Origin of the sequence: Archangium lipolyticum, from assembly GCF_024623785.1 — a bacterium.
Taxonomy (GTDB): domain Bacteria; phylum Myxococcota; class Myxococcia; order Myxococcales; family Myxococcaceae; genus Archangium; species Archangium lipolyticum.
Map to the genome: position 1 here is coordinate 56,993 of NZ_JANKBZ010000012.1, position 115,343 is coordinate 172,335.

91 protein-coding genes (2 of these 91 running past the window's edge) are annotated in these 115,343 nt (G+C 68.0%); 54 read left to right on the forward strand and 37 right to left on the reverse strand.

All coding sequences use genetic code 11. The annotated features are described in order from the left end of the window. The 4 genes from NR810_RS25050 to NR810_RS25065 form a co-directional block, all read right to left on the reverse strand. Nucleotides 1-6, reverse strand: partial view of a bifunctional folylpolyglutamate synthase/dihydrofolate synthase gene (locus tag NR810_RS25050; RefSeq protein ID WP_257455941.1) — the 5' portion only. Its footprint begins 1,299 nt before the window's first position; the window shows 6 of its 1,305 coding nt (coding positions 1-6); the start codon lies at nucleotides 4-6; its stop codon lies beyond the left edge, outside the window. 11 nt (nucleotides 7-17) lie between these two features. After that, entirely contained in the window at nucleotides 18-863 is an 846-nt protein-coding gene (gene accD, locus NR810_RS25055) for an acetyl-CoA carboxylase, carboxyltransferase subunit beta (RefSeq protein ID WP_257455942.1), read from the reverse strand. Nucleotides 864-934: 71 nt separating this feature from the next. Then, nucleotides 935-1,690, reverse strand: a complete 756-nt coding sequence (locus NR810_RS25060) for an MBL fold metallo-hydrolase (protein WP_257455943.1) — start codon at nucleotides 1,688-1,690, stop codon at nucleotides 935-937. Between the two features lies 1 nt (nucleotide 1,691). Beyond that, a complete protein-coding gene (locus NR810_RS25065; protein ID WP_257455944.1) occupies nucleotides 1,692-2,342 on the reverse strand; it encodes a Crp/Fnr family transcriptional regulator in 651 nt (216 codons plus the stop codon). 188 nt (nucleotides 2,343-2,530) lie between these two features. On the opposite strand from NR810_RS25065, the gene purM reads away from it, so the two are divergent. The 4 genes from purM (at nucleotide 2,531) to NR810_RS25085 (ending at nucleotide 5,667) form a co-directional block, all read left to right on the forward strand. After that, a complete protein-coding gene (gene purM, locus NR810_RS25070) occupies nucleotides 2,531-3,568 on the forward strand; it encodes a phosphoribosylformylglycinamidine cyclo-ligase (protein WP_257455945.1) in 1,038 nt (345 codons plus the stop codon). Next, nucleotides 3,565-4,227 (forward strand): phosphoribosylglycinamide formyltransferase, encoded by a 663-nt coding sequence (gene purN, locus NR810_RS25075; RefSeq protein ID WP_257455946.1) that lies wholly within the window; start codon nucleotides 3,565-3,567, stop codon nucleotides 4,225-4,227. Before purM ends, purN begins: the two co-directional genes overlap by 4 nt. After that, nucleotides 4,224-4,712 carry a DUF523 domain-containing protein gene (locus tag NR810_RS25080; protein WP_257455947.1) on the forward strand — a complete coding sequence of 163 codons (489 nt, stop codon included), beginning with the start codon at nucleotides 4,224-4,226 and terminating at the stop codon, nucleotides 4,710-4,712. The genes purN and NR810_RS25080 overlap by 4 nt, the downstream gene beginning before the upstream one ends. A 193-nt stretch (nucleotides 4,713-4,905) precedes the next feature. Continuing rightward, nucleotides 4,906-5,667: an arginyltransferase gene (locus NR810_RS25085; RefSeq protein WP_257455949.1), complete on the forward strand. Its 762-nt coding sequence runs from the start codon at nucleotides 4,906-4,908 to the stop codon at nucleotides 5,665-5,667. 6 nt (nucleotides 5,668-5,673) lie between these two features. Here NR810_RS25085 and NR810_RS25090 read toward each other — a convergent pair whose 3' ends face one another. Both NR810_RS25090 and NR810_RS25095 read right to left on the reverse strand, forming a co-directional pair. Further along, nucleotides 5,674-6,840: an FAD-dependent monooxygenase gene (locus NR810_RS25090; protein WP_257455950.1), complete on the reverse strand. Its 1,167-nt coding sequence runs from the start codon at nucleotides 6,838-6,840 to the stop codon at nucleotides 5,674-5,676. An 85-nt stretch (nucleotides 6,841-6,925) separates the two neighbouring features. Beyond that, entirely contained in the window at nucleotides 6,926-7,558 is a 633-nt protein-coding gene (locus NR810_RS25095; protein WP_257455951.1) for a TetR/AcrR family transcriptional regulator, read from the reverse strand. 86 nt (nucleotides 7,559-7,644) lie between these two features. Between NR810_RS25095 and NR810_RS25100 the strand changes: the two genes are divergently transcribed. The 3 genes from NR810_RS25100 (at nucleotide 7,645) to murQ (ending at nucleotide 10,419) form a co-directional block, all read left to right on the forward strand. Next, nucleotides 7,645-9,165 (forward strand): NAD(P)-binding protein, encoded by a 1,521-nt coding sequence (locus tag NR810_RS25100; protein ID WP_257455952.1) that lies wholly within the window; start codon nucleotides 7,645-7,647, stop codon nucleotides 9,163-9,165. Between the two features lie 100 nt (nucleotides 9,166-9,265). Further along, a complete protein-coding gene (rpmB, locus tag NR810_RS25105; RefSeq protein ID WP_043403428.1) occupies nucleotides 9,266-9,457 on the forward strand; it encodes a 50S ribosomal protein L28 in 192 nt (63 codons plus the stop codon). Nucleotides 9,458-9,477: 20 nt separating this feature from the next. After that, entirely contained in the window at nucleotides 9,478-10,419 is a 942-nt protein-coding gene (gene murQ / locus NR810_RS25110) for an N-acetylmuramic acid 6-phosphate etherase (RefSeq protein ID WP_257455958.1), read from the forward strand. Nucleotides 10,420-10,452: 33 nt separating this feature from the next. Here murQ and NR810_RS25115 read toward each other — a convergent pair whose 3' ends face one another. Both NR810_RS25115 and NR810_RS25120 read right to left on the reverse strand, forming a co-directional pair. After that, complete coding sequence (locus NR810_RS25115) at nucleotides 10,453-11,667, reverse strand: DUF6051 family protein (protein ID WP_306818502.1); 1,215 nt, start codon at nucleotides 11,665-11,667, stop codon at nucleotides 10,453-10,455. A gap of 104 nt (nucleotides 11,668-11,771) precedes the next feature. Then, complete coding sequence (locus NR810_RS25120) at nucleotides 11,772-13,493, reverse strand: hypothetical protein (protein ID WP_257455960.1); 1,722 nt, start codon at nucleotides 13,491-13,493, stop codon at nucleotides 11,772-11,774. Nucleotides 13,494-13,834: 341 nt separating this feature from the next. On the opposite strand from NR810_RS25120, the gene gstA reads away from it, so the two are divergent. After that, nucleotides 13,835-14,443: a glutathione transferase GstA gene (gene gstA / locus NR810_RS25125; protein WP_257455962.1), complete on the forward strand. Its 609-nt coding sequence runs from the start codon at nucleotides 13,835-13,837 to the stop codon at nucleotides 14,441-14,443. Between the two features lie 71 nt (nucleotides 14,444-14,514). After that, nucleotides 14,515-15,834, forward strand: coding sequence for an amidohydrolase (locus NR810_RS25130; RefSeq protein ID WP_257455963.1), 1,320 nt, complete (start codon nucleotides 14,515-14,517; stop codon nucleotides 15,832-15,834). Nucleotides 15,835-15,882: 48 nt separating this feature from the next. On the opposite strand, the gene NR810_RS25135 is transcribed toward NR810_RS25130, so the two are convergent. After that, entirely contained in the window at nucleotides 15,883-16,290 is a 408-nt protein-coding gene (locus NR810_RS25135) for a DoxX family protein (protein ID WP_257455965.1), read from the reverse strand. A 100-nt stretch (nucleotides 16,291-16,390) separates the two neighbouring features. Further along, nucleotides 16,391-16,846 carry a MarR family winged helix-turn-helix transcriptional regulator gene (locus NR810_RS25140; RefSeq protein WP_257455967.1) on the reverse strand — a complete coding sequence of 152 codons (456 nt, stop codon included), beginning with the start codon at nucleotides 16,844-16,846 and terminating at the stop codon, nucleotides 16,391-16,393. Nucleotides 16,847-17,083: 237 nt separating this feature from the next. Here NR810_RS25140 and NR810_RS25145 point away from each other — a divergent pair, with 237 nt between their 5' ends. The 3 genes from NR810_RS25145 (at nucleotide 17,084) to NR810_RS25155 (ending at nucleotide 20,536) form a co-directional block, all read left to right on the forward strand. Then, nucleotides 17,084-18,094, forward strand: coding sequence for a hypothetical protein (locus NR810_RS25145; protein WP_257455968.1), 1,011 nt, complete (start codon nucleotides 17,084-17,086; stop codon nucleotides 18,092-18,094). Between the two features lie 142 nt (nucleotides 18,095-18,236). Further along, nucleotides 18,237-19,382: an anhydro-N-acetylmuramic acid kinase gene (locus tag NR810_RS25150; RefSeq protein ID WP_257455969.1), complete on the forward strand. Its 1,146-nt coding sequence runs from the start codon at nucleotides 18,237-18,239 to the stop codon at nucleotides 19,380-19,382. Further along, nucleotides 19,379-20,536 carry a GTP-binding protein gene (locus NR810_RS25155; protein WP_257455976.1) on the forward strand — a complete coding sequence of 386 codons (1,158 nt, stop codon included), beginning with the start codon at nucleotides 19,379-19,381 and terminating at the stop codon, nucleotides 20,534-20,536. The genes NR810_RS25150 and NR810_RS25155 overlap by 4 nt, the downstream gene beginning before the upstream one ends. Before the next feature lie 168 nt (nucleotides 20,537-20,704). On the opposite strand, the gene NR810_RS25160 is transcribed toward NR810_RS25155, so the two are convergent. The 4 genes from NR810_RS25160 to NR810_RS25175 form a co-directional block, all read right to left on the reverse strand. Beyond that, the gene (locus NR810_RS25160; protein WP_257455977.1) at nucleotides 20,705-23,653 is read right to left on the reverse strand and encodes a tetratricopeptide repeat protein; all 2,949 of its coding nucleotides are present in this window, start codon (nucleotides 23,651-23,653) and stop codon (nucleotides 20,705-20,707) included. Then, nucleotides 23,650-24,717: an NACHT N-terminal Helical domain 1-containing protein gene (locus NR810_RS25165; RefSeq protein ID WP_407653830.1), complete on the reverse strand. Its 1,068-nt coding sequence runs from the start codon at nucleotides 24,715-24,717 to the stop codon at nucleotides 23,650-23,652. Before NR810_RS25165 ends, NR810_RS25160 begins: the two co-directional genes overlap by 4 nt. Nucleotides 24,718-25,160: 443 nt before the next feature. Then, nucleotides 25,161-25,358 carry a hypothetical protein gene (locus NR810_RS25170; protein WP_257455979.1) on the reverse strand — a complete coding sequence of 66 codons (198 nt, stop codon included), beginning with the start codon at nucleotides 25,356-25,358 and terminating at the stop codon, nucleotides 25,161-25,163. A gap of 412 nt (nucleotides 25,359-25,770) precedes the next feature. Then, nucleotides 25,771-27,849 (reverse strand): sodium-translocating pyrophosphatase, encoded by a 2,079-nt coding sequence (locus NR810_RS25175; protein ID WP_257455981.1) that lies wholly within the window; start codon nucleotides 27,847-27,849, stop codon nucleotides 25,771-25,773. A gap of 517 nt (nucleotides 27,850-28,366) precedes the next feature. Between NR810_RS25175 and NR810_RS25180 the strand changes: the two genes are divergently transcribed. The 7 genes from NR810_RS25180 (at nucleotide 28,367) to NR810_RS25210 (ending at nucleotide 40,297) form a co-directional block, all read left to right on the forward strand. Beyond that, on the forward strand, nucleotides 28,367-33,643 hold the full coding sequence (locus NR810_RS25180; protein ID WP_257455983.1) for a trifunctional serine/threonine-protein kinase/ATP-binding protein/sensor histidine kinase: 5,277 nt from the start codon (nucleotides 28,367-28,369) through the stop codon (nucleotides 33,641-33,643). A 71-nt stretch (nucleotides 33,644-33,714) separates the two neighbouring features. Next, the gene (locus NR810_RS25185) at nucleotides 33,715-34,476 is read left to right on the forward strand and encodes an ABC transporter substrate-binding protein (RefSeq protein ID WP_257455985.1); all 762 of its coding nucleotides are present in this window, start codon (nucleotides 33,715-33,717) and stop codon (nucleotides 34,474-34,476) included. 43 nt (nucleotides 34,477-34,519) lie between these two features. Beyond that, nucleotides 34,520-35,305 (forward strand): amino acid ABC transporter permease, encoded by a 786-nt coding sequence (locus NR810_RS25190; RefSeq protein WP_257455986.1) that lies wholly within the window; start codon nucleotides 34,520-34,522, stop codon nucleotides 35,303-35,305. A gap of 15 nt (nucleotides 35,306-35,320) precedes the next feature. After that, nucleotides 35,321-36,082 (forward strand): amino acid ABC transporter ATP-binding protein, encoded by a 762-nt coding sequence (locus tag NR810_RS25195; protein WP_257455988.1) that lies wholly within the window; start codon nucleotides 35,321-35,323, stop codon nucleotides 36,080-36,082. Nucleotides 36,083-36,142: 60 nt separating this feature from the next. Continuing rightward, nucleotides 36,143-37,600 carry a porin gene (locus tag NR810_RS25200; RefSeq protein ID WP_257455989.1) on the forward strand — a complete coding sequence of 486 codons (1,458 nt, stop codon included), beginning with the start codon at nucleotides 36,143-36,145 and terminating at the stop codon, nucleotides 37,598-37,600. 206 nt (nucleotides 37,601-37,806) lie between these two features. Continuing rightward, nucleotides 37,807-38,295, forward strand: a complete 489-nt coding sequence (locus NR810_RS25205) for a hypothetical protein (protein ID WP_257455991.1) — start codon at nucleotides 37,807-37,809, stop codon at nucleotides 38,293-38,295. 235 nt (nucleotides 38,296-38,530) lie between these two features. Next, the gene (locus NR810_RS25210) at nucleotides 38,531-40,297 is read left to right on the forward strand and encodes an MYXO-CTERM sorting domain-containing protein (RefSeq protein WP_257455998.1); all 1,767 of its coding nucleotides are present in this window, start codon (nucleotides 38,531-38,533) and stop codon (nucleotides 40,295-40,297) included. 52 nt (nucleotides 40,298-40,349) lie between these two features. Here NR810_RS25210 and NR810_RS25215 read toward each other — a convergent pair whose 3' ends face one another. Next, nucleotides 40,350-41,990: a flavin-containing monooxygenase gene (locus NR810_RS25215; RefSeq protein WP_257455999.1), complete on the reverse strand. Its 1,641-nt coding sequence runs from the start codon at nucleotides 41,988-41,990 to the stop codon at nucleotides 40,350-40,352. Between the two features lie 249 nt (nucleotides 41,991-42,239). Here NR810_RS25215 and NR810_RS25220 point away from each other — a divergent pair, with 249 nt between their 5' ends. The 6 genes from NR810_RS25220 to NR810_RS25245 all read left to right on the forward strand — a co-directional run bounded on the left by NR810_RS25220 (nucleotide 42,240) and on the right by NR810_RS25245 (nucleotide 46,367). Next, complete coding sequence (locus NR810_RS25220) at nucleotides 42,240-42,434, forward strand: hypothetical protein (RefSeq protein WP_257456000.1); 195 nt, start codon at nucleotides 42,240-42,242, stop codon at nucleotides 42,432-42,434. 170 nt (nucleotides 42,435-42,604) lie between these two features. After that, complete coding sequence (locus NR810_RS25225; RefSeq protein WP_257456002.1) at nucleotides 42,605-43,846, forward strand: phenylacetate--CoA ligase family protein; 1,242 nt, start codon at nucleotides 42,605-42,607, stop codon at nucleotides 43,844-43,846. After that, entirely contained in the window at nucleotides 43,843-44,388 is a 546-nt protein-coding gene (locus NR810_RS25230; RefSeq protein WP_257456004.1) for a glycine-rich domain-containing protein, read from the forward strand. The genes NR810_RS25225 and NR810_RS25230 overlap by 4 nt, the downstream gene beginning before the upstream one ends. Before the next feature lie 20 nt (nucleotides 44,389-44,408). Continuing rightward, complete coding sequence (locus NR810_RS25235; protein WP_257456006.1) at nucleotides 44,409-45,599, forward strand: MFS transporter; 1,191 nt, start codon at nucleotides 44,409-44,411, stop codon at nucleotides 45,597-45,599. A 132-nt stretch (nucleotides 45,600-45,731) separates the two neighbouring features. Next, nucleotides 45,732-46,004 (forward strand): hypothetical protein, encoded by a 273-nt coding sequence (locus tag NR810_RS25240; RefSeq protein WP_257456007.1) that lies wholly within the window; start codon nucleotides 45,732-45,734, stop codon nucleotides 46,002-46,004. 105 nt (nucleotides 46,005-46,109) lie between these two features. After that, the gene (locus NR810_RS25245; protein ID WP_257456009.1) at nucleotides 46,110-46,367 is read left to right on the forward strand and encodes a hypothetical protein; all 258 of its coding nucleotides are present in this window, start codon (nucleotides 46,110-46,112) and stop codon (nucleotides 46,365-46,367) included. Between the two features lie 103 nt (nucleotides 46,368-46,470). On the opposite strand, the gene NR810_RS25250 is transcribed toward NR810_RS25245, so the two are convergent. Beyond that, complete coding sequence (locus NR810_RS25250) at nucleotides 46,471-48,015, reverse strand: alpha/beta hydrolase (protein WP_257456010.1); 1,545 nt, start codon at nucleotides 48,013-48,015, stop codon at nucleotides 46,471-46,473. Nucleotides 48,016-48,200: 185 nt separating this feature from the next. Here NR810_RS25250 and NR810_RS25255 point away from each other — a divergent pair, with 185 nt between their 5' ends. The 4 genes from NR810_RS25255 (at nucleotide 48,201) to cml (ending at nucleotide 52,013) form a co-directional block, all read left to right on the forward strand. Then, the gene (locus tag NR810_RS25255) at nucleotides 48,201-48,884 is read left to right on the forward strand and encodes a glutathione S-transferase family protein (RefSeq protein ID WP_257456012.1); all 684 of its coding nucleotides are present in this window, start codon (nucleotides 48,201-48,203) and stop codon (nucleotides 48,882-48,884) included. Between the two features lie 278 nt (nucleotides 48,885-49,162). Next, the gene (locus NR810_RS25260) at nucleotides 49,163-50,197 is read left to right on the forward strand and encodes a hypothetical protein (protein ID WP_257456013.1); all 1,035 of its coding nucleotides are present in this window, start codon (nucleotides 49,163-49,165) and stop codon (nucleotides 50,195-50,197) included. Nucleotides 50,198-50,236: 39 nt separating this feature from the next. Then, on the forward strand, nucleotides 50,237-50,575 hold the full coding sequence (locus NR810_RS25265) for a hypothetical protein (RefSeq protein ID WP_257456014.1): 339 nt from the start codon (nucleotides 50,237-50,239) through the stop codon (nucleotides 50,573-50,575). A 208-nt stretch (nucleotides 50,576-50,783) separates the two neighbouring features. Next, on the forward strand, nucleotides 50,784-52,013 hold the full coding sequence (gene cml, locus NR810_RS25270) for a CmlA/FloR family chloramphenicol efflux MFS transporter (RefSeq protein ID WP_257456015.1): 1,230 nt from the start codon (nucleotides 50,784-50,786) through the stop codon (nucleotides 52,011-52,013). Between the two features lie 58 nt (nucleotides 52,014-52,071). Here cml and NR810_RS25275 read toward each other — a convergent pair whose 3' ends face one another. The 3 genes from NR810_RS25275 to NR810_RS25285 all read right to left on the reverse strand — a co-directional run bounded on the left by NR810_RS25275 (nucleotide 52,072) and on the right by NR810_RS25285 (nucleotide 54,914). Continuing rightward, the gene (locus NR810_RS25275; protein WP_257456016.1) at nucleotides 52,072-53,697 is read right to left on the reverse strand and encodes an alkaline phosphatase family protein; all 1,626 of its coding nucleotides are present in this window, start codon (nucleotides 53,695-53,697) and stop codon (nucleotides 52,072-52,074) included. Between the two features lie 217 nt (nucleotides 53,698-53,914). Beyond that, nucleotides 53,915-54,241, reverse strand: a complete 327-nt coding sequence (locus tag NR810_RS25280) for an immunity 26/phosphotriesterase HocA family protein (RefSeq protein ID WP_257456017.1) — start codon at nucleotides 54,239-54,241, stop codon at nucleotides 53,915-53,917. Between the two features lie 487 nt (nucleotides 54,242-54,728). After that, nucleotides 54,729-54,914: a hypothetical protein gene (locus NR810_RS25285; RefSeq protein ID WP_257456019.1), complete on the reverse strand. Its 186-nt coding sequence runs from the start codon at nucleotides 54,912-54,914 to the stop codon at nucleotides 54,729-54,731. Nucleotides 54,915-55,077: 163 nt separating this feature from the next. Between NR810_RS25285 and NR810_RS25290 the strand changes: the two genes are divergently transcribed. Beyond that, on the forward strand, nucleotides 55,078-57,345 hold the full coding sequence (locus tag NR810_RS25290; protein WP_257456021.1) for a pyridoxal phosphate-dependent decarboxylase family protein: 2,268 nt from the start codon (nucleotides 55,078-55,080) through the stop codon (nucleotides 57,343-57,345). Nucleotides 57,346-57,555: 210 nt separating this feature from the next. Here NR810_RS25290 and NR810_RS25295 read toward each other — a convergent pair whose 3' ends face one another. Continuing rightward, nucleotides 57,556-58,209: a glutathione S-transferase family protein gene (locus tag NR810_RS25295; RefSeq protein WP_204220128.1), complete on the reverse strand. Its 654-nt coding sequence runs from the start codon at nucleotides 58,207-58,209 to the stop codon at nucleotides 57,556-57,558. 284 nt (nucleotides 58,210-58,493) lie between these two features. Between NR810_RS25295 and NR810_RS25300 the strand changes: the two genes are divergently transcribed. Together NR810_RS25300 and NR810_RS25305 are read left to right on the forward strand one after the other, a co-directional pair. Next, on the forward strand, nucleotides 58,494-58,946 hold the full coding sequence (locus NR810_RS25300; RefSeq protein WP_257456023.1) for a GNAT family N-acetyltransferase: 453 nt from the start codon (nucleotides 58,494-58,496) through the stop codon (nucleotides 58,944-58,946). Nucleotides 58,947-59,666: 720 nt separating this feature from the next. Beyond that, entirely contained in the window at nucleotides 59,667-60,785 is a 1,119-nt protein-coding gene (locus tag NR810_RS25305) for an alpha/beta hydrolase family protein (protein WP_257456025.1), read from the forward strand. A gap of 77 nt (nucleotides 60,786-60,862) precedes the next feature. Here the strand turns inward: NR810_RS25305 and NR810_RS25310 are convergent, their stop codons facing one another. Beyond that, nucleotides 60,863-61,945 (reverse strand): DUF4388 domain-containing protein, encoded by a 1,083-nt coding sequence (locus NR810_RS25310; protein ID WP_257456027.1) that lies wholly within the window; start codon nucleotides 61,943-61,945, stop codon nucleotides 60,863-60,865. Between the two features lie 33 nt (nucleotides 61,946-61,978). Between NR810_RS25310 and NR810_RS25315 the strand changes: the two genes are divergently transcribed. The 3 genes from NR810_RS25315 (at nucleotide 61,979) to NR810_RS25325 (ending at nucleotide 64,777) form a co-directional block, all read left to right on the forward strand. Further along, nucleotides 61,979-62,917, forward strand: a complete 939-nt coding sequence (locus NR810_RS25315; RefSeq protein WP_257456028.1) for an alkaline phosphatase family protein — start codon at nucleotides 61,979-61,981, stop codon at nucleotides 62,915-62,917. After that, the gene (locus tag NR810_RS25320; protein WP_257456029.1) at nucleotides 62,914-63,798 is read left to right on the forward strand and encodes a peptidase MA family metallohydrolase; all 885 of its coding nucleotides are present in this window, start codon (nucleotides 62,914-62,916) and stop codon (nucleotides 63,796-63,798) included. The genes NR810_RS25315 and NR810_RS25320 overlap by 4 nt, the downstream gene beginning before the upstream one ends. 160 nt (nucleotides 63,799-63,958) lie before the next feature. Further along, nucleotides 63,959-64,777 (forward strand): carboxypeptidase regulatory-like domain-containing protein, encoded by an 819-nt coding sequence (locus tag NR810_RS25325; RefSeq protein WP_257456030.1) that lies wholly within the window; start codon nucleotides 63,959-63,961, stop codon nucleotides 64,775-64,777. A gap of 62 nt (nucleotides 64,778-64,839) precedes the next feature. On the opposite strand, the gene NR810_RS25330 is transcribed toward NR810_RS25325, so the two are convergent. After that, on the reverse strand, nucleotides 64,840-65,667 hold the full coding sequence (locus NR810_RS25330; RefSeq protein WP_257456031.1) for an Ig-like domain-containing protein: 828 nt from the start codon (nucleotides 65,665-65,667) through the stop codon (nucleotides 64,840-64,842). A gap of 273 nt (nucleotides 65,668-65,940) precedes the next feature. Between NR810_RS25330 and NR810_RS25335 the strand changes: the two genes are divergently transcribed. The 3 genes from NR810_RS25335 to NR810_RS25345 all read left to right on the forward strand — a co-directional run bounded on the left by NR810_RS25335 (nucleotide 65,941) and on the right by NR810_RS25345 (nucleotide 69,813). Next, nucleotides 65,941-67,539, forward strand: a complete 1,599-nt coding sequence (locus tag NR810_RS25335) for a serine hydrolase domain-containing protein (protein WP_257456033.1) — start codon at nucleotides 65,941-65,943, stop codon at nucleotides 67,537-67,539. 14 nt (nucleotides 67,540-67,553) lie between these two features. Continuing rightward, nucleotides 67,554-68,219, forward strand: a complete 666-nt coding sequence (locus NR810_RS25340) for a pentapeptide repeat-containing protein (protein ID WP_257456034.1) — start codon at nucleotides 67,554-67,556, stop codon at nucleotides 68,217-68,219. A gap of 400 nt (nucleotides 68,220-68,619) precedes the next feature. Then, the gene (locus NR810_RS25345; protein ID WP_257456035.1) at nucleotides 68,620-69,813 is read left to right on the forward strand and encodes a threonine/serine exporter family protein; all 1,194 of its coding nucleotides are present in this window, start codon (nucleotides 68,620-68,622) and stop codon (nucleotides 69,811-69,813) included. On the opposite strand, the gene NR810_RS25350 is transcribed toward NR810_RS25345, so the two are convergent. Together NR810_RS25350 and NR810_RS25355 are read right to left on the reverse strand one after the other, a co-directional pair. After that, entirely contained in the window at nucleotides 69,696-72,419 is a 2,724-nt protein-coding gene (locus NR810_RS25350; protein ID WP_257456036.1) for an AAA family ATPase, read from the reverse strand. The two genes, NR810_RS25345 and NR810_RS25350, sit on opposite strands and share 118 nt — an antisense overlap. After that, on the reverse strand, nucleotides 72,320-73,918 hold the full coding sequence (locus tag NR810_RS25355; RefSeq protein ID WP_257456040.1) for a protein kinase domain-containing protein: 1,599 nt from the start codon (nucleotides 73,916-73,918) through the stop codon (nucleotides 72,320-72,322). The genes NR810_RS25350 and NR810_RS25355 overlap by 100 nt, the downstream gene beginning before the upstream one ends. Nucleotides 73,919-74,289: 371 nt before the next feature. On the opposite strand from NR810_RS25355, the gene NR810_RS25360 reads away from it, so the two are divergent. Beyond that, entirely contained in the window at nucleotides 74,290-74,601 is a 312-nt protein-coding gene (locus NR810_RS25360) for a hypothetical protein (protein WP_257456042.1), read from the forward strand. Nucleotides 74,602-74,837: 236 nt separating this feature from the next. Beyond that, a complete protein-coding gene (locus tag NR810_RS25365) occupies nucleotides 74,838-76,232 on the forward strand; it encodes a dihydrolipoyl dehydrogenase family protein (protein WP_257456044.1) in 1,395 nt (464 codons plus the stop codon). On the opposite strand, the gene NR810_RS25370 is transcribed toward NR810_RS25365, so the two are convergent. Then, the gene (locus NR810_RS25370) at nucleotides 76,220-76,717 is read right to left on the reverse strand and encodes a VOC family protein (RefSeq protein ID WP_257456046.1); all 498 of its coding nucleotides are present in this window, start codon (nucleotides 76,715-76,717) and stop codon (nucleotides 76,220-76,222) included. The two genes, NR810_RS25365 and NR810_RS25370, sit on opposite strands and share 13 nt — an antisense overlap. Nucleotides 76,718-76,828: 111 nt before the next feature. Between NR810_RS25370 and NR810_RS25375 the strand changes: the two genes are divergently transcribed. Then, nucleotides 76,829-77,176 (forward strand): DUF2845 domain-containing protein, encoded by a 348-nt coding sequence (locus NR810_RS25375; protein WP_257456048.1) that lies wholly within the window; start codon nucleotides 76,829-76,831, stop codon nucleotides 77,174-77,176. Between the two features lie 3 nt (nucleotides 77,177-77,179). Here the strand turns inward: NR810_RS25375 and NR810_RS25380 are convergent, their stop codons facing one another. Together NR810_RS25380 and NR810_RS25385 are read right to left on the reverse strand one after the other, a co-directional pair. Beyond that, nucleotides 77,180-77,833, reverse strand: coding sequence for an NAD(P)-dependent oxidoreductase (locus tag NR810_RS25380; protein WP_257456050.1), 654 nt, complete (start codon nucleotides 77,831-77,833; stop codon nucleotides 77,180-77,182). A gap of 147 nt (nucleotides 77,834-77,980) precedes the next feature. After that, entirely contained in the window at nucleotides 77,981-79,291 is a 1,311-nt protein-coding gene (locus NR810_RS25385; RefSeq protein WP_257456051.1) for a pectinacetylesterase family protein, read from the reverse strand. A gap of 131 nt (nucleotides 79,292-79,422) precedes the next feature. On the opposite strand from NR810_RS25385, the gene NR810_RS25390 reads away from it, so the two are divergent. The 4 genes from NR810_RS25390 to NR810_RS25405 all read left to right on the forward strand — a co-directional run bounded on the left by NR810_RS25390 (nucleotide 79,423) and on the right by NR810_RS25405 (nucleotide 82,774). After that, nucleotides 79,423-80,130 carry a hypothetical protein gene (locus NR810_RS25390; RefSeq protein WP_257456052.1) on the forward strand — a complete coding sequence of 236 codons (708 nt, stop codon included), beginning with the start codon at nucleotides 79,423-79,425 and terminating at the stop codon, nucleotides 80,128-80,130. Nucleotides 80,131-80,246: 116 nt separating this feature from the next. Then, nucleotides 80,247-80,555 (forward strand): hypothetical protein, encoded by a 309-nt coding sequence (locus tag NR810_RS25395; RefSeq protein WP_257456054.1) that lies wholly within the window; start codon nucleotides 80,247-80,249, stop codon nucleotides 80,553-80,555. 195 nt (nucleotides 80,556-80,750) lie between these two features. After that, the gene (locus NR810_RS25400) at nucleotides 80,751-82,106 is read left to right on the forward strand and encodes an L-serine ammonia-lyase (protein WP_257456283.1); all 1,356 of its coding nucleotides are present in this window, start codon (nucleotides 80,751-80,753) and stop codon (nucleotides 82,104-82,106) included. Between the two features lie 38 nt (nucleotides 82,107-82,144). After that, nucleotides 82,145-82,774, forward strand: a complete 630-nt coding sequence (locus tag NR810_RS25405) for an SRPBCC family protein (protein ID WP_257456056.1) — start codon at nucleotides 82,145-82,147, stop codon at nucleotides 82,772-82,774. A gap of 131 nt (nucleotides 82,775-82,905) precedes the next feature. On the opposite strand, the gene NR810_RS25410 is transcribed toward NR810_RS25405, so the two are convergent. After that, entirely contained in the window at nucleotides 82,906-83,373 is a 468-nt protein-coding gene (locus tag NR810_RS25410; RefSeq protein ID WP_257456057.1) for a tetratricopeptide repeat protein, read from the reverse strand. A 114-nt stretch (nucleotides 83,374-83,487) separates the two neighbouring features. Here NR810_RS25410 and NR810_RS25415 point away from each other — a divergent pair, with 114 nt between their 5' ends. Further along, nucleotides 83,488-87,282, forward strand: coding sequence for a carbohydrate binding domain-containing protein (locus NR810_RS25415; RefSeq protein ID WP_257456061.1), 3,795 nt, complete (start codon nucleotides 83,488-83,490; stop codon nucleotides 87,280-87,282). 73 nt (nucleotides 87,283-87,355) lie between these two features. On the opposite strand, the gene NR810_RS25420 is transcribed toward NR810_RS25415, so the two are convergent. After that, the gene (locus NR810_RS25420) at nucleotides 87,356-89,566 is read right to left on the reverse strand and encodes a hypothetical protein (RefSeq protein ID WP_257456062.1); all 2,211 of its coding nucleotides are present in this window, start codon (nucleotides 89,564-89,566) and stop codon (nucleotides 87,356-87,358) included. Nucleotides 89,567-89,847: 281 nt separating this feature from the next. On the opposite strand from NR810_RS25420, the gene NR810_RS25425 reads away from it, so the two are divergent. After that, complete coding sequence (locus NR810_RS25425) at nucleotides 89,848-91,980, forward strand: glycosyltransferase family 39 protein (protein WP_257456063.1); 2,133 nt, start codon at nucleotides 89,848-89,850, stop codon at nucleotides 91,978-91,980. Between the two features lie 3 nt (nucleotides 91,981-91,983). Here NR810_RS25425 and NR810_RS52210 read toward each other — a convergent pair whose 3' ends face one another. The 3 genes from NR810_RS52210 to NR810_RS25440 form a co-directional block, all read right to left on the reverse strand. Then, entirely contained in the window at nucleotides 91,984-94,137 is a 2,154-nt protein-coding gene (locus tag NR810_RS52210) for a fibronectin type III domain-containing protein (protein ID WP_306818504.1), read from the reverse strand. Between the two features lie 89 nt (nucleotides 94,138-94,226). Continuing rightward, the gene (locus NR810_RS25435; RefSeq protein ID WP_257456064.1) at nucleotides 94,227-95,582 is read right to left on the reverse strand and encodes an alkaline phosphatase family protein; all 1,356 of its coding nucleotides are present in this window, start codon (nucleotides 95,580-95,582) and stop codon (nucleotides 94,227-94,229) included. 4 nt (nucleotides 95,583-95,586) lie between these two features. Further along, nucleotides 95,587-96,246, reverse strand: a complete 660-nt coding sequence (locus NR810_RS25440) for a hypothetical protein (protein ID WP_257456065.1) — start codon at nucleotides 96,244-96,246, stop codon at nucleotides 95,587-95,589. A 402-nt stretch (nucleotides 96,247-96,648) separates the two neighbouring features. On the opposite strand from NR810_RS25440, the gene rpoH reads away from it, so the two are divergent. Next, the gene (gene rpoH / locus NR810_RS25445; protein ID WP_257456066.1) at nucleotides 96,649-97,533 is read left to right on the forward strand and encodes an RNA polymerase sigma factor RpoH; all 885 of its coding nucleotides are present in this window, start codon (nucleotides 96,649-96,651) and stop codon (nucleotides 97,531-97,533) included. Between the two features lie 30 nt (nucleotides 97,534-97,563). Here rpoH and NR810_RS25450 read toward each other — a convergent pair whose 3' ends face one another. The 3 genes from NR810_RS25450 to ptsP are packed head-to-tail and all read right to left on the reverse strand — an operon-like array spanning nucleotide 97,564 to nucleotide 103,138. Continuing rightward, on the reverse strand, nucleotides 97,564-99,351 hold the full coding sequence (locus NR810_RS25450) for a PTS fructose-like transporter subunit IIB (protein WP_257456068.1): 1,788 nt from the start codon (nucleotides 99,349-99,351) through the stop codon (nucleotides 97,564-97,566). Beyond that, nucleotides 99,351-100,283, reverse strand: coding sequence for a 1-phosphofructokinase (gene pfkB, locus NR810_RS25455; protein WP_257456069.1), 933 nt, complete (start codon nucleotides 100,281-100,283; stop codon nucleotides 99,351-99,353). The genes NR810_RS25450 and pfkB overlap by 1 nt, the downstream gene beginning before the upstream one ends. Beyond that, nucleotides 100,283-103,138, reverse strand: coding sequence for a phosphoenolpyruvate--protein phosphotransferase (gene ptsP / locus NR810_RS25460; protein ID WP_257456071.1), 2,856 nt, complete (start codon nucleotides 103,136-103,138; stop codon nucleotides 100,283-100,285). Before ptsP ends, pfkB begins: the two co-directional genes overlap by 1 nt. Nucleotides 103,139-103,279: 141 nt before the next feature. Here ptsP and cra point away from each other — a divergent pair, with 141 nt between their 5' ends. Both cra and NR810_RS25470 read left to right on the forward strand, forming a co-directional pair. After that, nucleotides 103,280-104,263, forward strand: a complete 984-nt coding sequence (cra, locus tag NR810_RS25465; RefSeq protein ID WP_257456072.1) for a catabolite repressor/activator — start codon at nucleotides 103,280-103,282, stop codon at nucleotides 104,261-104,263. Nucleotides 104,264-104,476: 213 nt separating this feature from the next. Continuing rightward, a complete protein-coding gene (locus NR810_RS25470; RefSeq protein WP_257456074.1) occupies nucleotides 104,477-105,370 on the forward strand; it encodes a hypothetical protein in 894 nt (297 codons plus the stop codon). A gap of 52 nt (nucleotides 105,371-105,422) precedes the next feature. Here the strand turns inward: NR810_RS25470 and NR810_RS25475 are convergent, their stop codons facing one another. Then, nucleotides 105,423-107,579: a M13 family metallopeptidase gene (locus tag NR810_RS25475; protein WP_257456075.1), complete on the reverse strand. Its 2,157-nt coding sequence runs from the start codon at nucleotides 107,577-107,579 to the stop codon at nucleotides 105,423-105,425. Between the two features lie 182 nt (nucleotides 107,580-107,761). Beyond that, entirely contained in the window at nucleotides 107,762-109,798 is a 2,037-nt protein-coding gene (locus tag NR810_RS25480; protein WP_257456076.1) for a di-heme oxidoreductase family protein, read from the reverse strand. 727 nt (nucleotides 109,799-110,525) lie between these two features. Here NR810_RS25480 and NR810_RS25485 point away from each other — a divergent pair. The 4 genes from NR810_RS25485 to NR810_RS25500 form a co-directional block, all read left to right on the forward strand. Further along, a complete protein-coding gene (locus NR810_RS25485; RefSeq protein WP_257456077.1) occupies nucleotides 110,526-111,416 on the forward strand; it encodes a PspC family transcriptional regulator in 891 nt (296 codons plus the stop codon). 49 nt (nucleotides 111,417-111,465) lie between these two features. Continuing rightward, nucleotides 111,466-112,479 carry a hypothetical protein gene (locus NR810_RS25490; RefSeq protein WP_257456078.1) on the forward strand — a complete coding sequence of 338 codons (1,014 nt, stop codon included), beginning with the start codon at nucleotides 111,466-111,468 and terminating at the stop codon, nucleotides 112,477-112,479. Nucleotides 112,480-112,594: 115 nt separating this feature from the next. Next, on the forward strand, nucleotides 112,595-113,992 hold the full coding sequence (locus NR810_RS25495; RefSeq protein WP_257456079.1) for a DUF2314 domain-containing protein: 1,398 nt from the start codon (nucleotides 112,595-112,597) through the stop codon (nucleotides 113,990-113,992). Between the two features lie 166 nt (nucleotides 113,993-114,158). Continuing rightward, nucleotides 114,159-115,343, forward strand: partial view of a hypothetical protein gene (locus tag NR810_RS25500; RefSeq protein WP_257456081.1) — the 5' portion only. 120 nt of this gene lie beyond the right edge of the window; the window shows 1,185 of its 1,305 coding nt (coding positions 1-1,185); the start codon lies at nucleotides 114,159-114,161; its stop codon lies beyond the right edge, outside the window.

Consider the following 115,343-nt stretch of genomic DNA (forward strand, 5'->3'; position numbering starts at 1 on the left):
CGTCATGGCGCGAGGTGCTACCCGAGCAGGCCGAGCACCTGTCCCAGCGCCGCGCGCAGCTCCTTGCGCGGGACGATGGCGTCGATCATTCCGTGCTCGACGAGGAACTCGGAGCGCTGGAAGCCCTCGGGGAGCTTCTGGCGGATGGTCTGCTCGATGACGCGCGGGCCAGCGAAACCGATGAGGGCCTTGGGCTCGGCGAGGATGAAGTCGCCCAGCCAGGCGAAGGAGGCCGCCACGCCGCCAGTGGTGGGGTGCAGCAGCACCGAGACGTAGGGCTTGCCCACGTTGCGGAAGCGGGCGATGGCCGCGCTCGTCTTGGCCATCTGCATGAGGGAGAAGATGCCCTCCTGCATGCGAGCGCCGCCCGAGGCCGAGAAGACGATGGCCGGGCACTTGAGATCGTAGGCGCGCTCGAAGACGCGGGTGACCTTCTCACCCACCACCGAGCCCATGGAGCCGCCCATGAACTCGAAGACGAAGCAGCCGATGGACACCGGCTTGCCCTCGATGCGGCCCACGCCGGAGACGAAGGCGTCGTTCTCGCCGAGCGACTTGCGCGTGGAGCGGAGCCGGTCCTTGTACTTCTTCGTGTCCGTGAAGGTGAGCGGGTCCTGCGGCTCCAGCTCCTTGTCGAACTCCTCGAAGCTGTCGGGATCCAACAGGGAGGCCAGGCGGGCACGCGCCGGCCAGGGCAGGTGGTGATCGCAGTGCGGGCAGACGTTGAGGTTCTTCTCCAACTCCTGCCGGTAGATGATCTCGTCGCAGTTCTCGCACTTGGCCCAGAGCCCCTGCATGCGGCTGGGGGCTTCGACGGGCTCGGGGGCGGTGGCGATACGGGGCTTCTTGGAGAACCAGGCCATGGGAGGGGCCGGGTTAATCCCACTTGCCGGGGGCCGTCAACTCCCATCCGAGCCCCCTTTCCCGGGGGCGACTAGAACTCGAAGGTGTCGCCCAGCTCCAGCACCTCCACCGGCATCTCCGCCAGCTCCTTCTTCAGGGGCTGAATGAAGGCCGGCTTGAGGTGGTAGATGAGCACGGCGCAGCCGTTGCGGTTGAACTTGGCCAGCTCGCTCCCGAGCGTGCGCGGGGTGAGGTGGCCGGACACGTCCGCCAGATGCTGCAGCGCGTTGGGGAAGCTCGTCTCCACCAGGAACGCCTTGAGGGTGGGCGTCTGGTTGAGCACCTTCCACAGCTTGTCGGTGGGGCCGGTGTCGCCGCTCATGCCCAGCGAGGTCCGGCCGCGGGTAATCACGAAGCCGCAGGACTCCACCGGGTGGTGCACGGGGATGGACTGCACCGTGTAGGGCCCCACCTGGAAGGTGCTACCGGCCCGGAAGGGCTTGATGCGCAGCACCGGCTCCTTGCGCGTGGGGATGCGCGTGAAGTCCGGCCAGAGCGCGTTGTTGAACATGTTCTCGCGCAGGGCCCGGGCACACTCGCGCGAGGCGTGGATGGTGAGCGGCTTGTCGCGCCGGCCGATGATCAGATCCGCCATCAGCGGCAGATCCTTCACGTGATCGAAGTGGCTGTGCCCGACGAGGATGTCGTCCACCTTGCACAGCTGCTCGAGCGTGAGGGAGCTCGTGAGCGCGCCCGCGTCGAGCGCGAGCACGTCGTCCACGAGGAAGCACGTGGTACGGCACGAGGGCAACTCACCGCCATGGCAGCCGAGGACCTGGAGCTTCACGCTAGAGATCTCCGAACTTCCACTTCATCTCCAGGTATCGGAGGAAGTCGTGGAGGCGGGCCGTATCATGGACGGTGAGCCTGTCACCGGAGCGCTCCACCAGCCCGGCCCGCTCCAACCGGTCCAGGATGTTGCGGATGGCCGGCTCGCCCACGCCGATCTGCCGGGGCAGATCCTTCAAGGGTAGTTCGATCTCCACCCCCTCCTCCATGGCCCGCCCGCGCGTCTGGCACGCCTGGAGGACGAGGTGCACCACCCGGCCCGCGGGATCCGAGTGCAGCAGGTTCTCGATCTGCGCGTCCGCCTCGGACAGGCGCTCGGCCAGCTTCTTGATCATCCGCACGGCGATCTCCGCGTTGCCGCGGATCATCCCCTCGAACGTCTTGGGGTCGATGACCAGCAGCTTGGCGTCCTCGCTGACGGTGGCCGTGGCGTTGCGCGGCCTGTTGGAGATGATGGACATCTCCCCGAAGAACTCCCCGGGCCCGAGCACCGCCAGGACCTTCTCCACGTCGCGCACACGCTTGGAGATGGCGATCCTCCCGGACTGGATGACGAACATCTCCTTGCCCGGCTCCCCCTCGCGGAAGAGGACCGTGCCCTTCGAGAACTCCTTGCCGAAACGTTGAAAGAGGGTTTCCTCGGCGCCCATCGTAGGGCGAGTTAAGCCGCCCCCATCGACAGGGTCAAATTCCGTCCGCGCGCCAGTGTCTTCCGCGCCCCGAGTGTCATCCACGCGCCTACCCTCGGACCGTGAGACGTCCAGGGCGACGCGAATGTGACACCCGGGGTGCTTGCGACCGAGACAAGCAGCGGGGGAAGCCGCTAGAAGGCGCGGCCGTGGGAACGACCTACAAGCAGTCGGGAGTGGACATCGAGGCGGGCGATGCGTTCGTGGAGCGCATCAAGCCCTATGCGGCGCGGACGGTGAGGCCAGAGGTGGTGGCCGGGGTGGGAGGATTCGGAGGGCTGTTCGCCCTTCCGCCGGGCAAGTACCGGGAGCCGGTGCTGGTGGCGGGCACGGATGGAGTGGGCACCAAGCTGAAGGTGGCCTTCCAGGCGGGCCGGCACGGGACGGTGGGCATCGATCTGGTGGCCATGTCGGTGAACGACATCCTCACGTGCGGGGCGGAGCCGCTCTTCTTCCTGGACTACTTCGCCACGGGGCGGCTGGAGGTGGAGGACGCGGCCGAGGTGGTGAAGGGCATCGCGCAGGGCTGTGAGCAGGCGGGGTGCACGCTGCTGGGCGGGGAGACGGCGGAGATGCCGGGCTTCTACGCGCGGGGCGAGTACGACCTGGCCGGCTTCTGCGTGGGCGTGGTGGAGCGCTCGGAGATCATCGACGGCAAGAGCGTGGCGCCCGGGGACGCGCTCATCGGACTGAGCTCGTCCGGCCTGCACTCCAACGGCTACTCGCTGGCGCGCAAGGTGCTGCTGGAGGACGCGAAGCTGAAGCTGGACGCGGTGCCCGAGGGGTTGGACCGCCCGCTGGCCGACGCGCTGCTGGAGCCCACGCGCATCTACGTGAAGGACGCGCTGGCGCTGATGAAGGCGGTGAAGGTGAAGGGCTTCGCGCACATCACCGGCAGTGGGATTCCGGGCAACCTGCCCAGGTGCCTGCCGGACGGGACGCGGGCGGTGCTGGACGAGAAGACGTGGAAGCGTCCGGCCATCTTCGAGCTCATCCAGAAGCTGGGGAACGTCGAGCGCAAGGAGATGTACGACACCTTCAACATGGGCCTGGGGCTCATCGCGGTGGTGGCGAAGGAGGACGTGCCGGCGGCGCTGGCGACGTTGAAGGCGCGCGGGGTGGAGGCGGCGGAGGTGGGCCGGGTGGAGGCGGGCCAGGGAGAGGCGACGGCGGTCATCGAGCCATGAGCGGCCGGACGAAGCTGGGCGTGCTGGTGTCGGGCAGTGGCAGCAACCTGCAGGCCCTGTTGGACGCATGCGCCCGGCCGGACTTCCCGGCCGAGGTGGCGGTGGTGGTGTCCAACGTGCCCACGGCCTTCGCGCTGGAGCGGGCGCGCAAGGCCGGGGTGCCGGCGGTGGTGGTGGATCACAAGGCCTTCGGCTCGCGGCCGGAGTTCGAGAAGGCGCTGGTGGAGACGCTGGTGTCGGCGGGCGTGGAGTGGGTGTGCCTGGCGGGCTTCATGCGGCTGCTGGGGGCGGACTTCCTGGGACGCTTCCCGGGGCGGGTGCTGAACATCCACCCGTCGCTGCTGCCGGCCTTCCCGGGGCTGCATGCACAGCGGCAGGCGCTGGAGCGCGGGGTGAAGGTGGCCGGGTGCACGGTGCACTTCGTGGATCCGGGCATGGACACGGGCCCCATCATCGCGCAGGCGGCGGTGCCGGTGCTGCCGGGGGATGACGAGGCGGCGCTGACGGCGCGCATCCTGAAGGAGGAGCACCGGCTGTACGCGCTGGTGGTGAAGCTGGTGGCCACGGGGGCGGTGCGGCTGGAGACCGGGCGCGTGGTGACGACGGCGGGACCGGCGGTGGGCGAGCAGAGCCTGCGCAACCCGGGGGAACCGGGATGAAGGAGCTGTCGCGAGAGGAGCGCCTGGCGGCGCTGCGCGAGGCGCGGGTGGTGCTGGTGAGCGCGTGCCTGCTGGGCGAGGCGTGCCGGTACGACGGGAAGTCGAAGGGCTCGGACAAGGTGATGCGGGCGCTGGAGGGCAAGGAGGTGGTGCCCGTGTGCCCGGAGACGGGAGCGGGGCTGGGCATTCCCCGGCCCGCGGTGGAGCTGAAGGGCGGAGCGGGCGCCGAGGTGCTGGCGGGACGGGCGCGGGCGGCGGAGGTGGAGTCGGGAGTGGACCGGACGGAGGCCTTCCGCCGAGGCGCGGAGCTGGCACTGGCGGCGGCACGGCGCTTCGGAGCGGAGGTGGCGCTGCTGAAGGAGCGTAGCCCCTCGTGCGGGACCCAGGGCACGCACGTGGACGGGGTGGTGGTACGAGGCCAGGGAGTAACAGCCGCCCTGCTCTCCCGGTCCGGACTCACAGTGCTGAGCGACGAGGACTTGTGAAAGTCCCCCCCTCTCCCTTCGGGAGAGGGTCCAACCAGGTTCCTCACCGTGGATGCCCCCTCTCCCTCTGGGAGAGGGCTGGGGTGAGGGTCTTCCCCACGTAGAACCTGCCCGCCACCTGCCCAGGCAACGAGCCCACCGGGCTCAGCCGCTTGACGGCGGGCCCGGCATCGCCCAGGAACGAAGCGACGCCATGGCGATCATCCTGGGACACACCATCGAGGCCCCCGGCCCGTGCAGCTACCTGCCAGATCAGCTCTCCTCGCTGGAGCAGCTGGTGATGCAGAACGTGAGCGCCGAGGAGTACGAGCGGATGCTCCTCCGCGGGTGGCGCCGGTTCGGGCCGATGTACTTCCGTCCCGCGTGCCAGGCGTGCAACCAGTGCGTCTCGCTGCGGCTGCCGACGGACACCTTCAAGCCCAACCGGAGCCAGCGCCGGGCGAGGGCCGCGTGTGCCCACTTCCGCGTGGAGGTGGGGCCCCCCCGGGTGGACGAGGAGCGGCTGGCGCTCTACCGCGCCTGGCACGCGGAGCGCGAGCAGACGCGCGAGTGGGATGCCTCGCCGCTGGGCCCGCGCGACTACTTCCTCCAGTTCGCCTTCCCCCACCCGGCCGCGCGCGAGGTGGCCTACTACGACGACACCGCCGAGGGTGGGCCGAGGCTGGTGGGCCTGGGCATCTGCGACGAGATGCCCCGCGCCTGGAGCGCGGTGTACTTCTTCTACGACCCGGCCTATGCGAGGTACTCACCGGGCTCGGCCAACGTGGTGTTCCAGGTGGAGCTGGCGCGGGCGCGGGGCATCCCGCATGTGTACCTGGGCTATCGCGTCCAGGACTGTGCATCCCTGCGCTACAAGGGGACGTTCCGCCCCCACGAGCTGCTCCAGGGCCGGCCCGGACCGAGGGAGACTCCGGACTGGCGCCCGGTGGACACCTCCGAGGACTCCCAGCCGTAGAGCGCGCTACCGGCCAGCTTCCAGCCGCCAGTTCCAGAGCTGCTCGTACTGCTTCATCATGACGCGCATGGGCGTCAGCCGGATGGACTGCTCGCGAAGCCAGACCGCCAGCGGGTTCTGCCACTGCCCGACGACGCCGAACATCCACGAGCCCCGCTGCAACCAGGAGGTCCGCGACTGACGCCGGGCCTCGTAGCGCCGCAGCCCGCTCGCGATGTCCTCCGTCTCCTCCAACGCAGCGGCGAGTACGACGGCGTCCTCGATGGCAGAGCACGCCCCCTGCCCCAGGTTGGGCATCATCGGATGGGCGGCGTCCCCCAGCAGCGACACCCTCCCCTCGCCCCACCGTTCGAGCGACAGGCGGTCATGGAGATCATTGCGGAGCACATCCGCCTCATCCGTGGCCGCGATGAGCTCGGAAATGGGGGCGTGCGCCGTCCGGAAGGTCTCCAACAGGAAGGCCTTGTCGCCCCCGGGGACGGGCTTCTCCTGGGGCCAGTTGACCGTGGCCCACCAGTAGACGAGGTCCTCTCGCACGTAGCCCGCGGCGAAGCGGACCCCCGCTCCCTGGGTCTCGCGAAGGATGCCTCGAGGGAGCGCCGGGTGCTCGAAGGAGCGCACCAGGCCGCGCCAGCACGGATAGCCGGCGTAGCGCAGGGGCTCGCCCGGGTGGAGCCGCGCACGTACCACCGAGCGCAGGCCGTCCGCCCCCACCAGCACATCCCCACGCGCCTCGCGTCCATCCTCGAACCAGGCCCTCACGGTGCGCCCATCGTCCTCGAAGCGCGCCAGCCGTGCCCCCAGGTGCACCCCTTCGTTTCCGAGTGCCTCGTGCAGCGCCCCGTGCAGGGCCGCGCGGTGGAACAACGTGGGCGGCGCATCCGCGCAGAACCCAAGCTCCGCCGAGCTGCCCCGCACGAGCGGAGTCCCTCGCCACGAGCACATCTCGAAGTGCGTCATCTCCGCCCCCCGCTCCGCCACGTGCCGCAGCCCCAGCCCGAACAGCACGCGCATGGCGTTGGGGGAGAGCATCAGCCCCGAGCCCACCTCGCGCAGTCGCGGCGCCTGCTCGAACACCTCCACCTCCCAGCCGCTCCGCCGCAAGGCGAGTGCCGCCGTCAGCCCGCCAATGCCACCGCCAATGACCAGGACCTTCCGCTCCGCTCCGCGCATGTGACACCCCCGACATTTCCGAACATGTTCTAATTTGAACGCGTTCGGAAATCCAGCGCCCCCTGGAGCGGAGCTGATGGCGGGCTCAAGTCCGGCTCTTGCGTCCGGGGGAGGTGTCGGGCCGGAGACCGCGCAGTTGAAGCTCCAGGCTGGTGCGCAGGGCGGCCCGGGTGTCCTCCTGCCCTCGAATGCCGCTCAACCAGGCGGAGAGGTGGAAGAGGTACAGCCCGAACAGGTTGGTGGCGGCGGAGAGGGGCTCGATCCGCGAGTCCACCTCACCCCGCTGCTGGGCGCGCCCGACGAGCCCGCCCACTCGCTGGATGACGCGCAGGCCACGCTCCAACCGGGGCCCCATGTCGCCCGCTCCGGGGAAGAGGGTCTCGCGGACATAGAGGCGGGACATCTCCGGGTCGCGCGCGTAGTGGTCCATCATCCTGCCGAAGACGTGCAGGAGTGCATCCACCAGACCCGCGTCCTCCGGGAGGGAGGCATAGGACTCGTCCTCCACGCGCCCCCAGTCGTCGAGGAAGACGAGATCCAACAATTCATGCTTCGTCTGGACGTAGGAGTAGAGCGTGCCCAGGCCGATGCCGGCGTGCTCGGCGATCTGCCGGATGGTGGTGGCCTCGAAGCCCTGGCGGGCGAACAACTCCCGCGCCGCCTTCTTGGCCCGCTCCAGCTTCTCGCGCTTGTTGCGCTCCCGAAGACCCTCGGCCATCGGCTCCCTCTCCCGGTCCTTTTTGAACCCCTTTAGCGGGAAAGCGCTGCCGGGCCCACGGCAACGTGTGTAGTGTGCGCGGCGCAATGGCCACTCCCGTCGTCAGGTCCAAGCCGCTCCCCTCCGCCACTGCCCCCTCCCGGCACGTCTATGACGTGATCGTTCTGGGCAGCCAGCTCGGCGGGGCGCTCGCCGCGGCGCTGCTCGCCAAGCGGGGCTACAGCGTGCTCCTGGTGGAGCATGACGGTACCGGCCCGGGCTACGAGCACGACGGCTACGTGCTGCCCTACGCCCCCTTCATTGCCCCGGCCCTCAAGACGATGCCCGCGGTGGAGGAGGCCTTCACCGAGCTGGGCATCACCACCACGCTCCATCGCCACCAGCAGCCCCATGTGCCGGAGCTGCAGCTGGTGATGCCGCGCCACCGGGTGGATCTGCACGCCGACGCGGCCCGCCGTCGTGCCGAGCTCGTCCGCGAGTTCGACGCCCAGGGCGAGCGCATCCTCGCGGACCTCGCCGCCACGGCGACCCAGCACGAGACCTCGGACGCCTTCCTCAAGGAAGCCCCGCCGCTGCCCCCGGACGGCTTCATGGAGTCCTGGAACCTCAACAAGCGCGTGCGGCAGCACCCGGGGCTGGAGACGGAGCCGCGGCTGGCTGGAGAGGACGAGCCCTCGAAGCTGCTGCGCGGCCTGCTGCCCTTCGTCACCCACCTGGATCAGCCCTCCTCGCCCCTGGCGCGCACGCGCCCCCTGTCCCAGGCACTACAGACGCCCTGGCGCTACCCGGGCGGGCGCGATGGCCTGCGCAAGATGCTCTTCGAGCGCTTCACCGAGCTCGGGGGAGATCTGCTCAGCCCCGAGAACACGGACACCTACGTGGTGGAGGAGCTGCACTTCGACGGAGGCCGCTTCTCCGGGGTGAAGCTGCTGCGCTCGGACACGCTCTACCGGGCCGCGTGCCTGGTGTCCGCCACGGACGCGGGGGCGCTGCGGCGGCTCATCACCGATCGCAAGAAGCACCGCAACCTGAGCGAGCACCTGGACCTGTCCACCACGAAGTCCTTCCTCTTCGCGGTGAACTGGGTGCTGCCCGAGGCGGTGCTCCCGCGCGGCATGGGCGAGTTGGTGCTGGTGGACACCGAGGACGCCGAGCTGGGCCCGCTGCTCGTCCAGCAGCACCCCGCCCGGACGCACGAGGGCAAGGAGGATCCATCCCTGCGCGTGGTGTGCGCCGGGGCCTTCGTCCCCACGAGCGTGCGCGACCTGGGCGAGGGCTATCTCCAGTCCCTGGCCATGCGCATCGACGCCCACCTGGACGGCCTGATGCCCTTCTCCAAGGACAAGCGGATCGTGCGCTCGGCCCCCTACCTGGACGCGGGCGCGGTGCGCGGCAGCCGGCTCATGCCCCACCCCCACTACACCTTCGACACGGAAGTGAAGCTGGGGGTCACCGGTTTGAAGCAACACACTCCCACGAAGAACCTGCTGCTGGCCGGGCGGGAGGTCCTCCCCGGCCTGGGGCTCGAGGGAGAGTTCCTGGCTGGTGCGCGGGCAACCCGCCTGGTCCAGGAGATGCTGAAGAAGAAGGACGTCCTCAAGCGCTGAGGCCGGATCAGACTGGATTTTCAGGTGGTTTGTGGGTAGGTTCCGCCGCTCTCATTTGGGCGGGCCGTCAATTCGCCCCTGATTTCAAGGAGTTGTAGTCATGGCTTGGAAATGTGACATCTGCGGGAAGCGGCCGCTGGTGGGCAACAACGTCAGCCACGCGAACAACAAGACCAAGAAGCGGACCCTCCCGAATCTTCAGAAGATCCGGGCGTCCGTCGAGGGTCGGACGGAGCGCGTGTTGGCCTGCACCCGCTGCATCAAGGCGGGCAAGGTGACGAAGGCGGCCTGAGGAAGCCGGTGAGGTCGAAGGTGGGAAGATCGCGCTCGAAACGAACCGCGCTTCCTCCCACCGAGCGACTGCATCCTCGGGCGGATGACCTGGACCTCGTCTCCACGGAGGAGGTCGTCCGCCGTCTGCATCAAGAAGACGAAGCCGCCGTCCGTGCGGTCCGTCCCGCGTTGCGTGAAGTGGCGCGAGTGGCGCGGGCCGTATCGGACGCATTGCGGGCGGGTGGCCGCCTGCTCTACGTGGGAGCTGGCACCAGCGGGCGCCTCGGGGTGCTCGACGCGAGCGAGTGCCCGCCCACGTTCGGCGCATCTCCCCAACAAGTCCAAGCGGTGATCGCCGGCGGACGCCGGGCGATGACGCACGCGGTGGAAGGCGCCGAGGACGACGCCGAAGCGGGAGCCGCGTCGATGATCCGGCTGCGGGTGGAATCTCGGGACGTGGTGTGCGGCATCTCCGCGAGCGCCCGGACGCCCTTCGTGCTGGGCGCGCTGGAGGAGGCGCGGCGGAGGGGAGCGCGCACGGTGCTGGTGTGCTGCAACCGGCCGGGCCCGCGGGTGCGGGTGGAACACGTGCTGCTGGCCGAGACGGGACCGGAGCTGGTGGCGGGGAGCACGCGGCTGAAGGCGGGAACGGCGACGAAGCTGATCCTGAACGCCCTCACCACGGCGGCCTTCGTGACCCAGGGGAAGGTGTACCGGGGGCGGATGGTGGACGTGAGGCCCACGAACGAGAAACTGCGGGCGAGGGCGACCCGAATGGTGGCGGAGCTGACGGACCTGTCCCCCGCCGCGGCGGCGCGATTGCTGGAGCGAGCCAGGGGCGAGGTGAAGGTAGCGCTGGCGATGCACTTCACGGGGCTGCCGGAGAAGGAAGCGAAGCGCCGCCTGAAGCAAACGACCCTGAGAGACCTGGTCAGCAACAAGAACAAAAACCCCTCTCCCTCTGGGAGAGGGACAGGGTGAGGGTATCGGGAGAACCCGGCATCAACGAGCCGTTCACCCGTTCAACCACTCCACCGCGCGCCCGAACACGGAAGAGAAGGCGCGTTCGACCTCGACCTCGGAGACGCCGTTCACGGGGAACGGATTCGAGTGCTCGTAGTCATACGGCGGAGCGAGGATCTCCACGTGGGCGCCGGAGCCGGAGAGGGTCTCGGCCACGGCTGCGGAGGGCATGACCCGATCGCCTTGAAACGAGATGGCGACCATGCGGGAACCGAGCCGTTGGAGTGCGGTCTCGCGCTCGGGGCGGTAGCGGTCGGGATGAACCATGGACTGGAAGGCGCGGCCAACGGAGTCCTCGGAGAGCAACCTGCCCAGGGCGGGCCGGAGCTGCTTCTGCGCCTCGAGCTCATCGAGGAACCGGTGCAACGAGAGGGCGGCGGCGCTGTCGAGGATCTCCCGGGACAGGGGCGAGGTCCGAGCGAGCACGCAGCCCCCGCAGAACGTGACCAGCCGTGACGCGGCGAAGCGCCCTTCGGCATCACCCATGAGGAGGACCTCGGCCAGGAAGGCGCCGATGGAGTAGGCGAAGAAATCGAGCCGGGCGTCGGGGGCGAGCAGCGGCTCCTGGCCCTGGCGGACGCAGTCCGAGAAGCGCGCGAGATCCTTCGAGGTCCGCAGTCCAGACAAGACGAAGCGCTCCGGGCGGGCATGGAGCCGGGTGCTCAGGGCGGCGTTGGCGAAGCTGGAGGCCTCGAGCTCCGGCATGCGGCGCAGACGCTCGCGGCTCAACTGCCGCATGGGCCTGGGCTCGGACCAGAGTGCGGGGGAGCGGTCCATGTGGAAGGCCACGGGGAAGAGGACGATGGGAGCCCCGAGTCCCTCGGCGAGCGCCTTGGCCCAGGGCAGGTACTTCTCCCAGCGGCGCTCGTTGAGCCCGTGGAGGAGGAGCACGCCCCGATCACTCCGCTCGCATCCGGACGGAGCGACGATGCGGTAGGGGAACTCGAGGTTCTCCTCGACACCGTCATCCCGGTGGAGCAGGCCGCGCAGGAAGTCCGGCTCGAGCGCCGCCTCGGACACGGGGAGTTCCCCGGGGCTCACCGTATCCACAGCCTCCCGAGCCTCCGAGGAGCGGAACCGGCGCTGATGCAGGACGAGGCCGTCCTCCAGAACGCCGTTCCCCCTACCCTCCTGAAACGCTTCGGCGAGGCTGCGAAAGGTATCGACGTAGCCCATGAGACCCCTCTCCCGGTGGGAGACCAGCATGCCACCATTCAGGCTGACACGGCGTGTCACAACCCGGTCAGGGGCGGAGGGAGGCCAGGACAGGGCAACTCCGCCCTCTCCTGGCCCGTCTCAAGCCACGAGCGTCACGGCGCGGCGCAGAAGGGAGCCTGTACCTCGCCCAGGGCGAAGAGGATGGCGTCCTTCAGGCTCGTCGGCTGGTTCGCCCGATAGAACCGGCCCTGGCCCGCCAGGGCGATGCTCTGGAGCATGGGGCTGCTGTCGCCATAACCAATGACGAACGTGCGCACCGTCTGGTTGCCGGGCATGTCGCCCCGCAGGTCCGCGTGCGACAGGAAGAACGCCGCATCATCCATGAAGTTCTTGTTCGTCTTCGCCAGACCGGTGGGCCAGTTGTAATCCGTATAGTCGCAGTCCTCCTGGGTTGCACCGAACAGGTGGCAATAATTGACGCCACCCGGATTGGGGTTCGTCTCGGAGTTGACCGGATCGAACGTGAGCAGCGCACCATTCGGGTGCCGGGCACCATTGGCCTTGAGGATGTCCATCATCTTCGTGATGGGCACCGTGTTGTCGTAGGTGGGAGTGCCCCCCGTCACCACGATGACAGCACTGCGCTGGGAGTCACCGCAGACGGACTTGTCGAAACCCGTGCCCTCCCAGGGCTGGGCCGTCTTGAGCCACTCATCGGATTGCACGCCCCAGTACCGCCCATCCCCGCCCGTGTTGGGGTTGTCATACGTGCCGCCGTTGCAGCAACCCGGCCAACCCCAGCCAGGATTGAGAGGCTGCTGGAACCAGCTCGTCCACCGGTTGTCCACCTTCTGCGAGGAGAAGTAGGCACCGAGACCGAAGAGCGCCTCGCCAATGGAGCGCTCGTTGTTGCGGAACACGGTCTTGTTGACGGCCCGCATCAGAAGGGGCCGGTTGAGCGATGCCTCATCGATGACGGGCGAGGACTTGTCGCAGGTCGGCCGCAGCTTCTCGAACATCTGGGGCGGATCGTACCAGCCGGCATCCGGACCGAAGGTGGCCACGCCCATGCGCACGTTGCTCGCGGTGGCGATGACCTCCTTGAGCATCTTGCGAGCAATCACGAACCTGGGCGGACGCACGTTGAGCACCCGGCCACTGACGACCCACTTGCGGAACGCCTCTCGAGGAAGCGGCGGCTCGTCGAGCGCACGCAGGGGGCCATTCATTCCGTAGGTCGAGGAATCCGCGGGGTGCGTGACGAGAGGGCCACGCCACCAGCCCTTCGTCGTCACGCAGGAGATGCACTCGTTCAAGACGGGCGAATTCCAGTACACGTCCTTCCAGTTCAGCGTGGCCCAGCAGGCGGACATCGCGTCCGAGGTACCGCTCGTCGTACGGAAGTCGACGGAGACCGAGGCCGGCGTCTCCTCCACCACCCACGAGAGGCGACGACCCCGCGACGAATAGAACAGGTTCGGATCGAAGAACTGGGGCGTGGCGCCGAAGTCGGCGTCGTTGTCGTAGGGAATGGAGCCGTTGAGCTTCGGATCGGAGCTGTTCTTGTCGAACCAGCTCATCGCCGAAACCAGCGCCGGATCCGAGCAGCCCGTACCGACGTTGAGACCCGCGTAACCATCGGCCCCGAACTGACCGGACATCGCCACACCGGGAGGATTCGGCACGGCTCCGGCGTCTCCGTTGACCTCGGGCAGGAACTGCGGGAAGTCCTGCATGGACTCATGGTTGTCCAGCAGGAAGATGACGCTGGGAGGCGCCGTCTCCGCGTGGCTCGGAAGGGACAACAACGCCGCGCCTCCGGCGGACACCCATCCCAGGGTCAATCCCAATCGCTGGCTGAGCGATCGTCTCATCAAACGGCTCCTCGTGCCGAAATCACTGTGCATGTCGCGGGCTCCAGACGGTACAGACCATGACCTCCACCGGCCTCGAGGTCATCTCCTTGATACCTCATGGGGAGCACGCGAATACATACGAAACAGTGAATGGCTTCGTCATCCACTCCCAAGCCAAAGATTCCGTGTCACGACACAGGCCGACACGTGGTCGTCACGGTCGAAGCTGATAGGGAAAGGCACGCGAGCCGCTCACGCCGGGCACGAACAACCTGTGGCGAGCGCCCCCGGAAAAGTGCAAAGTGGGCGGCCGCCTGGGTGGACAAACAGGCGCACACACAATACGGAGTTCGCGAAACATGAAGCTCTACTACTCCCCCGGTGCCTGCTCGCTGTCGCCGCACATCGTCCTGCGCGAGGCGGGCGTGTCCTTCGAGATCGAGAAGGTCGACCTGCGCACCAAGAAGACCGAGTCCGGCAAGGACTTCACCGCCATCAGCCCCAAGGGCTACGTCCCGACGCTCCAGCTGGATGACGGCAGCATCCTGACCGAGGGCCCCGCCATCGTTCAGTACATCGCCGACAAGGCCCCCCAGGCGAAGCTGGCGCCGGCCAACGGCACCATGGAGCGCTACCGCCTCCAGGAGTGGCTCAACTTCATCAGCACCGAGCTGCACAAGGGCTTCAGCCCCCTCTTCAACCCCGCCTACCCCGAGGATGCGAAGAAGATCGTTCGCGACAACCTCGCCAAGCGCTTCGACTACCTGCGCGCCACGCTCGAGAAGGGTCCCTTCCTCATGGGCGAGCAGTTCACCGTCGCCGACGCCTACCTCTTCACCGTCGCGAACTGGGCTGGCTTCGTCAAGCTGGACCTCGCCCCGTTCCCGTGGGTGCAGGCCCACCAGGGCCGCGTGGCGGCGCGTCCCAACGTGCAGGCGGCCCTCAAGGCCGAAGGCCTCCTGAAGTAACCCACCCGTAGGCAGTCCAGGTGGCACCGTGCTGTATTCGGCTCCCTTCTTCCCGGACCGGAGACAGCACGGTGAAATCCATCCCCCTCCTCGCCCTCCTCCTCACCGCGACCGCCTGGCCCCCGGCCGACGCGCGGGCGGCCGAGGCCCCCTCCCCCGTCCTCAAGCCCCTGGATGGGCTCTACCCCGAGCTGGATGCCCTCTACCGGGAGCTGCACCAGAACCCGGAGCTGTCCTCGCGCGAGGAGAAGACCTCGGCGAAGCTGGCCGAGCGCCTGCGCAAGCTCGGCTTCGAGGTGACCCAGAATGTCGGCGGCCACGGTGTGGTGGCCCTCCTCCGCAATGGCAAGGGCCCCACGGTGCTGCTGCGCACCGACATGGATGGCCTGCCGGTGGAGGAGAAGACCGGGCTCCCCTACGCCAGCAAGGCGACGATGAAGGACGAGACCGGCCAGCCCGTGCCGGTGATGCACGCCTGCGGGCACGACGTCCACATGACCGCCTGGATGGGCACCGCGACCCTGCTCGCGAAGTCGAAGGACCGCTGGCGCGGCACCGTCCTGCTGGTCGGCCAGCCGGCCGAGGAGACGGGCAGCGGCGCGCGGAAGATGCTCTCGGATGGCCTCTACAAGCGCTTCCCCAAGCCGGACTTCGCCATCGCCATCCACAACAGCGCCAGCGCCGCGGCGGGCACCATCGAATACGTGCCCGGCTACGCCCTGGCGAGCGTGGACTCCGTCGATCTCACCCTCTACGGCAAGGGCGGGCACGGCGCCTATCCGCACACGACGGTGGACCCCATCGTGCTCGCGGCGCGCACCATCCTCTCGCTACAGACGCTCGTGAGCCGCGAGAAGTCGCCGCTGGAGCCCGCGGTGGTGACGGTGGGCTCCATCCACGGGGGCACCAAGCACAACATCATCCCGGACGAGGTGAGGCTCCAGCTCACCGTGCGCTCCTACAAGCCCGAGGTCCGCAAGCAGCTGCTCGCCGGCATCGAGCGCATCGCCCAGGCCGAGGCCCTGGCGGCCGGCGCGCCCCGGAAGCCGGAGATGTCCGTCACCGAGGGCACTCCCGCCACCTACAATGATCCGGCGCTGACGAAGCGGCTGGCCGACGCCGTCTCGCGGGTGCTCGGCGCGGAGAACGTCCGCGAGGGCCAGCCCGTCATGGGCGGCGAGGACTTCTCCGAGTACGGCCTCGCCGGAGTCCCCGCCGCGCTGCTCTGGGTGGGCACCGTCGAGCCCAAGCGCCACGCGGAGGCCCGGACATCGGGCGAGGCGCTCCCCTCCCTCCACTCCCCCCTCTTCGCTCCGGACCGCGAGCGGACGCTCCGCACCGCCGTCACCACGCTGACCACCTCGGCCCTCGAGCTGCTGGGCAAGCCGTAGCGCCCGGTGCTCAGCGGCGGATCTGCCCCATCCGCCCATTCCGCGTGTTCATGCCCGGACCTCTCGATCGAGCCCTCCACGGGCGAAAAGACGATTGAACGGCGGCAGCACCTCGTGCCGGCGAGCGAGACCGACGATCACCGCAAGCGACAGGAGGACCAGGGGAGAGACCACATGCGAGGCCTCTCCCGCCTTCAAGTGCGTGAGCACGGCGCCCACCATGGTGCCAGCCGCCAGGCCAGCGCCCAGGGTCGCCGTGCGCGGAACGAGCAGCAGCAGCGCCGCCAACACCTCGATGGCCCCGGTGACGTACAGGAACCACAGGGGATAGCCCCAGCGCGCGAAGTTCTCCGGACCCGGCGCCACCCCCGTCAGCTTCGCGCTCCCCGCTCCCAGGAACGCGACCGCGAGCAGCACCGTCGCGACCCAGACACCCACCTTCTTCGATTTGGACATGACCGTCTCCCTTCATCCTTTCGAGCACGAACCATTCGTACTGGAACTAAACACGCGAGAGAAATCCTTCGTTCTGGAAGTAAAATGCGCGAGAACGAAATCAGTTGCGGGACAGCGACAGCCCCAGTTTCTTGCAGAGCGCGCCGAGCTGCTCCTGCTCCTCGGCGGTCAGGACTCCCAGGAGCGCCGCGACGTGGGCGGCATGGACGGGGAAGACCTTCTCGATGACGCGCCGCCCCTCCGGGGAGAGGCTCACCACCATCACCCGGCGGTCCTCGGGGCTGCGCGCACGTTGGATCCACCCATTGCGCTCCAGGTTGTCCAGCAGCGCGGTCATGTTGGGGTTGCTGCGCAGCAGCTTGCGGCCGAGCTCCCCCTGGCTCATCGGCCCGAGGTGCAACAGGGTCTCCAGCACCGCGAACTGGGGCGTGGTGATCTCATGGCTGGCCAGGTGCCGGTGAAGCTCGCCCCCCAGCGTCTCCACGGCCCGGATCAGCTTGATGAACGTGTCGAGCGCCCGGGTCTCCCGTGCGCTGCCTTTGTAGTGGGTCGGCATTCTTTCCAGCCCTGAAGGTTCGATCTGGAACTAATCCCGGACCCGGACTTTTGCAAGGGCGAAGCATCTCGGTCTCAAACCAAACACAGACAGGATTGGCCATCCGCGCCCGCAGGCCCACCCTGTGGGCAGGTCACGGACGCTCGTCTCCTCGGAGGCCCCCACACCTCGTCCGGTCAAGACTCGCACCCCGCGAGGTGGTCTCGAGAAGTGCCTGGCGATAGCCTGCATGCGGTCATGCGGTTCGTACTCCTCACGCTGCTCCTGCTGCTCCCCACCATGGCGTCCGCGACGGACGTGAAGGGCACCCTCTCCTCGTCCACCGTCTGGACGAGGCGCGGCAGCCCCTACGTCTTGAAGGGGGATGTCACCGTGGCCTGGGGCACGAAGCTGACGATCGAGCCCGGCGTCCGGATCATCGCCTCCTCCACGGACGCGCTGCGCTCCGGGGTGGACCCGGAGCAGGTGGAGCTGATCGTCGATGGCACCCTGGTGGTGCGTGGCACCCGGTCCCGTCCGGTCGAGCTCACCGCGCAGGGCTCCCTCGGCTCCTGGTACGGCATCCGGGTGCGCGGCGGCCGGGGCACGGTGATCGACGGAGCCGTCGTCACCCAGGCACGGCAGGGCATCTCGCTGGACATGGGTGCGGTGGTGCGGAACACCTCGGTGAGCGCCACCGAGAAGGACTGCCTCCGTGTGAGCTGGGGCCAGTCCACCCTGGAGGGCAACCAGTTGAGCGGGTGCGGGGGGAACGGGTCCAGCGAGGACTCGTGGACCCTGGCCCGTGCGCGGGCCACCGCCAGCGTCACGCGTTCCGGTGAGAGCGCCCTCCAGCGCACCGGCCTGTTCGAGGCTCGCGTCCGGGGCAGGGCCGTCTTCGCCCACCACCTGCGCGGCACCCGGGGTGGAGCCATCGCCCGCGTGTTCGGGCGCGCCGCTCACCGCCCCGGAAAGCCGTCCGCCGTTGCCAGTGTCTCCCCTGCCCCCTCTCGGGAGTCGCAAGCGCTCGCGCGCGTGATTCCGTCTCCCGGAATGGGAGAAAGGGCCGACGAATCCCTCCGGTGGAGACTCCCGCGTGGAAGTGGCCCCACCGACGAAGCGGGCATCCGCTCCGATTCAGCGCACCTCTCCAGCGGAGGAGTCTGGCGTCACGAGCCCATCGCCGGGCCCGAGCAGTGGACCTCCCCGGGCCGGGTGAGGAAGAAACCCGGATGGCCTGAGGAACCACGGCCCGCCCTCGTCACCTGACCCCACCAAGAGCACCCAGCCAGCCCGGGCACCGCGCCACGCTGTCATGTTCCCCCATGCCCCCTGACCAAGAAGCCTCTGGCTGACACTCGGGAGGGGACCGGGGCGGCATCCGTCGGACCGGGTCCTTACACTTGCGGGTATGGATTCGCGACCGCCTCGCCCCAACTCGCGGCTGTGCGTCGGACTGCTGTCGGGCACCAGCGTGGACGCGGTGGAGGCGGTGCTCTGCCGGATCAACGGCTCGGGCCCGGAGGTCCGCGTCACCCTCCTGGCACACATCTCCCGCCCGTTCACTCCCGAGTTCACGAAGCAGGTGCTGGCCGCCAACGACGCCCGCTCCCTCTGCGAGCTCAACTTCGCCCTGGGAGAACACTTTGCCGAGGCGGCCCTGGAGGTCATCGCCCATGCGGGCCACCGCCCCCAGGACGTGGACGCCATCGGCTCGCACGGCCAGACGGTGGCCCATCTGCCCTCGAGCCTGTCCAGCACGCCCTCCACCCTGCAGCTCGGGGAGGCGTCCGTCATCGCCGAGCGCACCGGCATCCCCGTGGTGAGTGATTTCCGCACCCGGGACGTGGCCGCGGGAGGCCAGGGCGCGCCCCTGGTGCCCTACCTGGACTGGGCCCTGTTCCGGAAGCCCGGGGTGGCGCGAGCCCTCCAGAACATCGGAGGCATCGGCAACGTGAGCGTGGTGAGCGACCGGCTGGAGGACACGGTCGCCTTCGACACCGGGCCGGGCAACATGGTGCTGGACGGCCTGGCCCGGCGCGTCACCGGGGGCAGTCTCCAGTGCGACCTGGATGGCTGCCTCTCCCGCCAGGGCCGGGTGATGCCGGAGCTGCTCGAGGAGCTGCTCGCGCACCCCTTCCTGGCCCTCCCCCCACCCCGCAGCGCCGGCCGCGAGGGCTTCGGTGACGCGCTGGTGGGCCGGCTGTGGGAGCGCCACGGCGCCTCGCGCCCCTATGACTTGATGGCCACGGCCCTGGCGTTCACGGTGGAGGCCACGGCCCGCGCCTATGAGCGGTGGCTCCTGCCGCGCTTCGCCCTGGAGGCGGTGTACGTCTCCGGCGGCGGCATCCGGAACCCGGTGCTCATGGAGCGGCTGACGGCCCGGCTGGCCCCCCTGCCCGTCCGCCCCCTGGACGACCTGGGCCTGCCCGAGGGGGCCAAGGAAGCCGTGTGCTTCGCCCTGTTGGCGAACGAGCACCTGTCGGGTACCCCCTCGAATGTTCCGTCGGCAACTGGCGCCAGGAGGCGAGTCGTTCTAGGTAAGCTGACACCGTGAGCAGCGTAAATCTGGTAGCCCGGGAAGTAGCGGTGAAGATCGTCTTCTACGGACCTGGTCTGTCCGGGAAGACGACGAGTCTGCGGAAGATCTACGAGACCGTGCGCCCCGCGCACCGTGGCGAGATGATGTCCATCGCCACCGAGGGGGACCGCACGCTCTTCTTCGATTTCCTGCCCGTGAAGGTCGAGCGGGTGAACGACTGCACCGTGCGGCTCGCGCTGTACACCGTGCCCGGCCAGGTCTTCTACAACGCCACGCGCAAGCTGGTGCTCCAGGGCGCCGACGGCGTGGTGTTCGTGGCGGACTCGCAGCCGGAGATGGTGGACGCCAACCGCGAGTCGCTGGCCAACCTGGAGGAGAACCTGCTCGAGCAGGGCGTCCGGCTGGAGCGCTTCCCCCTGGTGTTCCAGTGGAACAAGCGCGACATCCCCAAGGCCCTGCCCGTCTCCGAGCTGCGCGCCGCGCTCAACCCCCGGGGCGTCCCCGACTTCGAGACCGAGGCCCTCAGCGGCCGCGGCGTGATGGACGCCCTCAAGGCCATCACCCGGCTCGTCATCCAGGATCTGCGCGCCAAGCGCATCGTCCCCCCGCCCCGCGTTGCCACTCCGGCGATGCCCTCGCTGGGTGCCCCCAAGGGAGCGAGCGGACTCGAGGCGCAGTTGAGCCAGCTCGCCGGAAACCGGCCCGCGGTCTCCGCCGCCCCGGCGCCCACCTCGGTGCCGCGCCCGGCGGGCCCCATCTCCCGCAGCATGCCGGCCGTCGTGCCCCAGACCCAGGTCCAGGTGGCGCCTCCCGTCGCGCCCCCCGCCCTGACGGGACAGCGCCCCCTGGGGGCCGCCAGCGCGCTGGCGCCCTCGGACCTGTTCGACCACGCGCGGGCCGCGGAGGGGGCCTTCGCCTCCGGGGATTACGGGACGTGCATCCAGGCGTGCCTCGATGCCGTGCGGCGAGGCCTGGCTTTCGCCGGGGAGGGCCCCCTGGGTTCCCAGGCCCACCTGCTCCAGGTCGACGGGGGAGATCTGCTCAAGCTGCAGACGCTCGCGGCGCGCATGAGCAACCGCGTGGATGACGCGGCGTTCGCGCTCTACGTGCTGATGCAGATCTTCACCCGGCTCCACGCGGCCGGGCTGCCCGCTCCCGCGACGGAGTAGCGCCGGTGGAACTCATTCCGAACGCGGTGACCCTTCGTCTCGCGGTACGGATCTGGCCGCTCTCGCACGCGCGGCTGCGCAGGACCCACAAACAAGGGCCCGAAGGGAGGTCGAGGGAAGACAGGTTCAAGGCCTGTCTTCCCGGCCATCAGCACCCCGTGCGGGGTGCTAGAGGTCCAGGCCACCCCGGCTCTGGAGCCGTGCCGCGTATTCAGCGGCGAGTTGAGGCTTGCCCAGCGCGTTATAGATGTTCATGAGGCCGAACATCGCAATCCCGTTCAGAGGATCGTGCTGGAGGGCCAACTCGAAGTGCGTGGCGGCCTTCTCCAGCTCTCCAAGCGCGGCACGGATCATCCCGAGGGCCCCCTCTACATTCGCGTTGCTGCCCCCTACCCTCTTCGCGCGCTCCGCGAACGCAAGCGCCTCCTGTGCCTTGTTCTGCTGTATCAGCAGGTGGGTCTTCAGGAGCAAGGCATTCACGTCGTTGGGATTCAGGAGCAGGCGCTGCTCACAATCCCGCAGCGCCCCTTGCAGATCCCCGGACATGAGCCTTGCTTCCGGCGAGTCACCGATGTCGGGCCGCTCCGTTGAGAGGGAGCGCAATCCCGGGTCCATCTCCCCAAGCCGATTCAGCAGGAGCCGGACCTCTCGAGGCGTGCCATTCCGATACTCCCCCGAAACGTTCACGGTCTTCTCGACGGCCACCCTGAAAGCATCCGGAGTCACCATGCGTCGAGCACGGGCTTCCCGGTCGACGAACATCACATCCGGGCGGTCCATCGGAGCCTGCGTGAACCCGGCGGCCTCGCATACCGCGAGCAACTGCCCGGCAAAGGCGGCATCGCTGGGCTGGAGAAGCACGAGCAGCGGGATGTCCTCGGCGTCATACGTCTCCAATCCGAGGCGCTGCTGGATCTCCTCGAGCAGGCGGGACAGGGCCGGCTCGCGCACGGGCGACGTGATGCTTCGTTGTTCGCAGTTGCGGCAATCCAGCTCGTATCCGATGTCCCGGTTCGTGAGGACCAGGTAGCCGCACCCCGGGCAGCGGGTGAAGTAGAGGACCGTTGTCCGAAGGTCGCGCCCCATGCGCGTCGAATTCGTGTTCTGGATGGAGCGGTAGGCGTACTCCAGTTGCTGGAGGTACTGGGGCTCTTCCGGCCGGCCATAGAAGTCGAATCCCAGGGTGTTGTCCGCGTACATCCGCGTATTCATGAACGGACCGGACAAGCCAGGATCCGGCTCCGCCCACGAGTCCTCCGGCTCCGGCGTAACCTCGTTGGGAGAGGGCTCTCCCAGGGAGTCCTCCCGCTTCGAGGCAAACCGATCGCTGAGCTCGTTCAGGGCTTCCATCGCGCGTCTCGCCCCCTCGGGCGTCCGCGACTCGGTCGCCCGCCGGACGAGGGCGAGTGCCTCCTTGCCGAAGCGTTCCTCCAGTGTACGGACGGATTCCAGAGCCTCCTCGTACCTGTCGAGCATCAGCTCGCACCACAACATGCGCGGAGCTAGCGCTGGGTGGTCGAAGCCCTGCTGATAGCTGTCCCGCAGGGCGATCAGTGCATCCGTCGGACGTTTCAGCTCGTCCATCAGCAGGCTCGCGAGCCTGAAGCGGATGGATGCCAGGTGTGGAGTGAGCCGCAGCGTTCGCTGGAACGCCTCCGCTGCTTCGGGGAACCGCTCCTGCTGCTGGTAGGCCAGCCCGAGGTTGGCCCACATCTGGCCCACGTCAGGCCACCTGCGCAGGCTTGTCTCGAGCAACGAGATGGCTTCTTCCGGTTCCTCCTTGACCAGGTGGACACTGGCGATGTTGGTGATCAGCTCGGGCAGTGACTCCTCATCCGTGTAGGGCATGAGGTTCTTCAGGATACGGAGGGATTCACCGAAGAGACCCAGGCGCTTGAGTGACAGTGCCAGTTCCATCAAACACGAGTGCCTGAGCTCCTTGTCCGGCCCCATCTCGAGTGCCGTCTTCAGGCAGGGGAGAGCCTCCTCGTCCCGCCCCAGCAAGGACAACGCCGTGGCCTTGTTGCACCACATCCTCGCATCCAGCTCCTCGAGCGGGAGTTGCTCAATGAGCTCCAGGGCCAACGCCGGCTGTTCGATCTCCAGTAGCGAGCGCACCGAGGCGCCGCGGAGTTGCCGCTGCACGTCCTTGAAATGATGGCTGCGCTCGGCAGCTGAAGCCATGACCCGCAGGCAAAGGAGGAAATCGTGCTCCTCACCGATGGCGTTGAGCATGTCGTGAACGGCATCGAAGGTGGCCGGACGCTTGACCGGATCCTTCTCCAGGCAGGCCCGCGCAAGCTCGTGGAGCGCCGCAGCCAGCGCATGCCCCTGCGTCGTCGGCTCGGGAACGGGAGCCGACAGGTGGGCGTCGCACCAGCCCCTCGCATCCTTCTCCTCGAAGGGGCGGGTCCCGTGGAGCATCTCGAAGAGCATGACGCCAAAAGCGTAGACGTCCACGGCGGGAGTCACCGGATGTCCGAGCCATGCCTCTGGAGCCCGGTAGGCATGGGTGCTTTCCAGGGCGGAGGGCTCATCGTCCGCGAGTACCCGGGCGAGCCCGAAGTCCGAGACGTGCAGGCCGTCCCCGAAGAAGAGTGCGTTTTCGGGCTTGAGGTCGCCGTGGACGAAATCCCCGAGCACATGCGCCGCATTGCGCATGGCGAGCGAGAGCTGGAAGGCGAGACCAAAGGCCTGCTCGGGAGCCAATCGCGTCCGTGAGAGCAGGCCACGCAAGGTCCCGTCCGGACTGATTCCCGTCGTCGCCACCGGCATGACGACAAAAGGGTGGCCGTCGAGCAATTCGATACTCAGCGCCGGTACGACGTAAGGCAGCCCGTTGAGCCGCATCCAGACGGAGATCTCGCGAATGAACGCTTCCCGGTGCTCGCGGCTGAAGAAGAAGCGGGGCTGGAAGCTCTTGAGCGCGACCGGGAGGACCTCGTCGCCCTCACCGAGCACCCTGCAGATGTAGACCTCCCCCATTCCCCCACGCCGTGGCGTGTCCTCCAGTGTCAGGAACTTCCCACCGAGCAGGGAGCCGCGAGTCGAGCCGCTCCGCGCCCCCGGGTCTGGCGTGCCGACGGGAGTCCCTTGTAGCGTTGCCTGGCGTGTCATGCCCTCTCCTGGAACGGAGTCGGGGTGGAAGCCATCTTGCGTGGCGTGGCGTGGGCGGCGCGCAGGAGCCGCTCGAACTTTTGCGGCCCCATCCACCGGGTGATTCGCGCCAGGGTGGAGCTGTTGCCCCGCAGCACCGCGATGAGGAGCTCCCTCTCGGAGACGAACGGATGGCCCTGGGCATGGGCAAGCTCCTGTGCCGCCATGACATCAGGGCGCTCCATCCATTCGAATGGGGTATAGCGCTCCTTCTCGCCGGCGATCTGCCCAGCAAGCAGTGTGGCAATGAACTCGCGGAGCTCCGCATGGAACCCCGGAGCGACCGCATCACAGCAACGCTGTGCGAAACCCCTGGCCGGGTCCCCGGCGCCTGCGGTGGCGCCCTCCGGCCGGAAGACGAGCAGGTCCTGGAGGAAGCTGGTCGTCCGATACGGAAGCCCGCGCGCGGCCCACTGTTCGCGCGTCGCCTCCAGGTGCTCGAGAAGAGCGGACTCGATCCGGATGGCCCGAGCCGCCATCCTCTGCGTCTCCCTGAGCTGGGTCAGGGACAGCTCCAGGAGCCGGGCCTCCCGTTCGAGCACCTCGGCGAAGGTGCTCTCCTGGAACCGCGGCAGGCTCGAAGCAGTGGACAGGATGACGCGGCAGGACTTCTCCAGGCTCCGGGTGAAGATGCTGGCGCCGACCTCGGAGAGCGTGCGTATCCGTGGTGCGGCCTCGTCGAGCAGATGCCGCGCGAGCCGGTCTGGAGAGAGCGCCAGTCTCGCGACCAGCGCGCTGTCGATGGATTCCAGGCTGCTCGCCAGTTCCTCGGCGACGGATTCCGCCTCATGCTCCTCCAGCGCGACACCGTCCAGCGCTAGCGCCTCGCCCATGCTGCGCGTCAGCTGCGCCGCGAGCCGCGACATGGAGTCGGCCTTTCGCCGCAGCGACTGTTCAGCCTGGCTCTTCGCGAGGTCGAGGGCTGTCCCGGCCAGCTCGGGAGGAATCTCCTGAGCCCAGGCCTTCACGATGGCTTTGGCCATGGCCATACCAAGTTGAAGCAATACCCGCTCTGCAACAGCCATGAGCCTTCCTTTGGCGGGGGGCCGCGCTCACGTCGTCAGACGAAGAGAGACCTGTCCGGAAAGACTTCGAGTCTAAGCCATCCCGGGGAAGTTCCGTCAGGGGCGGGTGCTGCTCCGCCGAGGGCGAGCATTGATTAAAGGCCTCAGCCCATCAGGAGTGGAACGCACAGAAACTGGGAGTGTTTCATGCGCATGAGGGCAGACTCCCACCTCCGTCAGGGCCACAGCCGGCCCCGAGCGGCGAGCCCGTGACGGTTGCACTCCAGCCTGTCGAAGAGGCGCGTCACGCAGGAGCTCGTGCGTTCGCGCGTGTGGTTCCAGCTCCGATGTCGTGGTCGTAGACGTGAGGACTGGCAATCATGGACTGGCGCTCCGGCCGTTGGAGGGGAGCCGCGCTCCCCGCTCGGTGCTCGGCGCGAACGTCCGGCGCAGCGGCCCGGCCCTCAGAGGGACGGCTGCCCCTGATGCATCAGGGCCTCCACCTGGCGCTGGAGGGCCTGCAACTGGTGGAGCTTCTCCCTCAGCTCCCCGCGCATCTCGCGCTGGTCGGTGTGGAGGACCTCGTCGTGCAGCTCCTCGATGCTTTCGGCCAGGCAGGCGTGGAGGAGATTGACTTGCTGCTGGGAGAGCTCCAGGACCATGGGACACCTCTCTGTCAGCGGAACAGCGATAACTCCTCCCTCACACCCGAGGGAGCGGGTGCGAGCGCGCGCGCGTCAGGCCCGTGGGAGCCGATGCTGCTGCTCCTGATGCCTGGCGCGCAGGCGGTCGCGGAACACGATGAAACGTAGCACGCGCTCGCCCACCGCGCCGGGGCCCTGGCCGACATCTCATGCCGGGATGTTCGGTGTCCTACGTCAGCGGCTCGAGCCACTGCCGGGGTCGCGCGTCCGTCCGGCGCGCACCTCCTCCGGCCAGGTCCGTCCCGACCCACCCCCTCATCCAACCGGGACTCCGAGGAACCGCACGGCCCCTCGGGGGGGGACGCGTCGTACGAGCCACCGCTCGTGGTGCGGGCGCCTCGGCCTCGAGGCGCCGCACCGCAAGCGCTGGCTACCTGAGCGCGATGAGGGAGGCCACGAGCAGCGACACGACGCTCATGACCTTGATGAGAATGGCAACGCCAGGGCCCGAGGTGTCCTTGAACGGGTCACCCACCATGTCGCCGACGACAGCGGCCTTGTGGACGTGCGAGCCCTTCGCGTGGCCCGGCAGCTTGCCCTTCTCGATGTACTTCTTGGCGTTGTCCCACGCACCGCCCGCGTTGGCCATGTAGAGCGCCATCGTGGCGCCGACGACGAGCGCGCCGGCCAGGAGGCCCGCCAGCGCCCCGGGCCCCAGCAGGTAGCCCACCAACGGCGGGGCGACGACGGCGACGAGGCCCGGGAAGATCATCTCGCGCAGGGCGCTCTTGGTCGAGATGTCGACGATCTTCTTGGGGTCCGGATCGGCCTTGAGCTCCATCAGCCCCGGAATCTCGCGGAACTGGCGGCCGATCTCCTCGACGATGGCGCCCGCCGCGCGGCCCACGGCGAGCATCGTCGAGGCGCCCACCAGGAACGGGAGGATGGAGCCCAGCAGCAGGCCCACGATGACGTTCGGGTCGGTCAGCAGCAGGCTCATCTCTGGCAGGCCGGCGGCGACGCGCGTGTGGTTGACCTCGAGGTTGAACGCCGAGAAGAGCGCGATGACGGTGAGCGTCGCCGAGCCGATGGCGAAGCCCTTGCCGATGGCCGCCGTGGTGTTGCCCACCGCGTCCAGCTCGTCGGTGATGGCGCGCACTTCGGGGCCGAGCCCCGACATCTCGGAGATGCCACCCGCGTTGTCCGAGATGGGGCCGTAGGCGTCCACCGTCATCACGACGGCCGTGCCGCCCAGCATGCCCACGGCCGACAGCGCGATGCCGTACAGGCCGAGCGCCTGGTCCGCGATGTAGGCCACCACGGCGATGGTGGCCATCGAGATTCCCACGCTCTCCATGCCAACGGCGAGGCCGCGGATGAGGTTGGTGCCCGCGCCCGTGATGGACGCCTCCGCGATGCGCTGCACCGGCGTGGACGAGGTGTAGTAGTCCGTGACGAGGCCGATGATGGCACCGCCGAAGGCGCCCGCGGCCAGCGCCACCGTGATGGACTGGGAGAGGCCGAACACCCGCATCATCACGAACGACAACACCACCAGGATGACGGGGGGCAGGATGAGGGCGCTGCGCAGGACCTGCGCGGGGTTCAGGTGCTTGAGGGCGCGCGCGATGAAGATGCTCAGCACGCTGACCACCAGGCCCACCGCGGACAGCACGAGCGGGAGCACCACGCCCGCCACCTTCGCGCTCCCCGCCGCCGAGGGGTCCACCACGAGGCGGGAGAGCTCCGTCGCATTGGCGGTCAGCGCCATCGCCATCGCGGCGACGAGGGCGGCCACCATGGACTCGTAGATGTCGGCGCCCATGCCGGCCACGTCGCCCACGTTGTCACCCACGTTGTCGGCGATGACTCCGGGATTGCGCGGGTCGTCCTCGGGGATGTTCTCGATGACCTTGCCGGCGATGTCGGAGCCTACGTCGGCGGCCTTGGTGTAGATGCCGCCACCCACACGCGCGAAGAGCGCGATGGAGCTTGCCCCCACGGCAAAGGAGTGGAGGATGGGGGAGAGCTGCTCACTCCTCTGGAACGTGTAGTAGACGCCGCCCATCCCGAGCAGGCCCAGGCCGGCGACGGCGAGCCCCATCACGGCGCCGCCGTCGAGGGCGACCAGGAGCGCGTTCGGCTTCGAGCCGGTGCGCGCGGCCTGCGCGGTGCGCACGTTCGCGTAGGTCGCGGCCTTCATGCCGATATAGCCCGCGAGCAGCGAGAGGAACGCGCCCAGCACGAAGCTCGCGCTCGCCGTCCAACCCAGCGCCAGGCCGATGATCACCGCGAGGACCGCGCAGTAGATCGCGAGCACCTTGTACTCGCGGACGAGGAACGCCATCGCGCCTTCGCGGATGTAGCCCGCGATGCGGTTCATCGTCGCGTCACCGTCCGGGAGCGCCTTGACGCGAAAGTAGAAGAACGCAGCGAAGAGCAGCCCCACGGCGCCGATGACACCCGGTGCGACTGCCCAGAAATTCGACTCGAGACTCGACAACTCCATCCATTCTCCAGAGCAGTCCCGGGGCCAGCCCTTCGGGCCGCTCGTATGTGCAAAATTGTACGGAGGGCCTATACGGGATTTCAGAGCAAGAGCGTAGGAGGAACAGGCGGCCTTTTCGTGCGCATGCCCAACAACCCGTTGTGAATCGCCCACACTCTCGGTATGAGCCGGGCGCCACAGGCCCCCCTCCCCGTCTTCTCGCCTCCGGGACGGGCTCCTCCCGTGCACCACCCGGGACTTCCATCCCGGCCCGCCGATCAGCCGCGAATTGCATTCCCTGGAGTCATACCGGCCTGGTGTCGGGCTCGGTTTGTCATGTCGCTTGTTATTGATGCTGCGATTGAGCGAAGAGTGAAATGGGTGAAGCCCTTCCTCCCCTGTGGGCCGGGAAGAAGGCTGGCCGCGGAGCGCCGAATAACCGGGGTGAGCACTTTGTTCCGGCCCGAACGCCTATGATCCGGCGTGCGGGCGCGACGACGTCACGGGGACCGGTTCTCGCCAGCGGGTGTGCTCATCGATGCTCGATATTCCAGGGTACAGGGTTCTTGGCCTCATCCGGGGCACGGGCTCGAACGCGCTTTTCCAGGCGGTGCGTGAAGCCGATGGCCTGCCGGTCATCATCAAGACGCCCGTGGCTGTTTCCGCTGGCCGCGCGGAGAGCGAGCGATACCGGCGGGAGTTTGGAATCCTGCAGCGGCTGCGTGACGTGCGAGGGGTGGCCAGGCCGTATGCCTGCCAATGGATCGGTGAGCGGCCCGTGCTGCTGCTGGAGAGGGTGCGGGGCCAGCCCCTGTCCGAGTCCACGTCGACGGGCCAGCCCCTGGAGCTGTCCCGGTTCCTGCAGCTGGCCCTCTCGCTGGTAACCACCCTGGGGGAGGTCCACTGTCGCGACGTCATCCACAAGGACATCAAGCCCTCCAACATCATCCTGGAGCCCTCGGGAGAAGCGAGGCTCATCGACTTCGGTGTGGCCACGCTGCAGAAGGTGGAGTACCTGGACGCGGCTCCGACGCACCTGGTCGAAGGGACGCTGGCGTACATGTCGCCGGAGCAGACGGGGCGGATGAACCGGGCGGTGGATTACCGCACGGACTTCTACTCGCTGGGCGTCATGTTCTACGAGTTGTTGACGGGACGGCGGCCCTTCCAAGGGAAGGATGCGCTCGAGTGGTTTCACGCCCATATGGCGCAGGCGCCCAGGCCTCCGCACGAGCTGAACCCGCGGGTGCCCCCTGCCCTGTCCGCCGTCGTCCTCAAGCTGCTGGCGAAGACGGCCGAGGAGCGCTACCAGAGCGCCGAGGGACTGCGGGCGGACCTGGAGCGGTGCCGCGACGCGTCGAGTCAGAACGGGCGAGAGGTGTTCGCGCTGGGCACGCAGGACACGCCCATCCGGTTCCAATTGCCGCAACGGCTCTACGGGCGTGAGGCCCAGGTGTCCACCCTGTTGGAGGGCTTCGAGCGGGTGAGGCGCACGGGCAGGCCGGAGCTGTTCCTGGTCAGCGGGTACTCGGGCATCGGCAAGTCCTCGGTGGTGCATGAGCTGCACAAGCCCGTGGTGGAGCGCCGCGGCTTCTTCCTGAGCGGCAAGTTCGACCAGTTCCAGCGGGACATCCCCTACGACATCCTGGCGCAGCTCATCCGTGCGCTGGTGCCGCAGGCGCTCGCGAGGAGTGAGGAGGAGATCGCCCGGTGGCGCCAGCAGGTGAACGAGGCCTGGGGAAGCCACGGCCAGATGCTCGTGGACCTGGTACCCCAGCTGGAAGTGCTGGTGGGCTCACAGCCCGCGCCCCAGGCGCTGCCCCCGGCAGAGGAGGCCCAGCGCCGCTTCTATTGGGTGGTCCGCCAGTTCTTCGGGGTGTTCGCCACCCCAGCGCATCCCCTGGTGCTGTTCCTGGATGACCTGCATTGGGCGGACCCCGCCAGCCTCCAGATGCTCTCCCATCTGCTCTCCGAGTCGGACATCCCACCGATGTTGTGGCTGGGCGCCTACCGGGACAACGAGGTGAACGCCTCGCACCCGCTCATGCAGATGTTGGAGGGGGTGCGCAAGGCAGGGGGGAAGCTGAAGGATCTCCGCGTGGAGCCGCTGAGCGTGGCGCAGGTGGAGCAGCTGGTGGCCGACACGCTGCCGGGGGCGGAAAGGGAGGTGGTCGCTCCCCTCTCGGCGTTGGTGCATGGGAAGACGGGGGGCAACCCCTTCTTCCTGCTGCAGTTGCTGGTGGCGATCCACCAGGATGGCTTGCTGGTGCGGGTGCCCGGAGGCGGCTGGCGGTGGGATGCCGAGGCGGTGCGGACGCGCGACTACTCGGAGAACATCGTCGACTTCATGGTGGGCAAGCTGCGCCAGTTCCCCGCTGGCACGCAGCACCTGCTGCGTCTGGCGGCGTGCGTGGGCAAGGTCTTCTCCCTCCAGATGCTGGGCGTCCTCGCCGGCCTCGGACAGGGGGGAGACGTGGAACAGGGGCTCGAGCCCGCGCTCCTGGAGGGCATGTTGGTGCGCTCCGGCCCGTCGCACTACCGGTTCCTGCACGACCGCATCCAGCAGGCGGCCCATAGCCTCTGCTCCGAGTCGGAGCTCCAGGCCGTTCACCTGCGCATCGGCCGGTTGCTGCTCGAGAGCCTGTCCCAGGAGCAACTGCGCGAGTCGATCTTCGACGTGGTGAGCCAGCTCAACGCCGGGGCCGGGCTCATGGAGGATGCCGCCGAGCGCCACCACCTCGCGCGGCTGAACGCCGAGGCGGGTGACAAGGCCAGGGCCGCGGTCGCGCTCCGCCCCGCCCTCACCTACTTCTCGACGGCCTTCTCGCTCATTCCCGGAGACCCCTGGGAGACGGACCACGCGCTGGCCTTCAAGCTGAATTTCTCCCAGGCGCGCTGTGAGTTCATGAGTGGCAACATCGCCGAGGCGCGCCGCCTGGTCGAGACACTCCGCCCCCGGGCGAGCACCCGTTCGGACATCGAGGCCGCCTATGGCCTGAAGCATGACGTCCACTTCGCCGCCGGTGAGCGCCAGGAGGGCGTCTCCTGCATGTTGGAATGCCTGGCGCTGCTGGGCATGCCGCTCCAGCAGCACCCCTCCTGGGAGGAAGCAGTGGCCGCCCATGAGGAGATATGGGCCTTGCTGGGGGAGCGTCCCGTCGAGAGCCTCATCGACCTGCCCCCCATGACCGATCCGGATGTGAAGCTGGTCATCCGGGCCCTCTTCACGCTCTTCAATTCCGCGTACTCCACCAACCCCCCCCTGCTCATCGTCCTCTTGAGCCGGATGGTCTCCCTCTCCCTGCGCCACGGCTTCGTGGCTGCCGCGGTACCCGGATTCAGCTGGTTTGGCGTCATCACCGGCTCGTTCTTCAAGCGGTACCGGGATGGCCTTGCCTTCGCGAGGCTCGCCCGCGAGCTCGTCGAGCGGAACGACCTGTCCGCCGAGCGGGGCGAGGTCTTCCTCAGCATGCAGTTCAGCAGCTATTGGAGCCAGCCCCTTTCCAGAGCGCAGGAGCTCGTCGTCAGCGGCTTCCAACACGCGCTTCAAGTGGGGAACACGGCTGCCGCCGCCTACTGCGGCCTCGAGATCGTCCTGAACCGCCTGGCCATGGGACACAACCTGGAGGAGGTCCACCAGGAGTCGCTCGTCCGCGGCGAGTTCTTGAGCAAGACGGGCTTCCTGGATCCCCAGGAGTCGCTCCTCCTGGCGCAGCGCTACGTGCAGCAGATGCGCGGATGCTCCCTCTCGTTCGGCACGCTCGATGGGGAAGGATTCGATGAGCGGACCTTCGAGGCCAGGCTGCCGCCAGTCCCCAGGAGGAGCACGCGCGCCTTCTGGGTCACCCGGCTCCAGTCGCGATTCATGTGCGGCGACTACGCGGAAGCCCGCCGGGCGGCGGACAGGGCGGCCGAGCTCCTGAAGGCCAACAATGGCATCCTCTTCTTCCGCGAGTTCAACCTCTACCGCGCCCTGGTCCTGGCCGCGTGCTTCGAAGGCGTCACCGCGGAGGAACAGCGCCAGTTCCTCGAGGCCATCCAGCGTCACCAGCAGCAGCTCGCGGAGTGGGCGGAGAATTGCCCCGAGAACTTCCACGCGCTCGAGCGGATGGTGGCCGCGGAGCTGGCCCGCCTCCAGGGGCGGCTGGATGAGGCGATACGCGCCTACGAGGAAGCCATCCGCTCGGCTCGGGAGAATGGGGCCACCCACCATGTCGGACTGGCCGCCGAGCTCGCGGCGAACTTCTGGCGCACGCGCCAGGCCCCCCTCGTCGCTCAGGGCTTCGCGCGCGAAGCCCGGGCGGCGTACCTGCGGTGGGGCGCCCTGGGCAAGGTCCAGCACCTGGAGTCCCAGTGGCCCCACCTCGCTTCCGCGGCGTCCACCCGGGACGAGCTGACCACCAGCGGTACGGCCTCGACCCGCATCGACGCGCTCACGGTCGTCAAGGCCCAGCAGGCCGTCTCCAGTGAAATCGTCCTGGAGCGTTTGGTGACCACGCTGCTGCACGCGGCGATCGAGAACGCCGGAGCCCAGAGAGGCGCCCTGTTGCTCCCCGACGGGGACACGCTGTCGGTGGCGGCCCTCTCCGAGGCCCCGCCGGAGGGGGAGGCCCCCGAGTTGCCCTGGTCGCTCTTCTCCTATGTCCGGCGCACGCGGGAGCACGTGCTCATCGGCGATGCCTCCAAGCCGCACCCCTTCTCGTCCGATGAGTACCTGGCACACAGCGGAGCGCGTTCGGTGTTGTGCCTGCCCCTGGTAAGGCAGGAGCGGTTCTCCGGCGTGCTGTACCTGGAGAACGACCTGGCGGCGGATGCCTTCAGCCCGGCGCGACTGGCGCTGTTGGAACACCTGGCCTCCCAGGCGGCCATCTCCATCGACAATGCCCGCCTCTATGAGGACGTCCAGCGCGCCAGGGCGGAGCTCCGCCAGGCGAATGAAGAGCTGGAGCAGCGGGTGGAGGAGCGCACGCGCGAGCTCAAGCAGGCACAAGCCCGGCTGGTGGATACGGCGCGAGAGGTGGGCATGACGGAGGTGGCCTCCAACGTGCTGCACAACGTGGGCAATGTGCTCACCAGCGCCGTCGTCAACCTCGAGGTGATGCGCAAGGCGGTGGGCTCGCTGCGCGTGGGCCGCCTGAGGCAGGCAGCGGCGCTCCTCGTGGAGCAGCGGGAGAACCTGGCGGACTTCCTGACGAAGAGCACCCGGGGCAGGCAGCTGCCGGACTACCTGACGGCGCTGGGGGAGGAGTGGATGAAGGATCAGATGCGCCTGATGGAGGACATGGATGTGATGACCCGGCACGTCGAACACATCCGCGCCATCGTCCAGGTGCAACAGACGTATGCACGGAGCTCGCTGATGACGGAGGAGTGCGAGCTGGCCCAGCTCGTCGATGACGCACTGCGCGTCCAGATGGTGGCCTTGCAGCGCCACGGTGTCACCGTGCACCGGCAGCTGGAGGCGGTGCCGCGGGTGAAGGTGGACAAGCACAAGGTGCTGCAGATCCTCATCAACCTCATCAGCAACGCCAGGCACGCGCTGGACTCGAAGCCGGAGGGCCAGCGCAACCTGTGGGTGAAGCTGAGGGCGGAGGGGCCGGTGGCACGCATCCAGGTCGTGGATGATGGAGTGGGAATCGCCCCCGAGGTGAAGGGGAAGCTGTTCTCCCACGGCTTCACCACGCGCAAGGACGGCCATGGCTTCGGACTGCATTCCAGCGCGTTGGCGGCACAACTCCTGAATGGCCGCCTCTGGATCGACAGCGAGGGACCCGGGCGGGGAGCCGTGACCACGCTGGAACTTCCGCTTCACTGATCGTCAAACTTGTTTCGAGAGGGTGCGTGCAATAGTGTCCGCGCGCCCGCATCCCAGAGGAGGGGTTGACGATGAAATTGCTGAGTCGGCTTGTTGTCCTGACGCTGTGCCTTGCCGCTACTCTTGCCGAGGCGCGGACGTTCGAGGAGATCAAGAAGGACGGCAAATTCATCGTGGCAACGGAGGGCGGGTTCCCTCCCTTCAACTTCTACCGGGGCCCGACGCTCACCGGCTTCGAGGTCGAGATCGCGGAGGCGCTGGCCAAGAAGATGGGCGTGCAGATCGAATGGCGCGTCCTCGCGTTCGACGCGCTCCTGGCCGGCCTGCGCCAGGACCGCTGGGACATGGTGATCGCCTCCTTCGCCATCACCCCCCAGCGTGCCAAGGCCGTCTCCTTCTCGGACCCGCACTACTGCTCGGGCGGAGTGGTTGTCGCGAAGGACCCGGCCATCCGCACGGCCCAGGATCTCTCCGGCAAGGTGGTGGCGGTACAGACGGGGACCACCTACCTGGAGAACGTGCAGAAGCTCCCGGGCGTGAAAGAGGTGAAGAACTTCCCGAAGGATACCGACGCCCGGGCCGCGCTCATGAGCGGCCGCGTGGACGCGTGGGTGACGGACAAGTTCGTCGCCAAGGCCGCCCTCGAGTCGAGTGCCTCCGCTGGCTTGAAGCTCGGCGACTTCGTGTTCGTCGAGAAGATCGCCCCCGCGGTGAAGAAGGGCAACACCTCGCTCGTGGAGGCGATCAACAAGGCCCTCAAGGAGATCATGGCCGACGGCACGTACGAGGCGATCTCCAAGAAGTACCTGAACGAGGACATCCGCTGCAGGTGAGCACGCGTCCCGGCGACAACGACCCCGCGCTCCTGATGCCCGTATGAACGGCCTCCTCTCCGCCTGGCCCCAGGGTTGGACGCGCCAACAGCGCAGCACCGCCACCATCGCCCTGTCGGGCGCCGTGCTGGTGGCATTCTTGTGGCTCGTGGCGACGCCGCTCGCGTTGTTGCCAGAGCCCATCGGCCCCGCCGCGCAGGAGTTCGCGGAAGGCGCGCGCGTCACGGTGGGGCTGACGCTCGTCTCGGGCCTGGTCGGCATCGTCCTCGGCGTGCTCGCCGCCCTGGCGAAGCTGGCGCCCTTCCCGCCCCTGCGCTGGGTGGCGGGGCTCTACATCTGGGTGATCCGCGGCACGCCGCTGCTCGTGCAGGTGCTGTTCGTGTTCCTCGCCCTGCCCATGCTCCTGCCGGGGGTCCAACTCTCGGACTTCAACTCGGCGGCCGCGGCGCTCGCGGTGAACGTGGGGGCCTACAACGCCGAGGCGCTCCGGGCGGGCATCCTCGCCGTTCCCAAGGGGCAGACCGAGGCGGCGCGGTCGCTGGGCCTCTCGCCGACGCAGACCTTCATCCACATCGTGTTCCCGCAGAGCTTCAAGATCGCGCTGCCACCCCTGGTGAACAACGTGGTGGCGCTGCTCAAGGACTCCTCGCTGGCCTATGTCATCGGCGTCGTCGAGCTGACGAACGTCGGCAACCGGGTGCAGGCCGCCACGTTCGAGCCCGTGCCGGTGTTCATCGCCACGGCGTGCATCTACCTCATCCTCACGACCGTGCTGACCCAGATCTCGGGTGCCATCGAGCATCGGCTCGATGTCGAGCAGCGCACCTGAAGCATGCGCCTTCCCATGCCGCCCCCCCCTGACGCCTCGCCCCAGACGCCCCTCATCATCGCGGAGGGCGTGAACAAGCACTTCGGTCCCGCCCACGTCCTGCGGGATGTCTCCACCCGCTTCTACGAGGGGGAGGTCGCGGTCATCATCGGCGCGTCCGGGTCCGGCAAGTCGACGTTCCTGCGCACGCTCAACCGGCTGGAGAAGCACGACTCCGGGCGGATCGTGGTGGATGGCATCGAGCTCAATGACAGCGTGAAGAACCTCGATGCGATCCGCCGCGAGGTCGGGATGGTGTTCCAGCAGTTCAACCTGTTCCCGCACCTCACCGTGCTCGAGAACATCACGCTCGCCCCCCGCCGCGTGCGCAAGACTCCACGCAAGCAGGCCCAGGAAGCGGCGCTCGAGCTGCTCACCCGCGTGGGGCTGAAGGACCACGCGCACAAACACCCGCACCAGCTCTCGGGCGGTCAGCAGCAGCGCGTGGCCATCGCGCGCTCGCTGGCCATGCAGCCGAAGATCCTGCTCTTCGACGAGCCGACCAGCGCCCTCGACCCCGAGATGATCAACGAGGTGCTGGATGTGATGAAGGACATCGCCAGCTCGGGCATGACGATGATCATCGTCACGCACGAGATGCGCTTCGCCCGTGAGGTGGGTGACCGGATCCTCTTCTTCGATCAGGGCACCCTGCTACAGGAAGCGCCTCCCGACGAGTTCTTCGACAGACAGCAGAACGAGCGGATCCGGGTCTTCCTGGGACAGCTCGCGCACTAGCAGCCAAGACAATCAGGTCGCACGGCCTCGGAGGACACCAGAGTGACGAGGATGGATCGGATGTTGAGGGGTATCTCTACTGCGCTCCTCTTGCTGGGCGCCAGCGCCGCCCTCGCGGATCAGGCCCAACCGGCCGCGACGCCGCAGGCGGCCCAGCACCCCTCGGATCTCGAGGATCTGCGCGCGGAGCTCAAGCGGTTGCGCGAGGAACTGGATGCACTCAAGGCCGCGAAGCCCGAGGCCGCCGCCGGGTCGGCGTTCGCGCAGGGCGAGTCCAGCGAGGTCGAGGAGCGGCTGGATCTCCTCGAGGTGAAGCAGGAGGACGCGGTGGTCGCGGGTGACATCCCCGGCTCCTTCCGCGTGCCCGGCACGGACATCTCGCTGCGGATCTACGGCATCGCGGAGCTGAACTGGATCCACGACTTCGAAGGCGACAATACCGACATCGACTACGCGACGTTCTCCCCGTATCTGCCGCTCGAAGGCACGCCCGCGGGGAACCGCAAGAATCGCGACTTCCTCACCGCCCGCACGTCCCGCTTCGGGTTCGAAGCGGGCATTCCCACCCGCCTGGGCCTCATCGGAGTGAAGCTCGAGGGAGACTTCAACAACGAGCCGCGTACCGGTGATACCGCGCAGTACGGCTCGCCCCGGAACGTCATCACGCAGCAGCAGACGAGCAGCTACGGCTTGCGCTTGCGCCACGCGTACGGCCAGTTCGGCGGGCTGCTCATCGGCCAGACCTGGTCCACCTTCATGGACGTGGACAACTACCCCGAGACCGTGGACTTCAACGGCCCGGTAGGTGGGACCATCAGCCGCCAGCCGCAGATCCGCTTCTCCTACGTCACACAGCCGGCGGGCACGTTCACCGTCGCGCTCGAGAACTCGTCGAGCTACGTGCTCGACGACGAAGGGGCTGTGATGGCCTCGAGCCTGTCCCGCATGCCCGACCTCGTCTTGCGCTGGGACAAGGGCTTCGAGTGGGGCGCGACGAGCGTGCGCGCCGTGACGCAGGAGCTCCGCGTGGATGACGGAGAGGGGGCGGAGGGGATCCGGCGTGGATGGGGCGCCGCGGCCAGTGCTCTCGTGAAGGTCCGCGGGAAGGACCTGCTCACCCTCGGCGTGACGGGTGGCGAAGGCATCGGGCGGTACCTCAACTACATCGAGGGAGCGATCTACGACGCGGACGCCGACAGGATCGAGGTCGAGCGGGCCATCGGCTTCGTCGTCGGCTACCAGTTCAAGCCCACCCCCTGGGTGCGCTTCAATCTCGTCTACGGCATGACGCGCAACTTCGACAACGCGTTCACCGAGGTCGCCGTGGCGAACGGGATCGACTCGGGCCGCTTCGGCATCAACCGCTGGGTCCAGCAGGCCCAATTCGGCCCGATCTTCACGCCGGTGCAGGGCGTCGACCTGGGGCTCGAGGCGATCTGGGCCGCGCGCGAGACGCTCGCCGGTGAGCGGGGCTATTTGACGCGTCTGAACTTCCTGGGCCGGTACTACATCAACTGAGCGGAAGTCATCGCCCAGCGACGAGTGCCGCCTCTGGCGGTTGAAAAAGACTGAGCAAACGGCGCGGGCCGGCTCCGGATCTCACCGGTGCCGGCCCGCGTCTGTGTATCAATTGAGCGAGCAGCCGACCCAGGGGCGGAGGTGGGATGAGAGGCCTCACATCCATGTCGAGGACTTTCCAATACTCGAAAGGACCCACACAGCACATGGACTCATCTTCCCCCCCATCCACCCAGAAGACCCCGCAGCATTGCGAGTGCCCCACAAACCACCTGACAGCCTTCCGGAGTACCAACGGGAAGTGGCGGGGCACATTCACCCAGTACGCTCTCGATGGCCAGGTACAGAGAGCGTATTCGATCGAATCGGAGAATCGGCTCGACTGCGATTCCTTCTACTCCCTGATCATCCTCACGGATGCCCAGGGACAACAGCAGCGGCTGGAGTTCACCGTTCCGTACTCCCGGGAGATCGACGGCTTTCTGCTGGAGACCCCGACCATCAAGGGGACCGCTCGCCAGGTCGGAGACTCGGCGGTGTTCATGTTCCAGGAGCAGACCCCCGAGGGCCCCAAGGACACTTTCGAGGTCATCTCGGCGAAGGGCAGAAACCGTTTCCAGATGTTCCAGTACTCCATGGGGGACACCTTCACGGGCTACACCATCATCCATCAAACGAGGGTGGATGAGCCGTAACGCATGAGAGGGATGGGAGGGTCTGCTCCCGCCAACTCCCCTCCCCTCCCTCCCTCATGCCGCAAGCCCACTGGACCGGCTTCCGAATGAGCCCTCCGAAGCCCGGCTCTTCCCGTGGGCCAACACCCGTGCGCCTCTGGACTCGCGAATCCAGGCGCCGGAGCCTATCATGTCGTCCCAGCGGTGTTCGGCCGGGTCCGCCGCCTCGTATCTACGATTGCTCGTGTCTACGACCATGAGACCCTTCCGAATCCTCGCCGCGGCCACCAGTGCACTGCTGTTCACCCCCCCCGCTGTCGCAGCCACGGAGGAGGGAATCCTGGACGGCCACCCCGTCGTCCTCGACTCCCAAGGCAAGCTGCTCTCCTGGCTGACTCCCCAGGAGACGGCCTATGACCAGACCGTCCGTCTCTCGTGGGAGTTCCTGAAGACGGGACTGCCGCTCGGCGCCAACGGGCTGCCGCTGTACTACTCGCACTCCACGTTCGATTTCCCGCAGCTGACTGGCGGCACGTGGATCCACAACCCCGCGGGCCTCAACGCGATGATGGTGGACTCCGCCATCAGCTACCACGCGTACTCGGGGGATCGCACCGTCCTCGACCTGGTGCGAGGCGCGCTCGAGCATCAACTGGCGCACGGGACGACGCCGGAGGAGTGGAGCTGGGGGGGTGTACCCTACGCCAGCGCCGAGGCGGGCGCGGTCGACTACCGGGGCGTGGATGATGTCGCCATCTGCGGCTACCCCTGCGGGCGCGGGGATGGCGTTGGCGCCATCGAGCCCGACAAGGTGGGCGAGCTGGGGCTGGGGTACCTGAAGTTCTATGAGCTCACGGGCGAGAAGCACTTCCTCGAGGCCTCCCTGCGCTGCGCGAATGCGCTGGTGGACAACGTGCGCACGGACGGGGACAGCCACCGCTCCCCCTGGCCGTTCCGGGTCTACGCGGAGAACAACGTCCCGCGCGAGGAGTACACGGCCAACGTCATCGGTCCCATCAAGCTCTTCGAGGAGCTGATCCGGCTGCGCCTGGGCCGGGTCCAGGATTACGAGCGGACGCGGCAGCTCGCCTGGGAGTGGCTGCTGGCCTACCCGATGAAGAACGGGGCGTGGTCCGGCTACTTCGAGGACGTGCTGAAGATGGAGGACCCCTGGCAGAACATCAACCAGTACATCCCCATGGAGACGGCCCGGTACATGCTGGAGCACCCCGAGAGGGATCCGGACTGGGCCCGGCACGTGCCCGCGCTCATCGCCTGGGTGGAGGAGAAGTTCGCCCAGGACACGCCCGACACGTTCAACGAGAAGGGCCTGCAATGGGGCGCCCATGCCATCTCCGAGCAGATCGAGGACATGGGAAAGATGGGCAGCCACACCGCGCGCTATGCCTCCATCAATGCGCGCTGGCACGAGCTGACCGGCGACCCGGAGGCCCGTGAGAAGGCGTACCGCTCATTCAACTGGGCCACCTACCTCTCCGACGAGCAGGGGGCTGTCAGCGCGGGCGTGAACGACAGCCAGGGCTGGTGGTTCACGGACGGCTACGGAGACTACATCCGGCACTTCATGGCCGGCATGGGCTCCATCCCCGAGTGGTCGCCTCCTGGCGAGAACCACCTGCTGCGCTCCAGCTCCGTCGTCCGGCAGGTTTCCTACTCCTCCGGGCAGCTGAGCTACGTCACCTTCGATGCGAACGCCACCGAGGTCCTACGGGTGATGACGCGGCCCACCTCCGTGCGCGCGGGGGACAAGCGGCTCGAGGAGCGCAACTCCCTCTCCTCCGAGGGGTACACCCTGCAACCACTACCGGGAGGCGACTTCGCGCTCCGCGTCCGTCACCAGCGCTCGGGGGACGTGCGGATCTCCTTTGGAGCGGAGGACGCCAACGGCTGCGGGTGCACGTCGGGGGCGGACGCGGGTGCCACCCTCGTGCCACTGCTCCTGGTGGGCCTGGGGCTGCGCCGCCGCCGCGAGCAACCCCCATGTCAGAGGGGCCGCGTATAGAACGTGGAGCGCCCAGGAGGGCCTATCGTCCATGGCCTTCTCCGGCTCCGAGTCACCTCGTCAAAGAGAAGCCCTCGTAGCCCTGGGCCGCAACGGCCTCGCATTTCTTCCTATATGCCCCGACACCACCAATATAGGGCATGAAGACACGTGGCTTGCCTGGGATGTTCGCCCCGATATACCAGGAGTCCGCCAGGGGAAAGAGCGTGCGATCAACCAGCGCACTGGCGTGTGCAACCCATCCGTCCTCCGCTTCGACGGTTGCCTCGATGCGTTCGAGACGGTGCTCTCTCAGATAGGTGATGCAGTCCGTGATCCAGTCCACGTGCTGCTCGATGGAGACGATCGTGTTGCTGAACACGGAGGGACTACCGGGGCCGGTGATGGTGAACAGGTTGGGGAAGCCCGCGATGGCGAGGCCGAGGTACGTGCGCGGGCCATGGGCCCACTTCTGCTTCAGTGTCACGTTGCCCCGCCCGCGGATGTCGATGTTGAGCAGGGCGCCTGTCATGGCATCGAAGCCCGTCGCGAACACGATGCTGTCCAGCTCGTACTCCGCGCTCCGGGTCCGAAGCCCCCTGGGCGTGAGCTCCTCGATCGGGGACTTCTTCACGTCGACCAGGGTGACGTTGTCCCGATTGAAGGTCTCATAGTAGCCGGTGTCGACGCAGAGGCGCCTGGTGCCCAGGGGATGATCCCTGGGCATCAGGGCCTCGGCGACGCTCGGGTCGCGGACCGTTGCGCGGATCTGGGAACGGACGAACTCGGCGGCGGTTTCATTGGACTCCCGGCAGATCCTCAGGTCCGAGAACGCGGCGAGGAATCCGGTGCCGCCCTTCGTCCATCGAGCCTTGTACTCGCGCTCCCGCTCCTCGGGCGACACGTCCAGAGCCGACCTCTCGTTGACGTCCATGATGACCCCGGCACGTGTCTCACGGGCCTTGCGCCGGTACTCGGCATAGTTCGCCTTCATCCACGACTCGTAGGCCGGATCCATGGGCGCATTGCGCGCGGGGACGCTGAAGCACGGGGTCCGCTGGAAGACGAAGAGGTGGGCTGCCTGCTCGGCGACGAGGGGGATGAGCTGGACGCCGGACGAGCTCGTGCCAATGACGCCGACGCGTTGACCGGTGAAGTCGACGGCTTCGTGCGGCCATCTGCCCGTGTGGTACCACTTGCCCTTGAAGGTCCCGAGCCCCTTGAAATCCGGCACCTTCGCGGCGGACAGGCAACCCGTCGCCATGATGCAGAACCTGGCGGACACGTTGACTCCGCCGTCCGTCTGGATCGCCCACCGGTTCGTCGCTTCGTCGAAGCCAGCGGCGGTCACTCGCGTGTTGAACTGGATGTTCCGGCGGAGCTCGAACCTGTCCGCGACGTGGTTGATGTAACGCAGGATCTCCGGCTGGGTGGCGTACCGCTCGGTCCACTTCCACTCCTGCTCGAGCTCATGCGAGAACGAATAGGAGTAGTCCAGGCTCTCGATATCGCAGCGCGCGCCCGGGTAGCGGTTCCAGAACCACGTGCCGCCGACCTCACTGCCCGCCTCGTACACCCGTACCGATAGCCCGAGCTGGCGCAGGCGGTAGAGCATGTACAAGCCCGCGAACCCAGCCCCGACAATGACGGCGTCGAAGTGGCTGGTGGGCTCCTCCGCGCCGCCCCCCGAACGATCCGACTTCAAATCAGACATGCATTCGCCTCCATGTGAGCGACGTGGCCTGGTCCGCAACACCTAACATGCCCCCCTGACATTCGAACCAGGCTCCCAAAACCTGAGCAAACATGAAAAACAGACAAGACCTTGACCCCTGATAAGTTGGACCTTAAAACAAACATACGGTCGCGCAGCCGGGCCGTGGAGCACCCGAGCACATCCGGGTGCGGCTGTGGGAGTATGTATTTGTATGCATCATCCACCCGTTCAGTCTCGGAGGTTCGAATGAATAGCCTGATTCGTCAGCTCGCCCAGGATCATCTCTGGAATCAGTGGGTCGCGGCCAACTCTGCCGGTGCGCCGATCGTCGAGGCCGGTTGCATCTCCGGGCCGGCTGTCGCCGTGAAGGCCGGCTGCATCTCCAGGGGCGCTGCCCCCGTGAAGGCCGGCTGCATCTCCAAGACCGGCTGTATCAGCTGATAGGGTAGTCCGGGTCGCGAGCGAGGGGGGAATGCGCCTTGTTCCCGTGCCTTCCCTCCTCGCTCGCGCCCGCTCCGATGGGTTGGTGCAACGCTTTTCATGGGTCCGTTCAACCGTCTCCCCTCCCCCCGACTCCACCGATGGACACCCGAAGACAGACGCTTGTTGAGATGATCGAGCAGGTCAGGGACATTCCCATCTACCAGCAATCGCTCGAGCAGGGGTTCTTCCCGATCCTGGAGAAGCCAGAGATCGCCAGGGGGTTCCCGGACAATTGGATGACCCCGAGGCTCGCTGAAGCGTTGAAGGTGGGTGAGGCGGAGTTCGTGCTCTCGACCGGAACCAATCACGCGCGGATGCAGATCATCCGTCCCCCCTTCTTCCTGTTGAAGTCCTACTACCAGTTGTGGAGCGAGCATCCCGACATCGCCGTCACCTGGCAGCAGAACTGTCAGCGCGTCTCGATCACCACCGTGCTGGCGACCGAGCACGTGGCGCGGCTCAACGCGAGGAAGCGCGGCGCCGAGGCGCAGGCCCTTCCGAGCCTCGAGGAGCGCCGGCTCGACTCGCGCACGCTCTATCTCAACCTGAGGCTCGACCCGGCGCTTTGGGAGCGCGGTGACGTGGAGCGCATGCTCGATGAAATGACCGCTGTCCAGCAGGCGCATCCGCTGGGCGCGTATCACCTCGACTGCGACAGCTACCACCTCGCGCATCTGGTGCGGAAGGCCCTGGACTGGGACGAATGGCGGCGCTTTCCGAAGCCGGCCAGCATCATCCACGCCTACGAGTACACGCCGAGGAACGTGCGCCGGTTCCTGCAACGGCATTTCGAGTGCCCGATCATCGACCTGTTTGGCAGCACCGAGCTGGGGTATCTGTATTACAACGATCGTCACGGACGATACTGGCCCTACCTCGACAAGATGCACCTGGAGCTGATCCCCGTCGAAAAGGGCAGCACGATCTACAGCATCATCGTCTCGAGCTTGCGCAACCCCTACATGCCGCTGATTCGCTATCGCTCCGGTGATTGTGCCGAGACACTCGATGGCTCCCCCGACCCGCTTCGGATTCGCCGGTTCTGCGGGCGGGAGAGGGAGCTGCTGCGGCTCGAGCGTGGAGGCGTGATCTCCCAGGCGGATCTCGACGACTGGATCGCTGACGCCACACCGTCCATCTTCCTCTATCAACTCCACCTGAAGGCGCCGCGGCAGGCCCGACTGCTGTACACCACCTTCGACAACAGGCCCGTCGATCCAACCGTGGCGCGCGAGCTGCGGCACAGGAGCCTGGAGGTGGCCGGGCTCGAATGCGAGCTCGAGCATCGCGAGCACATCGCGATCGGCAAGTCCGGGAAGTACGCCTGGCTGGTGCAGGACTCCGAAATGACAGGACAAGGTGTGTCATGAACTCCCATCAACCCAAGGTGACAACCGCCGCGCTGAGGGCTTTGCTCGATGAAGCGTTCTTCTCCGGCGTGGTGCGGCACTTCGTGCGGACCACCGGCGAGGAGCCCACGTACGTCGAGCGTCAGGTCATCGAATGCCTGAAGTATCTGTACCTGATCTCCCGCTACCCGGAGCGGCTGGCCGGGCTGTTCCTGCCCGTGGAGCAGGCGATCGATGAGGTCTGGCACTATTTGATTCTGCAGACCCGAGAGTATCGGCAGCTGTGCGAGGAGCGCCTGCCGGGCCGCTTCTTCATCCATCACCGCAGCCTGCCGTACGAGGACTACCAGCAGAGCCAGCCCGGCCGGGAGCAGATGCTCGAGGAAGCACTGCGCTGGCTGCCGCTGTATCGCGAGGAGTTCGGTCCCTTCGACGAGGGCGCACTCCCCCACTGGACGATGGTCCGCTTCCTCCACCAGCAGTTGGGCCTTTCCCTGGGCACCATCGCGGCGCTCGAAGCGGAAGGCCCGGCCGCACAATCCGATACGGAGCACGTCCGTTGAGCCTTCGAGCTGCGCGGGCCGTGCCCGCCACGTCCATCAACACGCTGGTCCTTTTGCTGTGTCAGGTCGTAGGGCTCGCCAGCGCGGTCTCGATCCAATTCGTTGGCAGCCTGGTGGGTAAGTGGCTCGCGGTGGATATGCGGCTCGCGACCCTCCCGGTTGCCGTGATGGTGCTGTCCTCGGCGCTGGGCACCTGGCCCGCCAGCCAGCTGATGCGTCATTTCGGACGCAAACGCTGCTTCATCGCCTCGGCGCTGCTGTCCGCCTGCTGCCTGGCACTCGCGGCACGAGCGGTGCACCGGTTCGACTTCTGGCTGTTCTGCGCAGCCGTTTTCGGCGTGGGCCTGCACGGCTCCTTCGTGCAACAGTATCGCTTTGCAATCCTCGAAGGACAGGAGAGCAGCAGGGCCCCGCGCCTGTTGACCCTGATCCAACTCGCGAGCGCCGTTGGCATCTTTCCCGGCATCTCACTCTTCGGCCTGCTGGCGGGAAGGACGTCCGATTACGTGCCTCGGGTCCTGCTGGTCCTGGCGATGCTCCAGGTGATGGCCGCGCTCTCACTTCTGCTGTACCGGCAGCAAAGCGCGGTCGTCGCCGAGGTTTCCGCCACACCCGACACAAGCGTTCGCGCGTTGTATTGGCCGATGGTGGTCATGGGCGCCGGAGCCTTCCTGGTGATGAGCCTGCTGATGGTGCCAACGCCCTTGCAGATGTGTGGCTTCGAGCAATACATGCTTCAAGAGGCGAGCTGGGTGATACAGGTGCACCTGCTGAGCATGTACCTGCCCTCGCTGTCGATCAGTGTCATTCTGAGAAGAGTGTCGATCGCACGGTTGCAGGGGTTGGGGCTGCTCTTCCTGCTCGTGGGGTTTCTGAGCAGTTGGATTCCAGGACTTGGAGGGCACATGGTCGGGCTGGCGCTGGTCGGCGTGGGGTGGTGCTTTGTGTTCGTGACCGCGACGACCCTGGTGGCGCGCAGCCGCTCGGGCTCGGAGCGTTTTCGTGCACAGGGTATCAATGACCTGTGCGTGTTTGCCGCCAGCGGCGTGGCCTCGCTGACGTCCGGAGCGCTCCTCTCGGTGCTGGGGTGGAACGGTTTGCTGAGCCTCGGCTCGTTGCTGGTTCTGTTCTTGATGGCACTGGCCTGGTATGTCCACCGCGGACCAACCGAACCCGAGGCGTCCCGCAGCGACCTGACCGCCGCACGGTAGAGAGTCTCAGGCCCTGGCCATGGCGAGACCTCTACGGCGTGCTGTCACGTCACCCGGTTGACAGTGATTCCTCCTCTTCACTACGGTCGACACCTCGACCCGTAAGCAAGGATTGACGAGGATTCCATGCGCATGAGGAGCACGTTGGGCGGGCTGTTGGCGGCAGGGCTGTTGTCCGTGGGCTGTGGCGGCATGATGCCGGAGGAGCAGCCGGAGCAGAGCCTCCCTCGAGCCGAGCAGGAGCTCACCCCGAGCTGCCCCGCTGGTTACACGTTGGGCGCCTACTGGGACTGCGCCCAGATTTGCGGCGCCGGGTGGGGCAACTTCGTTCGCTACTACTGCACCAACGGCGCGGACTACTACGAAGCAGGAACCGGCAGTCATAGCTGTGGAGACTGTTACTGAGGTCCAACGCGCCCTTGGGGGTGGTTGGCTCCCCCGAGCGCTGATGGCTGGGAGTCAGGGCTGAACCTGTCTCCCGTCATTCTGGCCCCGCCCTCCCAACCAGCCATGCCCGACCCCTACAGACCCTCGAAGCCCGTCGCCGCCCTCTACTTCCTGTGCAGCCCCTTCACGGCAGCAACGGTGGCATCATCCGCCGGTCGTGATCTGCAGCAGCTTGTGTTCTCGTTCCTCATCTCCCTCGTGATCCTCGGCTTGGGCTACCGCTGGGTCCGCCAGAGTGAGATGCGCACCACCCTCGCCACGCTCATCGTCACGGTGATGGCGGTGCCCTCTTGCTTCTCCATCATCGAGCTCTTGTCCTGAGTTCCGTTCCAGGTTGCCGCCCTGGATGAGGCGGAGCTCAGTGAACAGCGGTTCAACAAGGTCTTCGCAGTGAACGTCGGGCTGTTCAGTCAGCAGCCGACCGCTAGGGAACGGCGGTGGCCGGGGGCTCGACGAGGAACTCGATGTGGCTCGCGGCCGCGCAGGAGGTGTCGGGCCGCACCGTGGGCTTGCGCAGGAACTCCCGGGCGATGTCCGCCGCGCAGGTGTTGGTGTCGAGCACCGCGTGAGCACCTCCGGCGATGACCACGTGGTGGCCGCGCTCGAGGGTCTGCTCCGCGGCGCTCCCCAGTGCTGGCGGGGTAACGGGATCGAATTCCCCCGAGAGCAGCAGCGTGGGGACCCTGGACACCACCGGCTCGTACCAGGACGGGTCCGCGGCACCCGATGGCCACTGGGCGCAGGTGCTGAACATGCCGAGCTGCGTGGGCAGGAAGAAGCCCTGGAGCTCCGGCAGCGTACCGGCCGCTCCCGCGCTCACCGCCGCGGGGCTGGTGGCGGATACCTCCTCGCGGCACAGGGTGGAGAGGTGCATTCCGTAGCTGAGGCGCATGAACGACGTCAGCATCGGCGAGGCGCCGATGGCGTTGCCGAGCAGTGCGGTCCGCCCCTCCATCACACCGTGGAGCATGGCGGGAATCGTCTCGAGGATCGCCGGGTCCTGGAGGAAGCCGGACAGGAACTGGATGAAGACGGCCCCGTCTACCCGCAGGCGGCCGGGCCGGCCTTCCGGAGTCTCGAAACGTACATCGAGAGGACTCGCATTCAGTGAGCGCACCACCTCGGAGAAGACCTGCTCCAGCTCGGGATAGCGGGCATCACAGGCCGCATCCGCGGCGCAGGCCTCGAACACCCTGCGCAGGGAGCGGTCGAAGCCCGGCACCGCCTGGAGGTAGAGGTTGTCCCGCGGTGGCAGCACCGAGTCGATGATGACGCTGCGCACGCGCTCGGGCGCCCGGCGGAGCACCTCCAGCGCGAGCCGCGAGCCGTAGGCGGAGCCTCGGAGGTTGATGTGCTGGAGTCCCAGCGCCAGCCGGATTGCCTCCACGTCCTCGGCGCTCTCCTGGGTGTTATAGGCGGTCACATCGATGCCCTGGCCCCGCAGGCGATCGCCGCACCGGCGCAGCGGGTCCGGATAGGGCATGCCGACCTCCCAGCACTCCAGCGCGGGCTGGGAGCCCCCGACGCCGCGCTGGTCGAACACGATGAGCTGCCGCTCCGAAGCGAGGGCTTCCACCCGCTCCCGCGTCAGGGGCTTCTCGAGCTGGGCGAGGCGAAGTCCCGGGCCTCCCGTCAGGAGCACCACCGGATCCTTCGCCTTCGCCTCCCCGGGCGCTCCGAAGATGGCCACCGCGAGGCGGATCCACCGGCCATCCGGTTGGGCATGGCGCTCCGGGACGGCGACGTAGCCGCACCGGACCGTCTCTCCTTCCACCTGATCTGGCGCCAACATGAACCAGCACGGTGCTGGCTCGAAGCCCGCCGGCGCCCGCTTCTCCGCCAGGGGCCGCCCGGTGTCGTCTGTCGGGGTGGACAGCTCGGCAGCCATCGCCTGGCCGCAGCCCGCGAGCAGCAGCCCACTCCCCACCCGTACCAGCCAGCGTGTCAGTCCGCTCCCCGAGAAACGCATGCTTCCTCCTCCTTGGCGTGTCCGGACACGATTACAAGAATGATTGAAAATTTGGAAGCGCCTGTTATTTCGGAATAGCCGGTCAGATTCCGCACAACTCCTGAGCCAGGATCCGCGGGCATCTTGGTCGCGCTCGAACCGCTGTTCGCCGCGTATGTTCGCGACCGGCAGCCCGGTGGACGGGCGTGAGCCGTCGACCTTCTCGCCGTTCGCTGACGATGCGCATCCTCTTCCACATCCAGACCTCCCCCTTCGCCCGCCGTACCCGCCTCGCACTCGCGCACAAGGGGCTCACCGTCGAGCTGCGCAACGTGCGTGCCCACCCGGAGCTCCTCGAGGAGTCGCGCCGCCTCTCCCCGCTCAAGACGACCCCCGTCCTCGTCGAGGAGGATGGACGTGTCCTCGGGGACTCGACCGCCATCTCCCACTACCTCGATCGGGCCTACCCCTCGGCTCCGCGTCTCTGGCCGTCGGAGCCCGATGATGCACTCGCCGTCTTCGAGATTGCCTCGCTCGTCGACCTCGCCCTGAACACCATCGCCGATCTCGGCGCCCGGTACTACGCGCTTCACTCCTCCGAGGCCTGGAGTGACGTGAAGACCGAGGCGATGGAGCGCGCCCAGCGCGCGCTGGATGCACTGGGCCAGCGCGTCTCGGTGCTCTCGCGCCCCACCATCGCCCGTAGTGGCTGGTCGGCGGCGGATATGTGGCTCGTCACCGCTGAGCACTGGCTTGCCACGATGCCCGAGCGTGCGCCCAGGTTCCCCGTCATCGCGCAGCTGGCCTCGCTCGGTTGGCGCCTGCCCCCGGAGCTCTCCCGCTGGGCCGATCAGCACCGCAACCGGCCCGATGTGCTCGCGCTCGGCTAGCTTCTTCGCGAACGGACAGCTCCACCCTTCTTCGGCTCCGCCCCGCTCGAGGGAGCCGGGCTGGCGGTTACTTGCCGCCAGCCTTGGTGAACTGCATGAGCGCGTCAGACGTGAGCTTGTAGTCCGGGCTCAGCGACGTGTGGCGTCGGCCGACACGTCATCTGGGTCAACCGACATGTCAACATGGTTGGATGCCCATGGCGAGGAGCTGTGGAACCACGTCAGGCGCCAGGCGTGCCACCAGTCGAAGTGGGGCAGAATCCCTCGAAGGAAACCCCATGCACCCCGGTGTATCGCTGACGTCGGATGACACGGAAGACTGGCGCCTCCCCGTCGTGGGGCCTGGCCTGTTGCTGGACGTCCCCGCGAGGGGACGCTGGCTGCAACGCCCGTCCCTGCACCTGGAGGCGGCACCGCGCTACCGGCTGCGACTGGTGTGGCGTGGCCAGCCGCTGCTCTGGGCACGCATTGCCGGCTACTGGGACCAGTGCGTCCTCGTCCGCGGACCGGCGGATGTGCGGGGTGCCCTCCCCCTGCTGACGGCCCCCGACGTGCGCGCGGTAGGCCACGAGCCGGGAACGCCGGCCTGGTGGGAGGCCTGGGCGAGGCAGTGGGGACGCATGCTGGTGGACGCCTCCGAGTCCGTGCTCTACACCGGCCGCTGGTGCTTGCGCCCCATGCGAGCCATCTCCGCGAACCAGGCATCACGCCACGCCATCAGCACGATGGAGTGGTCCTTCGGCCAGCCACCCATGCCGCCGCACTCGCTGGACGCTGTGCTGCGCTTCCGCTCGGCCTGGGTGGAGAACTGGTGGGAGGAGATTGCGGACCAGAAGCCGGGCACCGTGCTCCCCCTGCGCGCCCCCTCCGACGCGGAGGACGGCCGCATCAAGAGCTGGCGCAAGCGCGCGAGGGACGGAACATTGCCGCCCGCACTGCTGCTCTACGTGGACTTCCTCGGGAAGTGGCTCCTGCTGGACGGGCATGACCGCATCCATGCGGCGCTGCTCGAAGGGCGGGACCCCCCGTTGATGGGACTGTGGCCCGTCGTGGAGACACGTCGCCCCGGGAGCAGGGTGCGCGAGGAGGGCGCGCTGATTGGCGCCGAAATCCAGCTGCGCGCCGGGGCCACGCCGGAGGTCATCGACCGCGTCAACCGCCTGCTGGTGCGCAGCTTCAGCTGGTCCGGACGCGGCACCGTCACGCGCGCGTGGCCCGTGGCTGGAGGCATCAAGGTCTGGCAGGCGGAGTTGCGCGCGTGGCGAAAGTGGAACCCCGCCCCCCTGGAGGCGGATGACGGGGATTGGCTGTAGACTGGCCCATCACGGTACCCACGGAGGCACTCTCAGGGAATGTCGCTCATCGGATTGCTCGTCAGCCTGTTCCTGCAATGCTGCCTCGGGACCTGGCTGTTCATGGTGGTGGCCTTTTCCGCTGGCGGGCTGGGGAATGGCCGCACCCTCCCGACCTGGCAGACCCGGGTGCTGGACCTGAGCCTGCTCGCCGTGCCGGCATCCAGTGCGGTCGTGGCACTGGGGATGCTCGCGCTGTATCTGGTGGGGTCCCCCTGGCTCTCCTGGTGGTGGAATGCCCTGCCGGTAGGAGTCGGGCTGGTGTACTTCTTGTTCTTCGGCTACGCATCCCGCTCGAGAACGAACCGGCATGTGGCCTCGTCACCCGGGCGGGATTGAAGCCCGATGTGGATGTTGCTTCATTCACCATGATGGGTGACGATGCGCTCATCGCTGGGGTATCGACATGGACACCGCGTCTGCAGACCACTGAGCCGCAACAACAACGGAAGTCGTTGTTGCGGCCATCTGCTTCAGACATCCACGAGTAACGTCCTGGAGAGGCAGATCGCCGCCAAATGTTCCTCATTTGCGCGGGTGTATCGTCATGCCTCGAGAAAACCGTCCGGTCTGGACTCATTCGCTTTCCGTAGCACTGCTGCTGATGGCCCCATTCGACCTGCTGGCGTCGATGGCCATGGACCTCTATCTGCCGGTGGTGCCGGCAATGCCGGCCATTCTCGCCACCTCGCCCGAGGTCGTTCAGTTGACACTGAGCCTCTACATGGTCGTCCTGGGCGCGGGGCAACTCGTGTTCGGGCCGATCTCCGACAGGATGGGGCGCCGCCCCGTCCTCTTCGGCGGTGCGGTCCTGTTTGTCATTGCCTCCTTCCTGCTTGCCGGCACCACGTCCGCGGCGACCTTCGTGAGCCTTCGTGTCATCCAAGCCCTGGGGGCGGCAGCGACACTCGTTGCCACCTTCGCGACGGTGCGCGATGTCTATGCGGATCGCCCAGAAGGAGCGGTCATCTACAGCCTGTTCAGTTCGATGCTGGCGTTCGTGCCGGCACTGGGACCGGTCCTCGGCGCCCTGATTTCCAACCATTTCAGCTGGCGAGCCAACTTCATCCTGCTGGGTGTCCTCGCGGGTATCGCCACGCTGAATGCGTTGCCAAAGTGGAACGAAACGAGGCCCCTGAATGGAATCAGGCCGCACGTGGCGTTCGGGCCGATTCTCACCGACCTCCCTTTCTGGAGCTACACGCTCGGGTTCAGCGCGGCGATGGGCGCGTTCTTCGTCTTCTTCTCGACGGCCCCCCGTGTCCTCATCGATCGAGTCGGCTTTTCGCAGCTCGGCTTCAGCCTCGTGTTCGCCACGGTGGCGCTCGTCATGATCGCGACGACACGGTTCGCCAGGCTGTTCGTGGCGCGGTGGGGTAACGCCGGGAGCCTCGTCCGCGGAATGGGACTGTTGCTCCTGGGGGCGGCACTCCTGGCGACGGGTGAGCTGACCGCCGCTCCGTCCTTCTGGGTCTTCATCCCACCGATGTGGCTCATCGCGATGGGCATCGTCTTCACCTGTTCGGTGACAGCGAATGGCGCGCTCCAGGCCTTTGGCCATGTCGCTGGCACGGCGACCGCCCTCTATTACTGCATCGAAAGCCTCATCGTCGGTGCGGTGGGGACGGCACTGGTGGTTCTCTTGCCCGGCGACACGGCATGGCCGCTGGTTGCCTATTGCACGCTCATGGCGCTCGTCACGCTGGGTTGCAGGAGGCAGGTGGATTCCACTCAGAAGGCCCAGCCCACGGCCAGCGAGGTGCGCTCTCCTCATTAGGCACCCGTGAGGGGCAGGGAGCGGGGCGGCACGAGGCCTCGCTCCCTTGGAAGTCGTCCTATCGCCCCGTGAGCGCCTCCGCGCGCGGCTTGCCTTCAGCCGATGCGGGCATACCCATCTCCAGGAGCGCGGACAGCGTGGGGGCCACATCCACCGGGTCGATCTCCTGGAGGTACAGTCCCGGCTTCACACCCCGGCCCGCGAACACCACCGGCACCTGAGACTCGTATGAGTAGGGCACGCCGTGGTTGGTTCCGCGTGGGTAGTCGGTCACGACCTGGAACGGCTTCACCATGAAGAGCACATCCCCGCTGCGCCGCGGGTAGTAGCCGCGCCGCAGTGGCTCCACGAGGCCCTCGGTGTCCGGCGCCGTGTCCAGGTCATCCCGGGCCACCGCCATCACCGCGAAGGGCTGCTGCGCGAGCCATTCCGCCGCCGCTCGCCGGACCGCCGCGCCATCCACCTGGCCTGACTCCAGGGCCTTGCCTCCCAGGTACACGTCCAGGTCCAGCATCTCCACCGTCACGTCTACCCCGAATTTCGTGCGCAGCTCCGTCGCCAGCGTCTTGGACATCTCCACGGAGTTGATGCGCCTGGCGGGCATGCCCGCCTGGGCCCAGGCCTCCGGAATCTCCGCGCCTCCGTGGTCCGCCGACAGCGCGATGAGCAGGTTCGCTCGGCCTCCCGCCGCGCGCTCGGCGGCCGCGATGAGCTCGCCCAGCGCCTGATCCAACCGCAGCAGCGAGTCCTGGATCTCCCACGAGTACGGACCGAACGCGTGGAACACCTCGTCCGTGCCGCTGAAGCTCACCGCGAGGATGTCCGGCACGTCGTCCTTGCCCAGGCCCTCCCCCACCAGCGCCGCCTTCGCGGCCTGCACCAGCAGGTCGTGCGAACGGGGCGACACGGCGAAGGCCTTGTAGGACTTGGGGCCCGGTGCCGTGAGCCCATTGCGCAGGGAATGGGGGAACGTGCGGCCCATGCCATAGGCGTCCGGCTCCGCGGCGCGGTCATCCTCCCCCACGTACTCCGCGCGCGGGCGCAACAGCTCCCAGGTCTTGCCGAAGCCCGCGTCCGCCAGCTTGCGCGCGTTGAGCTCCTGCATCCACGCGGGCACCGCCTTCGCGTACCAGGTGCTCGTCACCATCTTTCCCTCCACCCCGTCGAACCACCACGCCTGGCCCAGCCGCCCGGCCAGTGGAATGGCCGCGCGCGCCTTGAACGACAGCGCCACCACCTTGCCCCTTCCCTGCGTGGAGACGCGCAACCGGTCCGCCAGCGTCTCCGCCATCAGGTTCTCGGGGCTGGTGTCCGAGGTGGGATCGGTGGCTCCGTCCAGGACCGGATGTGTCGGGTCCATGTAGACCTGCACGCGCTGGCCGGTGGCGCGGTCATGGACGTCGTTGTCCACGATGCCGTGGCGCCAGGGGTTCGCGCCGGTGGCCAGCGTGGCGTGACCCGGTGCGGTACGAGTCTCCGCATAGGCATACCGGGCGTAGGGGTAGAACGCCCCCGTGTTGAGCAGCTGCCCCAGACCCCCCGTGAGGCGCGGACGGTTGCGCAGGAGCAGGTCGCTGCCCAGGGCATCCACGCTGATGAACAGCGTGAGCTTCGGAGCCTTGGCGGAAGCGGGCAGGGCGAACAGGGTGGAGAGGGCCACGAGGGCGGCGAGGACACGCGACATGGTGGACAGCCTCTCCGGCCGGATGGTCAGAAGCAACCCACATGCGTCCCCACCGCCTGGACACGTCACCCTGCACTGATACTGGCGGCATGCACGGGGCAAGCCAGTTTTGGGGGCACGGGCCGTACAGGCGCAGCATCCACATACCCGGCCCGAGCGCCTCGAGCGCAGCCCGCGGCCGTTGGGGCATGCATCCTTGCCCCAGGCCCTGCGGAAGTTACGTGAACAGTCTCGTGCTTTCGTCGAGGCGTTCCGCGAGGCGGCTGCTCGGTGGAAGCCAGGAGATTTCTCGGCCGGTTTCCTCTCTTTCCTGCATGAACTGGACGCTCGGTTGGGAGAACTGTTCCTCGAGTTCCCTCCACCCGATGAGCTCCCACGCCCTCTCCTCCAGATGGCGGACAGCAATCTTGAAGAGGATGGGCTTGGAAGCGATCCGCTCCAGGTCGGAGTCCGGAGTGTTCGTCCTGTAATCGTAATAGGCATCATGCGGCAACTTGAGCACTCTGCCGTAGGCGAATGAGCCGTCAGCAAGAGGAACTCTCAAGAACGACCCGGTTTGTAGATCCGCGGCATCCCTAATATGCCGTGCAAGGGTGAAGTTGGCCCCACAACGCCGAGGCGGCGTCGTGGAACCTTCTGCCTCGTGGATTGTCTTTCGCCACGCCGCGCACGGCAGTCTCGGTGCGATAAGGCTCTCCGGTGTCAGCGCGGGCCCCTCCCAGGGAATCCATCAACTGCTGCTCTCTGCCGCGAATCCGCCAATACGCAACGTCGTCATATCTCCGGTCATGGTCAACGGCAGCCCCGACATCGAACTTATCGACTTCCGCCTCGGTGAACAGTGCTCTGGGGTTCGGCATTCTCGTTCTTCAAAACCTCTCCTACGGACTTTGGATCAATCCTGCCTGGTAGCCCTTCTTCATGGGCCGCACCACGGATAACAGTCTCTGCGCGCTCCCTTGCACCAGCGCTCGCACGACTTGGGGCTCGGTGCGATTGACTTTGTCGTAGAGCGCCGCCAGCGAGACGGTCTATTGCTTGTCCCTCTGTGCTTCAAATACCTCATCAATCCACTGCGAACTCAGGGCATGCTCGAGCGTGCGGCGCACCATCACCGTCACGGGGCTGCGCTGCGTGAAACGCTCCACGATTGCATTCAAGACCACGTTCATTCCTCCGCGTCTGGGCGCGAGGAATTCGTCTTGGCCGTCCGCCATCCCGGATCCACCTCCGCCCAGGTGGGCATTCACCTTCCCACCTGACCGCTATGGTAGCACCCTCCACATGACCTGAAATTTGACACTGTTTCCGGACACCGTCTTCGGAATCCATGACAGCTCTTGGGCGCTGGGCCTAGAGTGCGCGCCGTAAGGAGGAGTCATGAGCGAGAAGTTCCATCCGAACTATGGCGGTGCAGCCACCGAGTCCTTGAGGGACGCGCTACAGAAGCGACTGCGCTCCAATGAACTGACGCACCGATTCCAGGTCACGGCTCAGCCCCGCGAGGCCCCCGCCGTTCCAGGAGGCCGCCAGGTGGAGGCCTGGTTCCTCGGGCCCCGCGCCGAGAATGCCGAGCTCTTCGAGCAGCTCGTCGTGGAGGCGCTGCGCGATCACGCCTTCTGGCGCCGCAACTTCCATCCCAGCGATCCCCCTGCCATCACCCAGAGTATCAAGCGCGATCCGGGCTACCTGCAGGCGCTGGACACGCTCCACACCGAGTTCGACACGCTCCTGGCAGAGCTCAAGAAGTCCGCCCCCTTCTTCAGCATGCGCTACCAGGGACACATGACGTGGGATCAGACGATCCCTGGCATGGCCGGGTACTTCGCCGCGATGATGTACAACCAGAACAACGTGGCGCTCGAGGCCTCGCCCCTCACCACGGTGCTGGAGGTGCGCGTTGGACAGGATCTCTGCCGCATGCTCGCCTTCCCCGAGCACGAGGGGATCAAGCCCTGGGGCCACCTCACCAGTGGTGGCACCACCGCCAACATCGAGGCCATGTGGGCCGCGCGCAACCTGAAGTTCTATCCGCTCTCGCTCCAGGCGGCCATCCATGAGAGGCCTGAACTGGCCCCGTTGAAGGACTTCCGGGTCACCTTGCCCTCGGGCCGGAGCGCGCTTCTGGTGGAACTGGACACCTGGCGGGCGCTGAACCTGGGGGTGGACGAGGTGCTGGGCATCCCGGCCCGCATCGAGCAGCAGTATGGCGCCTCGCACGGCCTCACCGTGGCCAGACTCACCCAGCTGGTGTCGGATTACACACTGCAGGATCTGGGGCTCGTCGAGTTCACCCGCCGTCACCTGAACGGGGTGGGCTCACCCGTGTTCCTGGTGCCGGGCTCCAAGCACTACTCGCTGCCCAAGGCCGCGGCCATCCTGGGGTTGGGCGCGGACCACATGTACAGCATCCCTCTGGACGTCGAGGGCCGGATGGATGTGGCACGCCTGGAGGCGAAGCTGGATCAGTGTCTGGCCGAACGCCGACCGGTGATCGCCGTGGTGGCTGTGCTGGGCACCACGGAGGAGGGGCTGGTAGACCCGCTCGCCAAGGTCCTGGCCCTGCGGCGGGACAAGTACCGTCCGGCGGATATCGAGTTCTGCGTGCACGCGGACGCAGCCTGGGGCGGCTACTTCGCCTCGCTGCTGCGCGAGCCGCCGCAGGGCATGCGGACCGCCGGTCCTACTCCAGCGCTCTCCCTGAGCACCTACGTCACCGAGCAGTACCTGGGCCTATCACAGGCGGACACCGTCACCCTGGATCCCCACAAGACGGGCTACCTGCCCTATCCGGCGGGCGCCATGTGCTACCGCAATGGCGCCATGCGCAGCCTGGTGGCCTTCGAGGCCCCGTATATCAACACGGCCGGCGGCCAGGAGGAGCTCACCGTGGGCAAGTACGGCGTGGAGGGCTCCAAGCCCGGCGCCGCCGCCGCGGGCGTGTACCTCAGCCACGCGGTGATCCCGCCGGATCAGCGTGGCTATGGGCAGATCCTCGGCAGAGCCCTGTACAACTGCAAGATGTTCCACGCCGGGCTCTTGTTGATGAATGAGCCTTCGGACCCCTTCGTGGTGGTTCCCGGGCCGCGCTTCCAACTCCCGCCGTCCCTCATGGAGCGCTACGGAGGCACCAGTCAGGCGCTGGAGCGCCTGCGGCACGTGGTCCGAGGCAAGAGCAGCGCGAGCCTCTTCTCTACCGCGGAGGGCGAGGATCTGGAGTTGTTGCGTGAGATTGGCGCGGATCTCAACATCGTCACCTACGCCTTCAACTTCAAGACGGCCGGCGGGCTCAACCCCGACATGTCTCTGGTCAACCTCTTCAACCGGAAGATCTACGACAGGCTAGGGGTCAAGGCGGATGGCCGGGACATCTACGGCTACCAGCTGCTGGTGAGCACCACGGACTTCATCGAAGCGGACTACGGCAAGGCCTTCTTCGAGGACTACCAGCGGCGGCTGCTGGGCACCTCCACCCCCATCGGCCCCTCCGAAGGGAAGATCAGCGTGCTTCGGTCGGTGATCATGGATCCATGGATCGCCGAGGATCTCCAGGGGCGCCCCTTCATCGAGACGATCATGGAGGAGATGCGCTCCACCGTGTTGGACGTGCTCAAGGAGTTGCAGGAATCAGGTGAGCTGCCGTCCTGAGGACCGCCTGGGCCGTGGAGCCGTTGCTCAGGCTCCCGGCCTGATCTCCAGGGGCCGGCTCGAGGGGGATCCTTCAGCCGGCTTCCCTGGCCCCGGCGGCCAATCGAGCGATCACGCGGCGGACGTACCGGCGTTCCTCATCGAGCGCCACGCGCGGGCGAAACCGCCCGAAAACTCGGATGACGACTTCGAGCCCAGGACAGACCTCAATCAACCGATTGGTGGCTCTCCGGTGTAAACCGCCAATTGAGCGGCGAAAGCCCGCTTGTAGGCGGGCCGCGCTTCGCCGCGGGCGACATAGGCGGCCAGGTTCGGAAATTCATCCAAAATGCCCGATGATTTCAGCCTGAGCAGCACCGACACCATCATCAGGTCGCCCGCGCTGAACGCACCGTCGAGCCAGTCGGCATCGCCCAAGCGAGCAGATAGTTGCTTCAGCCGGCCGCGCACGCGATCCTCGACCAGAGGCATGCGCTCCTTATTCCAAGGCTTGTCGCCCTCGAGGAGCTTGGCGGTTCCGAGCTCAAGGATCGGCGGCTCCACTGTGTTGACCGCGGCGAACATCCAAGTGATCGCGCGCGCCCGGGCATTGGCATCGTCCGGCAGCAAGCCCGCATGGCGCTGGGCGATATGGAAGACGATCGCTCCTGTCTCGAACAGCGCAAGATCGCCTTCCTCATAGGTCGGAATCTGGCCGAAAGGATGAAGCGCCAGATGCGCGGGCTCCTTCATCGCACGGAAGGAAACAAGGCGAACCTCGTAAGGTTGGCCCACTTCTTCAAGCGCCCAGCGAACGCGCGTGTCACGCGCCAGCCCCTTGCCGCCGTCGGGCGAACGTTCGAAGGCGGTGATGGTGATGGTCATCGTGAGGCTCCTCCTAGCAAAATCATCGGCTGCGAGGCCGGCAAGCTGTCAAGGCAAATTCAACGAGACACCGTCGCCGCGGACGTTCAAATGTCTTCTCTGCTTGTGACTACGCCCCCACAATAGAAGGGCCCCAGGGTCCCAGCGACGCTGGCGCCTCACCCTGCTGGTGAGTGAGGCCGGTCCAAGTTCCCGCGCTTCGTCATGCCCGAACAAGATAGAACCCTTCCGCCATTCGCCTCGCGACCTCCCTCGGGGCGCAGACTGGACGGAGCCTTTTCAGAATGATCCTCCGCAACGTCACAGATGAGGACCTTCCCATCTTCTTCGAACACCAGCGCGACCCAGAAGCGCTGCGCATGGCCGCATTTCCATCGCGGGAGCGCGACGCGTTCATGACCCACTGGCGCACAAAGGTTCTCCGCCCTGAAAACGTCACCCGCACCATCGTCATGGGCCGCGTGGTCGTTGGGTACATCGGCAGTTGGGAACAGGATGCCAGGCGCCTCGTCGGCTATTGGATTGGTCGCGAGCATTGGGGCAAAGGCATCGCCACTCGGGCCCTCTCTGAGTTTCTCGTGCTCGAGCCCGCCCGGCCGCTTCATGCGTGGGTCGCTCTCCACAACCTCGCGTCGATCCGCGTCCTCGAGAAGTGTGGCTTCCACACCATGCTCAACGAGAACCCGCATCACCCGGGTGGAGTTGCCGAAGTCCTCATGAGGCTTGGTTCGACGTAGTGAGTGTGGCTCGCGCTACGACGACTTCCGGTCCAAATTCCGGCGCCTCGTCATGCCCGCCAACATCCCGATGTGCTCTGGCGTCTTGGGCAGGACTTCGGCCTTGTGATCGAGGCGCACACCGATGTGAAGGACAGCACCCAGCCCATCGGAGCCAACAAGGTGCGGCAGACGAAGAGCCCCCTGATTGGGTTGCAGCGCGCGGGCGCCTTCGGGACGGAGTGCGCGCCACGGCCGTACTCGTGTCGCCCTGCACAAGCGTTACGACGGGGGTCCACCCCCACGCGGATGGCGTCCTTTTGAGGGGCCGGGCTCCGAGGGATGTGGGCCGGGGACGGCGCCCTGGCCGGACGGTGCAACCCCTTGGGGCACACCCCTGCCCTGGCCGCCCTGGCTCGAGGAGAGAGGCAGTGAGTTGGGATATGTCGGACAGACACCTGCCCGCGACTACTTGTCGTATCGGGCCGCGTCGGCGCCGTCGTAATTCCTCGCCCGTCCCCGTCGCGACAGGAAAGACGTAGCGTGCGAAGGTCACTGAGCCGCTTCATCCTGTACACAAGCGGCTGGAACGAGGCCGGTTCCGGCTACCGCAAGACGAAGGGCCGGTGACTGTTCGAGGCGGGGCCGGTGTTCCACGAGCGGATGCCTGTCTTTGCCGTACCAGCAGCGGGTCCGGCAGGTGCGGCACCACCGCCACCTTTCCTGAAGGAAATGACACCCATGCGTCATCTCACGGCCGTCACAGTGCTGTTCCTTGCCCTGTTCGCATCGCCCGCCACGGCGGACACGGCGCCCCACCTCCCCAGACCCACCGGCCGCCAGCCGGTCGGCACCACCTCCCTGTACCTGAAGGACACCTCGCGCCCCGACCCGTGGGTGCCATCGGTGAACTACCGGGAGTTGATGGTCTCCCTCTTCTACCCGGCGACCTGGGCGAACGGTCCGAAGGCGCGGTACATGACCCCGGAGGAGTCGGCGGCACTGATCGCGGACACTGGCATCCCCGACGTGCCACCCGAGCTGCTGAGCACGACGCGGACCAACTCCGTCCGCGATGCGTGGCCGGCCGGTTGCGCGCACAGCCTGCCGCTCGTCGTGCTGTCGCCGGGCTACAAAAAGCCCCGTGCCACGCTCAGCTCACTGGCCGAGGACCTGGCGAGCCACGGCTACGTCGTGGCGGTGGTCGACCACACCTACGAGACCCTCGCCACCAGCTTCCCCGACGGGCACGTCACCGGGTGTGCTTCGTGCGACATACCGCACGACCTGGAGTTCTGGCAGAAGCTGGAACAGGGCCGGGCGGCCGACGTGTCGTTCGTGCTGGACGCCCTGACCGGGCCGCGCTCGAAGTGGCGTGGCGCGTACCTGATCGATCCGTCCCGCATCGGGATGGCCGGCCACTCCGTGGGTGGCGCGAGCACCATTCCCACCATGGTCAACGAGTCCCGCATCCGGGCCGGAATTGACATCGACGGCGACACGGACACCCCGCTCCTCGCCCCCGGGCTGTCCCGGCCGTTCATGTTCCTGAGCCACCAGCTCACGCCCACCCTGTGCCAGCCCGGCGTGAACACGCACTGGGAACGGGACTGGCAGCAGATGACCGGATGGAAGCGCTGGTTCGAGGTGGCGGGCACGGTGCACGCGTCGTTCACCGACGTCGGGCTGGTCGCGGACCAGCTCGGCGTCGACATCGGCGCGAGCACCACCGGGGAGCGCACCCAGGCCATCACCCGGGCCTACGTCAACGCGTTCTTCGACCAGCACCTGCTCGGCAAGCCGCAGCCACTGCTGGACACGCCCTCGCCGCTGTACCCCGAGCTCGTCCTCTGCCACTGAGCGTATCCGTCGTGGCGTATAGGTGGGGATGTGCCTCCGGTCCCGAGTTGGGGCGGCTCCGCCGTTACCGGATCGTACTAGCGCAGTTGCAACAATCCCATCCGCATCAGCTTGGCCAGGGTCTTCAGCGTCTCCAGCTCGCGCGCGGGACTGGCCAGCACCAGCGTCGACACGTCCCATGAGCCGTTGACCAGCCCCGCCAACTGACGCTCCTCCTGCTTGAGCAGAGATTGCGCCTCCGGATCCGGCCTCATCACCGGCACCGCCAGCGGCGGCAGCTCCGCGTACAGCGCCGCCACGTGCTCGCTCTGCACCATCCGCGCGAACTCGCGCACCCGCCGGTCCGCCGGGTCACTCGCCAGCAGCGACGCGCACACCAGTTCCGCCGCGTCGTACTGCCCCTCGCGCACCAGCACCGCGCCCTTCTCCAGCATGTCCGTCACCGGATCCACCACCACCTCCGGCGCCCCCTCCACCTCCACATGCTTCGCCCTCAGCAGCTCGAACACGCGGCGCGTCACCGACGAGCGCGACAGGCTCAGTGACAGCCGCAGCCGCCCCAGGTTCTGCCCTCCCGCGCACATCGTCAGGAGGATCCGGTGCAGCAGCGGCTGGCGCGGGCTCGGCTGCACCTTCGAGCGCACCGTCAACGCGTCCCCGGGCAGCACCCGGTCCACGTCCGGCTGCTCGTCCACCCACCGCAGCGACTCGAAGAGCAGCTCCCGGAGGCTCATCTCACAGGGCGCCCACTCCTCGCCCCCGCGGTCCAGGTCCTCCGTCCAGTGGAAGGCGCCATGCCCTCCCCGCGTCTGGTCCACCATGGAGCCGAACATCTCCTCGCGCACCAGCTCGCGCACCAGCTTCGGCTCCACCTTGTGGGCCCGGAGGACGGCGTCCACGTCCTCGCCCCCCGGCGGCAGCGCCTTGAGGGCCGCCAGCACCTCCGCGCCATCCGCCAGCTTCGCCAGCGAGAGCACCCGGGCCACCCTCCCCCACAGCCCCTCGTGGGCCACGGCCAGCACCTGCCCGGAGAGCAGGAAGAGCTTTCGCTCGCCTCCTTCCCAGGACAGGAGCTGGAGCGTTCCCGTCTTCCGGGAGCTATCCAACCATTGGAGCAATTCGGGCAGGGGGAAGCTGGAGAAATCGCCGTGCAGGGCCATGGGGGTCTCCCATCGAGGATACAGTCGGGCGTCATGCGCGTCGCGGTCCTGTTCATCGATGGTGTTGGCATTGGACGAAACGAGCCGGAACAGAACCCCCTCGCCGGGAGGGATTACCTCCTCTCCCGGTTCCAGGACGCCCCCGATGCTCCCCTCCCCGAGGGCGGCCAGTGCTTCCCGGTGGACACCACCTTCGGCGTCGCCGGGCGCCCGCAGTCCGCCTCCAACCAGACGGCCATCCTCACCGGCCAGCCCGCCCCCACCCTCATCGGCCGCCACGTGCTGGGCTACCCGGACAAGCCCCTGCGCGACATCCTCTCCCAGCACTCCATCATCAAGCGCCTGGTGACCGCGGGCCGCAGCGCCACCTTCGCCAACAGCTACCCCGTGGCCTACCTGGACGCGCTCAAGCTCCACCGGCGCCCCTCCACCAGCGGCCCCGAGTTCACCCTGCCCCCGGCCGCCCTGCGCCGCCTGAAGGCCTCGGCCACCACCCTGGCCTTCACCGCCGGTGACATCGCCCTGCGCACCTTCGAGGACGCCCAGGCAGGCCACGGCCTCACCCATGACATCACCGGCGAGCGGGCCCGGGCGAAGGGCATGACCGCCGTCCCCCAGCGCACCCCGGCCGAGGCCGCCGAGGTCTTCTGGCGGGTGGCCGGCGAGGTGGACTTCACCTTCTTCGAGCACTACCTGGCCGACGAGGCCGGGCATGCCCGCGACTTCGCCGCCGCCCGCGAGGCCCTGGACACCTTCGACGCCTTCGCCCGGGCCGTCATCTCCACCCGGCCCCCCGACGCGCGGGTGCTGGTGTGCAGCGACCATGGGAACGTGGAGGACTTGACTACCCGTTCACACACCTTGAATCCCGTCCCCGTGCTCTACTTCGGTCCGCCAGCGCCCGGGTTGAAGGCCCTGGCCACCGTGGCGGACGTGGGCCGCACGGTGCTCCGCTGGTTGGACGTGGAATGAGGCTCTCGATGCGCGATGGCAGTGGGCTGGGAGGCGTGGGGCGGGTGGTGGTGATGGGGGTGTTGCTGCTCCTCCCGGCATGTGCCTCACCCAGGAGGCTGGCGACGCCCGAGGCGGCCCTCGAGTCCTCCATGGCGAGCCCCTCCGGGCTGTACCGCATCGAGTTCATCCGCGCCGACGCGAAGGACGCCGCCCGCCTCCAGCGGGCCGTGGAGCACGCCCTGCCCCGGCTCGAGCGCTGGGGCACGCTGCGCGAGCCCATCACCCTCAAGGTGATGCCCGACCATGCGTCGCTGGAGGCCGCCACCCAGCAGCACGGCGTCGACTGGCTGCGCGCCTGGGGCCGCTATGACGAGCTGCTCGTGCAGGCCCCCTCCACCTGGGGCGTGGCCGGCGCCACCCAGCCGCAGCTCAACGAGCTCATCCTCCACGAGCTCACCCACAACCTGATGTACCAGCTCTCGGCGGACCGGCTCGGCTGGTCTCGCAAGCAGATCCCCCTGTGGTTCCGCGAGGGCATGGCCTCGTACACGGCGGAGCAGTCCTACCGCTGGGTGACCCTGGAGGAGATCGCCCGCCACCTGGAGCGCTTCCCCCAGAGCGAGCCCCTGCGCAACCCGGCCGAGCTGTACCGGGACGACGCCAACCTCCTCTACGGCGTGGCCCACCAGGCCTTCGCGTTCCTCCTCCAGCGCTACGGCGAGGACTCGGTGCGCGCCCTCCTGCGCGAGATGAAGGGCGGGAAGAACTTCCCGGAGGCCTTCGAGGCCACCATCGGACTGTCCCCGGAGTCCTTCGTGCGCGACTTCACCCGCTATGTGCGCTGGCGCGGGTTCCGCAGCACGCGCGCGACGCCACGCGCGGTGGAGCCGCGGGACTGAACAGCGGCCTGCTACCTCGGGAGGCACCCGAGCACGTCCTCCTTCCCAGGCCCTACCTATTGGCTCACCGACCCGCTTTTCTGTTACGACAGACGCGGACCTTCCCCACCCAGGTTCGCGTTCCCCCCACGCGGACCGACAGTGTGAGGAGACTGCACAGATGAAGCTGCGTACGTTGGGCCTGACGGTACTCGGTGCCGTGGGACTCTCCGCCCTGACGGGCTGCAAGAAGGACGAGGCCCCTGCCGCCCCCGCCGTCCCCCAGGCCCCGGCCGAGGCCTCCATCAAGGCCGCGCCCCTGCCCGCCGACACGCCCCTGCCCCAGGAAGAGGCCGCCCAGGCCCCCAAGGGCGGCGGCACCGTGCGCGGCGTCGTCACCTTCAAGGGCAAGCCCCCCGCCGCCACCCCCATCACCCCCGGCACGGATCCCAACTGCGACGGCATGGACCTGGTGGAGCAGCCCGTGCAGGTGCGGGAGGGCAAGCTGGCCAACGTCCTCGTGCGCGTGCAGGGCAACGTGCCCGGCCAGCCCACCACTCCGCCGAGCTCCATGGTGGTGGTGGACCAGAACCGGTGCACCTACCAGCCGCGCGTACAGGGCGCGGTGATCGGCCAGCCGCTCGTGTTCATGAACAGCGACGGCACGCTGCACAACGTGCGGGGCCTGGCGGGCGGCAAGCAGCTCTTCAACGTGACCCAGCCGCCCCTCAAGACGCGCGAGGCCCGGCCTCCCCAGGACGCGGAGATCATCCGCCTCAAGTGCGACATCCACCCGTGGATGACGGCCTGGGTGGTGGTGAACCCGAACCCCTACTTCGCCACCTCCACCGAGGACGGCGCCTTCTCCCTGCAGGGCGTGCCGCCGGGGACGTACACCCTGGAGGCCTGGCACGAGACGCTCGGCGCGAAGACGGCCCAGGTGACGGTGAAGGAAGGCGAGGAGGCCCAGGTCTCCTTCGAGTTCGTGGCCGCGAAGTAGCCGCGCGGCCACCGGGCCCGCCCGCCCCCACCGCCAGGCGGAGGAGCGGGCGGAGGTACCGCCTACTTCTTCTTGATGGTCAGCTTCGTCTCGGCGGCCTTGCTGCCACCCTCGGCCTTGATCGTCACGGCGCCCGCCTTCACGGCCGTCACCTTGCCGGTGGCGTCCACGGTGGCGATCTTCTCGTCGCTGGTGGTGAAGGTGAAGGAGACGCCCTGGATGGCGGCGCCGTCGGTGGCCTTGGCGACCACGGCGAGCGAGGCGCTCTCACCCACCTTCAGGGTGGCCGGCACGGTCTCGAAGGCCACCGCCTCCACGTCCGGCAGCTTCACGGTGACGTCGAAGGCCTGCTTCAGCTTGCCGGAGGTCACCGTCACGGAGGCGGTGCCCACGCCCTTGGCCACCAGCTGATTGCCACTCACCTCCACCACGTTGGCGTCGGCGGCGGCGTACTCCAGCTTCGCGTCCTTCACGGGGCGGCCGGCGTCATCCTGCACCTCGGCCTCGACCACCGCCTGCGAGCCGATGCCCGTGAGCGTGAAGGGCGCGCCCTTGATGAGGATGGCGGAGGGGATGACCACCTCCACGGGAGCCGAGGCGCTCTTCTCACCGGACTTCACGGTGATGGAGGCCGAGCCGCTCTTCACGGCCGTCACCTTGCCCGTGGCATCCACGGTGGCGACCTGCGCGTCGCTGGAAGCAAACTCGAACTCCGCCTTCTCCACGGGCTTGCCGTCCTCGGTGAGACCGCGGGCGGACAGGGTGACGGACTGGCCGGCCTCGGCGAGCTCCACCTTCGCCGGAGAAACCTCGATCCGCTCCAGCTTCGCGCAGGCGGAAGCGAGCAGGACCACCGACGCGGCCATCAGGGGATTGAACAGTCGATTCATGGTGCGTGAGTCTCCAGGAACTTGGCGTTCCAATGAACTTGGGTGGTAAAACCCGTCACGCCCCAGCAAGCCCTGTTCCATTTGTGACATCCCACGAGAGACCCGGGAGGCCGTGGAGAAAAGGGACAATCAACGCCTCGCGTTGTCCTTTTTCTCCCCAGGTGCCCTCCCGCTCGACATCGGGTAACGGTGGGAGCACAACCGCACGCGCCACATGAATCACCACGACAGAGCCGCCGAGACACACGCCGGGTACGGACCCCGGAGGGATTCGTGGTGAAGGGCTGGTGTCTCCCCTTCCTCCTGTTCGGCCTCACGGTCTGGGCGGCGCCGCCGGGGATGGCGGTGTGCGAGCCGCCGCGGGTCTCCGCGCCCGAGGTGGAGCGGCCCTTCTCCGAGGAGGAGCAACGGGCCCTCGACGCGCTGATCCGCGCGGAGCTCGCCCGGGAGCCGCACGTAGGACTCGCGGTGGGCGTCCTGCGGGGGAGCCAGCGCTGGGTGGGCGCCTACGGACTGCGCGACGCGGCCCGGGGCCTGCCGGCGACCTCGCGCACCACCTGGCGGATGGCCTCCATCACCAAGTCCTTCACCGCCGTGGCCGTGCTGCAGCTGGTGGAGCGGGGACTCATCGACCTGGACGCCGACGTCCACACGCTGGTGCCCGCGTGGCCGGAGAAGCGCTGGCCGGTGACGGTGCGGCAGCTGCTCGGACACCTGGGGGGCGTGACGAACTACGGCCGCTTCGGCCCGAGCCATGACACCGGGCCGCTCGACACCGCGGGCGCGGTCGCCCTCGTCTCGGGCTACGACCTGGAGGCCGAACCCGGCACGCGCTTCATCTACAGCACCTGGGCGTACAACCTGCTCGGCGCCGCCATCGAGGCCGTGTCGGGCCAGTCCTATGGTGAGTACCTGCGGGAGCACGTTTTCGGACCCGCCGGCATGGAGCACGCGAGCCTGGATGATCGCCGCACGCGCGACGAGCACCACGCCGCGGGCTACCGCCTCCGGGACGGACAGCGGGTGCCCTCCAAGGTCGTCGACGTGTCCGGCCGCTTCGCCGGCGGAGGCACGCGCGCGTCGATCGAGGATCTGCTCGCCTTCGGAGGGGCCCTGCTCGACTACCGGCTGGTGTCGCGCGACAGCACGGGGCGGATGCAGACGCCGATGAGCACCCGGGACGGGCACCTCACGGATTACGGCATGGGCTTCGCCACGTACCCGGTCCGAGGCCACTACGTGGTGGCGCACGCGGGGGCGCAGCCGGAGACGTCGACGCTGCTGCTGCTGCTGCCCGGGGAGGACGTGGCGATCGCGCTCGCGAGCAACGTGGAGGGCCAGGCCGCGTCGCTGCGGCGCATCGCGCTCGGCATCATCGAGTTGCTGCTCGAGGACGGAGGCCCCCGGCTGAGCGCGCGCCTCCAGACCTCGGTGGACGCGGTGGTGAACGAGGCCCTGGGCCGCATCTACGGCTATGGGCTCGCGTACCACCAGTGGGCCTCGCGAGGGCCGGGGACCCTGCCCGGGACGGGCGGACTCCCGGAGGCCTTCGAGCAGGTGACGAGGCTGCTCGATGCGACCGCCATCGCGAAGTCCCCGAACACGACGCTCGAGCGCATCCGCTCCGCCCACGAGCCGCGTGAGGACTGGCTCTTCGTCCGGGTGGGCGCGCAGATGGCCCGGACGTTGGAGGAAGCCCTGGGCCCCGAGCGGCTGCGCGGCTATTCCTCGCGAGGCGCGCTCGCCTTCTTCAACGACTACCTGGCCGTCTGCGAGTCGAAGGGCTGTCCAGAACCCTTCCGCTTCAACGAGACACTCCGCGCGGATCTGCGCCGTTTCACCACGGGAAGCCACAGGCCTCCCGCCCACTGAGTCCGAGCACCCCCATGTCCACACAACCCGACAGGACCCTGACGGCCGAGCAACGGCTCGCGAAAGAGGACGCCTTCGAGAACGAGACGTTCGCCGACCTGGATCTCCAGGGCCACGACCTCGGCCAGAAGGAGTTCTACAAGTGCACCTTCGAGAGGTGCCAGTTCCAGGAGAGCGGCTGGAAGAGGACCGTGCTCGAGGCGTGCGTCTTCAACGGGTGCGATCTCACCCGCGCGCAGTTCTCGCAGACGGCGCTGCGGGACGTGCGCTTCGAGGGCTCGAAGCTGATGGGTATCGACTGGACGAGCGTGTCGCCCAACCCGGAGCTGGCGTTCGAGGGGTGCGTCCTGCGTTACACCTCGTTCGTCGGCCTCAGCTTGAGGAAGACCTCCTTCCTGCGCTGCACCGCCCAGGAGGCGAACTTCTTCGATCTGGATCTGACGGACTCGGACTTCACCGGAACGGACCTCACGGGCAGCAACTTCCGGGGCTGCACGCTCACCCGGACGAACTTCGAGAACACGGTGGGCGCCTTCCTCGACCCGGCGCGCAACCGCCTCAAGGGCACCCGCGTTCCCGTGGAGACGGCGGTGATGCTGGCGCAGACGCTCGGGATGGTCGTCTCGGGATTCAACGATGCCGGCGGTGCCGAGCGCGGTGGCCGGAAGAAGACCCGGTAATCCCTCTTCGCCGTCGAAGGCAGGGCGATCACGCCGTCCGAGCCACGTAGCTCCTGCGGGAAGGCTCCGCTGGGACCCGGGGCGATGGTGATGGGACGCCGATGCACCTTCCCACGATGGCCCACGGGCAGTCCTGCCGTCGCAGTCGAAGCGGCCATGGGGCCAACCACACGCCATGTCCCGGCGGAATGGGTTGCCGTCACCGGGTGGCGACAACAGCGTGCGAGGTGCGTCGCCCTCTTTCTTCCCGGAACCCGCCCCCATGCTTTCCCTGCTCCACCTCCCTCCCCGCTTCTTCCGAGGTCGGGCCCCACGTCCTCCACCCCGGGCCCCTCGGGAGCCAGCGCCCCGGGCGGAGCAGCCTCGGCTCGGCCACCTGGAGCTCGGGGAGGTGCTCGGGGTGGCGCTCCGAGCCGGGCAGGTCATGGTGGAGAGCGGCGCCAATGCCTCCCGGGTGGAGGATGCCATCGTCCGTTTCGGCCTCGCGCTCGGCGCCGAGCGGATGGACGTGTACGCCACCCCCACGGGCATCGTCGCCTCCGCCCTCGCCCAGGCTCAGCACCGCACCCGGGTCGTGCGCGTGGTGAAGACCGGCATCGACCTCAATCGCGTGGCCGCCATCCTCCAGCTCGCGGAGCGCGCGAGCTCCGGGGCGTTCACCCGGGCCCAGCTCCGCACGGAGTTGGAGCGCATCGCCAGCCAACCCCGCCTCTATGGGCTCTTCACCACCCTCTTCTCGGTGGGAGCCGCCTGCGCGGCCTTCGCGCTCCTCTTCGGAGGCCACGCGCTCGAGGCCCTGGTGGCGGGAGCCGCCGCTGGCGTGGGACAGGCCATCCGCGAGGTGCTGGTCCGCCACCATGTCGGCCGCCTGGCGATGACCTTCCTGGTCGCCGCGATGTCCGCCGGCCTGGCGCTGCTGGGCTCGCGATTGCTGGGCCTCCCGGGGCCTGGCCTCGCCGTGGCCGCCTCGGTGTTGCTCCTGGTGCCCGGCGTCCTCATGGTCAGCTCCATCGCCGACCTGTTCCGCGGGGACATTCTCCCCGGCATCGTGCGGGCCACCTCCGCCGTGCTCATTCTCGGCACCATCGGAGGCGGCCTGTTCCTGGCACTGCTCGTCTCCGCCCCCCACCTGGCGCTCACCACCCGGACACCGCCCTCCTTGTGGGCCGCCACCCTGCTGGGCTTCGCCGCCGCCCTCGGTTTCGCCGTGCTCTTCGACGTCCCCCGCCGCGCGCTGGTGTGGGGCGGCTTGACGGGCGCCGTGGGCCTCGCCACGCGCAACGGCCTGCTGCTGCTCTTCCCCAGCGTGCCCCACGAGGCCGCCATGTTCTTCGCCGGGTTCGGCATCGCCCTGACGTCCGAGCTCATCGCGTACTTCCTGCGCATGCCCATCAGCATCTTCACCATTCCCGGCTTCATCCCGCTCGTCCCCGGCGTGCTGGCCTTCCGCGCCGTGTTGGGGTTCGCCGAATTGGACTACACTGCGGGCACCAGCAACCTGGTGCAGGTCACCTTGCGGCTGGCGGCGCTCGCCGCCGGTCTCGGCACGGCCCAGGCGCTCACCCGGCGCCAGTGGTGGCCCTTCGCTCGGTAGCTAGACGTCGGCCGGATGGCCCATCCCCGCCCCCTCCGCGAGCCGCGCCAGCAGCAGCCTCGCGTCCTCGAAGTCGGGGGCCTCCTGGCGCGGATCGTACCGGTCGCGGAGCCGCTCCAGCCCAGCAGGTGTCGGGCCTTCTCCGGCATTCCCTCCTCCAGCAGCAGGCGGGCGAGGCCCACCGCCGCACGCACCTCGAACAGGCCCGCATCCTGCTGGCGGGCCACCGCCAGGGCCCGGAAGAAGCAATACCGCGCCTCGTGCGCTCTCCCGCGTGCCTTCAGGTGCTCGCCCCGCAGGCGATGCAGCTCGGCCTCGTAGAAGCGCTCGCCCGTCTTCCTCATCCAGGCCCGCGCCTCCTCCAGCGCCAACAGCCCCTGCCCGTTCTGGCCCAGCTTCAGGTGGATCTCCGCGAGCAGGCATTGGTGGTAGCTGATACCGATGCGGAGGCCGAAGCCCCGCCAGCGCTGGAGCTCACGCTGGAGCAGCTCCAGGCCCTCCTGGGGCCGTCCCACCTCGGCGAGCGCCCAGCCCTGGAGGTCGGATGACCACACCCGCCACAGCTCGTAGCTGCGCTCGCTGGAGATGGAGATGGCACGCTCCGTCCATTCCAGGACGCTCCTGGCCTCCCGACGTATCCCGCAGGCCACCGCCGTGTACGTCAGGGCATGGGCGAGCGTGTGGGGATGGCCGAGGCGCTGCGCCAGCTCCACGGCCTGCTGGCTATACCGCCGGGCCCGCTCTGGCCGTCCCACCAGGGAGCAGACCACGGGCGCATAGCTCAGGGCGGTGACGCGCGGGTCGGTATATTGCAGCTCCGTCTCGAGGTAGGAGCGCTCGTGGCCGGCCCGCGAGCACAAGGCCACCGCGCGCTCCGCGCACTCCAAGGCGAGGCGGGGCCTGCCCCTGGCGACGAAGTAGTAGGCCATCATCCGGTTGCCCTGCAGGAGCAGATCCGGAATGGAGTGGAGCTCGCCCAGGCGGACCAGCCGCTCGCTCAGCGCCTGGCACCGGGAGAGCTCCGCCCGAGCGTAGTGCCAGGCGAACCAGCCCCCGTAGGGCAGCTCTTGTGAGGGGAGCGAATCACCGAGTTGCTCGAGGAGCGCCCACGCCCGATCGTAGACCCGCTCCGCCTCGGGCGAGCCGTAGCCGTGCCGCAGGGAGAGGGGCAGGCCCAGGGCCAGGAGGATCCGCAGTTCCTCGGCGGTCCGCTGGCTGGCGTCGGGCAGGCCCCGCAGCAGCGTCAGCGACTGGGTGAGATGCTCCACCGCCTCCTTGGTGGCGGAGCGCGTCTGGGCGAGCTGCCCGGCGCGGAGCCACCACGAGATGGCCTGCTCGGAATGGCCCGCCCCCGTGAGGTGGTGCGCGAGCACCTCGGGACGTGCCTCCATTTCACGGGCGAAGTGCTCCCGCAGGACCCGTGCGATGCGCCGGTGGTAGTGCCGCCGCTCGCGCCAGGACAGGGACGCATAGGCCGCGTCTTGCAGGAGCGCATGGCGGAAGAGGTACACGGGCCCTCCGGGCTTCGACCCGTCCCGCCGCTCCTGGAATAGCCCGCCCTGGAGCAGTCCGGCAAGCTCCCGCTTGAGTGGGGCCTCCTCACTGCGCGTGAGCGCCAGGAGCAGGGAGAGGGAGAAGTCACGCCCCACCACCGAGCACAATCGGACCAGCGCCCGCTGGCGCGTCGGGAGCAGATCCAATCGCGCCAGCAGCAACTCGTGCAGGGTGACCGGAAGGGTGCTCGGCAGCTTCGCCTCTCCACCCCGCTCCAGCAGCATCCGCACCAGCTCCTCGATGAAGAGCGGAATGCCATCCGACCTGTTCGCCAGCTCGCGGACCAGCTCCGCCTGCAGGGGTTTGTTGCTGGCCGCCTTCACCAGGACCCCGGCGAGAGCGGGGCCCAGCCGATCGAGCACCAGCCGGTGGAACCAGGGCCGTGGAGGCCAGGGCGGCTGGAACTCGGGCCGGGCGGTGAGGACGAGGAGGATTCGCGACTGCCCGATGTGCTCGAGGAGGTAACCAAACAGCTCCATCCGGAAGGAGTCGGCCCAGTGCATGTCCTCGACGGTGACGAGCACCGGGCGCTCCATCGCCAGCAGCCGAAGCATGGTCGCCAGCGCCTCGAAGATCAGCTCCTTGCGCCGCTCGGGCGTGAGCTGGCGCACCACGGCATCGTCGGCCACGGGCAGATTGAGGAAGAGGCCGATGGCCTGCACGTGCTCCGGGCTCATGCCGAACGACGTCAGCCGCATCTCCAGCTCCCACAGCTGGGTCTTCGGACTGCTTTCCGGGGAGACATGGAGGAGGTGGTGCATGAAGACCTCGAAGCCCGGATGGAGCGCGCCGACGCTGTAGCGTGGCCAGCACTGGGATGGCATCTGGAAGGAGGTCTTCGGAGGTATCCGCGCGACCAGTTCCTGGAGGAGGCGGGACTTGCCGATGCCGGCCTCTCCGGTGAGCAGCACACACGCTCCCTGACCGGCGCGAGCCGCCTCCCAGAAGCCCCTCAACCGCCGCAGCTCGTCATCCCGGCCCACCAGGGGAGTGAGCGCCTGGGCGATGAGCGCCCGGCTGAAGCGGGACAGGGCCGCGCGCTCGCGCACCACGCGCCAGGTCTCCGGCTCGTCGTTCCGGCCAGCCCCTCGAAGGAGCGCGGCCCCCGCGACTCCATCTCGAAGCTCCCGCGCACCAACCGCCAGGTGGTGCCACTGACGATTACCTCTCCCGGCCCGGCCTGCCTCGCGAGCCATTCCGCCACCTGCGGGGCTTCGCCCTGGATGGCCACCGCCCGCCCCCGAGGGTCCGGCGAGTGCTCGCCCAACACCATCAGGTCCGTGTGGAGCCCCACCTTCACTGTCAACGAGCTCGAAGCGAGCTGGGGGAGGGCCTGCCTCAGGGCCTTTGGGATCATACGGGCCAGCACCAGGGCAGAGCGGACCGCACAGTCCGCGTCGTCCTCCCGCACCTGGGTGCTGCCGTAGGAGGCGAGCACCTGGCGTCCCAGGTACAGGTTGATGGAGCCACCATGCCGCCGGATGACGTCCACGCACTTGCGGTGGAAGGCCGTCTCCAGCGTGCTGATCGTCTCGGGGTCGAGCGGCCCGTTGAGCCCGGTGCTGCCCGTGAGCAGACAGCACACCAGGGTCACCTGCCGGCGCCGAGGCACCCGGGCCCTTGGCGCCTCGTGCACGAAACCGAGCCGGAGCCGCAGCTCCCGCAGCTCCTCCGCCATCTCCCGCGCCGACTGGAAGCGCTTCTCCGGATCCTTGGCCAGCCCCGTGCTCAGGAAGGCCTCCAGCTCCACTGGCAGCTCTGGATGGCGCATGTGCAGCAGGGGGGCGGGCTCGTCCGACACCACCCGGTTGCGCAGCTGCTCGAGGGTGACGTACGGCCAGGGCAGCTCGCCCGTCAGCATCTCGTAGAGCACCACGCTCGTGGTCCAGAGGTCGGTGCGCGCATCCTGAGGGCCGCCTCGCCATTGCTCGGGAGCCATATAGGCGGGCGTGCCCGCGGTGGGCAGGCGCAGGGCTTGAGAAGGGCCACCCGCCGCGGTGAGGTGCGCCAGGCCGAAGTCGAGCAGCTTCACCGTGCCCTGCTCGGTGAGGAAGACGTTGCTCGGCTTGAGGTCGCGGTGGATGAGGTGGTGGGCGTGGGCGTGGGCCAGGCCCGAGAGGATGCCCTCCAGCACCTCCAGCGCGCGCTTCGGCTCCACCTTGCCCCGCCGCATCAACGCGGCCAGCGACTCCCCCTCCAGGTACTCCATGATGAGAAAGGGGATGCGCTGTCCCCGGTGCACGGGCGTCCATTCGCTCACGTCGAAGATGCGGACGATGTGCTCGTGATCCAGCCGGGCAATGGCCCTCGCCTCCAGCAACGCCAGATCGGCCAGCTCCTCTCGGGGCAGCAGGAACTTGAGCGCCACCACACGTTGCAGCTCATGGTCCCGGGCACGGAAGACCTGCCCCATCCCCCCGATGCCAATCCTCTCGAGGATCTCGAACCGGTGGCCATCCTTGCCGCCCAGCCATTCGCCAGGCCTGGGCAACTGCAGCGGCATGGGAGCCTGGGCAACCTCCCTCATGAAGGATTCGAAGGAGGCATCCATGGAGTCCTCCAAGCCCTCCTCCTCGAAGTCCTCGCCACCGCTCGGGGGTGAGAGTGGGTACCCGCCCCCCTGACTGGCGTCCCTGCTCATCGCACACCCCCCGCCTGCACCAAGGCTTCTGCAAGGCAAACGTGGCAATGGAAACGCGAGGCCGCCAGTGAGGCGAGCGGCGCGAGGGACATCGTCCTTACCTGTTGGAGCGACTGGGAGGCCTGTCTGGCGACGGGGCGTCAGTCCTCCAATCCCCGCCGACGCCTGGCGGGCTCCAGGGCTCTTCCCCAGCTTGTAGGTGAGACATACGTCCCGCTTCCCGGTTCCGCCAGACAGGCCCCGGCCCCTGGCGGCTCCTCGCAACCCCACTGGAGGCGAACATGCCCGTGCTGTTTGCACTCTTCGCGCTTGCCGTCCCGCGACTGGTGATGCTCGTGCTGTGGTTCTTCACCGACTGGTTCCACGGCATGTTCGACACGTTGCTCTGGCCGATCCTCGGCTTCATCTTCCTGCCTACCACGCTGCTCTGGTACTCGGCAGTGCAGCACTGGTTCGACGGGCAATGGACGCTCTGGCCCATCGTGGGGCTGGTGGTCTCCTTGATGCTCGACGTGTGGTCGAAGCAGGGACGCGGCCGCCAAACCGAGCCTCCCCGACGTGTGAAGGCTCCCCGCCGCCCCGTCCCGGCATAGCCACTCGAAGCCGTAGGACCTCGGACCCGCCGGGCCGGGTGACGCTCACCCGCTTGAACGTCGTCGGACTCCGCGCATTCTCCGGACGCATCTCCCTGAACCGTCCAGCACCGGACGGAAACAGCCCGGACGAAGTGCCGTCGGGTGGATGAACACTCCGCCGCGAGACGCATGGTGCCGCCGCCCGTTCGCCCCTACTCCTTGGCTTTCGAGCAACCAAACCACGGAGAGGGCACATGGCGGACGCATTCGACGTAGTGATCATCGGCGGAGGCCCGGCCGGAGAGAACGCCGCGGGAAGGACGGCCGCGGGAGGACTGTCGACGGCCCTGGTGGAGACGGAGCGGCTCGGCGGTGAGTGCTCCTTCTGGGCCTGCATCCCCAGCAAGGCGCTGCTGCGGCCTTCGGAGGTGCACTGGATGGCGAGGCACTCGCCCGGTGTCCGCGAGGCGGTGAAGGGGCCGCTCGACGCCGCGAAGGTGCTCGCGCACCGGGACGAGATGGTCCTCGGCTACGACGACAGCTCTCAGGAGAAGTGGGCCCGAGACGTGAAGCTGGAGGTGGTGCGAGGGCACGGCCGGCTCTCGGGTCCGCGCAAGGTGGCGGTGACACTGCGAGACGGGAGCACGCGCGAGCTGACGGCACGCCGGGCGGTGGTGCTGGCCACGGGCAGCCGGGCGCGGATACCGGACATCCCCGGGCTGCGCGATGCCCACCCGTGGACGAACCGAGAGGGCACCGGAGCGAAATCCGTTCCACGGCGGCTGGCGGTGCTGGGAGGCGGCGCGGTGGCCGTGGAGCTGGCCCAGGCGTGGCGTGAGCTGGGAGCCGAGCAGGTGACGCTGGTGCAGCGAGGCCCGCACCTCCTCAATCGCCTGGAGCCCTTCGCCCGCGAGCAGGTGGAGAAGGCCCTGCGCGAGAGCGGCGTGACGGTGCGCACGAAAGCCCAGGCCACGCGCGTCCACCGCGCGAGCGGCAAGGGCGAGGTGACGGTGACGCTCGACACGGGGGACACGCTGCGCGCGGACGAGCTGCTGGTGGCGCTGGGCCGGGAGGTGGCCACACGGGACGTGGGACTGGAGACGGTGGGACTCACGCCGGGCAAGCCGGTGGAGGTGGACGGGCAGCTGCGCGCCAGGGGGGTGGACGGCGGCTGGCTGTACGCGTGCGGAGACGTGAACGGGCGCAACCTCCTCACGCACATGGGCAAGTACCAGGCCCGGCTGCTGGGAGACCACATCCTGGGCAAGCAGGTGGAGGCGTGGGCGGACCAGCGGGCCACCCCGCAGATCATCTTCACGCACCCGCAGGTGGCCGCGGTGGGGCTCACCGAGGACGAGGCCCGCAAGCGAGGCCTCCCGGTGCGCGCGGTGCAGGTGGGCCTGGACTCGGTGGCGGGCACGTCGCTGCTGGGCCAGGGCTACGACGGCGCGGTGAAGCTGGTGGTGGACGAGAAGCGGCGCGTCATCCTCGGAGCCACCTTCGTGGGCCCCGAGGTGGGGGAGCTGCTGCACTCGGCCACCATCGCGGTGGCCGGCGAGGTGACGCTCGACACCCTCTGGCACGCGGTTCCGGCGTTCCCCTCGGTGAGCGAGGTGTGGCTCCGGCTGCTGGAGGCCTACGGCTTGTGAGCGGCCGACGCCTTCGCCAGCGTGTCGAAGGCGGAGATGACCTCGGGAGGGGCCTGCACCAGCTCGATGAGCACGCCCTCGCCCCCGATGGGGAACTGCTCGTTGCCCTTGGGGTGGATGAACGTCACGTCGAAGCCGGCGGCGCCCTTGCGGATGCCGCCGGGAGCGAAGCGCACGCCCTGCCCCTCGAGCCAGCCCACCGCGGCGCGCAGGTCATCCACCCAGAGTCCCAGGTGGTTGAGCGCGGGGTCGTGCACGCGCGGTTTCCCGTTCGGGTCCACCGGCTGCATCAGGTCCACCTCCACGCGGAACGGTCCGACGCCAGCGACGATGATGTCCTCGTCCACGTTCTCACGCTCGCTGCGGTAGGTGCCGTGGGGCTCGAGGCCCAGCACGTCCACCCAGAGCTTGCGCAGGGGCGCCTTGTCGGGCCCGCCGATGGCCACCTGTTGGAGTCCCAGGATGCGAAAGGGTCGTGTCGTCATGGCGGCGCACCGTCGCACAGGTGATGGTGCTGGGGGGTAGTGAATTTTCCTCGCGCCCCCGACGTCATGCGCCGGGTTCATCCACCGCCCGACCTTCCCGGAGCACGTCCGATGCGAGCCCTGCTGGCGACCCTGACCCTCTCGTTCCTCCTCCTTCCCGCCCGCGGTGACGCGGCCACGCTGCGCTGCGGCAACAACCTCGTCGCGGACGGAGCTTCCAAGACCGACGTCCTCTTGAAGTGTGGCGAGCCGGCGGCGAAGGAGAGCCGCACCGAGTCCGACGCGGTGAAGCAACGGCGGGGCGGGAAGAACGACTCCGACTCCACCACCACCGAGCAGGTCGTCCAGAAGACCATCGAGGAGTGGACGTACAACTTCGGCCCCAACCGGCTCATCCAGGTGGCGGTGTTCGAGAACGGCAAGCTCGTCGACGTGCGGAGCGGCGGCTACGGGCGGTAGGCCTCAGCCCGACAATGCGACCGACCGGTGGAGGAACTGGTTCCCCGGAACCAGCGAGGCCAGGAAGCGGCCCACGTTGCGGCGGGGAACGGTGTGATGCCGCACCTCGCCCGTGGGAGAGGCCAACACGTCTTCCCGAGGCAGCTCGTTGGTGAGCCCCACCGGCTGGACGAGGATCCAATCGAGATCGCTGTTGCGTACGAGCTGCTCCTGGCGCTCCTTGTCGACGATCTGCTCCTTGAGCAGCAGCCGGTAGGCCAGCTTGAAGAACCAGGGCAGCTTGTCGCGCGTCTCCCCTACCCCGTAGGCCGACACCACGACGAGCTTGCGCACCTTCTGATGGTGCATCGCCTGGATGATGTTGCGGGTGCCGCCGGAGCAGACGTGGGTGGGCGTGCGCGAGCGATGGAGCAACCGCACCTTCAGCGGGTTGTCATTCACCCCGAGCGCCACCACCACCGCGTCCTGCCCGGACACGGCGCGCTCCACGTCCTCGGTGCGCAGGACGTCTCCCGAGACGAGGTGCAACCGCTCCGACGGGAGCCCGAGCTGGTCGGCGTGCCGTGAGAACGCCGTCACCTCGTGACCGCCCTCCAGGAGCTCGCGCACCGTGGCCCGACCCGTTCCACCCGTCGCACCGAAGACGATGACCTTCATGGCCCACCTCGTCCCCGTACCCTTGGGGACGGCACGCGCGGAGGGCAACCCGGTGCACCCGAGCGGTCAGCCGCCGGAAAGGCGGCCGACCTCATGTCCGGGGGCAGGGCGGCCCTCCGCCACGTGCCGGGCCAGCGTCAGCCGGACTCAGCCCTCGAGGGCGCCGTTGATGAGCGGCGCGAGGATGCCCATGCCGGGATCCTCGGCGTTGTAGCCGTTGGCCGGCTCGTAGATGCGGATGCGCTTGTTCTCGTTGATGAAGCGCTGCAGGAAGACGTCCATCGGCACGAACTCGCTGTGGCACGCGTAGCTCTGCCACGGCTCCGAGACGTACTCGTACCAGTACTTCTTCTCCATCTTCTGGCAGGCGTGCGCGCCGACGAAGGTGATGATCGTGCTGCAGTGGCTGGCGTTGATCGCCCGCTCGTGCGGGATGAAGTAGCTGTAGTTGTTGTAGAGGTTCAGCTCGGCGACCAGCTTGTCCTGATCCTGCTTCCAGTAGCTGAGCACCGTCTCCTTGTCATTGGGCGTGTAGAAGCGCTCGTAGGAGAAGCGCGAGTAGTTGTAGTCGCGCGAATAGGCCGTGTAGGCCAGCTGGTCGTTCGGGAACTCCATCGCCAGCATGCGGTTGATGGTGCCCATGTTGTTGCGGTCGAAGGAGGCCGGCAGCTGGTTGAACACCGAGTCCAGCGCCCACGACTGGCGGATCTTGTCGTGCAGCGGGCGCGAGCGGTCATTGACGTTGGGCGCCAGGTAGATGGGGCCCGAGTCGTTCAGGAAGTAGCCGCGCGCCGGATTGATGCCGCGGCGCACGAAGTAATAGCCGGCCGAGGTGGCGGTGCCGCCGGCGCTGAAGCCGGTGACCAGCAGCTTCTCGACGCTGGGGAACTGCTGCTTCGCGTAGTTGATGGCGGCGATCGAGTTCTTGTAGCCGGCGTGGTGCCAGACGAGCGGCGGCTGCTGTCCCGTCGTGTCCGTATAGGTGACGGTGTTGTTGCCCACGTGCACGTCGCCCGTGCAGTAGGGCATGTAGACGATGTTCCAGTCCTTCGTCGCGATGTCCTTGCGGCTGCGGAAGGGAAGTCCCGGATCGGCGCCGTTCACGATCGGCGAGACGTACTTCGCCGTGAACTGCGTCATGTAGTCGTCGGTGATGCCATTGGGGTTGGCCGCGCCCAGGACGCCCGCGCGCCCGCTACAGGTGTCGTAGTCCCAGCACGCGCCGCCACCCTCGAAGAAGAACAGCAGGTTCTTCGAACCGGTCCCGCTCCGGTGGACGAAGAACTTGTACTGAGAGCCATTTCCACACTGCGTGCCCGGCAGCGACACCTTCTCCCAGCTGTAGTTGTTGCCGCCGTCCACCAGCACATCGACGATGCCGGAGACCAGCACCTCGGCGCGCGCCGCGCCCGGTGCCGCCGTCGCGGCCAGAAGACCCATCAACACATAGCTTTTCATTTCGCTGCCTCCCTGGGGGGGTGGTTTGGGGTAGGATACGGGATAATAACACAATCCGTGAAAATACAGCATCTCCTGGCATGACTCGGAATTCAAAGCTCACGGGTTGCGGAGCCGGTGGGGGGACGGGTATGTCGTCCGGCATGGGCGCGAATACCCGGTCGAAGGCGCTGTCATGGCTCGCCGCGTTGGCCGCGGCCGCGCTGGTGGCCGTGCTGCTCGTCACGCTGCTGCGCGGTGAGGACGCTCCGGAGGACATGTCCGGGCGCGAGGAGAAGGTCGCGGCGCCCGGAAGGGACTCGCCGTCACCGGGGCTCCCGCCACCAGGGCCCTCCGTCGCGCCGCCGGGCGTCGCCACCGTGACCGATGCGGGCGTCACCCCGGGCCTGGTCTCCGAGGCGCCGCCCTCCGACGCCACGCCCACCCAGCACCCGGTGGATCTGGAGAAGCTGCGGGAGCGGCTGCCCGGGAACCTCTATTGGGAGCTCGGCGCGCCGACGAAGGACCCGGAGGTGCTGCGCAAGCGCGCCGAGGAAACACAGCGCTGGAACACGCTCTTCGGCAAGGTGCAGTCGAACACGGCCACCGAGGAGGAGATCCACCAGTACTACGACCACCGGCGCCAGGTATCGGAGGACTACATCGCGTTCGCGAGCATGGTGCTCCAGGAGTACGGCGCGCAGCTCAGTGAACAGGAGCGGGGCCTGTACGAGCTGAGCATCCAGATGCACCGCACCCGCCTCTCGGAAATGCCCGGCAAGGTGGACGACGCGCTCGCACGCGCGCGCCTCCAGAACCAGCGCCGCGAGACCTGGCGCGGGAACGAGGGCGGCCACTGAGGAGACGGCGGCGCGGAGAGCCCCTGGGATGCCCGTTCGTTCGTCGGGTATCCATCCAACCAGACCCCGGGGGCACTTTCCGCCAGCCTCGGGCGCCCTCACCCTTCAGGGCAGCCATGGACCTGACCTCTCTTTCTGACGCTTCCGACAAGCGGCGCTGGCTCCTCCTCGCCGGCCTGGCCGCAGTTCCGGTGTACGTCCTCCCCGTGGGCTTCTTCGGAGTCCGCGCGCTCTGGCCCCGACTGCTCCGCGAAGCAGCCCGGGGGACCGTTGCCCTGGGGGTGCTGTCCCTCATCGGTATCGGCCTGGGCCGGTTCGCCCGGGAGAAGGGCAAGCAGCCAGACGGCGGTGACCGTTGGAAGCTGCCGCACTTCGGGCCGATCATGTCGGACGAGTTCGCCGCCTCGGCGGCCTCGGGTCACTAGAGTCCCGAAGAATCCCGAACTCGTTTGACCCTCATGTATCGAGCGCCACCGTCGAGGTTCTGACAAGACACCCGCGCCCTGGCTGGAAGGAAGCCCCTCGCACCGGGGGGCCTCCTCAGCACGCCGAACCCGCTTGGGGTATAGGTTCGCCAGCCCTTGGGCGGGAGGCGGTTCGTGTCACTCAGTGTCCTGGACATGTTCACCATTGGGATCGGGCCATCGAGCTCGCATACCGTAGGACCGATGCGTGCGGCGCGGCAGTTCGTGGAGGCCCTCGCGGGCACGGAGGGACTCACCTCCGTCCAGTCCGTGAAGGTGGAGCTCTTCGGCTCGCTCGGGCACACCGGCAAGGGACACGGCAGTGACGTCGCCGTCATCCTCGGGCTGGAGGGAGAGCGCCCCGAGGAGGTCGACTGTGACGCCGTGCCCGCCCGCATCTCCGGGGTGAGCGAGACGGCGAAGTTGAAGCTGCTCGGTCAGCACACCGTGAAGTTCAAGCCCTCCGAGGACATCGTCTTCCACAAGCGGCAGAGCCTGCCGCACCACCCGAACGGCATGCGCTTCACCGCGGTCCTCGCCGGGAAGAGCGAGCCCTTCGCCCGCGCCTACTACTCGGTGGGCGGCGGCTTCGTGGTGAACGACGACGGCACCCCGACGCACGCGGTGGGAGGAGGCGACCAGCGCATCCCCTACCCCTTCAAGACGGGCGCGGAGCTGCTGGCGCTCTGCCAGCAGCACGGGTTGAGCATCAGCACGCTGATGCTGGAGAACGAGAAGGCGCTGCGGCCGGAGGCCACCGTGAGGGCGGGCCTGCTGCGCATCTGGGAGGTCATGCAGGCGTGCGTGAAGCGCGGCTGCGAGCGCGAGGGCATCCTCCCGGGCGGCCTCAAGGTGAAGCGGCGCGCGGCGGGCATCTACCGCAAGCTCCGGGGCGACACGCGGGGCGCGTCGGATCCGCTGGTGGCGATGGACTGGGTGAACCTCTACGCGCTGGCGGTCAACGAGGAGAACGCGGCCGGCGGGCGAGTGGTGACGGCGCCCACCAACGGCGCGGCCGGCATCGTGCCCGCGGTGCTGCACTACTACCGGCGCTTCGTGCCCAACGCGGACGACGAGGGCGCCATCCGGTTCCTGCTCACCGCGGGTGCCATCGGCATGCTCTACAAGCTCAACGCCTCCATCTCCGGCGCCGAGGTGGGCTGCCAGGGCGAGGTGGGTGTGGCCTGCTCGATGGCGGCGGCGGCGCTCGCCGAGGTCATGGGCGGCACCCCGGAGCAGGTGGAGAACGCGGCGGAGATCGGCATGGAGCACAACCTGGGGCTCACGTGCGACCCCATTGGCGGGCTCGTGCAGGTGCCATGCATCGAGCGCAACGCCATGGGCTCCATCAAGGCCATCAACGCCGCGCGGCTCGCGCTCCAGGGCGACGGCAAGCACAAGGTGTCGCTCGACAAGGTCATCGCGACGATGCGCCAGACGGGCGCGGACATGATGACCAAGTACAAGGAGACCGCGCGCGGCGGTCTCGCGGTCAACATCATCGAGTGCTGAGCCACCCCTCCCGTTTCACCCCCCCCGAAGGAGAAGCAATGCTGAAGAAGGTTGTCCTCGCGCTCGCGGTCCTCATCGTGGGCCTTGGCGCCCTGGTGGCGTCGCGACCGTCCACGTTCCGCGTCGAGCGGTCGATCACCATGGCCTCCCCCGTGGAGATTCCCTTTGGAGCGGTGAACGACTTCCACAAGTGGCGCTTCTGGTCGCCGTGGGACGCGCTCGATCCGAAGATGCAGGTGACCTTCGATGGAGCCTACGCGGGGCCCGGCGCCATCTACACGTGGAGCGGCAACGATCAGGTCGGCAAGGGGAAGATGACCAACCTGGAGGCCCAACCCTACGACAGCATCCGCATCCAGCTGGACTTCCTCGAGCCCTGGCCGGCCTCCAACGTGACGACCTTCACGTTCAAGACCGTGCCCGAGGGCACCCAGATGACGTGGGCCATGGAGGGGAACAACAACTTCATGGGCAAGGCCTTCTCCCTGTTCATGGACATGGACGGGATGGTCGGGAAGGACTTCGAGAAGGGCCTGGCCTCGCTCAAGAAGCTGTCCGAGGAGGAAGCGAAGAACCGGCGTGAGCGGGAAGCGCTCATGAAGGCCCGGGAAGAGGCCGAGGCCGCCAAGGCCGCCGAGCCGGCCCAGACGGCCACGCCCACGCCGTAGTGTGGAGTGTCCACGAAGCCACACTCCCGAGGCATCGTGGAAATCCCGCCCCTACTCACCCCTCTCCCTCTGGGAGAGGGTCAGGGTGAGGGTATTGCAAGCCCCGAGCTCAACCCCCGCCGGAGCAGGCCTCAGCGGCCGCCGTTGGCGCAGGCCCGGGCGTCGCCGCCCTGGCAGGAGCGCTTGAGGAGCGCGGTGGCCTCGGCGTCGTTCTTCTCGGCGCACGTGCCGGTCCGGTGGCAGATGGCGGCGCTGAAGCACCCCGCCGCATCGCCGCCATCACACGCGCGCATGTAGAGCATATAGGCGCGAGCCGGATTCGCGCTCACGCCGCGACCCTGCCACACCATGGAGCCCAGGAAGTTGCATGCCTGGGCCACGCCCGCGTCACACGCCCGCGTGTGCAGCTCGGCCGCGCGAGCGGAGTCCCCCTTGCGATCGGCCTCGAGGGCGGCGTCGAAGCACCCCTTCACCGTCCCGCCGGGGCACTGCTCGTCCTTGCTCGCCAGGGCCGCCGCGGCCTTATCGCGCGCGGTGTCCTCCTTCTTCTCCGAGCACGCCACCACCGAGAGCAGCAGCACCACACCCATCCATCTCATCGGTTCCTCCTCGCTCGCACGACGCATCGCACCATAAACAGAAAACCCAGGAAAAAGTGACGTCCCGCATCAGGCGCACTAATTGAGTCGGCGCATTACCCCTAGGAGCCCCCCATGCACCGATTGAAGCCGTTGCTGTTGCCCGCGGTGGCGGCGCTGCTGCTGGCCGGACCCGCGCAAGCGCAGATCGCCGCGTCGCACGTCTATCACAACCACATGCCCAACTTCTGGCCGTACTACGACGTGAGCAAATACGCGTCGACGCCAGTGGGTGGCGCCATCCGCTACATGTACGACGCGCAGGTCATCAACCTGAAGAAGAACCCGCCGTCGAACTACACCTATTACCTGCCGTCGGGCGCGCCGATGCCGCACGACGATCTGGTCACCTACTACTCGCACGACGCGAAGACGGGTGCGTACCTGTACTGGCCGCCCGACGTCGCGGTGGACATGAACACCAACGCCTCCACCGGACAGGTCCACGTCACCATGTCCGGGGCGGTGGTGAACAACGTCAACGACCTCAATGCGTTGCAGAACGTCCCCGGCTACACCAACACCAACTGGGGAGCGCCCTGGAGGGATCGCTACAACACCCTGCGCACGCCTGGGGGCAACCGGACGTTGGATCTCATCCACTTCACCGGCCACCACTCCATGGGGCCGCTGGTGGGTCCGGACTACTTCCTCAAGGATCTCATCTACCAGAGCGCCACGCTGGCGCAGCCCTACTTCCTGGGGAGCAACTTCCAGTCCTCCAAGGGCTTCTTCCCCACGGAGCTGGGCTTCTCCGAGCGCCTCATCCCCACGCTGGCGAAGCTGGGCATCCAGTGGTCGGTCATCGGTGACAACCACTTCTCGCGCACGCTCAAGGACTACCCGTTCCTGAATGATCCGGGCTCGGACACGCTGGTGTCGCCGCCCAACCGCGCGGACCTGCAGAACACCAGCAACGTGGGAAGCTGGGTGAGCGCGCAGATGGCGCACGAGCAGCAGGTCATCCGCAACAAGTACCCCTTCGCCTCCACCCCGCACTGGGTGCGCTACGTGGACCCGGCCACGGGCGCCGAGTCGCGCGTGGTGGGCATCCCCGTCAACCAGAACGGCTCGTGGCTCGAGGGTTGGGAGGGCGAGGCCACCGTCGACGTCGTCAACCTCAGGAGCTTCGAGGGGCTCGTCGCGCAGAAGCAGTTCTTCGTCATCGCGCACGATGGTGACAACTCGGGCGGACGCGCGGGCTCCGCCAACACCTGGTACAACGGCCGCAGCGTCACCTGCACCGCGGGCGTGCAGTGCCTGGGCATCACCGAGTACCTGCGCACGAACACGCCCGTCTCCACGGACGTGGTGCACGTGCAGGACGGCTCGTGGGTGGACACGCGCGACTCCTCGTCGGATCCGCAGTGGCACCACTGGAAGCTGCCCTTCGGCATCTGGAAGGGGCAGTTCCCCGCCTTCAACTCCGCCACCGGCCTCAACCTGGCGCCCAAGACGAACCTGAGCGGCGTGCAGGAGGGCATGACGGTCTCCTTCGAGCACGGCTGGCACTACCTGGAGCGCAACTTCGCCCTGCTCCAGGCCTCGCTCAACTACGCGAAGACGGCCGAGCAGATCTGGCTCGACGCCCACCCCAACCACTGGAAGCCCACCACCACGCTGGACAGCCAGGTGACCCACGCGGGCAACCAGCTCAACCCATGGATGATGTCCTTCCCCGTCAAGGGTGACGCGAGCAACGACTGGGCGGGCGGCGCCAACCCGGCGGAGCTGGCCTGGTACTTCCTGCTGCCGGCCATGGACTCGGGCTTCGGCTACTACGACGAGAACCAGGACGACAACGTCAAGCCGACGCTCGCCTTCAACCAGTCGCTCTACTTCTCCAAGCCCTACGTGCAGGACCGCATCGCCCAGGACCGCACCGGCCCGTCCGTCTGGTGGCCGCAGCGCTGGCCCTACAACCCCGGCAGCGCCAACACCGACAAGTCCGAGGGCTGGACGCTCCACCACTTCAACAACACCTTCGGCATCTATACCTATGCGTATGACGTGAGCGGCATCACCAGCATCAAGGCCCGCGTCCGCGTTCACGCCAACAAGAGCATCGACCCGCTGGACAACACGCACAAGGTCTATGATCCCGCCGCGCTGAAGGCGGCCGGCGTGCCCAACATCGACACCGCGCGCGTGGGTGCCTGGGTGGACCATCCGCTCACCCGGCGTGACCTGAAGCCCGTCATCAACGGTGTCGCGTGGCAGCCCGCCTACCTGCCCGTCATGGCGAAGGTGCCCGCGCAGGAGATTGGCGACCTGTATTACGTCTACCTGGGCAACTACCGCGACCAGCTGCTCGACTACTACATCGAGGCCACCGACAGCCGGGGCAACGTCACCCGGAGCGAGATCCAATCCGTCTACGTCGGCGCGGGCCGGTACAACCTGGTCGGCGGCAAGTACGTCGAGGACATCAACGGCACGGTGCAGGGCACGCATCCGTTCCTGGTGGTGGACACCACCCCGCCCTCGGTCCCCACGGGGCTGGCGGTGGCCACGAAGACGGATCGCTCGGTGAAGCTCACGTGGAGCGCGTCCTCGGACAACGTGGCGGTGACGGGCTACGACATCTTCCGCAATGGCACGCAGACCGGCACGAGCACCGGGACGAGCTACACGGACAGCGGGCTGACCGCGAGCACGGCCTACAGCTATACGGTGAAGGCGCGCGACGCGGCGGGCAACCTCTCGTCGGCCAGCGCCGCGATCTCCGTCACCACCCTGGCGCCGGACACCACCGCGCCCTCCACGCCCACCGGCCTGACGGCCTCGGGCACGACGAGCTCCTCCGTGGCGTTGGTCTGGACGGCCTCCACCGACAACTACGGCGTCGCGGGTTATGACGTGTACCGCAATGGCTCGCCGGTGGCCTCCGTCACGGGCACGAGCTACACGGACACCGGCCTGTCTCCGAGCACCACGTACAGCTACGCCGTGAGGGCCAGGGACGCGGCGGGAAACACCTCGGCGTCCAGCACCTCCCTGAGCGCCACCACCGGCGCGGGCAACACCGCCACCGTCTATTACAAGAAGGGTTTCACCACGCCCTACATCCACTTCCGCCCCGCGGGCGGCACGTGGACGAGTCCGCCGGGCTTCCCCATGCCCGACTCGGAGATCGCGGGCTACGCGAAGTACACCGTCAACCTGGGCGCGGCCACGCAGTTGGAAGGCGTCTTCAACAACGGCAGCGGCACCTGGGACAGCAACAACGGCAACAACTACTTCTTCCCCACGGGCACCTCCACCTTCAACGCTGGCACCATCACCGCGGGCCCTCCTCCCACCGATACCACCGCGCCGAGCATCCCCTCGGGCCTCACGGTGTCCTCCAAGACGTCCACCTCCGTGTCGCTCGCGTGGACGGCCTCCACGGACGCCAGCGGCATCGCCGGGTATGACGTGTACCGCAATGGCTCGCGGGTGGCCTCGCCCACCACGGCCAGCTACACCGACACCGGCCTGAGCACCGGCGCCACCTACAGCTACACGGTGCGGGCCCGTGACAACGCGGGCAACGTCTCCGCGCAGAGCACGGCGCTGAGCGTCACCACCGCCACCTCCGGCGCCACCGTCACCTTCAACGAGACGGCCAGCACCGTGGTCGGCCAGAGCGTCTACGTCGTGGGCAGCATCGCCGCGCTGGGGGGCTGGAACACCGCCTCCGCCATCCAGCTCTCGCCCACCAACTACCCCACGTGGAGCGTGACGCTGAGCCTGCCCGGCTCCACGGCCTTCGAGTACAAGTACATCAAGAAGGACGGCAGCGGGAACGTCACCTGGGAGAGCGGCACCAACCGCTCCGCCACGACTCCCGCCACCGGCACCGCGACGCTCAACGACACCTGGAAGTAATCCAGCGCCGGGACAACCACACCAGGGCGGGCGCCCTCGAACGGAAGGCGCCCGCCCCGGGTGAACCCCCTGTTCAGTGTCCGGTGCTGTCCATGCGCCGGATGAAGTCCACCGGCTGGTCCTCGAAGCCCTTCACCAGCGAGGACCGCACCTCCAGAAGCTGCTTCACCTGGCCGATGTCATGAATCGGCCCGATCTCGAACTGCGTCTTGATGGGACCGACCGGATCGATGGGCAGGCGCCCGGTGAGCGACCCCAGCTTGTCGGGGAGGGTCGTGTCGAAGATGGGAGTCCGGGTGCACTGGACGCAGTAGGCGATGTCATACAGCCGCTTGAAGCGCTGCTCGAGGTCCGCATACCGCCAGGTCGGCGAGCCCAGCTGGGGATCCACGACGTTGAACGTGGAGCCGGGGCCACCGCCCGTCAGGAAGCCCGACAGCGGAGCCGGAACACCCGCCAGCGGGTAGATATGGGTGAAGCCCGTGCCGGTGTCGCTCCTGTGGCAACCCTGACAGGTGTTGAGCGAGAACTGGTGGCGCGAGCAGATCTCCCGGGGGTTGGAGGGGTTGTTGAGGTTGACCCACCAGTAGTTGGGGGCCATGAGCGAGTTGCCGCCGCGGAAGGGGACTCCCGCGTAGGAGTAGGGAACGGTGTAGCTCGAGGAGCAGTTGTTGGGGTTCGAGGTGCTGGCCGGAGTCCCCAGGAGCACCTTGTCCATCGCGTACTGGTCGGTGATGGAGTTGCCGCTGCCGAAGGCCGTATCGTTCGGAGTCTGGGCAACCGTGTGCATTCGCAGCGGACCGCTGGCGGGCGTGTCGGTCCCGAGGCTCGGGTTCTCGATGCTCAGCCGGAACTCGCGGAACTCCCACCAGCGCGAGTTGAGCGCGTTCTCGTTGGTGCGGAGCTGATTGAGGGCGTTGCGGTTGCCCTTCGTCGGCGCCTTGCCATACAGGACGACGTTCTGGGTCAGCGTCTGGAGCTGCGTCAGGTAGCTGGCGCTGAAGCCGCCATAGGTGTTGAGCTTCGTCCACTCACGTGCCCACGCGGCCACGTTGGCGCAGCCAGTGATGGGCACGCCGTACTCGAAGATGACGGTGAAGTTCTTGGCGCCGCACGTCGCCTCGGAGCCACCAGCACCCCAGGGGTTGGGCTGGACCACGCCGAAGATGAAGCGCAGCTCTCCCGCGTCCGTGGGGATGCTGCCGGTCGAGCCACCGTACATGCTCGGGCCGCGCGTGGTCCCGCCGAGATCCAGGCGGTTGACGATCGCCAGCAGGCGGAAGGGCGCGATGTTGAGGTTGAGCGGGCCGCTGAGGGTGACGTCGTTGCGCCCCGTGGAGGTGTTGTACGTCATGACCGCGGACACACCGCTGGCCGTGGCCCAGGGCTTGATGACCTGGGCGAACATGGCGGTGCGCGCGGCCACGACATCGCCGTTGACAGTCTGGTTGTTGACCCAGAGCTTCAGCCAGTCGAGCACGAAGGCCTCGGGCGTCATCCCCGAGCCCTGCGCCATCTCACGCATGAGGTGGGCGAAGGTCCACACGCCCCCCTGGGTGCCCGCGCCGGTGCAGGGATCCCACGTGCGCGCGGGATTCTTGACGACCGCCGGCGAGGTGATGAACACCGACTCGCCCCACTTCTGCATGGTGGAGGCCGGAATGGACGGACAGATCCTGACCGGTACAGGGACGCCCGTGTCGAGGATGGGCACGTTCAGGGAAATTCCCTTGGTGATGCCCACGGGCGTGCGTCCCTGGAAGATGACGCTCTGCTCGGTGACCTCGCCCATCTTGCCGGAGGCGAGCATCTGCTCGTTGTCGACGCGGCGCTTCAGCTCGGCGGAGTCATGCTGGGTGAGGAGGGTGAAGAACCCGGGGCCCGGGCTCTTGGGAATCTCACCGAGCTCCGCGAGCGCGTCCGAGCTGAACAGCATCAGCGGGCGCTCCTGCTCGCCGATCACCCGCACCAGACTGTCCTTGAGCTCCGGGTTGGCCGGCTCGGGCAGCTTCACGTGCAGCGCGAAGTTCTCACCGAGCGCGGTCGGCTCCTTGAGCTTCTGCAGGAAGACGTCGGTGGCGGCCTCGGGCTCGACGAAGGGAAGCTTGCCCAGGTCCTCGACCGTGCCGGGCTGTTCCTCCGCGGACTGGAGCTGGGCGTGGGGCTCCTGCGACGCCGGGTTGTCGGCCTGGGGCTCCGAGCAACCGCTGGCGCCAAGCAGGGCTCCCGCGAGAAACAGCGGCGGAAGGGACCACTTATTCGCACGACGGGAATGTCTGGCCATGTTCGTCCTTTGAGACACCGCTGCAACGGGGTTGCGAGACCAGCAGCTCATCGGGGACTCCAGGGACACACGGCGAAGGTGCGACTCCCCGGATAAGCGGCCGGAGGTCCACAAGAGCAACCCGCGTGCCGCCGGGTCCGCACGGCGCGCCTCAGAGGGAGGAGGCGCACGGAGCCCCCAGGGAGTGGACTGGCGGGCAACACGCGAGGACACGGCGCTGTGGCTCCGGCACCAACAGCCGCCATGCACCCCCGGGGTGGCACTGGTAGACTCGCCGGGCGTTGACCCCCGCCCCCCTCAACTCCCGCTGGCGCACCCCTGTCTTCTGGCTGGCCTGGGCCGTGCTGCTCGCACTCGCTCTCTCCGCCCGCCTCGCGGACTGGCACAACGTCTTCGTCGGCGACCAGGTGGAGCTCGTCGCCACCGACTCCCACTATTACGTCCGCTTCGCCCACCTCCAGCGGCTCGCCTTCCCCCGCTTCGAGTCCTTCGACCCGTACATCAACCACCCCACTGGCGCCTCCATCATCTGGCCGCCCCTGCACACCTGGACGGTGGCCCTCTTCCTCGCGCTCGGCCCGGCCGATCCCGAGCGCGCCGCCGCATGGGTGGACCCCGTGCTCGCCCTCCTCGAGCTGGGCCTGCTCGCCCTGCTCGTACGGCGTTGGCTGGGAGGCACCGTGGCCCTCGCCATGCTCGCCCTGCTGGCCCTCGTGCCCGCGGGCGTGATGGCCGGAGCGCTCGGCAACGCGGACCACCACGTCCACGAGCCCACCCTCGCCGCCCTCTGCGCGCTGTTGCTGGGGCGAGCCCTCCGCACGCGCGACACCCGGCTCGGCGTGGCCACGGGCGCGGTGCTGGGCCTCGCGCCCCTGCTCACCACCAGCGGCTTCGTCCTGATGCCGGGTCTCGCCGCCGCCCTGCCCCTGGCCGCCCTGTTGGATCGCCGGACCGAGGGCCCTGACGTGGGCCGCGTGGGGCTCGCCATGGGCCTGGGCGCCGCCGGGGTGCTGGCCTTGGGCGTGGTGTCGTTCGGCGAGCCCCTGTCCCTCGCCTACCACGGCCTCACCTCCTTCCAGCCCCTCTTCGCCCTCGCCCTGCTCTCCGGTGCGTCGGGGCTCGCCACGCTCCTCGAGCGCCGCCGCGGCTGGCCCTTCCAGCTCGGCCTCGCCCTCCCCTGCGCCCTGCCGCTCGTCCCGGAGTTGTCCCGCGCACTCCACCACCTGATGCTCGGAGATCCGCTCCTCGCCATGGTCATGGAGTCCATCCCGCTCTGGAAGGATCCGGAGTTCGCGCGCGATCTGCTCGGCCCGGTCCTCCTCCTGCTACCGGTGGGACTCGCCGTCGCGAGCGTGCGCCTCTGGAAGGAGCGGGACGTCGCCCTGGCACCGCTCGTCCTCGGTGCGCTCTCGCTCGGCGCCGCCGCCCTCCTCCAGGCCCGCTTCACCCAGGCCCTCACGGGCAGTGGAGCCCTGCTCATCGCCGCGAGCCTGACGGGTGCCCTGCGCGACATGCGCCCGCTCCCCCGGCGGGCCTCGACCGCCCTGCTGGTCCTCATGGGGCTGCCCCTGCTCTCCGAGGCCCTCCCCCACCCGCGCCTGCCCGACGCGAGCCCCATGGCCCCCGTCCGCTCCACGATGGCCTGGATGCGAGAGCACACCCCGGCGCCCTCGCTCCCCTGGGACGTGCACGCCCGCCCCGCCTGGGGCGTCGTCGCCCAGTACGACATGGGGCACCTGCTGGTCCTCTGGGCCGAGCGCCCCGCGGTGGCCACGCCGTTCTCGCAGGTCCCCGTGCACCAGCGCGCCAATGCCCAGGCCACGGCCGTGCTCGCAGCCACCTCGGAAGAGGAGGCCCATGCCCTCCTCCAGGAGCTGTCCGCGCGTTACCTGCTGCTCACGCCGGTGGGAGACCTGATTGGCCGTCCCCACCAGCCGCTGACCGGCACCATCACTCCCTGGCTCTACGAGCACGCGGGCCTGGCCACTGGAGAGCGTGCCGCGAGCACCCGCTTCCGGCTGGTGCACGACTCGGCCGAGTCACGCCGGAAATACCCCGAAAGGCCCTATGCCCGGCTGTTCGAGGTGGTGAAGGGAGCCGAGCTACGCGGACACTGCGACCCGCACGCGCCCGTGACGGCCCTGCTGGACTTGGAGACAGCCCGAGGCCAGACGCTCCGGTACGAGCCGCGCACCACCGCTGGCGCGGACGGCACCTTCCTGCTGCGCGTGGCCTACCCGACCACCCGGGACACCCGCGAGGCCGACGTGCTGGCCCGGGGCTCCTACCAGGTCCAATGTCCGGGGGGCGGTGGATCCGCCGTCGTCTCCGAGCAGGCCGTGCGCGAGGGCCAGCGGGTGGAGGTGGAGGGAACGCCCCGTCCAGAGCGCTCCCTTCATTCCGTGGACGAATGACGCTCAGGGCAGCGGCGTCGGGTTGGCCAGGTACTGCTGGACGCGGGTGATCCAGTAGTAGTTCTCGGTGGGCTCGCTCTCCGGGTAGCTGCCCGGCTGCGGGATGGCGCGGGTGCTCACCCCGACGCCCGCGCCCATGAGGATGGCGACGACACCGGCGTTGGCGGCCTCCTGCATGTGGGAGCCCCAGGTGACCGTGCTCCCGCTCACCGAGACCTTGGGATCGTTCCACACGTTCTTCGAGAAGTAGCTCAGCCTGTTGCCCGAGAGCGTGAAGCTGTCACCGAACAGGAACGGAGACGCGGACTCCTCATAGTGCTGCACGGAGTTGTTCAGGTCCGGGAACGTGCCGGAGGGGTTGTAGGCCGTGGGGCTGGGGTGCCGGGTGCCATTGATGTGCCCAGCGGGGACCTGCCACAGCACGACGGGCAGCGAGAGCGTCTCCTTCAGCGTCCTGGCGAACAGCAGGTAGTTGTTCCAGAGGTCCGCGTTCCAGAACCACAGCGAGCTCGCCGGGTCATTCGGGTTCGCGCCGGCCGCGCCAGCGCCATCCAGGCCGTACTTGTCGATGGAAATGAACTCGGCATTGCCATACTTGACGCCAGCCTTCAGGGCGAAGCCCGCGTTGGCGCGAGCGTTTTCCTGGATGCGGGCCTTGCCGGCCTCCAAGCCATACACCTCGGTCGAGTGGATGATGCCGGTGGAGGGAGCACCTGGAGCGGCCCAGAGGTTGAGCTGCCAGCCGAGGAAGGCCTTCGGGGTGTACTTGCGCAGGGTGTAGTTGATGCTCTGGACGAGCCCGGTCAGCGTGTTCGGGAAATCCGGATCGACGCCACGCTGGAGCACGCCGGAGTCATACGCGGCATAGGTGGCGGCGGGCATGCGAGACGGGTCACCGCCATACTGCGACGAGTACTGCTGCTGGATGTAGCCGAGGGTATCGGGCTCGATGACGTAGCCGACCCGGCCCGTGCCCAGGATGGACGTGGCGGTCTGGCCCACGTCACGCAGCCCCTGGAAGTACTGCGAGAGGAAGGCGGAGCTCTGGATGTTGCCCCAGACGACCGCCGGGCTGTCGGTGTTGCCACCAATCCCATACACCACGTAGATCGGCGTCATGCCCTGTTCCTTGCTCTTCCGGGCGAGGCGATCCGCGCGGCTGTGCCACTCGCTGAACTGGGAGCCACCATTGAGATACAGGTAGCCGTAGTTGATGCGCTTGCCCGAGGGGAAGTGAGGATTCACCTTGGCGAAGAATCCGTCGGTCCCGGTGAAGGGCTCGTAGACGGTGCCGATCGCGAGGTAGTTCGGGTGCCAGGAGGTGTCTGGATTGCCACCATCAGCGGGCGCAGTGGTGACGGAGAGGGCGGTGCTGCCCACCGACTGGTTGCCCGCGGCATCGCGTGCCTTCACGGTATAGCTGTACTGCGTGGAGGCCGCGAGGCCGGTGTCCGTGAAGGCCGTGGCGGTCGTCGTGCCGACCTGCGTGCTGTTGCGGAACACGATATAGCCGGTGACGCCAACATTGTCGGTCGCCGCGTTCCACGCCAGGCTCACCTGGGAGCTGGTGCTGCCGGTGGAGCGCAATCCCGACACCTGCGAGGGCGGGACGGTGTCACTGACGGACGCCGTGGTGACGGAGAGAGCGGTGCTGGCCACCGACTGGTTGCCCGCGGCATCGCGTGCCTTGACGGTGTAGCTGTACTGCGTGGAGGCCGAAAGACCGGTGTCCGTATAGGCCGTGCCCGTCGTCGTACCAACCTGTGTGCCATCGCGGAACACGATGTAGCCGGTGACGCCGACGTTGTCCGTCGCCGTGTTCCACGCCAGGCTCACCTGGGAGCTGGTGCTGCCGGTGGAGCGCAATCCCGACACCTGCGAGGGCGCGGTGGTGTCGGCACCACCGGTGCCACAGGGTCCGATCAGCTTGTACCAACCACTGGCGGTGCCCCAGACGGGATCCGCCGTCCAGATGGCCACCAGCGCCTCGTACAGATTGCCTTGATAGACGACCCGATCCCCAGGGTTGTAGATGGTGGAGGAGTTCCACTGGGAATACCCGGTGCAGTCCACGGTCTGCGCGTGCACCGTGGAAGAGAAGACCATGAGGGACAGCAGGCCCGTCAGGACCGCGGTCCTCCAGCGATGCAGAAACATGCCGGCTCTCCTTCGAGAGGGGGCGCCCGTGTGAACTGGACGCGCTTGGAGGAAACGCCTCTAGAGAGCCGGACCTTGATTATTTCGGGTCAACCCGGCTGCGTGTCAGTCGTTAACGGAGCACCCACCAGATCCGGGTACTTCGCCGATGTCGCGATGGGCCCCTCGTGCTTCAACAACTCCAGGGCGGCCAGCTGGAAGGCACGCTCGTTGGACGACCGGGGCGGCCGCTTCATCGAGGGCGTGGTCGGTCCCGGTCGTGGCGCGGGAGTGGAAATGGACCGGAGGACCGGCGCGTCGGCGAGCGCCTCGGCCACGCTCCGGATGCCTTGAGCCCTCCGGTGGTTGACCGAGGCCGAGTAATCCTCTGGACCCGATCCGAACTTCTCGGCGATCAGTTGCAGCATCGACGTGTGATCGAGATTGCCGTGGAAGGCCTTTCCCGGTTGCACCCAGGGGGAGATGATCAACCCGGGCACCCGTGGCCCCGTCGTCTTGAACCCTGTCGTGAACGTCGCCCCGGGGGGTGGAGGGTTCTCGATGGGCAGCGGCGGGACGTGATCGAAGAAGCCGCCGTGCTCGTCGTAGGTGTGGAGGAACAGCGTCCGCGCCCACTTCTCCGAATTGCTCGTGAGCGCCGTATACACCCGGTGCAGGAACAGCTCCCCATGGGCGACGAGGGCGAGCGGATGGTTGCAGTTGGCCGGCACGTCCGACCAGAAGAAGTCGAAGTAGCGCGGCTCGATGAAGATGACCTGCGGCGCCTCGTCCGGGTCCTCGCGTTGGATGTCGCGGGCGAGCTCCTCGATGGGGCGGTACTTCATCCCCACCAGTTCCTGGAACCTCCCGAACAGCAGGAAGAAGGGAGGCCCGTCATGGTAGACGCGCCACCGGATGCCCCGCTTGTTCAGCCAGTCGAAGACATGCTCCCGGTGCGGGATGAGCCTCGACCCCGTGTCCTCGATCAGCGTGGTTCCCGTGAAGGCCATGCAGCGGTTGGGTTGCGTGTCCGACGGCAGGGGAGTGAACCAGCGATCGCAGACGCAGTACTCCTTCGCCAGGAAGGACGTCATCCACGCCCCTCGCGAATCGAAGTACCCCATCGGCGGTGGCCGCTCCGCCTGATGCTGGGTGTACTGGAAGTACGCCTCGACGAAGCCCGACATGCGGTACTTCTTCCCGCTGGGGCTCCTCGCCATCTGCACGTCCACCAGGTGCCGGCTGTGCGGTGGATCCCGGATGACCGACGCCTCGTCCTCGATCAGGAAGGGCCGGTAGATGCGGTGCTGGAAGACGTTGGCGTAGCGAGGATTCGTGTCGGGCTCCCGCAGTCCGTCCACGTCCCGCGTCGGGTCCTCCAACGACAGGTGCCCGAGCATGTGGTCGAAGGATCGGTTCTCCATCATCAGGACGACAATCGTCCGGATCTCGTCGAGCGCGGCCATGGGTTCACCTCGGGCATGAGAGTTGGAGCTTGATGATCAACCGGCCATCCACCGACTCGAGCGCGTCCTCGCAGCTCTCCCCCTCCTCGAGCGGAACGCGCAGCCGCCAGAGCCCCTGGGCGGGCTGTCCCTCGAATCCCGGCGCCGCCGCGCCCTCCCCCACCGTCTCGGACACCTCGCCCTTGTGGATGACCAACGAGCGCACATTCATGTTCCTCACCTGCCCGATGCGCACGTTGGGCGAGATGTGAGCGCCGTCCAGCTGGAAGGAGGACTCCAGCCCCCCCGCCTGGGCCGAGCACGTGAAGTGGCCCTCGCCCTCCGCATCGACGATGCCGTACTCCAGGTCCTTCGGCGGGGAGAGCACCTCGCTCTCGGTCATCTCCTTCTTCAGTCCGAAGACGCGGGAGACCTCCAGGCGGAAGCGCGTGGGCCCGCTGATGGTGACCGCCTGCTTCCCCGAGTCGTCCTTCGAGCCGAGCCCCTGGACCTCGGGAGTGGCCGAGAGGCGGACGGCTCCATCCGTCTCCCAGTGCAGCGTGACCTCGTCGCCGGGACAGGCCACGGGAGGCGTCGCGGTGAACCGGTGGATCTGCGGCTTGGGGCAACCGCTCACCCCCACCGCCAACAGGAGGAACACCCCGAGCCTCGATGCCGCGCGCATACCCTTCCCCCGAGCCCACCGTCTCCCGATGGGCGGTGTCGCGCCTCGAGCGAGGGCGCTCCTGGAGAATGACGGAAGGCGCCCCTCTTTGTGATTCGGCGCCGGCCTCGACTCTCCTGTACCTGACAGGAGGGGGAGCGGACCGCCCGGCCCGCTCCGGGAGCGGCGCCACTCGGGATGATTGTCGCACCCTGGACCACACAAGGGACTGAAATCCGTGGAGTCTCCCCCGCGCGGCACCCTGTAAAAACTACCCGTCTTCAGCCTTAAGCATGGAGCTGTCTCGGTGCAAGTGCCTGGATTCGCTGGAGAACGTCCTCCCGAAGCCCTGGCATCGGCGTTGCTAAGGACATCTGGCACGCAGTCACGACGTCCCCCCGTCCTTTGCCCGAGAGACCCACCATGCAGGCCTCCTCCTCCTTCTCCTCCGTCGACTCCCTCTCCACGTACCTGTCGGAGATCAACCAGTACCCGCTGCTCTCGCAGCCCGAGGAGCAGGCCCTGGCGCGCCGCTTCCGTCAGGGTGACCTGGCGGCGGGCCACCACCTGGTGACCTCCAACCTGCGCTTCGTGGTGAAGGTGGCCTACGAGTACCGCTCCTACGGCCTGAAGATGTCCGACCTCATCCAGGAGGCGAACATCGGCCTGATGAAGGCGGTGCAGAAGTTCGATCCGGACAAGGGCATCCGCCTCATCTCCTACGCGGTGTGGTGGATCCGCGCCTACATCCAGAACTACGTGCTGAAGAACTGGAGCCTCGTGAAGCTCGGGACGACCCAGGCCCAGCGCCGGCTGTTCTTCGCCCTGGCGCGCACCCGCCGCGAGCTGGAGAAGCTCGGCGCCGGTGACGGCCACGTCGTCAACGCGGAGGAGATCGCCCGGAAGCTGAACGTGAAGGCCTCCGAGGTGCGCGAGATGGAGCAGCGCATGGGCGGGCGTGACCTGTCGCTCGACGCCCCCGTGGGCGAGGAAGGCGACGCCACGCACCTGGACTTCGTGGAGTCGGAGTCCTCCTCCCAGGCGGACGAGGTGGCCGAGCGGCAGGAGGCCGACCTCACCCGCGAGTGCATCCGCCGGGCGCTGACGCGGTTGGATCCGCGCGAGCGCTTCATCATCGAGCACCGGGTGATGGGCGACGCGGAGATGACCCTGAGCGAGCTGGGCGCGCACTTCGGCTTCTCGCGTGAGCGCGCCCGCCAGCTGGAGATCCGCGCCAAGGACAAACTCAAGGCCGAGCTCGCGGGCCTGATGGCCGAGGGCGGCCTGGACCAGGCGGCCGCCGAGTAACGAACCGGACCGGAGTCCGTCCCGCGGCGGTCAGCCCTGACTGACCGCCGCCGTCGTGCCCGGCAGCTCCACCCTGCCCGTCTTGACCAGCGCGTACCCGGCCCCCACGAACAGCGAACCGGCGGTGATGGACAGCAGGTACAGCAGCACGTGACTGACCGCGTTGGGGATCAGCAACACGAACAGTCCGCCGTGGGGAGCCATCAGGTGCACGTCGAAGTACATCGACATCGCGCCCGTCAGCGCTCCGCCCATCATGGAGATGGGAATCACCCGCAGGGGATCCTTCGCCATGAAGGGGATCGCCCCTTCGGAGATGAAGCACAGGCCCAGCACCAGTGAGGCCTTGCCCGCCTCGCGCTCCGGCTCCGAGAACTTGGCCCTGGCCATGAGGCTCGCGATGCCCATGCCGATGGGTGGCACCATGCCCGCCGCCATGATCGCGGCCATGGGACCTTGCGCTCCCGCCCCCGTCGACAGCAGACCGACCCCGAAGGTGTACGCCGCCTTGTTGACCGGGCCCCCGAGGTCGAAGCACATCATCGCGCCGAGCAGCACGCCCAGGAGGATGGCGTTGCCGGAGTTCATGTTCGTCAGGAACGTCGTGACGGCCGACATGATGGCGGCCACCGGCGTGCCGATGACGTAGATCATCACCACCCCGGTGATCAGGCTCGCCACCAGCGGGATGATGAGGATCGGCTTCAACGACTCCACGCTCGCCGGGAGCTTGACGCGGCGGCTCAGCGCCTGGGCCGAGTAGCCCGCGATGAAGCCAGCGGCGATGCCGCCGAGAAAGCCCGCGCCCAGCTCGCTCGCCAGGTAACCCCCGATCATGCCGGGGGCGATCCCGGGCCGGTCGGCGATCGAATACGCGATGTAGCCGGCGAGCAGCGGCACCATCAGCTTGAAGGCCGCACCACCGCCGATCTGCATCAGCGCCGCCGCCAGCGAGCCCTTCTCCTGGGCGGCATCGATGCCGAACACGAAGGACAGCGCGATCAACAGGCCGCCCGCGACGACCATGGGGAGCATGAAGGACACTCCCGTCAGCAGGTGCCGGTAGGGTCCACGCTGGCCCCCCGCTTCGCCACCGCCGCTCCGGGCCGCCTGCCCCTCCGCCTTGCCACCGTGGACCTGCGCCTTCTCCAGGGCATCGTGGATCGTCTGGCCCGCGTGCTTCAGCGCGGCGCCGGTGGAGGTCCGGAAGACGCGCTTGCCGGCGAACCGCGAGGGGTCGACCTCGATGTCGCAGGCCAGGATCACCACCTCCGCCTCGCGGATCTCCTCCTCTGTCAGCGCGTCCTGCGCTCCCACCGAGCCCTGCGTCTCCACGCGGATCGGATACCCGAGCCCTCGCCCGGCCTGGCTCAGCGCCTCGGCCGCCATGAACGTGTGGGCCACACCGGTCGGACAGGCGGTGACGGCCACGATCTTCTGCTTGCCCGGGGCGGACGGCTGTGGCGCGGCGGGCCCGGCCTCCGTGTCGCCAGTGGCGGCGGCCGCAGTCAACGTCGTGGCTTCCTTCTGGGCGCGCGTCAGGAACGCGTCCGGCTCCGGCAGGGCCTCCGAGATGGGCGCCTGGTGGACGCGCTTGCCAACGAACCTCGCGAGATCCACCGGCGCGCTCGCCGCGACGACGACGAGCTCCGCGGCGGCGAGCGTGGCGCTGTCCAGCGGGACGAACGGCTCGAGCTGGCTGTGCATCTCCACGGACGCCTTCCAACCGCGCCGGGCCGCGGCGCGCTCGAGGGCACGGGCGGCCAGGAAGGTCGTGGCCACGCCACTGGGGCAGGCCGTGACGAGGATCACGTTCATCAGCGCTTCTCCACGGAGGTCTGTTGTTGGAGCAGTTCGAAGTCCACGGCGGAGGGATCGCCCACGCCGACATGGCGCACGGACTCGGCGGCGAGCGCCGTCGCGAAGCGCAGGCTTCGCTCGCGCGGCCAACCGGACAGCACACCGTGCAGCGTGCCGGCCAGCAGCGTATCTCCGGCGCCCACGGTGCTGGCGACCTGGACCCGTGGCGGTACGGCCACGAGCGCGTTGCCGCGCCAGACCCAGAGCACGCCCTCGGCACCGACGGAGAGGAGCACCTCGTCCACGCCCTCGGCGTTGAGCCGCCGCGCCGCCTGGAGACGTGCATCGAAATCGTCGAGCGGGTGACCCGCCCAGTCGGCCAGCTCGGTCTCGTTGGGTTTGGCCGCCGTGGGCCGCGCCGCCAGCCCGGACACCAGTGCCGCTCCGCTGGTGTCGAGCCACACCGGAACCTGGCGCTCGCGAGCCATGCGGATGAGGCCGGCGAGCTTCTCGGGAGGAACGTTCGGCGGCAGGCTGCCGGAGAGGACGACCGCGTCGAGTCCGGGCAGCAACGAGCCCAGACGTTCGGTCAGCGCGTCCAGGGAGTGCGCTGGAATCAGGGGGCCCGGCCCGTTCAGGTCGGTGACACGCCCGTCGGGCTCGGAGAGCTTCGCGTTGATGCGCGTCTCGCCCGGCACCCGGATGAACGCGTCGCGCAGTCCGCACGCGGCGAAGGTCCGCACGAAAGCCGTCTCGTTGTCGGCGCCGAGCAGGCCGGACACGGTGACGTCATGCCCCAGCCCCACGAGCACACGCGCCACGTTGATGCCCTTGCCGGCGGCATCGAGCCGGGTGCTCTCGGTCCGGTTGACCTCCCCGAGCCGGATCGGCCCCAGACGGATCGCGAGATCCAGGGCGGGGTTCAGCGTCAGCGTCAGGACGCGGGCCATCAGGCGGCCTCCAGGGCTTCGCGCACCGCGGCGGCGGTCGGCTGCTTCAGCGCCAGCTCGGCCAGCTCTCGCGCCCGAGGCAGCGTCAGCTCGCGGATACGGGCCTTCACCAGGGGCACCCGGCGGCTGCTGACGGACAGCTCATCGACGCCCAGGCCGACCAGCACGGGAATCGCCTGTGGATCGGAGCCGAGCTCACCGCAGACGCCGACCCAGCGGCCCTCGGCATGGGCGGCCTCGACCGTGAAGCGGATGAGCCGCAGCACGCCCGGATGGAGCGCATCGGACTGCGCGGACAGCTGGGGATGGCCCCGGTCGATGGCGAGCGTGTACTGGGTGAGATCGTTGGTGCCGATCGAGAAGAAGTCAGCCTCCTTCGCGAGCGAGGGGGCGAGCAGCGCGCAGGATGGCACTTCGATCATCACGCCGAGCTGGACGTCGGTGGCCTTCACCTCGGCCTGGACCCGGTCGAAGATCGCCTTGCCCGCGCGGAACTCGTCGATGTCCTTGACCATCGGGAACATGATGCGCACCGGCCGGGTACCAGCGGCGGTCAGCAGCGCACGCAACTGCGTCTCGAGCACCTCGGGCCGCGTCAGCGTCAGACGGATACCGCGCAGACCGAGGAACGGGTTCTCCTCGTGCGGCATCGGCCAGTAGGCCAGCGGCTTGTCGCCGCCGACATCGAGCGTGCGCGCCACCAGCGGACGGCCTCCCAACGCGTCGAACGCCTCTTTGTACTCGGCGATCTGGGTCGCGAGATCCGGCGCCTGGGGATGCTCCATGAACACGAACTCGGTGCGCAACAGCCCGATGCCCTCGGCCCCCCGTTCCACGGCGTCGGCGGCATGCGCGGTGTTACCGAGGTTGGCGGCGACCTCCACGCGGTGGCCATCGAGCGTGCGCGCCTCCTCGTGGCGCCGGCCGTGGGCTGCGCGCTGGAGGCTCTCCTGCTCGGCCATGCGCCGCTCGGTGCGCTCGCGGCGGACCGGGCTGGGAGAGGCGACGACACGTCCATTCTCGCCGTCGACGATCAGCTCGACACCGGAGGTCAACGCCAGCACGCGCTCCCCCGCCCCGACGACGGCGGCGATGCCGAGCGCCCGCGCGAGGATGGCACTGTGCGAGGTGGCGCCGCCGCGCGCGGTGACGAGACCTCGCACCTTCGCCGTCTCCAGCCGCGCGACGTCGGAAGGCCCGACGTCATCGGCCACCAGGATGTAGGGATGCTCCGGCGGAGTCGGCATCTCGACGCCGCACAGCAGGCCGAGCACGCGGCGGCCGACGTCACGCAGGTCCGCGGCACGTTCGGCCAGCAGCCTGTCCGCGAGGGCCTCCTGCGCGCGCGCCGCGGTGTCGATCGCCCGCCACCAGCCCGCCTCGGCCGACGCGCCCTCGCCGATGGCCTCGAGGGCCGTATCGCGCAGGGCCGGGTCCGAGAGCATCTCCGCGTGGATCGACAGGATCTGCGAGACCTCGCCGCCGACGGTCCGCTGCACCAGGGCCTCGAGCTGCTGGCGGGCGCCCGCCAGCGCGCGATCGAGCCGTTCACGCTCGCGAGCGGAGTCGTCCGCCCGTTCGGGATAACGGAACTCCGGCATGCGCAGCACGTAGGCGGGGGCGATCGTGAGCCCCGGCGCGGCCGGGACGGCCGTCAGCGCCTCGTCAGCCGCCGGAGCGACGACCGGCTCCTTCGCGGTGACGCGAGGAGCGATCTCCTCGCGCGCCTCGGTGAGTGGCGTCACCGGCTCTCCGAGGCCACCACGTACCGCGTCGACCAGCGCCGAGACGGCCTGGGCGGCCCCCTCCCCCTCGGCCGAGAACACCAGCGTCTGGCCGCGCCGCGCGCCAAGGCTGAGGACCTGGGTCAGGCTGGTCACGGAGACGGCCTCACCCTGCCCCTCCAGCAGGCGGACACGGATCGACGCACTCTGGGCCCGGGCCACCTGCACCAGCTCCCTGGCTGGCCGCGCATGCAGACCGTGCGCGTTGAGCAGGCGGACGCGGGCTGTCTCCGCCCGCGCGGACTCGCCGGACAAGCGCGAGAGGATCTGCTCCGCGGGCAACGCATCGAGCCGCTCGCCGTCACCGCGCGACAGCAGCCCGTCGAGCCTCTCGAGCAGCGCGCGATGCGCGTCGCCATGCGCCGCCAGACAGAAGACCCCCGCCACCTCTCCCGCGTCATCACGGAGGCGCCGCTCGGGCGTCGCCAGGGCCAGGGCCGGGGACCTGACGCCGGAGGCTCCGAACGCGAGCCACAGGCCATGGCCCAGCGGCACCGGCTGCTGCCCGGCGATCGCCGCGACGAAGCTCGCTTCCACACACCCGAGGTGGCGCAAGCGCGCCGCCGCGGCCAGCGCCAGCTCCAGACGGTCTCGCAGCGGCAGGCCCAGACAGAGCGTCTCCGCGTCGAGTCTCGCCTTCTCCCGCACACGCGACAGCGTGGCGATCACATCGTCGGGGTTCTTCGCACTGGCCAGCGTCCGCGCCACGCCCTCGCGATCCAGCACGTGCGTGAGCTGGCGCAGGATGTCGAGGTGCTCGTCCGACTGCGCGGCGATCGTCACCAGCAGGTTCACCCGGGAGCCGTCGTGCCACGCGACCCCCTCGGGAAACTGCAGCACGCGCACCCCGGTGGAGCGCACGTAGCGCCTGCTCTCCGGCGTGCCGTGCGGGATGGCGATGCCGTTGCCCAGATAGGTGGAGGACTGCGCCTCGCGGGCCAGCAGCCCCTCGCCATATTCAGGCGACACGCGTCCGGCTTCGACCAGCGCCTCGGCGGCCTGGGCCAACGCCGCCTTCCAATCCGCGGCGCGGCAACCGAGCCGGACATCGTCCCGAGTCAGCGTAAGCATGGGTTGCAATCTCCTGTAACGCCGCTTATAGCCGTCGTGCTGAATCGTGTCACCTGTATACGTTGAATGCCTGGACCGTGCCCGAAATTTCCGAAACCCGGAAAACCAGGGCGCACGACGGAGCATCAGGGGAGGTTGGAGATGACCCTGGCGGACATCGCTCGCCTGGCTGGCGTCTCGAGGACGACGGCCAGCTACGTGCTCAATGGCCAGGCCGAGGCGCGCCGCATCAGTGCCACGACCGTGGAGCGGGTCCTGGCCGTGGCCAGGCACCACAACTTCCGCATCGACGCCCAGGCGGCGGCCTTGCGGCGCGGCGCCAGCCGCACGCTTGGCCTCATCGTTCCGGACCTGGAGAACACCAGCTACGCCCGGCTCGCCAAGCTGCTCGAGCAGGGAGCCAGGCGCGAGGGCTACCAGCTGCTCATCGTCGGTTCCGAGGATGATGAGCGGACCGAGCGGGAGCTCGCGTTGATGCTGCGTGCGCGGCGCTGCGATGCGCTGATCGTGGCGAGCGCGCTGCCGGCCGGGGATCCGTTCTACACGGAGTGGATGGCGGCCGGCACGCCGGTGATCGCGGTCGACCGGGCGCTGGACCCGGGGCGTTTCGTCTGCGTGATGAGCGACAACACGGTGGCCGCCGAGGAGCTGACGCGCTCGGTGCTCGACGAGCACACCCGCGGTGTCGCCTGGTTCGACGCCGTGGCCACGCTCTCGATCACCGTCGAGCGGCGTGAGGGCTTCCGGCGGGCCGTCGCGGGACGCATCGAGCACGTGCATGAGGCCACCGGAGCCCGCTATGACCGCGAGAGCGGCGCCCGGCTGATGCGCGAGCTGCTCTCCACCCACGGCCTGCCGGACGCGCTGCTCACCTCTTCGTACACGTTGATGCAGGGAGTGCTCGACGTGCTGCTCGAGTTTCCCACGGGCCTGCCGCGGACACTGCGGATGGGGACGTTCGGGGACGAGCGCCTGCTCGATTTCCTGCCGTTGCGCGTCAATTCGATTCCGCAGCGGCACGAACGCATCGCCGAGCTGACACTGGCGCGCGCGCTGGAGGCGATCCAGGGCCGGTATACGCCCGGCTGCGAGGTGGTCGCCCGCGAGCTCAAGCGCCGCCTCTAAAGACAATCTGGATCATCCAATGCTTGACGGCGCGGCCTCACACTGTCGTCCATGCCACGGGGTGCGCGTTCACGGACGACACTTCCAGGGTGAATGACGCCCCGGTGTGTATTCCTCCGAAACAAATACAGTGACACTTTCTCTTGGAGCCCACCTTCATGTCCGAGTTCTCGGGAGTGAAGCATCCAGTTCCGGGCTCTGGGGGAGAAGACCATGAAGCACCTCGAGTCGTTCGGAGTGATTCTGCTGACACTCCTGGGAGGGTGTGGCCCGGTGGAGGAGCCCGCCAACACACCCGTTGAGCCCGGCGGCATGGACATCCAGGCTCTCGAGGATGCGAATGGCCTGGCCTTCAACGGTCTGGCCTTCAACGGCCTGGCTTTCAATGGCCTGGCCTTCAACGGCCTGGCCTTCAACGGCCTGTCGAGCAGCAGTTTCTCCTCCTGGTTCCAGCAGCACCCCGCGGAATCCAACCGCTTCATGAAGTACCTGGTCCGTTGCGCCGTCCCGAACGGGCAGACTCGGACGTATACGAATGGCACGTCCACCCATGTGTGGCCCGGTCAGATGGGGCTGGCACCGGGGTGGTCGAGCGGCTTGCCAGCGACCCTGGCGGAGCAACAGGTCGTCACCGCGTGCCTGGGTGCCCTCGTCAACAAATACGGCCGCAGCGTCACCGTCTCTCTCCTGGGCACCAACGCGCAGGGACAGCACATCCCCACCACGGACTCGGAGCTGTCGAGCCATACGCAGAGGGAGGCCTGCTTCTTCGGCAATCTCTTCAACGGAGAGGGCGTCTTCGTCGGCAATGATCAGGGCATGCTGACCCCGTCGCAAAGCAGCCTGCGCGCCTGCGCTCTCTCGGGCAGCAACGAGTGCCCACCGCTCATCCATATCGGCAGCTGCCACACGAGTTGCACGCATGACCCCACGGGGACGTATTTCGCGCGGTGCACCCGGAATGGTGTCAACTACCTGCCCATCACCACCCGGATCCGCCCGCTGGACATCTACACGTGTGGGGACGGCACCTGCCAGCCCACCGAGTCCTGCGGCAACTCCGACCGCGCCAACGGCTGCAAACAGGACTGCGGCACCTGCGGTTGAGCTTCCTGGACCCACGGGGGCCCGCCATGTGTCACGGCGGGCCCTCGCGTTCCTACCAGATGCGCACGCGCTGCTCGGGGGCGAGGTAGAGCGTCTGCCCGGGAGCGGCGCCGAAGGCCTGGTACCAGGGGTCGAGGTTGCGCACGGTCGAGGCGCGGTACTCGCCCGGTGAGTGTCCGTCCGTCAGCAGGATGCGGCGGAGGGTCGGCTCGCGGTACTTGTTGCGCCAGATCTGACCGAAGCCGAGGAAGAAGCGCTGCTCACCGGAGAAGCCGTCGATCACCGGCGCCGGCCTTCCACCCAGCGACAGCCGGTAGGCGTCGTAGGAGATGGCCACACCGGCGACGTCGGCGATGTTCTCACCGAGGGTCAGCTCGCCATTCACCGCGACATCGGGCAGCGGGCGGTAGGCGCTGTACTGCGCGGCGAGCGCCTGGCCGGCGGCCTTGAACTTGTCGGCGTCCTCCTTCGTCCACCAGTTGGCCAGCTTGCCGCGAGCGTCGAACTGCGCGCCGAGGTCGTCGAAGCTGTGGATGATCTCATGCCCGATGACGGCGCCGATGCCGCCGTAGTTCACCGCCGGGTCGGCGTTCGGGTCGAAGAAGGGCGGCTGCAGGATGGCCGCCGGGAAGATGATGGAGTTCTGCTGGGGAGAGTTCAGCGCGTTCACGAGCTGCGGAACCATGAACCACTCCGACCTGTCGACTGGCTTGCCGAGCTTGTTCAGGTTGCGCCGATACTCGAAGCGGGAGGCACGCTCGGCGTTGCCGTAGGCATCCCCGCGAACGATCTCCAGCGCCGAGTAGTCACGCCACCGGTCCGGGTGGCCGATGCCGACCTGGAGGGTGGCCAGCTTCTCCTTCGCGCGAGCCTTCGTCTCCGGAGACATCCACGCCAGCGAGTCGATGCGCTGGCCGAACGCCGCGACGATGTTGCGGACCATCTTGTCCGCCTCCGCCTTGGCTTCCGGCGGGAAGTACTTCTCGACGTAGCGCTTGCCGATGGCCTCACCCAGCGCCTCGCCGGTGAAGTCGACGCCGCGCTTCCAGCGCTCGCGCAGCTGCTGCGCACCGGAGAGCACCCGGCCATTGAACGCGAAGGACTCGTCGACGAAGGCCTTGGGCAGGAAGGGCGAGGCACGCGCGATGGCGTGGAAGGCCAGGTAGTCCTTCCACGCCTGCACGGGCGCGCTACCGACGAGCCGCGCGATCCCCGTCACCGCGCTCGGCTGCCAGATGATGAGCTCGCGCTGCTGTCCGAGGCCCGCGGCGCCGAGGTAGGCGTCCCAGTCGAGGCCGGGCGCGCGCCGCGCGAGCTCCTCCCGGCTCCAGGGGTTGTTGGTCTTGGCCACGTCCTGCGTGTCCACCTGGGCCCAGTGGACCCGCGCGATGTCGCGCTCGAGCTCGAAGACGCGGCGGGCCCTGGCCTCCACGTCGGTGAGGCCCGCCAGGCGCAACAGGTTGGCGATGTACTGCTGGTACTGCTTGCGCACCTCCACGAATCTGGGGTTGTCGACGAGGTAGTAGTCGCGATCCGGCAGGCCCAGACCGCCCTGCAACAGATAGGCGGCGTAGCGCGACGGGTCGTTCAGGTCCTCGGCCACCCAGAGACCCAGGAGCCGGTCCGTGGAGACATCGCCCATGTTGAGCGGATCGACGTCGGCGCGCAGCGTGTCTCCGAGGGCGGCGGCGAGCTCGCGCCGGGTGGTGATGGCCGCGATGCGACCGAGCTCGGGCTGGAGCGGTGACACGCCCCTGGCCTCGATGGCCGCCTCGTCCATGAAGCTCGCGAAGGCGTCGCCCATCTTGCGGACCTCGCTGCCCTCGGGCGCGTTGGCGCTCGCGGCTTCCTCGATCAGCGCGCGCGTGCGGAGGCTCGCCTCTTCCGCGAGCTTCGTGAACATGCCGTAGCTGGGCCGGTCCGCGGGGATCTCCGTCTTCTCGAGCCACTTGCCATTGACGAAGCGGTAGAAGCTGTCTCCAGGCGCGACGGAGGGGTCCATCCCCGCGGTATCGACACCGAAGCTGCCGTAGGTGGGCTTCGGGGAAGAAGCCGGAGTGGCCGTGGCCGCGGGAGGCGGCGTCACGGGCGCCGGTCCGGCCGCCTTGTCCATCGGAGCGGAAGTCGCACACGCGGCGAACAAGGCGGATGCACTGGCCGTGAGCACCACGCGCGCGGCACCCGGGATACGTCGGTTCTGAGATGTCATATGGAAGGCGAGCCCCTGAACGGAAGTCGGGCCCCAACACCCCGCGCCCCGGCCCATTCCCTTCAATCTTGCGGCTACGCACCGCGCTGAAGGGCTTCCGGGGCGAGTCTCGCTTCCGGACCTTCTTCTACGATGAGAACGGGCTGGAGACGCGAGAGTCTCCAGCCCGTTTCACTGTCAGGTCACAGCGACTCGAGGAAGGCGATCACGGCCGCGCGCTCTTCCGGCGTGAACGCCTCGAACAACTGGCGGCTGGCGGTCGCTTCGCCGCCGTGCCAGACAATGGCCTCGGTCAGGGTGCGGGCGCGGCCGTCGTGCAGGTAGCGCACGTTCTGCACGCCACCCTGCACGTACTTCAGCGACCCCACGCCCCACAGCGGCGCCGTGCGCCACATGCTCGGGCCGGCCTGGCCCTCGGTCAGCGTGTCGGCCAGCTCCGGACCCATGTCGTGCAGCAGCAGATCGGTGTACGGGCGGATGGTCTGGTTGCGCAGCTCGGCGAACGGGTGGGTGTTGCCCGTGTTCATCTGCGGGGTGTGGCAGGAGGTGCAACGGGCCTGGGCGAAGAGCGCACTGCCGCGCTCGATGAGCTGCGGGTTCACATTGTGCTCCGGCGAGACGCGGATGCCCTCGGGGTAGCCGCTGCGCAGGCTGCGCTGGGCCGGCACACCGACCAGGGACAGGTAGTCCGACATGCGCTGCAGCTCCGTCTCCGACACCGCCGTGGAGGCGGTGCTGGCGCGGCAGTCGGGCGCGCCCTGCTGGCAGCTGCGCGACGGGAACACGGGCGAGGTGACGCCCATGTCCTTGACGAGCGCATCGCCCACCTGGTGACGCAGGCTCGCCTTGGTGGCCTTCCAGCCGAAGCGGCCGAGGTGCACCTTGCCGGTCTCGGGATCATTCACCCAGTGCGGCACACCGCGCACGCCATCGCCATTCGCGTCATTGGGATCGGCCAGCGCCAGGATGGTGGGCTCGGCCACGGCCTCCAGCAGGCCCATGCCGATGACCTGCGGGGCCTGCCGCACGGAGTAGAGCGACGGCACCGGCCCCTTGAAGGTGTAGACGGGCTTGACCAGCTCGACCTGCTCGCCACCGGCCAGCGTGCGCACCGTCTTCTCGTAGGACGCCACGCTGACCCCGTAGTCGGGGGCGGTCGTGGAGGCGGCCCGCTGCTGCACGTTCAGGCCATAGGTGGGGTCTGGCAACACGGTGCCGTTGGCGCCCACGACACCGGTGAGCACCGACAGGGTGTCGAGCCGCGCACCCAGGACCGGAGCGGGGCTGCGGCCGTTGGCCGTGTGGCACTCGATGCAGCGCGCCTGGTTGTAGCGCGGGCCCAGCTGCCCCACGTGCTCGGTGAACACCGGGTTGGTGTTCGGGTGCTCGGAGTGCTTGCCATCGGCGAACGAGGTGTGGAACAGGCGGCGTCCCTGCACGAACCGCTTGGTGTTGCCGATGCCGATGTTGTTGGCCATCTGCTGGAACACCCGGTGCGGCTCTTCCGAGTAGTTGTAGGACACGCTGGCCTGTCCACCCAGCAGCGTGGAGTCAGGCAGGGGTTCGGAATCCAGGTTGGGGACGATGCCGTACCAGGGGCGCAATCCCTTGCCCACCACGTAGAGCTGCTCGAACGAGTAGTAGCGCTCACCACCGCCGTCGATGGCGGGGCTCTGCAGGCGCGGCGCGGGGGCCAGCTCGATCTTGTCGCCAATCTTCAGCGGGCTGTGCGGGGACGTACGCCAGTTCGACGTGAAGGACATCTTGCACGTGCGCTGACCCGCGTGGCAGATGGGCTTGTTGCCCTCTTCTGGATTATTGAAGCCGTAGTTCAGCGACCAGCCAAAGTCTCGCACATTGGGATTGTTGATGTTGCGGAACAGGCTGAAGGTGGTGCCATTGAACGTGCCGTCATTGACGTGCAGGATCACCTCGATGCGCTGACGGCCGGCGGGCACTTCGTCACGGATTTCGAGACCGAATGTCCGGTTCTGGAAATAGAAGGTGGGAAAGGTGAAGTACCGCCCCGGGCCTACGTCGGGGGCGTCCCAGGCTTCGCCGCGTTCACGCGCATGGCGCTCGGTGGGCCGAGCACCCATGAAGGTGACGAGGGTACCGTCGGGCTCGGTGTACTGGAGCTGCTCGACGATGGGCGTATCGGCCGCGTAGAGCGGCGTGTAGTCGGCCATGACGCCAGTGCCGAGCGGAGCGGGCGTCACCGGGACGTTGGGCGTTCCAGGCGCCGCGGGCGGGGAGGACCCGCCAGAGGAGACAATGTCTCCGCCATTACCGCCGCAAGCCGTCAACGAGACGACAGCGGCAAACACGGTCGCCAGTGCTGATGCGGATGGGCGGCCAGACGAATCGAGAGAAGGGGGTGTCGATTTCGTGGAGCTCATGAGGGGGGGCTTCTTTGGTGGGGGCTCATGCATCAGCATTCATAGCATAATGCTGACAGCGATGCGATGGATTGAGCACACCGCATGCCCGCATGCTCCCACTCGCCAATCCTTACGATCTGGGAATGGCTCTCATCCTCGACACGCAGCCTGCCCAAAGGCTGCCGCAACGCCGCTCATCGTGGTGTCTTGTCCGAAGAGGGTGGGGTGTCCGCGATGACGTTGCGGCTGGCGGTTGGCGATGAGAATGCCACTCCGGCTCCGCCGTCAGGATTGCCAGGGTTGGGAGCGCGAATGCGTTCTCCCAGCCAGGTTTCGCGGGGGAGCCTGGTGACAGCAGTCACCACTGGTGACTGGGGTCACCCGGGGCGCTGGTGACGACGCTCACCCCCCAGGGGCTCGCGAGGCCATCTCCTCCGCGTAACTCCGCGAAAGTACGTTCAAATCCGGGCCTGCCCGCCCTGGCACGAGCGCTGCAATGAAGCCTTCACGTCAAGGCACTCCCCCTCTCTCGGCAACAAGCCCCGTTTTCTCAGGAGATACGACCATGCGTCTCGGAAAAACCCCCAAGTTCACGCTCCCCGACTTCAAGAGCTCGCCCAAGGCCCCCAAGACCAACAAGCCCGACATCACCCCCAAGCCCTCTCCTCGCCCGGACATCAACGGCAACATCCCTGGCAAGAAGCCCGACACCACCCCCAAGTTCTCTCCTCGCCCGGACATCAACGGCAACATCCCTGGCAAGAAGCCCGACACCACCCCCAAGTTCTCTCCTCGCCCGGACATCAACGGCAACATCCCTGGCAAGAAGCCTGACTTCAACCTCGACGGGTTCTCGCCGGGCAATGGGCTGAACAACCTCAAACCGAACCGCTTCGGAAGCCTCGGCAATGGTCTCTCGGCCGTGGGTGACGTCGTCGGCGGAGTGGCGAGCGGAGCGATGGGCCTTGCCGGCGCGGGGCTCGAGGCGGCCAGCATGTTGCCTGGCGCGCTGGGCATGATGGACCCGTTCGCGGCGGGTGTTCTGCCCCCGGAGCTGGCCGGTGGTCCGATGATGGATCCGTACGCTACCGCGGGTCTGCCCCCGGAGCTGGCCGGTGGTCCGATGATGGACCCGTACGCTGCCGGTGGTCCGATGATGGACCCGTACGCGACCGCGGGTCTGCCCTCGCAGCTGGCCGCTGGTCCGATGATGGACCCGACGATGGATCCGACCGCGCTCCAGCAGTCGGACCTCGGGAACATTCTCAACTCGGTGGCCCACGCGATCAGCACCGCGACCCAGGCCCTCGAGACCGTGAAGGGACTCGTGGGTGAGAACACCGCCACGGTTGCCCAACCCCTGCTGAAGATGGCCGCCGAGAAGCTGCCCGTTGCGAGGGAGCTCACCGCCCCGCTGACTCGGCTCCAGGATTCCCAGGGTATCGACGTGGTCTGATTTCCAGGCTCGGTAACTCCCAGGCAACTCCAAGGCAAACGGTGCACCCATGACCATCCGATTTCGACCCCGAGTCAATGTTCCCCTGCCGACGAGCATCAACGACAAGTCCTCGGTCGGTGCACCGGTGAAGGCCAACCCCCTCCAGCGCGCGAACGAGCCACACACCGGGCGGACTCCGGGAATCACCGACGGCTTCGAGGGCCCGGTCCGCTCGAACAGGCCCCAGCGCCCGGAACTGGCTGGAACCCTGGCGGAAATGCGAGTCCCCGTGGGGCAGGCCATGGGCCCCGCGTTGTCGTCAGGCAAGCACAGCACCACCGCGGCCCAGACGCTCGACCTGAAGAATCCCCTCTCCCATCCCGATGCGCCGCAATTCCAGAATGCCTTCACCGCGCTCGGCATGAACGAGGCGAAGACCGCGGAGGTCTGGGGCGACATCCTCCATGGCGTGAAGCGCCAGGAGGAGATCAGGGCCAACGTCAAGGAGAGCCGGACCACCCCCTGGACCGCGGACAAACCCATCCCGGACAAGTCCAACCCGCACTACGAGAAGGTCGCCCACGAGCTGGGCCCCTACCTGCGCATCGAGGAGGGCCAGGGGCCGCTGGCGCTCTGGTCGGGCGGCTACGATGTGAGCAAGCACGCCCAGCTCAACGGGTACACCACCCTGGAAAGCACCCCGGCCGGCCGGGTCCTCTCGGGGCTGGAGATCTACAAGGACCCCAAGGCCGTCACGCCGATGTGGAATCACCTCTCCGAGGAGTTCGTGAAGCAGAACCCGGAGGGCCCGGCGCACGCCTTCATGCGCACCCATGATCCGACGAGCGTGCTCTATCGCCAGGAGATCCAGACCCTCGAGAAGTTCTCGCCCGATCGGCCCGTGACCTGGCATCCCCTCGTGGGCGACACGCTGAAGGACTTCCAGGCCGTCCAGCCGAACAAGACGCTCGGCCCCGACTCGGCGTATTCCAGTGAGGCGCAGGCCCGCAAGGACCTGAAGGACTACCTCTCCCAGACGAACAGCGAGAGCTTCTCGGCCCACGCCATGAAGCTCCTCTGAGGGGCCTGGGAGATCCGCCAGGAGACCGGGCGAACAAGGACGCATTGGAGCTGGAGCCGCACCCGGGAACCGGGATACTGGGGGCGCCAAACGCCCTCCACACCTGGAGTCCCTCATGTTCCCGCCTCGCGCGCCCGTGGCGCGTCTGCTCGGTGTCCTGCTGTTCTCCCTGACTGCCCTGGCGCACGCGGCCGGGCCGAGCCCCAAGGCCCCCACCACCGCGTCCCCCAAGGCTCCGGGAACACCGTTCCCCCAGGAGGTGCTGCACGCCTCGGAGCTCTTCTACTCGGTGCTGCTGTTCCACCCGGCGGAGCCGAAGGGCAACGTGGTGGCCAGCGCGAACGCGCTGCTGGCCGCGAAGTACCGGGAGCTGAGCGGCGCGTGGAAGCCCGGCGCGCCGGCGCCCGAGGTCGTCATCGAGGCGGTGCCGTGGGACAAGCTGGATCCGATCAACGAGGAGCACCTGCGCTACTTCGGCGGAAAGGTGGAGCCCGAGGATCGCAAGCGGCTGATGGGCGCGAAGCACGCGACGGCGCTCAACTTCCACATCCCGTTCGCGAAGCGCCACGAGTCGCTGCTGGCGGCCATGCGCTTCGCGCACCAGTTCGCCACCGAGCAGAAGGCCATCCTGTGGGACGCCGAGACACGCGAGTACTTCTCGCCCAAGCGCTGGAAGGAGACGCGGGTGGACGGCTGGACCGGAGCGGTCCCCTCGCTGCCCTCCCACATCACGATGCACGTATATGCCGACGGTGGGGCCCAGCGGATGGTCACCCTCGGGATGGTGAAGCTGGGCCTGCCGGATCTGGTCGTGGAGCAGGTGCCGGGCTCGATGACGACCGAGATGGGGAAGCTCGTCAACGCCGTGGCGCAGTTGCTCACCGAGGGGCTGGAGCCCGCGAAGAACGGTGAGCTGACGGTGGACGTGACGCGCGTGAAGGACGCCCGGGTGCAGCGCATGGTCACGGCGGATGATCCGAAGACGGCGCGGCGCAACACGAAGCTGTGGGCCATCGAGGGCCGCCGGGACAATGGAGACCCGGAGAACCCGCTGCTGGAGATCACCTTTCCGGGGAGCGGCTCGGCACACGAGCGGCAACTGGCGGCGCTCGACGCGCTGTTCGGCAAGAAGCCGGACAACATCACCGCCGCGCCCCCGGGAGACCCCGAGCTGGAGGCGGTGGCCCGCAAGGCGCGCGCCCGGCTCAACGAGCTGCGCCCTCGCATCGCCAAGGGGCTGCATCCGCCCGAGGTGCTCCTGGTGAAGGCGGGCTTCCGCACGGATGACGACAACCTCGAGTACATGTGGATGGAGGTCGTCACGTGGGAGAAGGACCGGCTGAAGGGAACGCTGGCCAACGAGCCGTTCAACGTGAGCCGCCTGCGCCGGGGCTCGCCGGTGGACGTGGCCGAGTCGGAGGTGCAGGACTACCTCTATATGAGCCCCAACGGCACGCGCGAGGGCGGTGAGAGCAGCACCATCCTCATGCGCCGCGAACAACAGGGCCGGTAGGCGGGGACGCCAGGATCGTCCAGGTGTTACCGACGGTAACGGAGGTTACGAAATCACACTGGACGCGGTGCGGCAGTCTGGGACGGATAGAGAGGGGACCCTATGGTACGGAGGTTGCGTTCGCCGCCTCCAGGCATCCGTTGACCCCAACAACCCCAGGGAAGCCATGAAGAATGCTCGACTTGCCGCACTGATCGTCTCGGGAGGAATCTGCTCGGCCACCCACGCACTGGCCCAGACCCCGGGCACCGGTGATGCCACCCCTCCGGCCGCCAACCAGCCCGCCCCGGCCCCGACTCCGCCCCCGGCCGCCGCCACGCCTCCAGCGCCGGCCGCCGCCGGGGACGACGAGAACATCTTCCGGTTCTACGGCACGCTCAACCCGCGCTTCATCATCACCGACAGCGCGGTGGAGTCCTTCAACCAGCCCAACGCCTCGGCCATCACCGCCGCGGGCAACCCCGCCTACTCCAACTTCCCGAACGCGACCCGCCACACCTTCCAGGTGGCACAGTCGCGCGTGGGGTTCTGGCTCAACGAGAAGGGCCCCCTGAGGGCGCAGCTCGAAATCGACTTCGTGGATTTCACCAAGGCCACCCCCACCGTCGCCAGCCTGCCCCGCCTGCGTCTGGCGCACGTGGACTACACCTTCCACCCCGGCCACACCGTGTCCCTGGGGCAGGATTGGGATCTACACGCCCCCATCAATCCGCACGGCATCAACCTGGTGGGCGCGCTCTTCCAGGCGGGCAACAGCGGCTTCATGCGCCAGCAGTTCAAATACCTCTACAGCACGCCGAGCCTCGAGCTGGCAGCGGCGGTGGGCTTCCCCGCCCCCAACGTGACGGCCAAGGACGCGGTCCTCGAGATTGGCGCCCTGCCCACCCTGGCGGTACGCGGCACCTACAAGTTCGGCAAGAGCCGGGTCGGCGCATCGGCGATCGCCACGCGGCTTCCCTTCAACTTCAGGGCCGCGGACCAGCGCTACGCCGCCGCCTTCGCCGCCACGCTCTTCTCCGAGCTCGCGCCCGCCGACACCACCAACATCCGCGTGGAGCTCAACTACGGGCAGAACTCCGCCAACCTGGGCCTGCTGACGCTGGCGCAGGGCCGAGCCAGTGAGGACATGCGGGAGCTGGGCGGCTACGTCTCGGTCCGCCAGGTGTTGACGGGCATGCACGCCGTCTACGGCATGGCGGGCTACCAGAAGGTGCTCGAGCCCTCGAAGGTGGTGCCCAGCTACGACATCCCCGCCACCGGAGGCGCGACCCTCTCGGGCACCGGTCCGGGAATGGTGCACAACGGCACGGTGCGCCTGGGCTACGAGCTCAAGCCCAACCGCCGGCTGGCC

Bases quoted from the DNA above. Each gene is read 5' to 3' on its own strand.
- accD (WP_257455942.1), bottom strand. From the start codon at position 863: ATGGCCTGGTTCTCCAAGAAGCCCCGTATCGCCACCGCCCCCGAGCCC.
- NR810_RS25065 (WP_257455944.1), bottom strand. From the start codon at position 2,342: ATGGGCGCCGAGGAAACCCTCTTTCAACGTTTCGGCAAGGAGTTCTCG.
- purN (WP_257455946.1), top strand. From the start codon at position 3,565: ATGAGCGGCCGGACGAAGCTGGGCGTGCTGGTGTCGGGCAGTGGCAGC.
- NR810_RS25080 (WP_257455947.1), top strand. From the start codon at position 4,224: ATGAAGGAGCTGTCGCGAGAGGAGCGCCTGGCGGCGCTGCGCGAGGCG.
- NR810_RS25085 (WP_257455949.1), top strand. From the start codon at position 4,906: ATGGCGATCATCCTGGGACACACCATCGAGGCCCCCGGCCCGTGCAGC.
- NR810_RS25090 (WP_257455950.1), bottom strand. From the start codon at position 6,840: ATGCGCGGAGCGGAGCGGAAGGTCCTGGTCATTGGCGGTGGCATTGGC.
- NR810_RS25095 (WP_257455951.1), bottom strand. From the start codon at position 7,558: ATGGCCGAGGGTCTTCGGGAGCGCAACAAGCGCGAGAAGCTGGAGCGG.
- NR810_RS25100 (WP_257455952.1), top strand. From the start codon at position 7,645: ATGGCCACTCCCGTCGTCAGGTCCAAGCCGCTCCCCTCCGCCACTGCC.
- rpmB (WP_043403428.1), top strand. From the start codon at position 9,266: ATGGCTTGGAAATGTGACATCTGCGGGAAGCGGCCGCTGGTGGGCAAC.
- NR810_RS25115 (WP_306818502.1), bottom strand. From the start codon at position 11,667: ATGCTGGTCTCCCACCGGGAGAGGGGTCTCATGGGCTACGTCGATACC.
- NR810_RS25120 (WP_257455960.1), bottom strand. From the start codon at position 13,493: ATGAGACGATCGCTCAGCCAGCGATTGGGATTGACCCTGGGATGGGTG.
- gstA (WP_257455962.1), top strand. From the start codon at position 13,835: ATGAAGCTCTACTACTCCCCCGGTGCCTGCTCGCTGTCGCCGCACATC.
- NR810_RS25135 (WP_257455965.1), bottom strand. From the start codon at position 16,290: ATGTCCAAATCGAAGAAGGTGGGTGTCTGGGTCGCGACGGTGCTGCTC.
- NR810_RS25140 (WP_257455967.1), bottom strand. From the start codon at position 16,846: ATGCCGACCCACTACAAAGGCAGCGCACGGGAGACCCGGGCGCTCGAC.
- NR810_RS25145 (WP_257455968.1), top strand. From the start codon at position 17,084: ATGCGGTTCGTACTCCTCACGCTGCTCCTGCTGCTCCCCACCATGGCG.
- NR810_RS25150 (WP_257455969.1), top strand. From the start codon at position 18,237: ATGGATTCGCGACCGCCTCGCCCCAACTCGCGGCTGTGCGTCGGACTG.
- NR810_RS25160 (WP_257455977.1), bottom strand. From the start codon at position 23,653: ATGACACGCCAGGCAACGCTACAAGGGACTCCCGTCGGCACGCCAGAC.
- NR810_RS25165 (WP_407653830.1), bottom strand. From the start codon at position 24,717: ATGGCTGTTGCAGAGCGGGTATTGCTTCAACTTGGTATGGCCATGGCC.
- NR810_RS25170 (WP_257455979.1), bottom strand. From the start codon at position 25,358: ATGGTCCTGGAGCTCTCCCAGCAGCAAGTCAATCTCCTCCACGCCTGC.
- NR810_RS25175 (WP_257455981.1), bottom strand. From the start codon at position 27,849: ATGGAGTTGTCGAGTCTCGAGTCGAATTTCTGGGCAGTCGCACCGGGT.
- NR810_RS25180 (WP_257455983.1), top strand. From the start codon at position 28,367: ATGCTCGATATTCCAGGGTACAGGGTTCTTGGCCTCATCCGGGGCACG.
- NR810_RS25185 (WP_257455985.1), top strand. From the start codon at position 33,715: ATGAAATTGCTGAGTCGGCTTGTTGTCCTGACGCTGTGCCTTGCCGCT.
- NR810_RS25190 (WP_257455986.1), top strand. From the start codon at position 34,520: ATGAACGGCCTCCTCTCCGCCTGGCCCCAGGGTTGGACGCGCCAACAG.
- NR810_RS25195 (WP_257455988.1), top strand. From the start codon at position 35,321: ATGCCGCCCCCCCCTGACGCCTCGCCCCAGACGCCCCTCATCATCGCG.
- NR810_RS25200 (WP_257455989.1), top strand. From the start codon at position 36,143: ATGTTGAGGGGTATCTCTACTGCGCTCCTCTTGCTGGGCGCCAGCGCC.
- NR810_RS25205 (WP_257455991.1), top strand. From the start codon at position 37,807: ATGGACTCATCTTCCCCCCCATCCACCCAGAAGACCCCGCAGCATTGC.
- NR810_RS25210 (WP_257455998.1), top strand. From the start codon at position 38,531: ATGAGACCCTTCCGAATCCTCGCCGCGGCCACCAGTGCACTGCTGTTC.
- NR810_RS25215 (WP_257455999.1), bottom strand. From the start codon at position 41,990: ATGTCTGATTTGAAGTCGGATCGTTCGGGGGGCGGCGCGGAGGAGCCC.
- NR810_RS25220 (WP_257456000.1), top strand. From the start codon at position 42,240: ATGAATAGCCTGATTCGTCAGCTCGCCCAGGATCATCTCTGGAATCAG.
- NR810_RS25225 (WP_257456002.1), top strand. From the start codon at position 42,605: ATGATCGAGCAGGTCAGGGACATTCCCATCTACCAGCAATCGCTCGAG.
- NR810_RS25230 (WP_257456004.1), top strand. From the start codon at position 43,843: ATGAACTCCCATCAACCCAAGGTGACAACCGCCGCGCTGAGGGCTTTG.
- NR810_RS25240 (WP_257456007.1), top strand. From the start codon at position 45,732: ATGAGGAGCACGTTGGGCGGGCTGTTGGCGGCAGGGCTGTTGTCCGTG.
- NR810_RS25245 (WP_257456009.1), top strand. From the start codon at position 46,110: ATGCCCGACCCCTACAGACCCTCGAAGCCCGTCGCCGCCCTCTACTTC.
- NR810_RS25250 (WP_257456010.1), bottom strand. From the start codon at position 48,015: ATGCGTTTCTCGGGGAGCGGACTGACACGCTGGCTGGTACGGGTGGGG.
- NR810_RS25260 (WP_257456013.1), top strand. From the start codon at position 49,163: ATGCACCCCGGTGTATCGCTGACGTCGGATGACACGGAAGACTGGCGC.
- NR810_RS25265 (WP_257456014.1), top strand. From the start codon at position 50,237: ATGTCGCTCATCGGATTGCTCGTCAGCCTGTTCCTGCAATGCTGCCTC.
- cml (WP_257456015.1), top strand. From the start codon at position 50,784: ATGCCTCGAGAAAACCGTCCGGTCTGGACTCATTCGCTTTCCGTAGCA.
- NR810_RS25275 (WP_257456016.1), bottom strand. From the start codon at position 53,697: ATGTCGCGTGTCCTCGCCGCCCTCGTGGCCCTCTCCACCCTGTTCGCC.
- NR810_RS25285 (WP_257456019.1), bottom strand. From the start codon at position 54,914: ATGGCGGACGGCCAAGACGAATTCCTCGCGCCCAGACGCGGAGGAATG.
- NR810_RS25290 (WP_257456021.1), top strand. From the start codon at position 55,078: ATGAGCGAGAAGTTCCATCCGAACTATGGCGGTGCAGCCACCGAGTCC.
- NR810_RS25295 (WP_204220128.1), bottom strand. From the start codon at position 58,209: ATGACCATCACCATCACCGCCTTCGAACGTTCGCCCGACGGCGGCAAG.
- NR810_RS25300 (WP_257456023.1), top strand. From the start codon at position 58,494: ATGATCCTCCGCAACGTCACAGATGAGGACCTTCCCATCTTCTTCGAA.
- NR810_RS25305 (WP_257456025.1), top strand. From the start codon at position 59,667: ATGCGTCATCTCACGGCCGTCACAGTGCTGTTCCTTGCCCTGTTCGCA.
- NR810_RS25310 (WP_257456027.1), bottom strand. From the start codon at position 61,945: ATGGCCCTGCACGGCGATTTCTCCAGCTTCCCCCTGCCCGAATTGCTC.
- NR810_RS25315 (WP_257456028.1), top strand. From the start codon at position 61,979: ATGCGCGTCGCGGTCCTGTTCATCGATGGTGTTGGCATTGGACGAAAC.
- NR810_RS25320 (WP_257456029.1), top strand. From the start codon at position 62,914: ATGAGGCTCTCGATGCGCGATGGCAGTGGGCTGGGAGGCGTGGGGCGG.
- NR810_RS25325 (WP_257456030.1), top strand. From the start codon at position 63,959: ATGAAGCTGCGTACGTTGGGCCTGACGGTACTCGGTGCCGTGGGACTC.
- NR810_RS25330 (WP_257456031.1), bottom strand. From the start codon at position 65,667: ATGAATCGACTGTTCAATCCCCTGATGGCCGCGTCGGTGGTCCTGCTC.
- NR810_RS25340 (WP_257456034.1), top strand. From the start codon at position 67,554: ATGTCCACACAACCCGACAGGACCCTGACGGCCGAGCAACGGCTCGCG.
- NR810_RS25355 (WP_257456040.1), bottom strand. From the start codon at position 73,918: ATGGATGCCTCCTTCGAATCCTTCATGAGGGAGGTTGCCCAGGCTCCC.
- NR810_RS25360 (WP_257456042.1), top strand. From the start codon at position 74,290: ATGCCCGTGCTGTTTGCACTCTTCGCGCTTGCCGTCCCGCGACTGGTG.
- NR810_RS25365 (WP_257456044.1), top strand. From the start codon at position 74,838: ATGGCGGACGCATTCGACGTAGTGATCATCGGCGGAGGCCCGGCCGGA.
- NR810_RS25370 (WP_257456046.1), bottom strand. From the start codon at position 76,717: ATGACGACACGACCCTTTCGCATCCTGGGACTCCAACAGGTGGCCATC.
- NR810_RS25375 (WP_257456048.1), top strand. From the start codon at position 76,829: ATGCGAGCCCTGCTGGCGACCCTGACCCTCTCGTTCCTCCTCCTTCCC.
- NR810_RS25380 (WP_257456050.1), bottom strand. From the start codon at position 77,833: ATGAAGGTCATCGTCTTCGGTGCGACGGGTGGAACGGGTCGGGCCACG.
- NR810_RS25385 (WP_257456051.1), bottom strand. From the start codon at position 79,291: ATGAAAAGCTATGTGTTGATGGGTCTTCTGGCCGCGACGGCGGCACCG.
- NR810_RS25390 (WP_257456052.1), top strand. From the start codon at position 79,423: ATGTCGTCCGGCATGGGCGCGAATACCCGGTCGAAGGCGCTGTCATGG.
- NR810_RS25395 (WP_257456054.1), top strand. From the start codon at position 80,247: ATGGACCTGACCTCTCTTTCTGACGCTTCCGACAAGCGGCGCTGGCTC.
- NR810_RS25400 (WP_257456283.1), top strand. From the start codon at position 80,751: ATGTTCACCATTGGGATCGGGCCATCGAGCTCGCATACCGTAGGACCG.
- NR810_RS25405 (WP_257456056.1), top strand. From the start codon at position 82,145: ATGCTGAAGAAGGTTGTCCTCGCGCTCGCGGTCCTCATCGTGGGCCTT.
- NR810_RS25410 (WP_257456057.1), bottom strand. From the start codon at position 83,373: ATGAGATGGATGGGTGTGGTGCTGCTGCTCTCGGTGGTGGCGTGCTCG.
- NR810_RS25415 (WP_257456061.1), top strand. From the start codon at position 83,488: ATGCACCGATTGAAGCCGTTGCTGTTGCCCGCGGTGGCGGCGCTGCTG.
- NR810_RS25420 (WP_257456062.1), bottom strand. From the start codon at position 89,566: ATGGCCAGACATTCCCGTCGTGCGAATAAGTGGTCCCTTCCGCCGCTG.
- NR810_RS52210 (WP_306818504.1), bottom strand. From the start codon at position 94,137: ATGTTTCTGCATCGCTGGAGGACCGCGGTCCTGACGGGCCTGCTGTCC.
- NR810_RS25435 (WP_257456064.1), bottom strand. From the start codon at position 95,582: ATGGCCGCGCTCGACGAGATCCGGACGATTGTCGTCCTGATGATGGAG.
- NR810_RS25440 (WP_257456065.1), bottom strand. From the start codon at position 96,246: ATGCGCGCGGCATCGAGGCTCGGGGTGTTCCTCCTGTTGGCGGTGGGG.
- rpoH (WP_257456066.1), top strand. From the start codon at position 96,649: ATGCAGGCCTCCTCCTCCTTCTCCTCCGTCGACTCCCTCTCCACGTAC.
- NR810_RS25450 (WP_257456068.1), bottom strand. From the start codon at position 99,351: ATGAACGTGATCCTCGTCACGGCCTGCCCCAGTGGCGTGGCCACGACC.
- pfkB (WP_257456069.1), bottom strand. From the start codon at position 100,283: ATGGCCCGCGTCCTGACGCTGACGCTGAACCCCGCCCTGGATCTCGCG.
- ptsP (WP_257456071.1), bottom strand. From the start codon at position 103,138: ATGCTTACGCTGACTCGGGACGATGTCCGGCTCGGTTGCCGCGCCGCG.
- cra (WP_257456072.1), top strand. From the start codon at position 103,280: ATGACCCTGGCGGACATCGCTCGCCTGGCTGGCGTCTCGAGGACGACG.
- NR810_RS25470 (WP_257456074.1), top strand. From the start codon at position 104,477: ATGAAGCACCTCGAGTCGTTCGGAGTGATTCTGCTGACACTCCTGGGA.
- NR810_RS25475 (WP_257456075.1), bottom strand. From the start codon at position 107,579: ATGACATCTCAGAACCGACGTATCCCGGGTGCCGCGCGCGTGGTGCTC.
- NR810_RS25485 (WP_257456077.1), top strand. From the start codon at position 110,526: ATGCGTCTCGGAAAAACCCCCAAGTTCACGCTCCCCGACTTCAAGAGC.
- NR810_RS25490 (WP_257456078.1), top strand. From the start codon at position 111,466: ATGACCATCCGATTTCGACCCCGAGTCAATGTTCCCCTGCCGACGAGC.
- NR810_RS25495 (WP_257456079.1), top strand. From the start codon at position 112,595: ATGTTCCCGCCTCGCGCGCCCGTGGCGCGTCTGCTCGGTGTCCTGCTG.